The sequence below is a fragment of the Pseudomonas sp. AL03 genome, assembly GCF_029960815.1.
Classification (GTDB): Bacteria; Pseudomonadota; Gammaproteobacteria; order Pseudomonadales; family Pseudomonadaceae; genus Aquipseudomonas.
The window spans coordinates 250,698-363,960 of sequence record NZ_JASBRE010000002.1 but is presented as its reverse complement, the minus strand read 5'-3'; the positions used below and the strand labels follow the sequence as shown (position 1 = coordinate 363,960).

Annotated in this window: 109 protein-coding genes, 7 tRNA genes and 2 pseudogenes (2 of these 118 only partly in view); 42 read left to right on the top strand and 76 right to left on the bottom strand. The window is 59.4% G+C overall.

What is annotated here, in order from left to right; genetic code table 11:
• From fabG to QK293_RS03815, 5 genes are all read right to left on the bottom strand, one after another.
• Positions 1-663: the 5' portion of a 3-oxoacyl-ACP reductase FabG gene (gene fabG / locus QK293_RS03835; RefSeq protein WP_282375706.1), read on the bottom strand. Its footprint begins 81 nt before the window's first position; the window shows 663 of its 744 coding nt (coding positions 1-663); it begins with the start codon at positions 661-663; its stop codon lies off the left edge, out of view.
• A gap of 16 nt (positions 664-679) precedes the next feature.
• Positions 680-1,618, bottom strand: coding sequence for an ACP S-malonyltransferase (fabD, locus tag QK293_RS03830; protein WP_282375705.1), 939 nt, complete (start codon positions 1,616-1,618; stop codon positions 680-682).
• Positions 1,619-1,744: 126 nt separating this feature from the next.
• Entirely contained in the window at positions 1,745-2,755 is a 1,011-nt protein-coding gene (plsX, locus tag QK293_RS03825) for a phosphate acyltransferase PlsX (RefSeq protein WP_282375704.1), read from the bottom strand.
• Positions 2,756-2,759: 4 nt separating this feature from the next.
• Complete coding sequence (gene rpmF / locus QK293_RS03820) at positions 2,760-2,942, bottom strand: 50S ribosomal protein L32 (protein WP_008152339.1); 183 nt, start codon at positions 2,940-2,942, stop codon at positions 2,760-2,762.
• A gap of 13 nt (positions 2,943-2,955) precedes the next feature.
• Positions 2,956-3,483: a YceD family protein gene (locus tag QK293_RS03815; protein ID WP_004371317.1), complete on the bottom strand. Its 528-nt coding sequence runs from the start codon at positions 3,481-3,483 to the stop codon at positions 2,956-2,958.
• A gap of 105 nt (positions 3,484-3,588) precedes the next feature.
• Between QK293_RS03815 and QK293_RS03810 the strand changes: the two genes are divergently transcribed.
• Positions 3,589-4,167 (top strand): nucleoside triphosphate pyrophosphatase, encoded by a 579-nt coding sequence (locus QK293_RS03810; protein WP_282375703.1) that lies wholly within the window; start codon positions 3,589-3,591, stop codon positions 4,165-4,167.
• 205 nt (positions 4,168-4,372) lie between these two features.
• Here the strand turns inward: QK293_RS03810 and QK293_RS03805 are convergent, their stop codons facing one another.
• From QK293_RS03805 to rluC, 3 genes are read right to left on the bottom strand one after another with little or no spacing between them, the layout of a single operon-like run.
• A complete protein-coding gene (locus tag QK293_RS03805; protein ID WP_282375702.1) occupies positions 4,373-5,362 on the bottom strand; it encodes a S49 family peptidase in 990 nt (329 codons plus the stop codon).
• 24 nt (positions 5,363-5,386) lie between these two features.
• A complete protein-coding gene (locus QK293_RS03800) occupies positions 5,387-6,049 on the bottom strand; it encodes an HAD-IA family hydrolase (RefSeq protein WP_282375701.1) in 663 nt (220 codons plus the stop codon).
• A complete protein-coding gene (rluC, locus tag QK293_RS03795) occupies positions 6,036-6,998 on the bottom strand; it encodes a 23S rRNA pseudouridine(955/2504/2580) synthase RluC (RefSeq protein ID WP_282375700.1) in 963 nt (320 codons plus the stop codon). Before rluC ends, QK293_RS03800 begins: the two co-directional genes overlap by 14 nt.
• 700 nt (positions 6,999-7,698) lie before the next feature.
• Here rluC and rne point away from each other — a divergent pair.
• Positions 7,699-10,866, top strand: coding sequence for a ribonuclease E (rne, locus tag QK293_RS03790; RefSeq protein ID WP_282375699.1), 3,168 nt, complete (start codon positions 7,699-7,701; stop codon positions 10,864-10,866).
• Between the two features lie 105 nt (positions 10,867-10,971).
• On the opposite strand, the gene QK293_RS03785 is transcribed toward rne, so the two are convergent.
• From QK293_RS03785 to QK293_RS03730, 12 genes are all read right to left on the bottom strand, one after another.
• Positions 10,972-11,562: a nucleotidyltransferase family protein gene (locus QK293_RS03785; RefSeq protein WP_282375698.1), complete on the bottom strand. Its 591-nt coding sequence runs from the start codon at positions 11,560-11,562 to the stop codon at positions 10,972-10,974.
• Positions 11,559-12,542 (bottom strand): XdhC family protein, encoded by a 984-nt coding sequence (locus tag QK293_RS03780; RefSeq protein ID WP_282375697.1) that lies wholly within the window; start codon positions 12,540-12,542, stop codon positions 11,559-11,561. Before QK293_RS03780 ends, QK293_RS03785 begins: the two co-directional genes overlap by 4 nt.
• Positions 12,542-14,863, bottom strand: a complete 2,322-nt coding sequence (locus QK293_RS03775) for a xanthine dehydrogenase family protein molybdopterin-binding subunit (RefSeq protein ID WP_282375696.1) — start codon at positions 14,861-14,863, stop codon at positions 12,542-12,544. Before QK293_RS03775 ends, QK293_RS03780 begins: the two co-directional genes overlap by 1 nt.
• A complete protein-coding gene (locus tag QK293_RS03770; RefSeq protein ID WP_282375695.1) occupies positions 14,860-15,330 on the bottom strand; it encodes a (2Fe-2S)-binding protein in 471 nt (156 codons plus the stop codon). Before QK293_RS03770 ends, QK293_RS03775 begins: the two co-directional genes overlap by 4 nt.
• 245 nt (positions 15,331-15,575) lie before the next feature.
• A complete protein-coding gene (murB, locus tag QK293_RS03765) occupies positions 15,576-16,595 on the bottom strand; it encodes a UDP-N-acetylmuramate dehydrogenase (protein ID WP_282375694.1) in 1,020 nt (339 codons plus the stop codon).
• A complete protein-coding gene (locus QK293_RS03760) occupies positions 16,592-17,056 on the bottom strand; it encodes a low molecular weight protein-tyrosine-phosphatase (RefSeq protein WP_282375693.1) in 465 nt (154 codons plus the stop codon). The genes murB and QK293_RS03760 overlap by 4 nt, the downstream gene beginning before the upstream one ends.
• Entirely contained in the window at positions 17,056-17,820 is a 765-nt protein-coding gene (kdsB, locus tag QK293_RS03755) for a 3-deoxy-manno-octulosonate cytidylyltransferase (RefSeq protein ID WP_282375692.1), read from the bottom strand. The genes QK293_RS03760 and kdsB overlap by 1 nt, the downstream gene beginning before the upstream one ends.
• A complete protein-coding gene (locus QK293_RS03750) occupies positions 17,817-18,002 on the bottom strand; it encodes a Trm112 family protein (protein ID WP_007945752.1) in 186 nt (61 codons plus the stop codon). Before QK293_RS03750 ends, kdsB begins: the two co-directional genes overlap by 4 nt.
• Before the next feature lie 25 nt (positions 18,003-18,027).
• The gene (lpxK, locus tag QK293_RS03745; protein ID WP_282375691.1) at positions 18,028-19,038 is read right to left on the bottom strand and encodes a tetraacyldisaccharide 4'-kinase; all 1,011 of its coding nucleotides are present in this window, start codon (positions 19,036-19,038) and stop codon (positions 18,028-18,030) included.
• A complete protein-coding gene (locus tag QK293_RS03740; RefSeq protein ID WP_282375690.1) occupies positions 19,038-19,469 on the bottom strand; it encodes a biopolymer transporter ExbD in 432 nt (143 codons plus the stop codon). The genes lpxK and QK293_RS03740 overlap by 1 nt, the downstream gene beginning before the upstream one ends.
• Entirely contained in the window at positions 19,466-20,101 is a 636-nt protein-coding gene (locus QK293_RS03735; RefSeq protein WP_033056924.1) for a MotA/TolQ/ExbB proton channel family protein, read from the bottom strand. The genes QK293_RS03740 and QK293_RS03735 overlap by 4 nt, the downstream gene beginning before the upstream one ends.
• Positions 20,102-20,199: 98 nt before the next feature.
• Positions 20,200-22,422, bottom strand: coding sequence for a DNA internalization-related competence protein ComEC/Rec2 (locus QK293_RS03730; protein WP_282375688.1), 2,223 nt, complete (start codon positions 22,420-22,422; stop codon positions 20,200-20,202).
• 135 nt (positions 22,423-22,557) lie between these two features.
• Between QK293_RS03730 and QK293_RS03725 the strand changes: the two genes are divergently transcribed.
• A complete protein-coding gene (locus QK293_RS03725) occupies positions 22,558-23,076 on the top strand; it encodes a DUF2062 domain-containing protein (RefSeq protein ID WP_282375687.1) in 519 nt (172 codons plus the stop codon).
• A gap of 98 nt (positions 23,077-23,174) precedes the next feature.
• Here the strand turns inward: QK293_RS03725 and QK293_RS03720 are convergent, their stop codons facing one another.
• From QK293_RS03720 to QK293_RS03705, 4 genes are all read right to left on the bottom strand, one after another.
• On the bottom strand, positions 23,175-23,954 hold the full coding sequence (locus QK293_RS03720; protein ID WP_282375686.1) for an ABC transporter permease: 780 nt from the start codon (positions 23,952-23,954) through the stop codon (positions 23,175-23,177).
• Positions 23,951-24,883 carry an ABC transporter ATP-binding protein gene (locus QK293_RS03715; protein WP_282375685.1) on the bottom strand — a complete coding sequence of 311 codons (933 nt, stop codon included), beginning with the start codon at positions 24,881-24,883 and terminating at the stop codon, positions 23,951-23,953. Before QK293_RS03715 ends, QK293_RS03720 begins: the two co-directional genes overlap by 4 nt.
• Before the next feature lie 133 nt (positions 24,884-25,016).
• Positions 25,017-25,640 (bottom strand): glutathione S-transferase, encoded by a 624-nt coding sequence (locus QK293_RS03710; RefSeq protein ID WP_282375684.1) that lies wholly within the window; start codon positions 25,638-25,640, stop codon positions 25,017-25,019.
• 43 nt (positions 25,641-25,683) lie between these two features.
• Entirely contained in the window at positions 25,684-26,343 is a 660-nt protein-coding gene (locus QK293_RS03705) for a transglutaminase family protein (RefSeq protein ID WP_282375683.1), read from the bottom strand.
• 249 nt (positions 26,344-26,592) lie between these two features.
• On the opposite strand from QK293_RS03705, the gene QK293_RS03700 reads away from it, so the two are divergent.
• The gene (locus QK293_RS03700) at positions 26,593-29,040 is read left to right on the top strand and encodes an acyl-CoA dehydrogenase (protein ID WP_282375682.1); all 2,448 of its coding nucleotides are present in this window, start codon (positions 26,593-26,595) and stop codon (positions 29,038-29,040) included.
• A gap of 73 nt (positions 29,041-29,113) precedes the next feature.
• Positions 29,114-29,521 (top strand): PA2817 family protein, encoded by a 408-nt coding sequence (locus QK293_RS03695; protein ID WP_007905217.1) that lies wholly within the window; start codon positions 29,114-29,116, stop codon positions 29,519-29,521.
• A gap of 63 nt (positions 29,522-29,584) precedes the next feature.
• Here the strand turns inward: QK293_RS03695 and QK293_RS03690 are convergent, their stop codons facing one another.
• Complete coding sequence (locus tag QK293_RS03690; protein WP_282375680.1) at positions 29,585-30,583, bottom strand: LysR family transcriptional regulator; 999 nt, start codon at positions 30,581-30,583, stop codon at positions 29,585-29,587.
• Positions 30,584-30,673: 90 nt separating this feature from the next.
• Between QK293_RS03690 and QK293_RS03685 the strand changes: the two genes are divergently transcribed.
• The 4 genes from QK293_RS03685 (at position 30,674) to QK293_RS03670 (ending at position 34,738) form a co-directional block, all read left to right on the top strand.
• Complete coding sequence (locus QK293_RS03685; RefSeq protein ID WP_282375679.1) at positions 30,674-31,300, top strand: alanyl-tRNA editing protein; 627 nt, start codon at positions 30,674-30,676, stop codon at positions 31,298-31,300.
• 91 nt (positions 31,301-31,391) lie between these two features.
• Positions 31,392-32,162: a 2OG-Fe(II) oxygenase gene (locus QK293_RS03680; protein WP_282375678.1), complete on the top strand. Its 771-nt coding sequence runs from the start codon at positions 31,392-31,394 to the stop codon at positions 32,160-32,162.
• Between the two features lies 1 nt (position 32,163).
• Positions 32,164-32,802 (top strand): LysE family translocator, encoded by a 639-nt coding sequence (locus tag QK293_RS03675; protein WP_282375677.1) that lies wholly within the window; start codon positions 32,164-32,166, stop codon positions 32,800-32,802.
• A 196-nt stretch (positions 32,803-32,998) separates the two neighbouring features.
• On the top strand, positions 32,999-34,738 hold the full coding sequence (locus QK293_RS03670) for a dipeptidase (RefSeq protein ID WP_282375676.1): 1,740 nt from the start codon (positions 32,999-33,001) through the stop codon (positions 34,736-34,738).
• A 145-nt stretch (positions 34,739-34,883) separates the two neighbouring features.
• On the opposite strand, the gene QK293_RS03665 is transcribed toward QK293_RS03670, so the two are convergent.
• The 4 genes from QK293_RS03665 to QK293_RS03650 all read right to left on the bottom strand — a co-directional run bounded on the left by QK293_RS03665 (position 34,884) and on the right by QK293_RS03650 (position 35,296).
• A tRNA-Gly gene (locus QK293_RS03665) sits at positions 34,884-34,959 on the bottom strand.
• Between the two features lie 2 nt (positions 34,960-34,961).
• A tRNA-Glu gene (locus QK293_RS03660) sits at positions 34,962-35,037 on the bottom strand.
• A 105-nt stretch (positions 35,038-35,142) separates the two neighbouring features.
• Positions 35,143-35,218, bottom strand: a tRNA-Gly gene (locus tag QK293_RS03655).
• A gap of 2 nt (positions 35,219-35,220) precedes the next feature.
• A tRNA-Glu gene (locus QK293_RS03650) sits at positions 35,221-35,296 on the bottom strand.
• 393 nt (positions 35,297-35,689) lie between these two features.
• Between QK293_RS03650 and QK293_RS03645 the strand changes: the two genes are divergently transcribed.
• Positions 35,690-36,448 (top strand): hypothetical protein, encoded by a 759-nt coding sequence (locus tag QK293_RS03645; protein WP_282375675.1) that lies wholly within the window; start codon positions 35,690-35,692, stop codon positions 36,446-36,448.
• Positions 36,449-36,955: 507 nt separating this feature from the next.
• Here the strand turns inward: QK293_RS03645 and QK293_RS03640 are convergent.
• The 3 genes from QK293_RS03640 to QK293_RS03630 form a co-directional block, all read right to left on the bottom strand.
• Positions 36,956-38,920: a methyl-accepting chemotaxis protein gene (locus QK293_RS03640; RefSeq protein WP_282375674.1), complete on the bottom strand. Its 1,965-nt coding sequence runs from the start codon at positions 38,918-38,920 to the stop codon at positions 36,956-36,958.
• Positions 38,921-39,028: 108 nt separating this feature from the next.
• Positions 39,029-40,420: a PLP-dependent aminotransferase family protein gene (locus tag QK293_RS03635; RefSeq protein WP_282375673.1), complete on the bottom strand. Its 1,392-nt coding sequence runs from the start codon at positions 40,418-40,420 to the stop codon at positions 39,029-39,031.
• A 184-nt stretch (positions 40,421-40,604) separates the two neighbouring features.
• Positions 40,605-41,366, bottom strand: coding sequence for an SDR family oxidoreductase (locus tag QK293_RS03630; RefSeq protein WP_150631761.1), 762 nt, complete (start codon positions 41,364-41,366; stop codon positions 40,605-40,607).
• A 101-nt stretch (positions 41,367-41,467) separates the two neighbouring features.
• Here QK293_RS03630 and QK293_RS03625 point away from each other — a divergent pair, with 101 nt between their 5' ends.
• Positions 41,468-41,605 carry a hypothetical protein gene (locus QK293_RS03625; protein ID WP_282375672.1) on the top strand — a complete coding sequence of 46 codons (138 nt, stop codon included), beginning with the start codon at positions 41,468-41,470 and terminating at the stop codon, positions 41,603-41,605.
• Complete coding sequence (locus tag QK293_RS03620; protein ID WP_282375671.1) at positions 41,602-42,606, top strand: NADP-dependent oxidoreductase; 1,005 nt, start codon at positions 41,602-41,604, stop codon at positions 42,604-42,606. Before QK293_RS03625 ends, QK293_RS03620 begins: the two co-directional genes overlap by 4 nt.
• 98 nt (positions 42,607-42,704) lie before the next feature.
• Here QK293_RS03620 and pyrF read toward each other — a convergent pair whose 3' ends face one another.
• Positions 42,705-43,403, bottom strand: a complete 699-nt coding sequence (gene pyrF, locus QK293_RS03615) for an orotidine-5'-phosphate decarboxylase (RefSeq protein ID WP_185752715.1) — start codon at positions 43,401-43,403, stop codon at positions 42,705-42,707.
• Positions 43,404-43,611: 208 nt separating this feature from the next.
• On the opposite strand from pyrF, the pseudogene QK293_RS03610 reads away from it, so the two are divergent.
• A pseudogene (locus tag QK293_RS03610) lies at positions 43,612-43,692 on the top strand (DNA-binding response regulator); the annotation flags it as partial.
• Between the two features lie 202 nt (positions 43,693-43,894).
• Positions 43,895-44,031, top strand: a pseudogene (locus tag QK293_RS03605) (histidine kinase); the annotation flags it as partial.
• A gap of 40 nt (positions 44,032-44,071) precedes the next feature.
• On the opposite strand, the gene QK293_RS03600 reads toward QK293_RS03605, so the two are convergent.
• The 10 genes from QK293_RS03600 to QK293_RS03555 all read right to left on the bottom strand — a co-directional run bounded on the left by QK293_RS03600 (position 44,072) and on the right by QK293_RS03555 (position 52,704).
• Positions 44,072-45,127, bottom strand: a complete 1,056-nt coding sequence (locus tag QK293_RS03600; RefSeq protein ID WP_282375670.1) for an AI-2E family transporter — start codon at positions 45,125-45,127, stop codon at positions 44,072-44,074.
• Positions 45,128-45,196: 69 nt separating this feature from the next.
• Positions 45,197-46,003, bottom strand: a complete 807-nt coding sequence (locus QK293_RS03595) for a DUF4892 domain-containing protein (RefSeq protein ID WP_282375669.1) — start codon at positions 46,001-46,003, stop codon at positions 45,197-45,199.
• 8 nt (positions 46,004-46,011) lie between these two features.
• A complete protein-coding gene (locus QK293_RS03590; RefSeq protein ID WP_282375668.1) occupies positions 46,012-46,671 on the bottom strand; it encodes a glutathione S-transferase N-terminal domain-containing protein in 660 nt (219 codons plus the stop codon).
• Positions 46,672-46,721: 50 nt separating this feature from the next.
• Positions 46,722-47,576: an alpha/beta hydrolase gene (locus QK293_RS03585; protein WP_282375667.1), complete on the bottom strand. Its 855-nt coding sequence runs from the start codon at positions 47,574-47,576 to the stop codon at positions 46,722-46,724.
• Positions 47,573-48,379 carry an alpha/beta hydrolase gene (locus QK293_RS03580; RefSeq protein WP_282375666.1) on the bottom strand — a complete coding sequence of 269 codons (807 nt, stop codon included), beginning with the start codon at positions 48,377-48,379 and terminating at the stop codon, positions 47,573-47,575. Before QK293_RS03580 ends, QK293_RS03585 begins: the two co-directional genes overlap by 4 nt.
• 258 nt (positions 48,380-48,637) lie before the next feature.
• Positions 48,638-49,081, bottom strand: coding sequence for a hotdog fold thioesterase (locus QK293_RS03575; RefSeq protein WP_282375665.1), 444 nt, complete (start codon positions 49,079-49,081; stop codon positions 48,638-48,640).
• Between the two features lie 32 nt (positions 49,082-49,113).
• Positions 49,114-50,781 (bottom strand): AMP-binding protein, encoded by a 1,668-nt coding sequence (locus QK293_RS03570; RefSeq protein WP_282375664.1) that lies wholly within the window; start codon positions 50,779-50,781, stop codon positions 49,114-49,116.
• Positions 50,782-50,850: 69 nt separating this feature from the next.
• Positions 50,851-51,303: a phosphohistidine phosphatase SixA gene (sixA, locus tag QK293_RS03565; protein ID WP_282375663.1), complete on the bottom strand. Its 453-nt coding sequence runs from the start codon at positions 51,301-51,303 to the stop codon at positions 50,851-50,853.
• Entirely contained in the window at positions 51,300-51,647 is a 348-nt protein-coding gene (locus QK293_RS03560) for a DUF4389 domain-containing protein (RefSeq protein ID WP_282375662.1), read from the bottom strand. The genes sixA and QK293_RS03560 overlap by 4 nt, the downstream gene beginning before the upstream one ends.
• Positions 51,648-51,678: 31 nt before the next feature.
• Positions 51,679-52,704: an NAD(P)H-dependent glycerol-3-phosphate dehydrogenase gene (locus tag QK293_RS03555; protein ID WP_282375661.1), complete on the bottom strand. Its 1,026-nt coding sequence runs from the start codon at positions 52,702-52,704 to the stop codon at positions 51,679-51,681.
• Positions 52,705-52,900: 196 nt separating this feature from the next.
• Here QK293_RS03555 and QK293_RS03550 point away from each other — a divergent pair, with 196 nt between their 5' ends.
• From QK293_RS03550 to QK293_RS03525, 6 genes are all read left to right on the top strand, one after another.
• On the top strand, positions 52,901-55,024 hold the full coding sequence (locus tag QK293_RS03550) for a TonB-dependent receptor (protein ID WP_282375660.1): 2,124 nt from the start codon (positions 52,901-52,903) through the stop codon (positions 55,022-55,024).
• Between the two features lies 1 nt (position 55,025).
• The gene (locus tag QK293_RS03545) at positions 55,026-55,958 is read left to right on the top strand and encodes an ABC transporter substrate-binding protein (protein ID WP_282375659.1); all 933 of its coding nucleotides are present in this window, start codon (positions 55,026-55,028) and stop codon (positions 55,956-55,958) included.
• A complete protein-coding gene (locus QK293_RS03540; RefSeq protein ID WP_282375658.1) occupies positions 55,955-57,856 on the top strand; it encodes an ATP-binding protein in 1,902 nt (633 codons plus the stop codon). Before QK293_RS03545 ends, QK293_RS03540 begins: the two co-directional genes overlap by 4 nt.
• A 247-nt stretch (positions 57,857-58,103) precedes the next feature.
• The gene (fabA, locus tag QK293_RS03535) at positions 58,104-58,619 is read left to right on the top strand and encodes a 3-hydroxyacyl-[acyl-carrier-protein] dehydratase FabA (protein ID WP_042560484.1); all 516 of its coding nucleotides are present in this window, start codon (positions 58,104-58,106) and stop codon (positions 58,617-58,619) included.
• Positions 58,620-58,630: 11 nt separating this feature from the next.
• Positions 58,631-59,851, top strand: coding sequence for a beta-ketoacyl-ACP synthase I (gene fabB, locus QK293_RS03530; RefSeq protein WP_282375655.1), 1,221 nt, complete (start codon positions 58,631-58,633; stop codon positions 59,849-59,851).
• A gap of 368 nt (positions 59,852-60,219) precedes the next feature.
• Positions 60,220-60,408: a hypothetical protein gene (locus tag QK293_RS03525; RefSeq protein ID WP_282375654.1), complete on the top strand. Its 189-nt coding sequence runs from the start codon at positions 60,220-60,222 to the stop codon at positions 60,406-60,408.
• Positions 60,409-60,478: 70 nt separating this feature from the next.
• Here QK293_RS03525 and QK293_RS03520 read toward each other — a convergent pair whose 3' ends face one another.
• The 5 genes from QK293_RS03520 to cysM all read right to left on the bottom strand — a co-directional run bounded on the left by QK293_RS03520 (position 60,479) and on the right by cysM (position 66,511).
• Positions 60,479-61,021, bottom strand: coding sequence for a DUF2058 domain-containing protein (locus tag QK293_RS03520; RefSeq protein WP_282375653.1), 543 nt, complete (start codon positions 61,019-61,021; stop codon positions 60,479-60,481).
• Between the two features lie 28 nt (positions 61,022-61,049).
• The gene (gene mazG / locus QK293_RS03515; protein ID WP_282375766.1) at positions 61,050-61,883 is read right to left on the bottom strand and encodes a nucleoside triphosphate pyrophosphohydrolase; all 834 of its coding nucleotides are present in this window, start codon (positions 61,881-61,883) and stop codon (positions 61,050-61,052) included.
• Between the two features lie 5 nt (positions 61,884-61,888).
• Positions 61,889-64,132, bottom strand: a complete 2,244-nt coding sequence (gene relA, locus QK293_RS03510) for a GTP diphosphokinase (protein WP_282375651.1) — start codon at positions 64,130-64,132, stop codon at positions 61,889-61,891.
• 124 nt (positions 64,133-64,256) lie between these two features.
• Positions 64,257-65,609, bottom strand: coding sequence for a 23S rRNA (uracil(1939)-C(5))-methyltransferase RlmD (gene rlmD / locus QK293_RS03505; protein WP_282375650.1), 1,353 nt, complete (start codon positions 65,607-65,609; stop codon positions 64,257-64,259).
• Complete coding sequence (gene cysM, locus QK293_RS03500; protein WP_131060350.1) at positions 65,609-66,511, bottom strand: cysteine synthase CysM; 903 nt, start codon at positions 66,509-66,511, stop codon at positions 65,609-65,611. Before cysM ends, rlmD begins: the two co-directional genes overlap by 1 nt.
• A 170-nt stretch (positions 66,512-66,681) precedes the next feature.
• On the opposite strand from cysM, the gene QK293_RS03495 reads away from it, so the two are divergent.
• Positions 66,682-67,884, top strand: a complete 1,203-nt coding sequence (locus tag QK293_RS03495; protein ID WP_348775343.1) for a TolC family outer membrane protein — start codon at positions 66,682-66,684, stop codon at positions 67,882-67,884.
• A gap of 354 nt (positions 67,885-68,238) precedes the next feature.
• Here the strand turns inward: QK293_RS03495 and QK293_RS03490 are convergent, their stop codons facing one another.
• Entirely contained in the window at positions 68,239-69,669 is a 1,431-nt protein-coding gene (locus QK293_RS03490; protein ID WP_282375648.1) for a sensor histidine kinase, read from the bottom strand.
• Positions 69,656-70,378: a response regulator transcription factor gene (locus tag QK293_RS03485; RefSeq protein WP_282375646.1), complete on the bottom strand. Its 723-nt coding sequence runs from the start codon at positions 70,376-70,378 to the stop codon at positions 69,656-69,658. The genes QK293_RS03490 and QK293_RS03485 overlap by 14 nt, the downstream gene beginning before the upstream one ends.
• 23 nt (positions 70,379-70,401) lie before the next feature.
• Here QK293_RS03485 and QK293_RS03480 point away from each other — a divergent pair, with 23 nt between their 5' ends.
• The 5 genes from QK293_RS03480 (at position 70,402) to QK293_RS03460 (ending at position 75,482) form a co-directional block, all read left to right on the top strand.
• Positions 70,402-70,569: a hypothetical protein gene (locus QK293_RS03480; protein WP_282375645.1), complete on the top strand. Its 168-nt coding sequence runs from the start codon at positions 70,402-70,404 to the stop codon at positions 70,567-70,569.
• 23 nt (positions 70,570-70,592) lie between these two features.
• Positions 70,593-73,346: a response regulator gene (locus tag QK293_RS03475; protein WP_282375644.1), complete on the top strand. Its 2,754-nt coding sequence runs from the start codon at positions 70,593-70,595 to the stop codon at positions 73,344-73,346.
• Between the two features lie 227 nt (positions 73,347-73,573).
• Entirely contained in the window at positions 73,574-74,566 is a 993-nt protein-coding gene (locus tag QK293_RS03470; RefSeq protein ID WP_282375643.1) for a 2-hydroxyacid dehydrogenase, read from the top strand.
• A gap of 77 nt (positions 74,567-74,643) precedes the next feature.
• Positions 74,644-75,078 carry a hypothetical protein gene (locus QK293_RS03465; RefSeq protein ID WP_282375642.1) on the top strand — a complete coding sequence of 145 codons (435 nt, stop codon included), beginning with the start codon at positions 74,644-74,646 and terminating at the stop codon, positions 75,076-75,078.
• Positions 75,078-75,482: an META domain-containing protein gene (locus QK293_RS03460; protein WP_282375641.1), complete on the top strand. Its 405-nt coding sequence runs from the start codon at positions 75,078-75,080 to the stop codon at positions 75,480-75,482. Before QK293_RS03465 ends, QK293_RS03460 begins: the two co-directional genes overlap by 1 nt.
• A gap of 61 nt (positions 75,483-75,543) precedes the next feature.
• Here the strand turns inward: QK293_RS03460 and QK293_RS03455 are convergent, their stop codons facing one another.
• Entirely contained in the window at positions 75,544-76,011 is a 468-nt protein-coding gene (locus QK293_RS03455; RefSeq protein WP_282375640.1) for a TlpA disulfide reductase family protein, read from the bottom strand.
• Positions 76,012-76,125: 114 nt separating this feature from the next.
• Here QK293_RS03455 and arsC point away from each other — a divergent pair, with 114 nt between their 5' ends.
• From arsC to QK293_RS03440, 3 genes are read left to right on the top strand one after another with little or no spacing between them, the layout of a single operon-like run.
• Positions 76,126-76,479 (top strand): arsenate reductase (glutaredoxin), encoded by a 354-nt coding sequence (arsC, locus tag QK293_RS03450; protein ID WP_123369215.1) that lies wholly within the window; start codon positions 76,126-76,128, stop codon positions 76,477-76,479.
• Positions 76,476-77,072: an NAD(P)H:quinone oxidoreductase gene (wrbA, locus tag QK293_RS03445; RefSeq protein WP_282375639.1), complete on the top strand. Its 597-nt coding sequence runs from the start codon at positions 76,476-76,478 to the stop codon at positions 77,070-77,072. Before arsC ends, wrbA begins: the two co-directional genes overlap by 4 nt.
• A gap of 1 nt (position 77,073) precedes the next feature.
• On the top strand, positions 77,074-77,499 hold the full coding sequence (locus QK293_RS03440; protein ID WP_282375638.1) for a DUF2069 domain-containing protein: 426 nt from the start codon (positions 77,074-77,076) through the stop codon (positions 77,497-77,499).
• Between the two features lie 123 nt (positions 77,500-77,622).
• Here the strand turns inward: QK293_RS03440 and QK293_RS03435 are convergent, their stop codons facing one another.
• Entirely contained in the window at positions 77,623-78,297 is a 675-nt protein-coding gene (locus tag QK293_RS03435) for a DNA-3-methyladenine glycosylase I (protein ID WP_282375637.1), read from the bottom strand.
• A gap of 19 nt (positions 78,298-78,316) precedes the next feature.
• The gene (ttcA, locus tag QK293_RS03430) at positions 78,317-79,141 is read right to left on the bottom strand and encodes a tRNA 2-thiocytidine(32) synthetase TtcA (protein WP_282375636.1); all 825 of its coding nucleotides are present in this window, start codon (positions 79,139-79,141) and stop codon (positions 78,317-78,319) included.
• A 268-nt stretch (positions 79,142-79,409) separates the two neighbouring features.
• Here ttcA and QK293_RS03425 point away from each other — a divergent pair, with 268 nt between their 5' ends.
• Together QK293_RS03425 and QK293_RS03420 are read left to right on the top strand one after the other, a co-directional pair.
• On the top strand, positions 79,410-80,012 hold the full coding sequence (locus QK293_RS03425; RefSeq protein ID WP_282375635.1) for a Yip1 family protein: 603 nt from the start codon (positions 79,410-79,412) through the stop codon (positions 80,010-80,012).
• A 160-nt stretch (positions 80,013-80,172) separates the two neighbouring features.
• Positions 80,173-80,667: a SprT family zinc-dependent metalloprotease gene (locus QK293_RS03420; RefSeq protein WP_282375634.1), complete on the top strand. Its 495-nt coding sequence runs from the start codon at positions 80,173-80,175 to the stop codon at positions 80,665-80,667.
• 108 nt (positions 80,668-80,775) lie between these two features.
• On the opposite strand, the gene QK293_RS03415 is transcribed toward QK293_RS03420, so the two are convergent.
• A complete protein-coding gene (locus QK293_RS03415; RefSeq protein WP_282375633.1) occupies positions 80,776-81,957 on the bottom strand; it encodes a CaiB/BaiF CoA-transferase family protein in 1,182 nt (393 codons plus the stop codon).
• Positions 81,958-82,101: 144 nt separating this feature from the next.
• Complete coding sequence (locus QK293_RS03410) at positions 82,102-83,436, bottom strand: dicarboxylate/amino acid:cation symporter (protein ID WP_282375632.1); 1,335 nt, start codon at positions 83,434-83,436, stop codon at positions 82,102-82,104.
• A 337-nt stretch (positions 83,437-83,773) separates the two neighbouring features.
• Between QK293_RS03410 and QK293_RS03405 the strand changes: the two genes are divergently transcribed.
• On the top strand, positions 83,774-84,772 hold the full coding sequence (locus QK293_RS03405; protein ID WP_282375631.1) for an AraC family transcriptional regulator: 999 nt from the start codon (positions 83,774-83,776) through the stop codon (positions 84,770-84,772).
• Positions 84,773-84,895: 123 nt separating this feature from the next.
• Here the strand turns inward: QK293_RS03405 and QK293_RS03400 are convergent, their stop codons facing one another.
• From QK293_RS03400 to QK293_RS03390, 3 genes are all read right to left on the bottom strand, one after another.
• Positions 84,896-85,255 carry a DUF6124 family protein gene (locus QK293_RS03400; protein WP_282375630.1) on the bottom strand — a complete coding sequence of 120 codons (360 nt, stop codon included), beginning with the start codon at positions 85,253-85,255 and terminating at the stop codon, positions 84,896-84,898.
• A 462-nt stretch (positions 85,256-85,717) separates the two neighbouring features.
• The gene (locus QK293_RS03395) at positions 85,718-87,064 is read right to left on the bottom strand and encodes an ATP-binding protein (RefSeq protein ID WP_282375629.1); all 1,347 of its coding nucleotides are present in this window, start codon (positions 87,062-87,064) and stop codon (positions 85,718-85,720) included.
• The gene (locus QK293_RS03390; protein WP_282375628.1) at positions 87,061-87,738 is read right to left on the bottom strand and encodes a response regulator; all 678 of its coding nucleotides are present in this window, start codon (positions 87,736-87,738) and stop codon (positions 87,061-87,063) included. Before QK293_RS03390 ends, QK293_RS03395 begins: the two co-directional genes overlap by 4 nt.
• 383 nt (positions 87,739-88,121) lie before the next feature.
• On the opposite strand from QK293_RS03390, the gene QK293_RS03385 reads away from it, so the two are divergent.
• Complete coding sequence (locus tag QK293_RS03385) at positions 88,122-88,847, top strand: 4'-phosphopantetheinyl transferase superfamily protein (protein ID WP_282375627.1); 726 nt, start codon at positions 88,122-88,124, stop codon at positions 88,845-88,847.
• Positions 88,848-89,010: 163 nt separating this feature from the next.
• Here QK293_RS03385 and QK293_RS03380 read toward each other — a convergent pair whose 3' ends face one another.
• The gene (locus QK293_RS03380; protein ID WP_282375626.1) at positions 89,011-90,621 is read right to left on the bottom strand and encodes an ATP-binding protein; all 1,611 of its coding nucleotides are present in this window, start codon (positions 90,619-90,621) and stop codon (positions 89,011-89,013) included.
• Positions 90,618-91,331 (bottom strand): response regulator, encoded by a 714-nt coding sequence (locus QK293_RS03375; protein ID WP_074879161.1) that lies wholly within the window; start codon positions 91,329-91,331, stop codon positions 90,618-90,620. Before QK293_RS03375 ends, QK293_RS03380 begins: the two co-directional genes overlap by 4 nt.
• Positions 91,332-92,063: 732 nt before the next feature.
• Here QK293_RS03375 and QK293_RS03370 point away from each other — a divergent pair.
• Positions 92,064-94,958, top strand: a complete 2,895-nt coding sequence (locus QK293_RS03370) for a ribonucleoside-diphosphate reductase subunit alpha (protein WP_282375625.1) — start codon at positions 92,064-92,066, stop codon at positions 94,956-94,958.
• 159 nt (positions 94,959-95,117) lie between these two features.
• Here the strand turns inward: QK293_RS03370 and flgE are convergent, their stop codons facing one another.
• From flgE to QK293_RS03340, 6 genes are all read right to left on the bottom strand, one after another.
• Entirely contained in the window at positions 95,118-96,440 is a 1,323-nt protein-coding gene (gene flgE, locus QK293_RS03365; protein ID WP_282375624.1) for a flagellar hook protein FlgE, read from the bottom strand.
• Positions 96,441-96,471: 31 nt separating this feature from the next.
• The gene (gene flgD, locus QK293_RS03360) at positions 96,472-97,200 is read right to left on the bottom strand and encodes a flagellar hook assembly protein FlgD (RefSeq protein ID WP_282375623.1); all 729 of its coding nucleotides are present in this window, start codon (positions 97,198-97,200) and stop codon (positions 96,472-96,474) included.
• 15 nt (positions 97,201-97,215) lie between these two features.
• On the bottom strand, positions 97,216-97,659 hold the full coding sequence (gene flgC, locus QK293_RS03355; protein WP_282375622.1) for a flagellar basal body rod protein FlgC: 444 nt from the start codon (positions 97,657-97,659) through the stop codon (positions 97,216-97,218).
• A 3-nt stretch (positions 97,660-97,662) separates the two neighbouring features.
• Positions 97,663-98,070 (bottom strand): flagellar basal body rod protein FlgB, encoded by a 408-nt coding sequence (flgB, locus tag QK293_RS03350; RefSeq protein WP_282375620.1) that lies wholly within the window; start codon positions 98,068-98,070, stop codon positions 97,663-97,665.
• A 234-nt stretch (positions 98,071-98,304) separates the two neighbouring features.
• Positions 98,305-99,132, bottom strand: a complete 828-nt coding sequence (cheR, locus tag QK293_RS03345) for a protein-glutamate O-methyltransferase CheR (protein WP_008147958.1) — start codon at positions 99,130-99,132, stop codon at positions 98,305-98,307.
• A gap of 46 nt (positions 99,133-99,178) precedes the next feature.
• The gene (locus tag QK293_RS03340) at positions 99,179-100,111 is read right to left on the bottom strand and encodes a chemotaxis protein CheV (RefSeq protein WP_282375618.1); all 933 of its coding nucleotides are present in this window, start codon (positions 100,109-100,111) and stop codon (positions 99,179-99,181) included.
• 82 nt (positions 100,112-100,193) lie between these two features.
• Between QK293_RS03340 and flgA the strand changes: the two genes are divergently transcribed.
• The 4 genes from flgA to QK293_RS03320 all read left to right on the top strand — a co-directional run bounded on the left by flgA (position 100,194) and on the right by QK293_RS03320 (position 102,788).
• Positions 100,194-100,955: a flagellar basal body P-ring formation chaperone FlgA gene (gene flgA, locus QK293_RS03335; protein ID WP_282375617.1), complete on the top strand. Its 762-nt coding sequence runs from the start codon at positions 100,194-100,196 to the stop codon at positions 100,953-100,955.
• Between the two features lie 151 nt (positions 100,956-101,106).
• Positions 101,107-101,433 (top strand): flagellar biosynthesis anti-sigma factor FlgM, encoded by a 327-nt coding sequence (gene flgM, locus QK293_RS03330; protein ID WP_282375616.1) that lies wholly within the window; start codon positions 101,107-101,109, stop codon positions 101,431-101,433.
• A gap of 48 nt (positions 101,434-101,481) precedes the next feature.
• Positions 101,482-101,949: a flagellar protein FlgN gene (locus QK293_RS03325; protein ID WP_282375615.1), complete on the top strand. Its 468-nt coding sequence runs from the start codon at positions 101,482-101,484 to the stop codon at positions 101,947-101,949.
• Between the two features lie 92 nt (positions 101,950-102,041).
• Positions 102,042-102,788: a flagellar brake protein gene (locus tag QK293_RS03320; protein ID WP_282375614.1), complete on the top strand. Its 747-nt coding sequence runs from the start codon at positions 102,042-102,044 to the stop codon at positions 102,786-102,788.
• Positions 102,789-102,853: 65 nt separating this feature from the next.
• On the opposite strand, the gene QK293_RS03315 is transcribed toward QK293_RS03320, so the two are convergent.
• The 5 genes from QK293_RS03315 to QK293_RS03295 all read right to left on the bottom strand — a co-directional run bounded on the left by QK293_RS03315 (position 102,854) and on the right by QK293_RS03295 (position 108,667).
• The gene (locus tag QK293_RS03315; protein ID WP_282375613.1) at positions 102,854-104,248 is read right to left on the bottom strand and encodes an MFS transporter; all 1,395 of its coding nucleotides are present in this window, start codon (positions 104,246-104,248) and stop codon (positions 102,854-102,856) included.
• Positions 104,249-104,318: 70 nt separating this feature from the next.
• Complete coding sequence (locus tag QK293_RS03310; protein WP_282375764.1) at positions 104,319-105,560, bottom strand: glutamine synthetase family protein; 1,242 nt, start codon at positions 105,558-105,560, stop codon at positions 104,319-104,321.
• Positions 105,561-105,761: 201 nt separating this feature from the next.
• Complete coding sequence (locus QK293_RS03305) at positions 105,762-106,454, bottom strand: HAMP domain-containing sensor histidine kinase (protein ID WP_282375611.1); 693 nt, start codon at positions 106,452-106,454, stop codon at positions 105,762-105,764.
• Entirely contained in the window at positions 106,451-108,055 is a 1,605-nt protein-coding gene (locus QK293_RS03300; RefSeq protein ID WP_282375609.1) for a response regulator, read from the bottom strand. The genes QK293_RS03305 and QK293_RS03300 overlap by 4 nt, the downstream gene beginning before the upstream one ends.
• 535 nt (positions 108,056-108,590) lie before the next feature.
• Positions 108,591-108,667, bottom strand: a tRNA-Arg gene (locus QK293_RS03295).
• Positions 108,668-108,962: 295 nt separating this feature from the next.
• On the opposite strand from QK293_RS03295, the gene QK293_RS03290 reads away from it, so the two are divergent.
• Positions 108,963-109,196, top strand: coding sequence for a hypothetical protein (locus tag QK293_RS03290; protein ID WP_282375606.1), 234 nt, complete (start codon positions 108,963-108,965; stop codon positions 109,194-109,196).
• A gap of 22 nt (positions 109,197-109,218) precedes the next feature.
• Positions 109,219-109,398, top strand: coding sequence for a PA3371 family protein (locus QK293_RS03285; RefSeq protein WP_282375604.1), 180 nt, complete (start codon positions 109,219-109,221; stop codon positions 109,396-109,398).
• On the opposite strand, the gene phnN is transcribed toward QK293_RS03285, so the two are convergent.
• Positions 109,373-109,945 carry a phosphonate metabolism protein/1,5-bisphosphokinase (PRPP-forming) PhnN gene (phnN, locus tag QK293_RS03280; protein ID WP_282375602.1) on the bottom strand — a complete coding sequence of 191 codons (573 nt, stop codon included), beginning with the start codon at positions 109,943-109,945 and terminating at the stop codon, positions 109,373-109,375. The two genes, QK293_RS03285 and phnN, sit on opposite strands and share 26 nt — an antisense overlap.
• Positions 109,946-110,066: 121 nt before the next feature.
• Positions 110,067-110,222 carry a hypothetical protein gene (locus QK293_RS03275; protein WP_282375601.1) on the bottom strand — a complete coding sequence of 52 codons (156 nt, stop codon included), beginning with the start codon at positions 110,220-110,222 and terminating at the stop codon, positions 110,067-110,069.
• Between the two features lie 110 nt (positions 110,223-110,332).
• On the opposite strand from QK293_RS03275, the gene QK293_RS03270 reads away from it, so the two are divergent.
• Entirely contained in the window at positions 110,333-110,659 is a 327-nt protein-coding gene (locus tag QK293_RS03270) for an Arc family DNA-binding protein (protein ID WP_023966649.1), read from the top strand.
• Between the two features lie 100 nt (positions 110,660-110,759).
• On the opposite strand, the gene mgtE is transcribed toward QK293_RS03270, so the two are convergent.
• Positions 110,760-112,202, bottom strand: a complete 1,443-nt coding sequence (gene mgtE, locus QK293_RS03265) for a magnesium transporter (protein ID WP_282375600.1) — start codon at positions 112,200-112,202, stop codon at positions 110,760-110,762.
• A gap of 320 nt (positions 112,203-112,522) precedes the next feature.
• Between mgtE and QK293_RS03260 the strand changes: the two genes are divergently transcribed.
• Positions 112,523-113,041, top strand: coding sequence for a cell envelope protein SmpA (locus QK293_RS03260; RefSeq protein ID WP_282375598.1), 519 nt, complete (start codon positions 112,523-112,525; stop codon positions 113,039-113,041).
• Between the two features lie 19 nt (positions 113,042-113,060).
• Here the strand turns inward: QK293_RS03260 and QK293_RS03255 are convergent.
• Positions 113,061-113,137 (bottom strand) — tRNA-Arg (locus QK293_RS03255).
• A gap of 71 nt (positions 113,138-113,208) precedes the next feature.
• Positions 113,209-113,263: transfer RNA gene (locus tag QK293_RS03250), tRNA-Arg, on the bottom strand; it runs 122 nt beyond the window's last position.

The window sequence follows — 113,263 nt, the reverse complement described above, 5'->3', positions numbered from 1 at the left end:
CACAGACGCGATCTCTTGAGCTTGTCCCAGACGGCCCAGCGGAATCTGCGTCTGCAAGGCTTCACGCTGTGCCTCGGGCAGTTCGCGGGTCATATCGGTGTCGATGAACCCAGGAGCCACCGAGTTTACCGTAATCGAACGCGAACCGACTTCACGCGCCAGTGCACGGCTGAAACCTTCCAGACCGGCCTTGGCGGCTGCGTAGTTTACTTGGCCTGCGTTGCCCATGGCACCCACAACCGAGCCAATACTGATAATTCGTCCCCAACGGGCTTTGGTCATACCGCGCAAAACGCCCTTGGACAGGCGGAACAGACTGTTCAGGTTGGTATCGACGACGTCATGCCATTCGTCATCTTTCATGCGCATCATCAGATTATCGCGGGTGATGCCGGCATTGTTGACCAGGATCGCCGGCGCACCGAACTGCGAAGTGATGCTCGCCAGTACCGCAGCAACGGACTCGTCGCTGGTGACATTGAGTTCCAGGCCAGTGCCTTGAATACCGTTTTCTTTCAGGGTAGCGGCAATGCGCTCGGCACCCGAGGCGGAGGTCGCGGTGCCGATGACGATGGCGCCCTGACGACCCAGTTCCAGGGCGATAGCCTGGCCGATACCGCGGCTCGCGCCGGTGACCAATGCAACTTTACCTTGCAGACTCATGCAGGCTTCTCCTGATTCAGGCCAGCGCTGCGCGGGCGGCAGCGAAGGCGTCGGGGGTATTGAGGTTGGATGTCGACACGCCTTCGGCGCAACGCTTGTTCAGACCCGCCAGCACTTTGCCAGGGCCGCATTCGACCAATTGGGTAGCACCTGCGGCAGCCAGCGCCTGAACCGATTCGACCCAGCGTACAGGCTTGTAAAGCTGCTCAAGCAGATCGCGCTTGAGGGTTTCCAGATCCGCCGGCACGCTGGCGCTGACGTTCTGAACCACGGGAATCTGCGGCGCCTGCCAGTCGATCGCTGCGATCGATTCGGCGAAACGCTCGGCCGCTGGACGCATCAGCTCGCAATGGGACGGCACGCTGACCGGTAATGGCATGGCGCGCTTGGCACCACGGGCCTTGCAGCCTTCGATGGCGCGCTCGACCGCTGCCTTGCCACCGGCGATGACCACCTGGCCAGGGGAGTTGAAGTTGACCGCACTGACCACTTCGCCTTGCGCCGCTTCGGCACAGGCTGCCAGCACATCAGCATCGTCCAGACCGAGAATGGCGGCCATGCCACCTTGCCCGGCCGGAACGGCTTCCTGCATCAACAGACCACGGCGCTCAACCAGCTTCACCGCGTCGCCCAGGCTCAGACTGCCTGCGGCGACCAAAGCGCTGTATTCGCCCAGGCTGTGACCGGCAACATAAGCCGGACGCGCGCCGCCTTCAGCCAGCCATAGACGCCACAAGGCAATCGAGGCGGTCAGAATGGCCGGTTGGGTTTTATCGGTTTGATTGAGTTGCTCTTCCGGCCCTTGCTGGGTCAGTGCCCACAGGTCGTAACCCAGAGCATCGGAAGCTTCTTTGAAAGTGTCGAGGACAACCGGATGTTGCGCGCCCAACTCGGCCAGCATGCCGAGGGACTGCGAACCCTGTCCCGGAAAGACGAATGCGAGGGAAGCAGACATGTAACAAGCCCCTAATGATCTTGTCGTCGGAGAATTGACGTCCCGCTTGGAGGAACGCAAGAAACTGACAGTTGGATGGCAAATTGAACTGAGCGGTCACATTTAAGCATTGTCCGACGAAAACGCCTAAAGCAACAAATCCTCCAGACGACCATGAATGCGTTCCGGCAGGTTTTCCTGGATCTCGATCAAGGCGCGCTGAATCGCACTCTGGAAGCCCTGAACCCCCGCTGAACCATGACTTTTGACCACAATCCCCTGCAAACCAAGGAAGCTCGCGCCATTATGTCGCGCAGGCGCCAGATCGGCTTGCAAACGCTTCATCAGCGGCAATGCCAGAGCACCGACCACTCTCGACGCGAGATTTTTCTTGAACAAGGCTTCGATGCGTCCGGCAATCATAGTCGCCAGGCCTTCGCTGGACTTGAGCAGGATATTGCCGACAAAACCGTCACATACCACCACATCCGCCTCGCCACGGTACACACCGTCACCTTCGACAAAACCGATGTAGTTGATGCCGCGAGCGCTCTGCAACAAGGTTGCCGCCAGCTTGACCTGCTGATTGCCCTTGATGTCTTCAGTACCGATGTTCAGCAGCGCCACTCGCGGACGAACGATGCCCAGGGTTTCCGCCGCCACCGACCCCATCACGGCGAACTGCAACAGATGCTCGGCGCTGCAATCGACATTGGCGCCCAGATCGAGCAACTGACAGTAGCCCTTCTGCGTCGGAATCGCCGCAACCATCGCCGGCCGATCAATGCCCGGCAAGGTCTTGAGCACGAACCGCGACAACGCCATCAGCGCACCGGTATTGCCGGCGCTGACACAGGCCTGGACCTTGCCGTCTCGCAGTAACTCCAGCGCCACACGCATCGACGAATCGGGCTTGCCGCGCAAGGCCTGGGCAGGCTTTTCGTCCATGGTGATGACTTCGGACGCCGCCACAATCGACAGGCGCGAGCGATCTACAGCCGATTGGCCAGAGAGCAATTCTTCAAGAAGAGAGGGTTGACCGACGAGGGTCAGGTGCAGCGAGGGTGTAGCAGACAGACAAGCAAGGCTGGCCTGAACAATGCTGCGGGGACCGAAGTCCCCGCCCATTGCGTCAATCGCGATGACTTGAGCAGACAAGTGATTACTCGTCAGCGCCCTTGTCGATCACTTTACGGCCACGGTATACGCCTTCTGGCGATACGTGGTGACGCAGGTGAATTTCACCGGTGGTTTTTTCTACAGACAGAGTGCTTGCCGTCAGGGCGTCGTGCGAACGACGCATGTCACGGGCAGAGCGGGATTTTTTGTTCTGCTGAACAGCCATAATTGATTAACTCCTAAACGTTTGGGTCACGCTTTAACTGCGCCAATACACTGAACGGGTTGGACCGCGTTACCTCGTCCTCGCTCGGTTCGGGCTCATCGAGACCCGCCGGCTGCTGGCATTCTTCCGGATGATGAGCAGGCACAATGGGCAAGGCGAGCAGAAGCTCCTCCTCGATCAGTGACTGCAGATCCAATGGATCTTCGCCCAGTTCCAGCACGTCATAACCTTTCGGCAACGACTGGGTATTCGCACCCTCCTTCACCACAGCATAACTGCATTCGCTATGGATCGGCAGGGTGACCAGCTCAAGACAACGCTGGCAAACCATTTTGACTTCGGTGTCGATAAAGCTGTGGATTACCACAGACTTACGTTCATCTCGCTCAAAAACGAATTTAGCCTGCACCGTACCGACAGTGTCGGAAAGCGGGTCGCAGAGTCTCTCCAAATCGGCCAGCAGCAGTTCACCTTGAAGGGTGGTGCCACGATCAGCCAATTTGCGCGGGTCAACGTGAGGTGGAATCGGGTCATTCAACATAGGCGCAGCATTATAGGGATGCACCCAGCCATGTCAAAGGAAATTCAGCCCTGTCCGTCACTTGGAAGCCTCGCTAGAATTCGCGCCTGTCTTCTGGAGATGCGCATGCTGCCTTTATTACTCGCTTCAAGCTCGGTTTATCGCCGAGAATTGCTGGCCCGCTTGCAGCTACCGTTTACCTGCAGCTCGCCGAATATCGACGAAAGCCATCGCCTGGGCGAGTCCGCCATCGAGCTGGTAAAGCGCCTCGCCGAGGAAAAAGCACGCGCATTGGCCGGCAGCCACCCCGCTCATCTGATCATCGGCTCCGACCAGGTCGCGGTGCTCGGCGACCGGATTATCGGCAAACCGCACACCTTCGAAAAGGCCCGCGAGCAGCTGCTGGCTGCAAGTGGCACCCGCGTGACCTTCCTCACCGGCCTCGCACTGTTTAACAGCCAGACCGGCGCCTGCCAGGTCGACTGCGTGCCCTTCACCGTACACATGCGCACACTCGACCCATCGCGCATCGAACGCTACCTGCACGCTGAACAACCCTACGACTGCGCTGGCAGCTTCAAAGCCGAAGGTTTAGGGGTGAGCCTGTTTCAAAGCACCGAAGGCCCTGACGCCACCAGCCTGATAGGCCTGCCATTGATTCGCTTGGTCGACATGCTGCTGGCCGAAGGCGTGCAAATCCCCTGAACACCGCAATCGTGTAGCAGCTGGCGAAGCCTGCGTTCGAGTGCGCAGCGCTCGCCAAACCCTATGCCGCGACCGCTCAGGTAAACCTCGCACTCCTGATTTGCGAGCGCTGCGCACTCGAACGCAGGCTTCGCCAGCTGCTACAGAGACCGCGCAGACGTAAAAAACCGACCACGAAGGTCGGTTTTTCATGCTGCCGGAAGAATCAGCGCAACGAAGGCCCCTGGAAGCCCATCCACATCGCCAGATGCTCAGCCACGCTGGCACCGAGCTTTTTCGAGAAGCGATCGAACGGCGATTCCTGAACGGTGAAGTCCACCAGTTCTTTCTCGCCGATCACATCACGCGCCACCGAACTGGCACTCCCCAGACCATCGATCAGGCCCAGCGGCAACGCCTGCTCCCCGTTCCAGACCAACCCGGAGAACAGCTCCGGATGCTCTTTGTCCTTGAGACGGTCGCCACGGCCCTTTTTCACGCTATTGATGAACTGCTGGTGTGTCGTATCCAGCACGCCCTGCCAGAACCGAGTCTCCTCAGGCTTTTGCGGCTGGAACGGGTCGAGGAACGACTTGTGTTCGCCCGACGTGTAAGTCCGACGCTCGACGCCGAGCTTCTCCATGGTGCCGACAAAGCCGTAACCGGCCGCTGTCACACCAATGGAACCGACCAGACTCGCCTTGTCGGCGTAAATCTGATCGGCCGCGCTGGCGATGTAGTAAGCACCGGAAGCCCCAAGATCCGAGATCACCGCGTACACCTTGGTATCCGGGTGCAAGCCGCGCAGACGGACAATTTCGTCATACACATAACCCGACTGCACCGGACTGCCGCCCGGGCTGTTGATCCGCAGGATCACACCCTTGACCTTCTCGTCCTCGAAAGCCGCACGCAGACTGCCGACGATGTTGTCTGCGCTGGCAGACTCCTTGTCAGCGATCACGCCGATCACGTTGATCAACGCGGTGTAATGGGCACTGCGAGTGGCGGCTTTCTCCATGTCCATCAACGGCGTGAACAGGACCAGCGCACCCAACAGGTACACAAAGGTCAGCAACTTGAAGAAAATTCCCCAGCGACGGGACCGGCGCTGCTCCTGCACGCCGGCCAGCAGGGTCTTTTCCAGCAGCTTCCAGCTTTTCTCGTCACCGCTCTCTGCGCTCGCCTTGGCGGGCGCTTTCCATTCGTCGGTCATGACTTCTACCCCTGCAAAAACGTATTAAGCCCGCTGATTCAGCCAGGCATGCAATTCTGAAAAACGATCAATGGCCAGCCGCGGCTCGAACAGCTTCAACGCCTCGATCGATTGAGCGCCATAGCTGACTGCCACGGAGTCCATGCCGGCGTTGCGCGCCATCTGCAGGTCGAAGGACGAATCGCCCACCATCAGCGCCTGCTCCGGGCGAACTTTGCAGTGAGCGAGGATCTGCTCAAGCATCAGCGGATGGGGCTTGCTGGCGGTTTCGTCGGCCGCGCGGGTGATATCGAAATAATCCTCCCAGCCATGCGCCTTCAGCACCCGATCCAGCCCGCGACGAGCCTTGCCGGTTGCGACCGCCAAGTGATAACCCTCGGCACGAAACACCTCCATCGACTCGAAAACGCCTTCAAACAAAGGTGAAGGCACGGCTTCTGACGCAATGTAGTGATCGGCGTAGTGCTCGCGAAAGGCGATCAGCTCGGCATCGCCAATGTCCGGATACAAGGTACGAATCGCTTCCGGCAAGCCCAGACCGATGATGCCCTTGACGGCAAAATCATCACACAACTGAAATCCGGAGCGCTCGGACGCGACATGCATGGCCTCGACAATCCGACCAATGGAATCAGCCAATGTGCCGTCCCAGTCGAAAATCAGCAACTTGTAATCAGAGGGGTGCACTCAGGCGCTCCACGGTTTTGGCCCACATCTCATCCACGGGCGCCTGCAATTTCAGCTCACCGCCATCGGGCAGCGGCACGGTCAGCATATAGGCGTGCAGGAACAGGCGCTTACCGCCCAGGTCACGAATTTCTTTACTGAAACCGTCATCACCGTACTTGGTATCGCCAGCGATGCAATGCCCGGCGTGCAGGGTGTGGACGCGGATCTGGTGAGTCCGGCCGGTGATCGGTTTCGCTTCGATCAGGGTCGCAAAGTCGCCAAAGCGACGCAGGACCTTGAACACGGTCACAGACTCCTTGCCCTCCTCCTCGTCGACCTCGACCATGCGCTCGCCGGAGCGCAGATTGCTCTTGCCGAGCGACGCACGAACTTGCTTGATCGAAGCCGCCCAGTTACCGCGAACCAACGCCATATAGCGCTTATCAACGCCATCACCGCGCAATGCCGTGTGCAAGTGACGCAGCATGCTGCGCTTCTTGGCGATCATCAACAGGCCGGAGGTGTCACGGTCGAGACGGTGAACCAGCTCGAGCTCCTTGCAATCCGGACGCAACTGACGAAAGGCTTCGATCACCCCGTAAGTCAGGCCGCTGCCGCCATGAACCGCGATGCCGCAAGGCTTGTTGATCACGATCAGCGCCTTGTCCTCGAAGACAATCGAGGCTTCGAGGCGCTGCAGCAGGCCTTGGGCCAGTGGCACAGGCTCGTCTCGCTCAGGCACGCGAACCGGCGGCACGCGCACGATATCGCCCGCCTGCAGCTTGTATTCGGGCTTGATCCGACCTTTGTTCACCCGCACTTCGCCCTTGCGCAAAATGCGGTAAATCAAGGTCTTGGGCACGCCTTTGAGCCGAGCGAGAAGGAAGTTATCAATACGTTGGCCGGCATATTCCGGCGAGACCTCCAGCAGTTGTACGGCTGGGGTCGAAGGGGCAGTAGTCGTCATGGCGCGAATGATAACAATTTTTTATGGAATTGAAGCACTTAATCATTGCTGCTATAGTCGCGAACGCCGCCAAAAGTGGCCTGGACAGCGGACTAACGGTCAAAAACCGGCCCTGACCAACGCAATTCACGAGGACGAGAGGCCGTCCTACGGGGCTTTCGCTACGAAACGGTAGAGTTTGCAGTTGTAACGAGCGCAGGTGACATGAGGCCTGAAGCATGCCGCAAAGCAGAGTTTTCACTCGCCTTGCGAGCAAATATTCACGGCCAGTTCACAAAGTGCAGTCAGCGACGAACAACCCCGAGCGAACGCTTCGGAAACAACGCCTAAATTAGCCATGATGCGTGACCTCCCCTTTCGGAGCTCACGGTAAATGCCAACCCGCTGCGGATTCTGCGCGCGGCAGCACCCGAATTATCAGGGATACGTGTAGGGTGGAGATGCACAACCGCTGGACTGTGTAGCAATAGGCTTTATCAAGACGCTTCATCTCGTCCACAGCCGCTGGTTGATTCCTCCTCCTGACTGAGTGCTTAAGTAGCCACAGCAAGCAGGACGCGTACGTCGCGACGCTGGCCCAATTGGCCGGGGTTCGCTAGACACTGGAGTGTCCAACCACTCCTGACGCACCTGACACCGACCATGAGAAGTCGTGTGTGCCGAACGCCGTTTCCGGCAGCCCGGAAACCGACGGTACTACATGAAAAGAATGCTGATTAACGCAACTCAACCCGAAGAGTTGCGTGTTGCACTGGTAGATGGCCAGCGCCTCTACGACCTGGACATCGAATCCGGTGCACGCGAGCAGAAAAAGGCCAACATCTATAAAGGCCGGATTACTCGCATCGAACCAAGCCTTGAGGCTGCCTTTGTCGATTTCGGCTCTGAGCGCCACGGCTTCCTGCCCCTCAAAGAAATCTCCCGCGAATACTTCAAGAAAGCCCCCGAAGGCCGCGTCAACATCAAGGACGTCCTGACCGAAGGCCAGGAAGTCATCGTTCAGGTCGAAAAAGAAGAACGTGGCAACAAGGGCGCCGCCCTGACCACCTTCATCAGCCTGGCTGGTCGTTACCTGGTACTGATGCCGAACAACCCGCGTGCCGGCGGTATCTCCCGTCGCATCGAAGGTGAAGAGCGCAACGAACTGCGTGAAGCCCTGAATGGTCTGGTTGCGCCAGCCGACATGGGTCTGATCGTTCGCACTGCCGGCCTGGGCCGCAGCAGCGAAGAAATGCAGTGGGACCTCGATTACCTGCTGCAACTCTGGACCGCCATCAAAGAAGCTTCGCTGGATCGTTCCGCGCCGTTCCTGATCTACCAGGAAAGCAACGTGATCATCCGCGCCATCCGCGATTACCTGCGCCAGGACATCGGCGAAGTGCTGATCGACAGCGTTGAAGCCCAGGACGAAGCCCTGACCTTCATTCGCCAGGTGATGCCGCAGTACGCCAGCAAAATCAAACTGTACGAAGACAGCGTTCCGCTGTTTAACCGTTTCCAGATCGAAAGCCAGATCGAGACCGCTTTCCAGCGCGTCGTTGAACTGCCTTCCGGCGGCTCCATCGTTATCGATCCGACCGAAGCCCTGGTGTCCATCGACATCAACTCGGCGCGCGCCACCAAAGGCAGCGACATCGAAGAAACCGCCCTGCAGACCAACCTTGAAGCCGCCGAAGAAATCGCCCGTCAGTTGCGCCTGCGCGACATCGGCGGCCTGATCGTCATCGACTTCATCGACATGACCCCTGCCAAGAACCAGCGCGCCGTGGAAGAGAAAGTCCGCGAATGCCTGGAAGCCGACCGCGCTCGCGTGCAAGTCGGTCGTATCTCGCGCTTCGGCCTGCTGGAAATGTCCCGTCAGCGCCTGCGTCCATCGCTGGGCGAAAGCAGCGGCATCGTGTGCCCGCGTTGCAACGGCACCGGCATCATCCGTGACGTTGAATCGCTGTCGCTGGCGATCCTGCGCCTGATCGAAGAAGAAGCCCTGAAAGACCGCACCGCCGAAGTTCGCGCACAAGTGCCTATTCCGGTCGCAGCGTTCCTGCTCAACGAAAAACGCAACTCGATCACCAAGATCGAACTGCGCACCCGTGCCCGCATCGTCATTCTGCCGAACGATCACCTCGAAACGCCACACTTCGAAGTTCAGCGTCTGCGCGATGACAGCCCGGAAGCCAGCATCAATCAGTCCAGCTACGAAATCGCTGCTGCCGCTGCCGACGTCGAAGAAGTCCAGCCAGCCGCTGCGACCCGCACCCTGGTTCGCCAGGAAGCCGCGGTCAAGACTGCACCGGCCCGCGCCAACGCTCCGGTTCCAGCCGAAGTCGTCGCTGCCGCACCTGTTGCAGCACCGATCGCCGTGCCAGAGCCAAGCCTGTTCAAAGGCCTGGTGAAGTCGCTGGTCAGCCTGTTCGCTACCAAGGAAGAGCCAGTCGCTCCGGTTGTGGTTGAAAAACCGGCCGCCGAGCGTCCGGCCCGCAACGAAGAGCGTCGCAACGGTCGTCAGCAGAGCCGCAACCGTAACGGTCGCCGCGATGAAGAACGCAAGCCTCGTGAGGAACGTGCACCGCGTGAAGAACGCGCACCACGTGAACCACGCGAAGAAACTCCAGCTGTTGTAGCCCGCGAAGAACGCGCCCCACGCGCCCCTCGTGAAGAACGTGCACCGCGCGGTGAAGAACGTGCACCGCGCGCTCCTCGCGAAGATCGCAAGCCACGTGGCGATCGTGAAGAGCGTCCGGTTCGTGAACTGCGTGAACCTCTGGATGGCGCTCCGGTCGCCGCTGCTACCGCTGAAGAGCGTCCAGCTCGTCAGCCACGTGAAGAACGTGCTCCACGCCCACCGCGTGAAGAACGTCAGCCACGTGCAGAACAAGCCCCAGCCGCAGTCGCTGAAGAAGAGCTGATCACCAACGAAGAGCAACTGCAGGAAGACGGTCAGGAAGGCGTCGAAGGCGATCGTCCACGCCGCCGTTCCCGTGGTCAGCGTCGTCGCAGCAACCGTCGTGAGCGTCAGCGTGATGCCAACGGTAATGTGATCGAAGGTTCGGAAGAATCCGAGTCTGCCGAAGGTAGCGAAGCTGCCGACACCGACGAAGCGCCAAGCGCTGCCGATCTGGCCGCCGGCCTGGCAGTTACCGCAGCCGTTGCCAGCACCGTGATCAGCGCTCCAGCCGAAGCACAGGCTAACGAGCAAGCCGAACGCGCTACTGCTGCCACCCTGGAAACTGCGCCAGTGGAAGCGCCAGTGGTTGAAGCAACGACTCCGGTCGAAGCCACCGCCGCTCCGGAAATCGAAGTGGCCCCGGTTCGTGAAGCACAGCCTGTATTTGAAGCTACCGCTGAGCCAGTGGTTGCCGCAGAACCGGTTGTCGAAACATCAACCGAAACAGTGACCGAAGCTGTCCGTGAAGTTCGCGAAGAGCAAACCGCGTTCAACTGGGTTGCCGAGCCAGCCGCCGCCGAAGCACCAGAAGCCGAGGCCATGGTTTCCGAGCCAGTGGTTGCTGCTGCCGAGCCTGCCCCGGTGGTTGAAGCGCCGGTTGTTGCCGAAGTGGTTGCACCGGAAGTCGAAGCCGCCCCTGTCAGCGCGCTGACGCCAAGTGGCCGTGCGCCGAATGACCCGCGTGAAGTGCGTCGTCGCCAGCGTGAAGCCGAGCGTCTGCAGAAGGAAGCCGAACTGACTGCCGCTGCTGCACCCGTTGAAGCGGTTGTCGCTGCCGAGCCTGCACCGGTTGTTGCTGAAGTGGTCGAGGCTGCTCCTGCTGCTGAGTCGGTCATCGAAGAAGCGCCGCGCTCCGTACAGGAAGCGGTCGAGCAACACGAACAAGCCCTGGAAAAAGAACACGAGCCTAAACCTCTCGTCTGACTCCATCGGCCATTAAAAAGCCCCGTCTGGTGATCCAGGCGGGGCTTTTTTTATGTCTGCGGGTAAAACAGGTGGACCGCGTTATCGTTCTTCGCGGGCAATCACTCAGACAAACAATAACTTCTCTGGCACATCCACATCCCACAACACGCCGGCATCCTCCACTGCCACTTCAACTACCCTCGCCGACGCAAACAACGCCTTGGCCCCACGATCACCCGATAGCGCCATCAACCCCGGCCCAAACGTTCGTCCGAACCCCACCGGATGCCCATACTCGCCTTGATGCACAGGAACACTGACGGCGTCATCAGCAATCCCCACCACCACACGCTCAATACTCGACGCAAGGATAAACGGCATATCCCCCAGCACAATCAGCCAGCCACCGAGCCGCGGACATGCCGCCACCCCGGCCGCGATGCTGTCTCCCATCCCCGTCGACTCGATCAGCACAATCTCGCAGCCATAGGCCTGAGCCATACGACTCAATTGCGGTCGATCGTCGGTGGTGACCAGCACGCGCTTCTCAAGGGAGGCCGGCAAATTCACCAGCACTTGCTCTATTACTGAACGAACAGCCCCTTCGCGCCCCGTACAATCCGCCAGCAGCTTGTCCTTCTCGGCACCCGCCGCCTGTCGAAACCGACTGCCCTGCCCCGCCGCCAACACGATGACGCCGATAGGTTCGCTCATACGACCTCCTGCAACAGCTTCTTCTGCTTGAGCTCGACGCCGTTCTTGATCGCGACAATTTCGGCCAGTAGCGACAAGGCGATTTCCGCCGGTGTGTGGCTGCCAATGTGCAAACCGATCGGGCCATGCAGACGATTGATGGCCTGCTGTGACAGGCCTAGCTGAGCCAGGTTCTCCCGGCGCTTCAAGCTGTTGATCCGCGAGCCCAGCGCACCGACATAAAACGCCTTGGAGTCCAGGGCCGTGAGCAATGCCATGTCATCCAGTCGAGGATCGTGGGTCAGTGCGACGATGGCCGTACGCTCGTCGGTCTGGATGCTAAGCACCGCGTCATCGGGCATGCCCGAGACAAATCGACCGTGTTGCTCTTCCCAGCCGTAAACGAACTCGGTGCGTGGGTCGCAGATCAGCACTTCAAAATCCAGCAGCCGCGCCATCTCGGCGACATAACGGGACAGTTGCCCGGCGCCGATCAGCAACAAGCGCCAACGCGGGCCGTAGATGGCGCGCAAGGTCCGCCCGTCAAACGTCAGCACATCAGTCTTGTTGGCCGACTGCAAAACCACTTCACCGGTCTCGATATTCAGCGCTCGCGCAACGATTTCATGCGCCTCGCAACGCGCCAGCAACTCGGCGACCCAAGCCGGGTCACCGACTCGCTCCTCGGTCAGGCGCAAGGTGCCGCCGCACGGCAAACCAAATCGCGCCGCTTCCTCACGGGTGACGCCATAGGTGATCAACTGCACCGGCGGTCCATCCGCAGGAATCCGGCCGTCGTGCAACCGGGCGATCAGATCGTCCTCGACACAGCCACCGGACACCGAGCCAATCACCACGCCGTCTTCACGCAAGGCCAGCATCGCGCCAGGCGCCCGAGGCGCGGTGCCCCAGGTCTGGACCACGCTGTACAACACCACCCGCTGACCGGCGCGGCGCCATTCCAGCACGCTGCGCAGGACATTCAGATCGACGCTGTCCATCAGGCCTGCGCCTTCTGCCAACCTTGCAGCTGATAGCGAACCGGCAGGTCGCGGATGCGCTTGCCGGTGGCGGCAAAGATTGCGTTGCACAACGCTGGCGCAATCGGTGGCACGCCCGGCTCACCGACACCGCCTAATGGCACTACGCCCGGTGGTGTGACCAGATGAACCGCAACTTCCTTCGGCGCCAGGGACATGCGCGCCACTTCGTACATGTGGAAGTTGTCCTGCTGAACCTTGCCGTCCTTGAAACTGATTTCCCCCAGCACTGCGTTGCCCAGACCCATGACGCAGGCGCCTTCGAACTGCGCGCGAATCCGCTCGGGGTTGATCTGCGGACCGCAATCCACGGCGATATCGGCCTTGTGCACGATCAGCGTGCCGTCGTCTTTGACTTCAACCTCGAGCACCGCCGCCACATAGGTGACGAAGCTGTAATGCACCGCCAGGCCCAAGCCTCGGCCCTTGGGCATTTCACGCCCCCAACCTGCGGCTTTGGCAGCAGTTTCCAGCACTGTGCGCAGCCGTGCAGTGTCGATCGGATACCGCTCGGGCGATTCGCCGTAGTTCCACTCCTCACTCAAGGTACGCGGATCGATCTGCCGGTCCGGGCCGAGCAATTGGATCTGGTACTTGAGCGGATCCTGGCCGGCCTTGTGCGCCAGTTCATCGACAAAGCTCTGAATCGCAAAACCGTGAGGAATGTTCGACACCGAGCGATACCAGCCAACTCGCGTGTGAACCGCCGCTTCCGGGTTTTCCAGGCGCACGTTGGGGATCGCGTAAGCCATGTTGGTAAAGCCCATGCCCAGCTCGAAGGCCGCCTCGTGGTTCATGCCCGGCGCAAACAGCGCGGTGATGCTCGGCGCCACGGTGCGGTGCAACCAGCCGGACGGCAAGCCATCCTTGTTCAGGCTGGCCTTCAGGTATTCGGCGGATACGGTGTGGAAGTAAGAACAATGGATATCGTCTTCACGCGTCCATTGCACCCGCACCGCCTTGCCGGGGAATTCCTTGGCAAGGATCGCGGCTTCGATGATGAAGTCCGGCTTGGACTTGCGACCGAAGCCGCCGCCCAGCAAGGTGACGTTAAAGCTGACGTTATCGAACGGAATGCCGAGGCGTTCGCCAATGCGTTCGCGGGTGACTTGGGGTGCCTGGCTGGGGGCCCAGGCTTCGCACACACCGTCCTTGAAGCGGGCGATGGCGACCATCGGTTCCATTGGCGCTTGCGTCAGGTGCGGCAAGTAATAGGACGCTTCGAGCGTGCTGTCGGCGCTGCCCATGGCCCCGTCGATGTCGCCGGTATTGCGCACCACTTTGCCGGGTTTGAGGGATGAAGCTTCCAACTCCTTGCGGTAGGCGATCGAGTCGTAACTGGCGTGCGGGCCGTCGTCCCACTCGATTTTCAGCGCGTCGCGGCCTTTGATTGCCGCCCAGGTATTGCTGGCTACAACGGCCACACCGCCCAACGGTTGAAACTCCAACGGCAGCGGACGATCTTCGATCTGGATGATTTTGATCACGCCCGGGACTTTCATCGCCGCGCTGGAATCGACGGACTTGACCTTGCCGCCATACACCGCAGGACGGGCAATAGTGGCGTAGAGCATGCCATCGAAATGCACGTCGGCGCCGTAGACTGCACGACCGTTGACGATGTCGTCACCGTCGATTGCCTTGGTGCCTTCTTTGCCGATGTAGCGGAATTCCGATGGCTGTTTGAGCCGCACACTGTCACGAGCAGGAACCGCCAACGCACCGGCAGCGGCGGCCAGGGCACCGTAACCCAGTTCACGACCGGACGGTTTATGGATGACTTTATGCAGCTGTGCATGGCATTCGCTGACCGGCACGTTCCACTGTTCGGCAGCCGCTTGCTCGAGCATGGTCCGTGCGGCAGCACCGCAGCGACGCATCGGCTCGTACCAGTGGCGCATGCTGCGCGAACCATCAGTATCCTGGTTGCCGAAGCGCACTTCGTCGCCCGGTGCCTGTTGCACCTTCATCATCGCCCAGTCAGCGTCCAGCTCATCGGCCACCACCATCGTCAGGCTGGTGCGCACACCCTGGCCCATTTCCGAACGGTTGCAGACCACGGTCACCCTGCCGTCAGCGGCGATGCTGATGTACACCTTCGGATCATCGATCCAGCCATGGGGCATGCCGTCGGCGCCGAACTGCTTCTCTTTTTCTTCGGCAAACGCGTCTTGCCAGCCCCAACTCGCCGCCAGCACCAGCGCGCTGGTCGCACCGACGCCTTTAAGGAAGCCACGGCGACTGAGGTTGCTCAGCGCAAAATCATTCGGTAACGGGCTCATGCCTTGGCCTCCTTCAGGTGAGTGGATGCCTGACGGATGGCGGTCTTGATGCGATTGTAGGTGCCGCAGCGGCAAATATTGCCGACCATCGCCTCTTCGATCTGTGCGTCACTGGGGTTCGGGTTGGTCTTGAGTAGCGCCGTGGCGGACATGATCTGCCCACCCTGGCAGAAACCGCACTGGGCCACGGCGGTGTCGAGCCAGGCTTGCTGAACGATTTGCCCGACCGGGTCGGCGTGCAGGTTATCGATGGTGGTGACGTTTTGGCCAACGACCGAACCGATCGGCGTGATGCAACTGCGCGCCGGAGCACCTTCGATATGAAGGGTGCAGGCGCCGCACAGGCCCATGCCGCAGCCAAATTTGGTGCCGTTGTAACCGGCCACGTCGCGGATCGCCCAGAGCAGCGGCATGTCCTCGGTGACATCAAGTTGATGGTCTTGACCATTGAGCTTCAGGGTAATCATGGGCACGCCCGCATAGTTATTGGTTATGGGGTCGAGCAATCTGCCGCCAGGGGTAGGCGGTTGGCATCACGCAGATCGGCTCAGGCTAATGAGGCTCTCTTTATGCGGACGGTAGCGTCTGCATTGGGCCTTTGGTGGAGCAAACGTTTGCATCGTTAGGTGGCTAAGTTAACCCAGCATTAACAAAAAAGCCCTGCACACTAGAAGATGTGCAGGGCTTTGGATCCAGTCTTGAAAGCTTAGCCTCAATACCGATTAGGCTCCATTTCCAGGTCGACATGGAAATGTTCTGAAATGTCTTTCTGGATACGTTGCGCCAGGTTCAGCAATTGCAGTCCGGTCGCGTTGCCGTAGTTGACCAGCACCAACGCCTGCAGTTTATGCACGCCGGCATCGGCGTCACGGAAACCTTTCCAGCCGGCCCGTTCGATCAGCCAGCCCGCCGCCAGTTTCATTTGTCCGTTGGGTTGCGCGTAGGCCACCAGGTCCGGGTATTGCGCCTTGAGTTGTGCGACTAGCGCGGCGGGCACCAACGGATTTTTGAAAAAGCTGCCGGCATTGCCCAGCACCGCCGGGTCCGGGAGCTTTTCATTGCGGATACTGCAAATCGCCCGGCTGACATCGGTGGCGGTCGGGTGATCGATGCCTTGCTCGGCCAGGCGCTGACGAACCGGGCCGTACTCCAGATGCAGGTGCGTGGCGCGGTCCAGGATGAATCGTACCCGCAGGATCAACCAGCGCCCCGGTTGCTGTTTGAACAGGCTGTCGCGGTAGGCAAAGTTGCATTCTTCCAGGGTGAAGTCCCGCAGTTCGCCGCTCTTGCGATCCAAAGCGGTCAGGCCGGCGAAAACATCCTTGATCTCCACACCATAGGCGCCGATGTTCTGCATCGGTGCCGCGCCGACGGTGCCGGGGATCAGGCTGAGGTTTTCCAGACCGGACAAACCCTGCGCCAGCGTGTGCTGCACAAACGGATGCCACGGCTCGCCCGCCTCGGCTTCTATAACGACCTTGCTGCCGTCATCACTCAGGATGCGAATCCCGCGCGTGGCCATGCGCAGCACCAGCGACTGGATATCGGCCGTCAGCAGCAGGTTGCTGCCCCCGCCAATCACCAGCAGCGGCACGTCATGTTCCGCCGCATAGGCCAGGGCTTCACGCACGTCAGCATCGCTATGGGCTTCGGCAAATAACCGGGCTTGAACGTCGACACCGAAACTGTTGAACGGTTTGAGCGAAACCTGGGGTTGAACCTGCAAACTCATAACCGCCCCTTCAATTCGATCACCAGCAAATCACTGGCGCCCTCGATCAGGTCCAGCACCTGCTCAAAGCCTTGGTCGCCGTCGTAATACGGATCCGGCACTTCATCGATTTGCGACTGATAGCGACGCAGGAACAGATCCAGTTCGGCCTTACCCTTGGAAGGTTGCAGGGCCTTTAGGTTGCGCAGATTGCTGTTGTCCATCGCCAGAATCAGGTCGTAGGTGGCGAAATCCGCACGATTCACTTGCTGGGCGCGCTGAGCGGACAGGTCATACCCGCGCAGTTTCGCCGCAGCCTGGCTGCGCTTGTCCGGGGCCTTGCCGACATGCCAGTCACCGGTGCCGGCGGAGGCGACTTCGATTTGATCGGCCAGCCCCGCTTCGCGCAGTTTGTGTCGCAGCACACCTTCGGCCGTGGGTGAACGGCAGATGTTGCCCAGGCAGACGAACAAAACCCGCATCAGGCCTCCAGCAGGCGACGAACGCGCTCGAGGTCTTCAACGGTGTCGACGCCAGTGGGCGGTGCGATCAGCGCGTCGGCGACGTGAATCCGCACGCCGTGCCACAGGGCACGCAGCTGTTCCAGGGATTCGGTGTGTTCCAGCCAGCATGGACCCCAGCTGACGAAGTCATGCAGGAAACCGGCGCGGTAGGCATAAATGCCGATGTGGCGACGATACGGCACGCCTTCCGGCAATTGGTCGCGGCTTTTGGCGAACGCGTCCCGGGCCCACGGCAACGTGGCACGACTGAAGGTCAGCGCCAGGCCATTGAAGTCGCTGACGACCTTGACCACGTTGGGATTGAACAGGGTTTCCACGTCTTCGATCGGCTCGGCCAACGTGGCCATGCGCGCTTCGGTGTGAGCGGCCAGGTTGGCAGCGACCTGATCGATGACGCTCGGCGGGATCAACGGTTCGTCGCCCTGAACGTTGACCACAATGGCGTCCGGCGCCAGGCCCAGTTTCGTGGCAACTTCGGCCAGGCGATCGGTACCGGAATTGTGATCTTCGCGGGTCAGCACCACTTCGGCACCAAACCCTTTGCAGGCCTCAACGATGCGCGCATCGTCAGTGGCAACCACCACGCGCTGGGCGCTGCTTTTGCTCGCCTGTTCCCAGACGTGCTGGATCATCGGCTTGCCGGCGATCAGCAGCAGCGGCTTGCCCGGCAAGCGGGTGGAGGCGTAGCGCGATGGAATGACAACGGTGAAGGCTGTGGTCATTTATCCAGACGCTCGTCGGTGGTCAGGGTACGAGCTTCGGTTTCGAGCATCACCGGGATGCCGTCGCGAATCGGGTAAGCGAGACCTGCGCCCTTGCTGATCAGCTCGGTTTTGTCGGCACTGAGCTTGAGCGGGCCTTTGCAGACCGGGCAAGCGAGGATATCGAGCAATTTGGTGTCCATGAGCATTCCCTGGATAAAAACGGATTTAAGGCAAAAGACGAGCCGGTAACAGGCGCATCAGCTGCGTATCGAACCAGGCCACGAAGGCCGGCGATGGCGCAGCATCGACCGCCAGGTACCACCAATCGGCGGCGGCGAAGGCACGGCACTTCACCGCGTCCTTTTCGGTCATCACCAACGGCAATGACGGTGTGAAATTCAAGGCCTGCACGCTGTAGTCGGCGTGGTCGGCAAACGCATGCGGGACTGGCTGCCAGTGTAGCGTTTCGAGGGTCGTGAAGAAACGCTGCGGATTGCCGATCCCGGCCACGGCGTGCAGCGCCTGGCCAGCGGGAAAGTGGTCGAGGGAACGCCGTTCGCCGCTGTGCAGATTGACCAGTTCGGTGGGTTGAAGCTGGAAGGCAAAACCGCCGTCGCGATCGGCAGTTGCGCCGTTGTAGAGCACAGCGTCGACGCTTTGCAGGCGCTCGACCGGTTCGCGCAATGGCCCGGCGGGCAGGCAACGCTGGTTACCCAGGCCGCGGGCGGCGTCGATCAGTACCAGTTCCAGGTCGCGGGCCAACCGGTAATGCTGCATGCCGTCGTCGGAGAGGATCAGGTCCAGCGGTTCACTCGCCAGCAGCGCCTTGACTGCACGGCTGCGGTCCGGGTCAATCATCAACGGCACGCCGGTGCGCTGGACGATCAACAGCGGCTCGTCTCCTGCGATCTCGGCGCTTTGATCCGCCTCAACCCGCCACGGCAATTGCGCCGGCCTGGCGCCGTACCCGCGACTGACCACACCGACCCGCAGGCCGCTGCGCTGGCAGTGCTGGATCATCCACAGAATCAGCGGCGTCTTGCCGGTGCCGCCGACGGTGATGTTACCGACCACGATCAGCGGCACCGGAGGCTGATAGATCTCGCCCTCACCCGCCAGGAAGCGCTTGCGCTTGCTCATGACCACGCGCCGATACAGCCACTCCAGCGGCTGTAACAGCTTCAGGGCCGGATGACCTTCGTACCACGCGGTGAGCAAGCGATCGGACATGGCCATCAGGGCGCGGGCGGCGCCGCCTCGACAGTGGTCATGCGCAGGTGGCTGAAACCAAGCTTGCCGGCGGCGTCCATGGCGATGATGACGGACTGATGCTGAGTCTTGCCATCAGCGCTGATGGACAGCGGCAGGTTGGTGTCGCCATTGGACTCCTTCTGCAGCGCGTCCATCAGAGTGGCCAGATCGTTTTTCGGCAACAACTGGTTGTTCACCGAAAACACGCCTTCGGCACTGATGGCAACGTCCAGATGTTTGACCTGCTGGTCTTCAGCAGGTGAACCGCTGACCGCTTCCGGCAGCTCAACACGCAACTGGGTTTCACGGGTAAACGTGGTGGTGACAACGAAAAACAGCAGCAGGATAAACACCACGTCGATCAGCGACGCGAGGTTGATGTCTACATTCTCCCGTTGCTTGCGGCGGAATTTCACGCTTTGCCCCCATTCAGGTCAACATCACGGTCACCCTGTACCACCTCAACCAGTTTGATCGCTTCCTGCTCCATGCCCACCACCAGTTCATCGATCCGGCGTTGCAGGAAGCGGTGGAAGAATACCGCCGGGATGCCGACCATCAAGCCTGCGGCCGTAGTAATCAGGGCTTTGGAGATACCACCGGCCAACACGGCAGCGTTGGTGGTCATGCCCGAACCCATGAATGCACTGAAGATATCGATCATGCCCAACACCGTACCCAACAGACCCAGCAACGGGGCCATGGCGGCGATGGTGCCCAGCGCATTGATGTAGCGTTCGAGCTCGTGAACCACTCGCGCGGCGGCCTCTTCGATGCACTCTTTCATGATCTCGCGACCATGCCTGGAGTTGGCCAGGCCGGCAGCCAGGATCTCGCCCAACGGCGAGTTGGCGCGCAGTTCCTTGAGTTTGTCTTTATTAAGTTGTTTGTCCTTGATCCAGACCCAGACCTGCCCGAGCAAATGCTCCGGGGTCACACGGCTGGCTCGCAGGGTCCAGAGACGTTCGGCGACGATCGCCATGGCTGCGATGGAACTCAGAATGATCGGTATCATCATCCATCCGCCGGATTTGACCAATTCCCACACAGTGACAGTCCCCTCGAAAAAGTGCGCCACTCTAACATAGGGGGTGAGCGCACCGAAGACCGTGATGTCGCATCCGGTCGGGCTTTAATAACTCCGGGTTATTGCGCAGAGCGCCAGAAACGCTGTTCTTGACGCATCGTCCATGGCGGCTTGAAGCGTCCCAGTTGCAGACGGATGGCACCCTGTTCGGCGCTGTCATAGATCAAGATGCCGCGCTTTTGATAGCGCGCCATGACCGTAGGATGGGGATGACCGAATGAATTGCCCTGGCCGCGGGAGATCAACACCGCTTTGGGTTGCAGCCCTTTGAGCAGCGTCATTGAAGATGAACTGCGACTGCCGTGATGCGGCGCCTGCAGCCAGTCCGTAGGTACCGCCAGCGGACTGTCGAGCAGGGCTCCCTCGGCTGCTGCGTCTATATCACCGGTCAGCAACATACGCTCACCGTTGGCTTCTATCTGCAGGACGCAGGATTTTTGATTGCTGTCGCGGGCGAAAGACCATTGCCAGAGCTGGAACCTTACATCGTCCCAGACCCATTGCTTGCCGCTCTCGCAGCCCTCTGCCTGTAACTCGGCTGGCAGCGCCAGGGGATCGCCACTGATGACCCGCTTCACCGGCAAGCCAGTGGCAACGGCCCGGGCACCGCCAGCATGATCGGCGTCGGCGTGGCTGATCAGCATCAGATCGAGGTCGTTCACGCCCAGTTTGCGCAACGAAGGCAGCACCACCCGTTCGCCCAGGTCGAAATCGCCGAAACGCGGCCCGGTGTCATACAACAGCGTGTGATGACGGGTGCGCACCAGGATTGCCAAACCCTGGCCGACATCCAGTTGCCAGACTTCGGCGATGCCTTCAGGCAAGATTTGCCGGGGCGGAAAAACCAGCACCAGCAGCATCGGCCAGCCCAACGAGCGAAACGGCACACCTCGAGGCATTAATAATAGAAAGGCACCCAGTGTGCCGAGTGCCCATATCCACAACGGGATCGCCACCGGCACCCACGCGGGCAAGTACCCGGCCATCAGCGCCAGGCCCTTGAACAAAAGGTCGATCAAACCGCCTGCCAACCACAGCAGACCTTCGCCCACATAAGGAAGGGCTAAAAACAACGTACCCAGCAACGCCGGGGGCAGCACGACCAGACTGATCCACGGTACCGCCAGCAAATTGGCCACTGGCCCGCTGAGACTGATCGGCAACCCGAGCACCAGCAGCAAGGGGCACAGACCGATCGCGATCAGCCATTGGGCACGGGTCCACGTTTGCCACCAACGCCATGGGCCCAACCGACCACCAAAAGTGAAAATCAACACCGCCACCGCCGCGAATGACAACCAGAAACCCGGTTGCAGGCTCGCCAGCGGGTCGAGCAGCAAAACGCCATTGAGCGCCAACAACAATGGCCACCAGGCACCGAGGTGACGAAATCGCAGCCGCCACAACAGCACCAGGCCGATCATCACGCAGGCCCGCCGCACCGGCACCTCGAAACCGGCCAGCAGCCCATAACCGAGAGCAGCCACGAACGCCAGTCCACAGGCCCACGGCAGCCAAGGCAAGCGTTTTGGCCACAGGCCATAACGGGCCAACCCGGCGATCAGCAGATACACCAGCCCTGCCAGCAACCCGATGTGCTGTCCGGAAATCACCAACAGATGGACGGTGCCGGTGTCTTGCAGCACCTGCCAGTCTTCGCGACTCAATCCGGCGCCATCCCCCAGCACCAACGCCGTCAGCGCACCCGTTCGCCCTTGGGCATCCACGGACTGCAAACGCTGGCGAATGCCGTCGCGCCAGGCCCACCGGGTTTCCATCAGCCGCTCGCCATCCTTGACCGTCCCGGTAGCTCCGATGTGTTGTGCCAGCAACCAGGCGTCGTAATCGAAGGCATGGGGATTGAGCAACCCGGCAGGACGCTTCAACTTGATTGCCAATCGCCATCGTTCGCCGCTGTGCACCGGCGGTCCGTCATACCAGGCCAGGCGTATCAGTTGCGGCAACTTACCGTGTCGAGACCGGGCGTCCGCCAGTTCGAAACGCACGACGGCCTCATTGTTCTGGGGCAATCCCACCACCCGCCCTTCAACCCAACGAGTTTCACCATCGAGGCTCATCGGCAGCCGATCATCCAGCGCCCACTGCGCCTGCGCGCACGCCCAACTGAAGCCGAACAGCAAAAATGCCAGTGGATAGCTCCGAAACGGCAGCACCATCAAACCTATGACCGGCAGCAACATCCAAAACCAGACCGGCGGTAATACCGGTAAAAAACGCAGGATCAACAGACCCAACGCCAGCGCCATCATCCCTGTGCGCATACGCCCGTCCTTGAGAGTCCCCTCCTAGGCATAGACGGCTAACCGCAGGGGCATCGTTATTAATTGTCACAAAGTCTGAATGGGCGGTTCATAGAATCCAGACATACTTGCCGCCTTAACCGACCGAGAAGCCTTATGCCCCGGCGCTTATTCAAACGTTACATGCCAGACCCGACCAGCATCAGGGAACACAAATCCTTACGCTTTCTCGGCACGCTGCTGCATGACCCGAACCTCTGGCACCTCAACCGCCATTCCGTCGCACGGGCCATGGCTGTGGGTCTGTTCGCGGCATTCCTGCCGATTCCGTTGCAGATGCTGGTCGCCGCCATCCTCGCCATCGTGGTGCGCGGCAACATGCCGATTGCCGTCAGCCTGGTCTGGCTGACCAACCCGATCACCATGCCAGCGGTGTTCTTTTGCACCTACCAAACCGGCGCCTGGCTGATGAACGTACCCGCCCGCAGCCTGCCGGACGAATTGACCTGGGAATGGATCAGCGGCGAACTCTCTACTCTGTGGCAGCCGTTTTTGCTCGGTTCAGTGGTGATGGGGCTGGTGCTGGGTGCCTTCGCGTATTGCCTGACCATGATGTATTGGCGTTGGTGGGTTGGGCGACAGTGGCGGCGGCGCAAGAAAAGCCGGATGCAGTAAACGCAAAACGGCCTCCACAGGGGAGGCCGTTTTTATTGCGGTGCCTGGGCTCGCGCCATCGTTGGATCGCCGCCCGGAGCAGGCGACTCAATCGCCCTTTATGTCCGCATCCCGCGACCGCTGACCAACAGCCGTGCGCAGCCGATATACAACACGACGGTCGCCACCAGCATGAAGGTGATCGCCACGCTGATCCTGATGTCCGAAACGCCAAGAATGCCATAGCGGAACGCGTTGACCATGTGCAGCACCGGGTTGGCCAGGGACACGGTCTGCCAGAACGGCGGCAGCAAGGAAATCGAGTAGAACACCCCGCCCAGGTACGTCAGTGGTGTCAGTACGAACGTCGGGATGATCGAGATGTCATCGAAGTTGCGTGCAAACACCGCGTTGATGAAGCCCAGTAGCGAGAAAATCGTCGCCGTCAGCACCACGACCAGAATGGTCACGCCCAGGTGATGCACCTGCAAATCGGTGAAGAACAGTGACAGCAGCGTCACGATGACCCCGACCATCAAGCCGCGCAGCACGCCGCCCAGGGTGTAGCCGATCAGAATCGTATGCGGCGATACCGGCGACACCATCAACTCTTCGATGGAACGCTGGAACTTGCTGCCGAAGAAACTCGAGACCACGTTGCCGTAGGAGTTGGTGATCACCGACATCATGATCAGCCCCGGCACGATGTACTCCATGTAGGTGAAACCACCCATGTCACCGATCTGCCGGCCAATCAGATTGCCGAAGATCACGAAGTACAGAACCATGGTGATTGCCGGCGGCAGCAGCGTCTGCGGCCAGATCCGGGTAAAGCGTTTGACCTCTCGGTAAACGATGGTATTGAGGGCAACGAAGTTGGGTTGCAGCTCGGAACTCATACCGCCACCTTCGACAGATTTTTCTCCACCAGGGACACGAACAACTCCTCGAGGCGATTGGTTTTGTTACGCAGGCTCAACACTTCGATGTTCTGCTGCGCCAATTGGGTGAACAGCGCGGTGATGCCCATGGCCTTGTCGACCTGAACTTCAACGGTGTGGCTGTCGAGCAGCTTGGTCGGGTAACCGAGCAACTGCGGCGCGGTTTGCAGCGTGTTTTTGATGTCTAGCAGGAACGTTTCCACATGCAGTTGGCCGAGCAACTGTTTCATGCTGGTGTTCTCGACGATGGTGCCGTGGTCGATGATGCCGATGTTGCGGCACAACTGCTCAGCCTCTTCCAGGTAGTGTGTGGTGAGGATGATGGTGATGCCTTTCTTGTTCAGCTCGGTGAGGAACGTCCACATCGAGCGACGCAGTTCGATGTCCACACCCGCCGTCGGTTCGTCGAGGATCAGCAGGCGCGGTTCGTGAACCAGCGCACGGGCGATCATCAGGCGACGCTTCATGCCGCCGGACAGTGAACGCGACGGCGTATCGCGCTTGTCCCACAGGCCGAGCTGGGTCAGGTACTGCTCGGCGCGCTCCTTGGCGATTTTCGGCGGGATGCCGTAGTAACCGGCCTGGGTTACGACGATATCGAAGGTCTTTTCGAACTGGTTGAAGTTGAATTCCTGGGGCACCACGCCGATGGAGCGCTTGAGCTGCGCAGGATTCTTGTCCAGGTCGTGACCGAAGATATTCACCGTCCCGCTGGTCTTGTTCACCAGGGTCGAGAGAATGCCGATGGTTGTGGATTTGCCGGCGCCGTTAGGGCCGAGCAAGGCGAAAAAGTCACCTTCGGCGACGTCCAGATCGATACCACTCAAGGCCTGGAAACCGTTGCCGTAGGTTTTGGTTAGCTGCCGGATGGACAGAGCGGAACTCATATCGGATTTACGCACCAAGAAGGGAAGAAAGGGACAAATAAGGGCGGGCGGCGACGAATACAACCGCGGCGCGTGAGCGCAATGGTGCTTGTCGCTGCCACACAAGTACAGTCAAGTGTGTCGATAGTGAGTATTAAGTCAACGCGGTCATAACCGCTTTTTGATACGCCGGACGCTGTTTCAGGCGTGCATACCAGGCTTGCAGATGAGGCTGCGGCGCGCGCTCGATTGGCATCTCGAACCAGGCATAAATGAAACTGCCCAAAGGAATATCACCCATGCCGATCTCATCGCCGGACAGGTACGGTTGGGTCGCCAGCGCCTGGTCGGCCATCGACAGCAAGCCATCGCATTCCTTGATTGCAGCCTTGATGGCGGACCAGTCCTGCTGGTCTGCCGGCGTGCGCAACACGCCCCAGAACACCGTACGGAACGGGCCGGCAAAACTTGAAGTGGTCCAGTCCATCCATTTATCGGCGATGGCGCGGGCCTGCAGATCCTCTGGATACCAGGCTGTGCCGTTGGCGTGGCGAGCCATCAGGTAACGCACGATGGCGTTCGATTCCCACAGCACGAAACCATCGTCTTCAATCGCCGGCACGCGGCCATTGGGGTTCATCGCGCGGTACTCCAGCGTATCGACTACACCAAAGGCGCCGCCCGCATCGATGGCTTCATAAGCCAGGCCCAGTTCCTCGGCGGCCCACAAAGGTTTTCTGACATTCGATGAGTTTTTCCGACCCCAGATCTTCAGCATGACCGCCTCTTTATGGATGAACGCGCAGGCAGCATACGCCGGATCAGGCGCGACTCAAATCGCTCTGCATGTCACCCAGCAACGCTGGCAGTGTGTCGCCGAACAGATGCGGATAGCACTTCTCCAGGTGCTCGAAAAAGAACGCTTCAGGCACGTCGGTGAACTGACCGTGGTCGACCAGGTACTCCATCAACTGCTCGCCATCGCGATTGAAAGGATGGAATACGCTGTCGTTGATTCCGTCGAATTCCAGTGGTGCGATGTTGAACAGTTCGCAGAGTTTTTGGTTGAACGCCGGCGTGGCTTTGACCCAGCGACCGTTCAGATGTAGCTCCGTATAGCCGTGCATGGCGAACACGTCGCTCTTGAGCAGCTCGAGCAACCGCGGCGTCGACAAATGATTGCGCACATCCGCCAGACCGATCCGCGCGGGAATCCCGCAATGCCGGGCTGCGCCTGCCAGCAGTGTGGCTTTGGGTACGCAATAACTCTCCCCCGCTGCCAACGCATAACTGCCACGCAAGGTGTCTGGGTCGCGACTGAAGGTATAAGGGTTGTAACGCACGGCTTCGCGCACGGCGTAATAGAGATTGATCGCCTGCTCGAGCGGGTCACGACGGCTGCCGCGATGTTTTTCGGCGAACTCCACCACTGACGGGTGGTCACTATCGATGAAGCGGCCGGAACTCAGATACTCGTGCATGAGAACAATCTCCTGGGGAAGCCACGAGTCTAGCGACAGGTTCAGCACAGAGATAACGACGTTTCGGCCAAACATGGACGCTTTGCCGCCCGCCCAACGAACGATTTGCACGGCCCGGTGCCAACCGGTCCTACAAAACTCATCGAAGGTTTCCCACGAATTCAATCACATCGCTCTGACCACCCTGTTTTGCGGATGCCGTCTAAGCTCTGAAGGTTGGTTTTGCCCTGGTTTCACGGAGGATTAAATATGCTGCTGTTGTGGATACTGGTTCTGGTTGTCGGGATTGCGTATTTAGCCCACCGTCGTATCGCCCCACTGCCCGCCCTGTGCGTCGTTGCCGTTTACGTGGTGGCGATGGGCGCTTTCAGCCGCGCGCCAGGCGGGTTGCTGCTGGTTCTCTGGGTGTTGATCGCGGCTGTCGCAGCGCCCTTGTTGCTCCCCGACCTGCGCCGTAAATATTTCAGTGCGCCGCTGTTCAACTGGTTCCAGAAAACCCTGCCGCCAATGTCGGAAACCGAACGCGATGCGATCGATGCCGGCACCGTGTGGTGGGACGGCGAACTGTTCAGCGGTCGCCCGGACTGGAACACACTGCTGTCCTATCCAAAAGCGCAGCTGAGCGAAGAGGAACAGGCCTTTATCGACGGCCCGACCGAAGAACTCTGCGCCATGGTCAGTGACTGGCAGATCGGTCAAACCATGGACCTGCCTCCCGAGGCTTGGACCTTCATCAAGGAAAACGGCTTCTTCGCCCTGATCATTCCCAAGGAGTTCGGCGGCAAGGGTTTCTCCGCCTATGCCCACTCCCAGGTGGCGATGAAACTGGCGACCCGCAGCGGCGACCTCGCGTCCACCGTGATGGTCCCCAACTCCCTCGGCCCCGCGGAATTGCTGCTGCATTACGGCACCGACGAACAACGCAACCATTACCTGCCACGACTGGCGCGCGGTGACGACATCCCGTGCTTCGCACTGACCGGTCCACTGGCCGGCTCTGATGCCGGCGCCATGCCCGACACTGGGGTGATCTGCAGAGGTGAATGGGAAGGCAAGGAAACCTTGGGCCTGCGCCTGAACTGGGAAAAGCGTTACATCACGCTGGGCCCGGTCGCCACCCTCCTCGGCCTGGCCTTCAAGGCCTACGACCCGGATCACCTGCTGGGTGAGGAGGAAGACCTGGGTATCAGTCTGGCGTTGATCCCGACCGATACCGCCGGTGTTGAAATCGGCCGCCGCCACTTGCCGTTGGGCGCGTCATTCATGAACGGCCCGAACTCTGGCAAAGATGTATTCGTACCGCTGGAGTTCCTCATCGGCGGCCAGGAAATGCTCGGCAAAGGCTGGATGATGCTGATGAACTGCCTGTCTGTAGGGCGTTCGATTTCGCTGCCTGCGGTCGGCACCGGTGCTGCCAAGTTCACCAGCCTGGTGACCGGCCAGTACGCTCAGGTCCGTGAGCAATTCAATGTTCCTTTGTCGGCATTTGAAGGGATTCAGGAAGCGATGGCGCGCATCGGCGGCAACGCCTGGATGATGGACGCCGCGCGGATGCTCACCGCCAACGCGGTGGACCTCGGCGAGAAACCGTCGGTGCTGTCGGCGATTCTCAAGTATCACCTCACTGAACGCGGCCGCGAGTGCATCAGTCACGCCATGGATGTTCATGGCGGCAAGGCAATCATCATGGGGCCGAACAACTACCTCGGTCGCAGCTGGAATGGCGCACCGATTTTCATCACCGTGGAAGGCGCGAACATTCTCTCGCGCAACCTGATGATCTTCGGTCAGGGTGCGATTCGCAGCCATCCATTCGTGCTCAAGGAAATGGCCCTCGCCGGTCGTGAGGACAAGGATCAGGCCCTCACCGAATTTGATGGTCTGCTGCTCAAGCACATCGGTTTTGCCGTGAGCAACGCCGCCAGCACCTTGGTGCTGAACCTGGGTTTCGGCCATTTCGAACACATGCCGGGCAACAGGCTCAGCCAGGGTTACTTCCGCGCCCTCAATCGGCAGGCTGCCGCGTTCGCCATGCTCGCAGACCTGAGCATGATGCTGCTGGGCGGTGAACTGAAACGACGCGAACGTCTATCAGCTCGCTTGGGGGATGTGCTCAGCAACATGTACCTCGCCTCTGCCGCGCTCAAGCGTTACCACGACCTCGATTCACCGGAGCACATGGCGCCGCTGTTTACCTGGGCCATGGAAGAAAGCCTTGGTCAGTCGGAGCGTGCGCTGGATGAACTGCTGACCAACTTCCCGAACAAGGTGTTGGGTTGCCTGCTGCGGGTGATCGTGTTCCCCTTTGGTCGCCGCCACAAAGGGCCGTCGGATAAACTAGGCGCCGAAGTGGCGGCGGTGATCGGCCGCGCCAAAGGCGATCCAACTCTGGAAGAGTTGCTCGGCGGTTGCTACCGTCCGCAATCGAGCGAGGACCCGGTCGGCGCCCTGCAACACGCGTGCAACCTGCTGAGTTCCGCGCAACCGCTGCAGAAAAAGCTTCATGTCGCACTCAAAAGCGGTCAGGTCAAACCCGTCGCCGGGGAACACGCCATCGATGCAGCGCTTGAGGCTGGCGTGTTGCAGCCAGTGGAAGCGCAAACCCTGCGTGACGCCGAAGCGGCGCGGCGCAAGGTGATCGATGTCGATGATTTCGACAAAGAGGAGCTCGCGCTGGCGGAAGGTAAGGTCCGCTGATCCAGCAAGTCATGTAAAAAGGGCACAGGAGCTTTATACTCCTGCGCCCGTTTTGCTCTTGAGGACTTATCTCGTGTCCAATGTCGTTGCCGACCATCTCGTCTTGCTTGACCACTTGCGCAGCATCCTGGTCGCCGTGGGTGAGGCCGAACAGGTTCCCGAAGAAAGCCATGCCTTGTTCCTGGAGCGCTTCGACGAACTGCGTGCGCTGCTGCCGGTCGACCCGATCGAAAGCCAATACCTGGGCCAGGACATTCTGTGCCAGGTGATCACCCGCTATCCGCAAATTGCCCACCTGGTCCCGCGCGACCTGTTGTGGTACTTCGCCGGTGACTGCCTGCATTACATGCCCGACGATGAAATCGACTTATACCAGGCGCTGGAAGAACGTCGCTTCGAAGCCGAACAAAACGACGAACCGTTCGACTGGAACCAGGAAAAACAGCTGCTGGCGATGTCGAACCAGGACAGCAAGCACTGATCCACGGTCACAATGCAAAAGGCCCGCATGGTTGAACATGCGGGCCTTTTTTTGACCTTCGCTTCAGAGCAACCCATCACTCTCCGGCAACTCATACTCCGCCGCGACCTTGCCCGAATCACTCAACTTGCCTGGCTTGCTCAGGGTCGGTTCCTTTTCCAGGCACTCCACCAGATAGTCGATCAGCACCCGTAACTTCGGTGGCAGATAGCGGGTTGGCGAATGCAGCAACCAGGCACCGCCGTGGTAAGACGCCAGAAAGGTCCAGTCCGGCAGCACCTGCACGATCAGCCCCTGCTCCAGCGCATAACGCGCGGTGAAGTACGGCAGGCTGCCAATCCCGATGTGCTGCAACACCGCGCCTAACCGCACGCCGGTGTGATTGGCCGCATAACGTCCGCGTACACCAACGGTTACAGCCTTGGTGCCCTTCTTGAATTTCCAGCGCGCATCGCTCGGGGTTTCGCCCAGGTAGATGCAGCTGTGGTTGAGCAAGTCGTGAGGATGAGTCGGTGTGCCGTGTTCGGCCAGGTATTGCGGGGTTGCACAGAGTAAATGATCGATGGTCAGCAATTGCCGCCCTACCAGTCCAGCGGGTGGCCGATCAGTAATACGAATCGCCAGATCAACGTTGTCGTCGATCAAATCCACCTGGCGGTCTTCAAGTAACAACTCCACATCCACTTTGGGATAACGCCGCAAAAATTCCGGCATATGCGGATGAATCACGAACCGCCCCACCGCCTTCGGCACGCTGACTCGCACCAGTCCTTGCGCTTCATGGGTGAACTGACCGCTGATTTCCATCACCGACTTGGCTGCACTGACCATCTCCTGGCAACGCTTGAACACCTCTTCGCCACCGTCGCTCAAGCGCAACTTGCGCGTGGTTCGTTGCAGCAAACGAGTGGCGAGCGCCTTCTCCAGACGCGAAATGCTGCGACTGACCGCCGAGGGTGAAGCACCCAACTGGCGAGCGGCCTCGGAGAAGCTGCCGGTCTCGACAACCTTGACGAAAGTCGCCATTTCACCGAGCAGCGGCAGTGGAAGATTTATGCTCACAACGCAACAGTCCTTTGATGTTTGAACGGATTATCACGCAATTCCACGCTTCATATAATAAAAATAGAATTGTTAATAAGGGCATGGAATATGACGCTTCGCCTCTTTTTCCATAGTGATGACCTCAAGGCCAATGTGGAAGTCCTGGATTGCACGCCCTACGAGAACGAATTTGCTGTGGTGCTTCGCGCCACGTTGTTTCACCCCCAAGGCGGAGGACAGCCCTTTGACACCGGCTGGATCGGCGAAAGCCGGGTGCTGCGCGTGGTTCAGGATCCGGACCGGATCATCCATTTCGTCGACCACCCGGTAAAACTCGGCATGACCCAGATTCGGGTCGACGAACAACGCCGCCAGTTAAACACCCACATGCATTCTGCCGGCCATCTGATCGGCCACTTCGTCCAGGCCATGGGCTGGATGCCGATCAAGGCTCATCACTGGCCGGGCGAAGGACGTGTGCAGTTCAAACCGGCGGATTCAGCACAGGACGTTGATGCCCAGACCCTTCAGTACGGCATTGAGCAATGGATCGCCCACGACCTGCCGCGTCTGACGTCACTGCGCGAAGGCGCCCGGGAAATCGGTTTCGGTGAACTGCCCGCCTACGGTTGCGGCGGCACCCATGTCCGTAGTCTGAAGGATTTGGGCACGGTCACGATCGCGTCCCTTTCGCAGAAGAAAGGCACGCTGTCAGTCCACTACAGCGTGGATTGAGCATTTGGGCGATGCCGCTTTCGTCATCGCCTAAGCCGGGGGAGCCCGCGTTCGCGGGTTCTGTTGACTATCTGATAGATGGACCTAAGACATGATGCTTGACGTCGAGCGTCTCGATGAGACGTGCATAAAAAAACTGGTCAACGAAGAAGTCCTCGCCATCCGCGTCAAAGGCTTGTTGCCCAAGCCGCTGGCGATTCAGATTGGCGACAAGATCCTCGCCCCCGGCTTCGAAGGCTATGTCAATGCGCCGAGCATCGGCCGTATCGGCATGGCGTTTTATGAAGCGGAAAACCAGCCGCTGCTGATCGAAGATTATTTCGAACGCGCTACCCGCAACATTGCGGAACTGCGCAACCGGTGTGCGCCTTATTCGTCCCCTGTCGACACCCTGCGCTGCATGCTCGATGAGTCGTGGCCGGCGGGTGCGCACCTGGAAAACCTCTACGGTCGCAAGATGTATGTCGGGTTGTCTCGGGTGGTGAAACCCGGGATCTGTTTTCTGGCCCACCACGATATTTTCGCCAAGGACGCGCCGGACAGTTACCAGGCCAGAAGCCTGGAAGCGCAGTTCGCCTGCAATGTTTACCTGAACATGCCCACCGAGGGGGGGGCACTGCAGATGTGGGACCACGGACTTTCTCCGGATCAGTTCGACGAAATGCGTGGCGACAGTTACGGCATCGATCCGGCTCTGCTCGGCACTCCGGCCCTGGAGATTCTTCCCGAACCCGGTGATTTCATCATGTTCAATTCGCGCTGCATGCACTCAGTGACACCGGGTGTGGCCGATCCGCGCTTGAGCCTTTCGTTCTTTGTCGGCTATCGCGGCAATGCTTCACCCCTTACTTTCTGGAGTTGAGATGCTTTCGAATTACCTGGGCGAGTTTCTGGCGCTGGCAACTATCCACTTTCTGGCCGTGGTCGCACCCGGACCAGACTTCGCAGTGACCATCCGTCAGAGCGTGCGCTTCGGTCGATTGGTCGGGATTTGCACGGCACTGGGCATCGGCGCAGGCATTTCGGTGCATGTGCTTTACACCCTGCTCGGGGTCGGCGCGTTGATGCACACGACGCCCTGGCTATTGACGGTAGCCAAGGTGGTGGGCGGTGCCTACATTCTGTACCTCGGCGTCAGCCTGGTGCGCAGCAAACCCAAAACCGTACTGGAGGGCGACAAGGGCGCAGACGAGCCGGTTATCGAGCAAACGTTGCTGAAGGCCTTTACCACGGGTTTCCTGACCAACGCTACTAACCCCAAGGCCACGCTGTTTTTCCTTGCGATTTTCACCACGCTCATCAGCGCCACGACACCTCTGAAGATCCAGACGCTGTATGGAGTGTGGATGTGTTTTGTGAACGCGCTGTGGTTCGTGATCGTCGCGCTGTTCTTTTCCAGCGCCCGGGTACGATTGCTGTTCATGCGCATGGGGCACTGGTTCGAGCGGACGATGGGGGTGATTCTGATTTTGTTCGCTGGACGCTTGATTCTGTCGATGTAACACCTGCGCCAATGGAAAAGGCCCGCTCAATCAAACTGGCGGGCCTTTTTCGTTTCTGCGGCGCTTTTGCATTTCTGTGCGACAGATCCCACTTCAGGGACTCCCTACCGCTCCCTCGTGGTGTTAGCTTGGAAATGTTTCTGTCTCATCGATCAAAAACTTCTCACAAACTGCCTGCAAAGGAATGCCCCCAGCAATGAATTTCTCACTCAAGCACCTGGCTGCGTCAACCCTGATACTGGCCAGCTTTTCGTCGTTCACCCTGACAGCGCACGCCAACATCACACCGCAGCAGAGCACGATCATCCTTAAAACCTTCAGTGATGCATCCGTCACCGATTTCAGACAGTTCCTGGGAGGCTTGGCCAAGAGCGACCTCGCCAAAACCGACGATCTCGGCCCGGCCATCAGTACCTTCCTCGACAACAAGCCGCTTTCCGCTGAACAGCAGAACGAAATCCATCGCCTACTGGGCCTCTACACGCGCGTGAAGTACGGCAAGCAGGCCCTCGAATCGCTGCGCGAACTGGTAGAGATCCCAACCTTTCGCAAGGAAGGTGTCGCTCAGCACGACAATCCGGAATTCCTCAAGATCGCCGACAAGATCAAAGACCTGGCGAAGTCGTTCAACCTGAACTTCCGCAACATCGACAATCGCGTCTATGAAATCTCCCTTGAGGGCAGCAGCGATGAAGTCGTGGGCATCCATGCTCACGCTGATGTGGTGCCGGTGACGCCGGAGAACTGGGTGCTGAAGGATGGCACCAAACTCGATCCATTCAAGATAACCCTGATCGGCGACCGCATGTATGGCCGGGGCACCGAAGATGACAAGAACGGCATCGTCGTGGCGCTGTACGCGATGAAGGTGATCAAGGAAGAGAAGCTGCCGCTGGCGCGCAATTTCAAGCTGCTGGTGGATACCACCGAAGAAACCACTGGCGACGCCATTCCTTATTACTTCGAACACAACCCGACCCCCAACTACAACATGGCACTGGATGGCGGCTACCCGGTGGTGATTGCCGAGAAGGGCTACGGCACGGTGATGGCGGACTTCCCCAAACGCAAAGCCGAGGGCAAGGGCGCGGAAATCATTTCGATGACCGGCGGCCTGGCCACCAACCAGATTCCGTCGGCTTCCGTCGTCACCTTGCTGACTGACAAACCCGTCGAACTGGCCGCCAGCCTGCAAAAGGCCGGCGCTGATTATGCCAAACGCAATGGCGGCGACTTCGAAGTAAGCGCCAAGGTCGACGGCAAAGACGTCAAACTGACCGTCACCGGCGTTTCCGCCCACTCGTCCGAACCTGAATCAGGCGTCAACCCGGTGGCTCGGATGCTGGACTTCATCCACGGTCTGGACGGCAAGGTCGCGCTCAAGCACAACCACATCACGGACGCGGCCCGCTACGCCACCGACAACTGGGGCCTGGACTACAAGGGTGGCAAGTTGGCCGTCGGTTTTTCCGATGCGTTCATGGGCCCGCTGACCACGTCCCTGACCTACGTCGGGATGGATGAAAAAGCCTTCAAACTCGCGGTCAACCTGCGGGTGCCGAAAGGCAAATCGCCGGAAGCGCTCAAGGCGGAAATAGCCGAGAAGATTGCTGCCTGGAGCAAGAAAACCCATGTTGCCGCGACCTTTGACTACTCGATCGCCGAGCCGATGTACCGCAACCCTGAGGGTGAATGGGTCAAGGCGCTGCTGGCTGTGGCCAGCGAAAACCTCGGTATGAAACAAGAGTTCGGCACCTCCGCCGGCGCTACCTCGGTGCATGAACTGCCCAATGGCGTGCAATTCGGCTTGGCGCGTCCCGAGGTCAAGTACACCGGCCACACCGACAGCGAGTTCAAGACCGTCGACCAGTTCCTGCTGGATCTGCAGATCGTGACCGAGATGATGGGGCGCATCGGGCAGTTGCCGAAACTCTGATTCTCCTTCGGACCCGCTGTTCAGGCGGGTCCGACGCGTTGATCGTCTTGATTCCAATACAAACAAAAAAAGGACCTTAAGGTCCTTTTTTATGGATGACGCACAAACAAAAACGCCGCTCAATGAGCGGCGTTTTCGTTAAATATGGAGCGGGAAACGAGACTCGAACTCGCGACCCCGACCTTGGCAAGGTCGTGCTCTACCAACTGAGCTATTCCCGCATTGGCGTCCCCTAGGGGACTCGAACCCCTGTTACCGCCGTGAAAGGGCGGTGTCCTAGGCCACTAGACGAAGGGGACACGCTAACTGAAACACATGGTGTGTATTTCAGTGCCCAAATCCGCATCCGAAGATGCTGGTTCTGGTTTCACTCAGCCCTGCCCAAAAGCAACGCTGTTTAAAATTGGAGCGGGAAACGAGACTCGAACTCGCGACCCCGACCTTGGCAAGGTCGTGCTCTACCAACTGAGCTATTCCCGCATTGGCGTCCCCTAGGGGACTCGAACCCCTGTTACCGCCGTGAAAGGGCGGTGTCCTAGGCCACTAGACGAAGGGGACACACGTACAACGTTCACTCCCTACCGCGTTTCGCTGTGTGCTTTACGCTGTAAGTGGCGCGCATTCTATGGATGGATTGAGGGGTCGTCAACCCCCAGATATAAATTTATTTAAATCAATGACTTCGCCCTGCTTTAAGACCCTAATCCGGCTTTTCCGCCGCCCGGCGTTTGACGCCTATATTCTGACATCCGCCAAGGCGTTATAGTCCACCCACGCCAACGATGATGGCAATGTGCACCTCGCACGCTATTACTTATATAAGCAGGAACGCGGCCGATACAGGCAGTGCAGTAGCCGATTCAACTCGCCAAGCGGCGCTATGCGTCCCAATGCCAAGCCACTACACTCGCACGCGAACCCCATAAAGAGGTCTTACCGGTGACACCACTCATGATCACCCTGCTAGTCGTAGCCGGGATCGCACTATTGATCACCATTGGCTACATGAACCATGTGGTGGAAAACAATAAGCTGGAAAAGGCCCGCACCAAGGTTGAGCTCAACGATCGTCTGCGTCGTTGCGGCGAAATCACTGAAACCTTTCCCGGCCAGTTGATGACACCGGCACTCAAGCTGCTGTTGACCCGCCTGGAACTGAACGTCTGCCAACGCCTGCTCCATCTGGAAAAAACCAGTTCCAACCTTAAGGCACGGATTGGCGAATTGAACGCCTTGGTCGCTCAGGGCGAATCGATCCCGGTCAACAACCCGCCGGCACCGATCCAGACCGAAGCCAAAGCCAAGGACGTACGCTTCCTGCTCGAAGCCCTGCACGGCCAAATCACCCGCGCCGCACATGACGGCTTCTTGCCGACCAACGAAGCCAAACGCTGGATCCGCGAAGTTCGCCACATCCTTGTCCTGCTGCACATCGAATTCTTCAACAACCTCGGCCAGCACGCCCTGCAACAGAACCAGCCCGGCCAGGCCCGCCTGGCGTTCGAACGCGGCGTGCAATACCTGCGCAAACAACAGGAACCCCAGGTCTACGCCGAACAGCTGGAATACCTGGAAAAACTCCTGGCTCGCGCCAACGCACAAGTCATGGACAACATCGCCCCGGTAGAAGGCGAAGTGAACCAACTGACCGAAGGCCTCAAAGACGTCGAGGCCGATGCGGACTGGAAGAAAAAAGTGATCTACGACTGATCAGTGAAAGCAGAAAACAAAGCCACCTAAACAGGTGGCTTTGTTTTGCGTTGAGTTTGGCGTGTACATCGAGTGAAGATAGGTCGGCTGTCAGGCCGCCTTCGCGGGCAAGCCTCGCTCCTACAACAGCAAAAGCAGAGACGTGTTCACCCGCCACTCACCACTCACCACTCAACAGGCCGAGCGTTAGCTCGCCTGCAGCTCTTGATCTTGATCCACCCGCCCCTTCGGGAGGCTGAGTGGAGGTATTCATCTGGGGGGAAGGCGCGCAGCGCCGTTCGACGCAGTCGAACACATCGAGAGGAGGTTGAAGCGAAGCCAACCGGAGGCGATGCCCCCAGATGAATGCCGGAGCGAAGGAACGCCGAGCCTAAGCGAGGGGCCGGACGCTCGGGGCGAGCCTTTTTTTGCTTACTTTTTTTTGGCGTTTGAAAAAAAAGTGAGTTGCCGTAAGGGCGAAACCGCCAGCGGCCGTTACCGCAGCAACGGATATGTACTCATCAAAAATCAGAGCCGAAAGTGCCCCACCATCCCCTTCAACTCAACTCCCAACTGCGCCAATTCAATACTGGAAGCCGCATTCCCCTGCATCGCCAACGAAGACTGATCCGCACTGGCCCGAATACTCGTGACACTGCGATTAATCTCCTCAGCCACTGAACTCTGCTCCTCGGCAGCCGCTGCAATCTGCTGGTTCATCTGCTGAATCAATGACACTGCCGCCGCAATACTCCCCAGCGCACTCTCAGTCTGCAACGCATCACTCACCGCAAGCTTCACCAACTCCCCACTGTTCTGAATCTGCTGAACAGAAGACTGAGCCGCCGAGCGCAAGGCACTCACCAGTCGTTCGATCTCCTCGGTCGATTGCTGAGTGCGCTTGGCCAGTGCCCGCACTTCATCGGCCACCACCGCAAAGCCCCTGCCCTGCTCGCCGGCTCGAGCCGCTTCAATGGCGGCGTTGAGGGCCAACAGATTGGTCTGCTCGGCCACACTCTTGATGACGCTCAGCACCGTACCGATGTTCTGGATTTGCGCACTCAAACTTTCGATGCTCGAACTGGCCGAGGTGGCTGAATCCGCCAACTGCTCGATCCGCGCCATGCTCTGGCGCACCACCTGCTGACCACTTTCAACCTTACCGTCAGCCGTTTGCGCCGCCTGGGCAGCCTCCTCCGCGTTACGTGCAACGTCATGCACGGTGGCGGTCATCTGATTCATCGCGGTAGCGACCTGTTCGGTTTCTTCCTTCTGACTGCTGACTTCAAGATTGGTCTGCTCAGTCACCGCCGACAGCGACTGCGCTGAACTGGCCAACTGTTCGATGCCCGCCTGCAAACCGCTGACAATACTGCTCAGCCCAGCGCCCATCTGCTGCATGGCCTGCATCAACTGCCCGATCTCGTCACGGCGGGTCACTTCGACCGTCGCACTCAAATCGCCAGAGGCAATCTGTTGAGCAACACGGATCACACTGCGCAGCGGTGCCACGATCAAACGGGTAATCACCCAGGCCGCAATCAGCCCGACCAGCAACGCTAGCGCCGAGGAACCGATGATCAGCAGCGAGTTCTTTTTCAGCTCCGTCTGCATCGACTGATCTTCGGCGACATAGGCCTGATCCACCCGTTCCACCACCTGCGCAGCGCGCTGATGCAGTTGTTGATAGACAGTCTTTTCCTGCGCCAACAGGCCGGTGTACTCGGCGAGTTTTTCGCTGAATCCACCAATGTGCCCGACCACTTCATTGAGGACAGTTTGGTAACCCTCATCCTTGACCGTGGTTTTCAGTTGCCCGGCCTGGCTCAGGGCCTGATCGGCCTGCTCAATCTTGCCCTGCCCTGCGCTGTCGTCGCCCTTGCGGCTCAGGTCCAGGCGCACACGTGCTTCGTTCATGGCTTGCAACATCAACCGCGACACCTGGCTGACCTGATTGGCTTGTTCGATGAACTGCCCTCCGTCCTTGCCTTCGGATTCTTTCAAGGTATAAGCGCCGTCATCGGCCAACCCGGCCTGCAGCACGTCGAGGTTATTGGCCACGCTGGACACCGACCAACTGGCCATCTCCAGCGCCAGGTCTTTGGCCTGACTGAGCGAGACGAACTCGTCAAAGGCCTTGCGGTAAGCCCCCAAGGACTGCTCGACGTCATTCATCACCGGCACGTTGGCCGCAGACGCCGCTTTCAGTTGGGTTGCCAGAGCGATCAGGCCGTCAACGCCCTCGCGCAAGGCATCGGCGGTTTTGGGGTTACCGTGCAAGGCGTATTCCTGCTCGAGCAGTCTCACTTTGAGCAAACCGCTGTTGAGCGACGACATCTGCTTGAGCCCGTCGAAGCGCTGGCTGATGGTTTGCAGGGACCATACGCCGATGGCCGCCACCAAGGCTGTCAACAGCAGCACCAGTACAAACCCGACACCCAGTTTTTTAGCCATACCGAGGTTGGCAAAACGTCCTTGCACGGCCGAAATCATTGCACTTAGTCCCCTGACATAGTCTGTTGACGCAGATTCGCAACGGGCCTGTATCAACACAAGTCTCTGGCGTCTGAATAATGGCAAAAAGCTACGCTCACGTCGTTTTCAGAACGCTTGAGGTCGATCCAGAGAGGTGGCTCGAAAAAATGCCCGGGCTCGCGGATCACAGGCATAGGCCACATTAATGCGCTGCCAGTCATTGGCCTCTCCGGTGGGACTGAATGCCGTCGCAGAAGACAACAGAACACCGAAGCGCTGTGCCTGAGTCCGCACCTGAGCGTAGTCGGACATACGCGATCGCGCCCAGATGAACAGGCCTCCGACCGGTTTGCCGAAGACCTCCCACTCGGCGTCTTCAAGCACTTGCAACGCCGCCTCCCTGTCATTGCTCAAACGCTGGCGCTGACGCTGTACCAATGTGCGGTAGGCACCGTTGGCCAACAGGCTTGCCAGCACCGACTCACAAAACCGTGAAGCGCCCATGCTGCTGATCATCTTGACCTCGGCCAGCTGTGAAATAACCCCGGCACAGGCCACGACAAAACCGACCCGCAAGGAGCTGCTGAGGGTTTTGGAATAACTGCCGACGTAGATCACGTTGCCATCAATATCGAGCGCGGCGAGTCGCGTACCGGGGCCGCTGTGCAAATCCGCATAGACGTCGTCCTCGATAACCAGAAGGCCATAGGTTTTGGCCAGTTGCAGAACTCGCTGCGCCACCGCCGGCGCCAGGCTGCTGCCCGTCGGATTGTGATAGAAGCTATTGATGAAGATCCCGCGAGGTCGGTCCTTCACCAGCAACGCCTCAAGCGCTTCAATGTCCGGCCCGCGTGGGGTTCGCGGCACCTCGATCATGCTGACACCGTGCAGCCTGAGCAGATCGAACAGCAAGGAATAACCGGGATTCTCCACCACCACGCAATCACCCGGCTTGAACAAGGTCCGCACAATCAGGTCCAGCCCTTGACTGGCACCCGCCGTTGTCAGGATCTGGCTTTCCTCCACCACGATATCCAGCTGTTTCAGGCGTTTGTGGATCTGCTGGCGCAAGGCTGGCAGGCCCAGCGGCGTGCTGTAGTTGAACAAGCCAGCCATGTCGGTGCGGCTCACCTGACAGATCGCGTAGCTCAGATCATCCGTTTCGCGCCAGCTCTCGGGCAGTCCGCCACACCCCAATTTGAGTTCGCCCGAGGTGCCGCCCTGCTTCACTTCTGCCCCCTCGAGCCAGGGGCAATCCTGTGGTCCCTGAGCGACCAGCGCTGGAGTGGCGACAATGAAACCGGCGCCATGACGCGACGCCAGCACCCCTTGAGCCACCAGACGCTCACAGGCTTCAACGACGTTGGACTGACTGAGCAAATTGATCCGGGCGATTTGCCGCACGGAAGGCAAACGCGTCCCCGGCGGCACCTCGCCACGGCGAAGCCAGCAGGCTAGCGCGTCGACGATTTGCTGTACGACCGGCACCAATGCCCGTCGATCGATTCTCAACTCCATGAGCAAGCAAACTCCTGTCCGTTTTGCGGGAAACAGTTAATCACAGGAGCGGTCGATGAGCTGTGCGACAACGCCGCCAAAACCCTCGGTTCTAACCATTTGAAACACATTGGCCGGCCCCTTTAAGGAACCGAAAAAAAACCCGCACAGATGCGGGTTTTTTCCTACGTTGCAGTGCCTGGTTTCAGAACGCTGTCACGCCACCGTCCACCGCCAGTGAATGCCCCGTGGTGAACGCTGCGCCGTCGCTGCACAGGTACAGCACCGCACTGGCAATTTCCTCGACCTTGCCGATGCGCCCGACCGGGTGCATGGCATTGGCGAATTCGCCTTTCTTCGGGTCGGCTTCATAGGCACGGCGGAACATGTCGGTGTCGATCACGGCCGGACACACTGCGTTCACCCGAATCTTTTTCTTGGCGTATTCGATGGCCGCCGATTTGGTCAGGCCGATCACCGCGTGTTTCGACGCCGCGTAAATGCTCATCTTCGGCGCAGCCCCAAGGCCGGCTACCGAAGCGGTGTTGACGATCGCACCGCCGCCTTGGGCCAGCAGCAATGGCAACTGGTACTTCATGCACAACCAGACGCCTTTGACGTTGACGCCCATGATCGCGTCGAACTCATCGACCGTGCCTTCGGCCAGCTTGCCTTTCTCAATCTCGATGCCGGCGTTGTTGAAGGCATAGTCGAGACGGCCGTAGGTATTGACCACTTCGTCCATCAGATTTTTTACATCGCTTTCCAGCGTGACATTGCAACGCACGAAGGTCGCTTCGCCGCCCGCCGTACGAATCAGTGCCACAGTGCCTTCACCCCCGGCCGTGTCCATGTCGGCCACTACCACTTTCAAGCCTTCAGCGGCGAAAGCCTGGGCGGTCGCGCGGCCAATGCCATTGGCCGCGCCTGTCACAACGGCGACCTGGCCAGAAAACGTCATGCTCATTGTTATGTCCTCGAAGAGAAGATGCGGGGGATCGCGTGTTCGCAATCTAGCCACAGGGGCCTGCGGCACGGCAGCACTATCAGAAGGCCGGTTGGGCGCCCATGAGTGACAGTGATAAAACCGGCGGTTTGACTATCACTGCACTGGATCGATATGCATTCGCCGCATCAGCCAAACTTGCGGCATCGATCATGAAGGTCTATCAACAAGTCTTCATTCATCTTGAGTGCCTGTCATGACTACCCAGACCAATCGCCAGTTCCTGCTTGCCAAGCGTCCGGTGGGCGCGGCGACCCGTGAGACCTTCACCTATCAAGAAGTACCGGTCGGCGAACCGGCCGCGGGTCAGATACTGGTCAAAAACGAATACCTGTCCCTGGACCCGGCCATGCGTGGCTGGATGAACGAGGGCAAGTCCTACATTCCACCCGTCGGTATCGGCGAAGTGATGCGCGCATTGGGTGTAGGCAAAGTCGTTGCCTCGAATAATCCGGGCTTTGCGGCCGGGGACTACGTCAACGGTGCCCTGGGTGTGCAGGATTACTTCCTCGGTGAGCCACGCGGTTTCTACAAGGTCGATCCGAAACTCGCGCCTCTGCCGCGTTATCTGTCGGCGCTGGGCATGACCGGGATGACCGCTTATTTCGCCCTGCTCGATGTCGGCGCGCCAAAGGCGGGTGACACCGTGGTGTTGTCAGGTGCTGCGGGTGCGGTGGGCAGCATTGCCGGGCAGATCGCCAAGATCAAAGGTTGCCGCGTAGTCGGTATTGCCGGGGGCGCGGACAAGTGCCAGTTCCTGATCGACGAACTGGGTTTTGACGGTGCCATCGATTACAAAAATGAAGACGTCCACGCCGGCCTCAAGCGCGAATGTCCGAAAGGCGTCGATGTGTATTTCGATAACGTCGGCGGCGATATCCTCGACGCGGTATTGAGCCGTCTGAACATGAAGGCGCGGGTGGTGATTTGCGGCGCCATCAGCCAGTACAACAACAAGGAAGCGGTCAAAGGCCCGGCCAACTACTTGTCGTTGCTGGTCAACCGCGCGCGGATGGAAGGCTTTGTGGTAATGGACTACGCCGCACAGTTCGCCGCCGCCGGGCAAGAAATGGCCGGCTGGATGGCCAAGGGGCAGCTCAAGAGCAAGGAAGATATTGTTGAAGGACTGGAGACGTTCCCGGAGACGCTGATGAAGTTGTTCAGCGGCGAGAATTTTGGGAAGTTAGTGTTGAAGGTTTAAAAGCTTCGCGGGCAAGCCTCGCTCCTACAAGTCATGGGTCGGTCGACCCATGACTTGTAGGAGCGAGGCTTGCCCGCGAATGATTTTGGAGGCGCTGCTTAAGCCAGTTCGGCGACTACGGCCGCCAACGCCTTGGCCGGATCCGCGGCCTGGCTGATCGGACGGCCGATCACCAGATAATCGGAACCGGCATCCAGCGCCTGACGCGGCGTCAGAATGCGGCGCTGATCGTCCTGGGCGCTGCCCGCTGGACGAATCCCCGGAGTGACCAGTTGCAGCGACGGGTGTGCCGATTTCAGGGCCCGGGCTTCCAGAGCCGAGCAAACCAGACCATCCATCCCGGCTTTTTCCGCCAACGCGGCCAGACGCAACACTTGCTCCTGCGGCTCGATATCCAGACCGATCCCCGCCAGATCCTCACGTTCCATGCTGGTCAGCACGGTCACGCCGATCAGCAATGGTTTCGGACCGGTACGCTGGTCGAGCACTTCGCGGCACGCGGCCATCATGCGCAAACCACCGGAGCAGTGCACATTGACCATCCACACGCCCATTTCCGCAGCCGCCTTGACGGCCATGGCGGTGGTGTTCGGGATGTCATGGAACTTGAGGTCCAGGAATACTTCGAAACCTTTGTCACGTAAGGTGCCAACGATTTCCGAAGCGCAGCTGGTGAACAATTCTTTACCGACTTTGACCCGGCACAGCTTCGGGTCCAACTGATCGGCCAGCTTCAGTGCGGCGTCACGGGTGGGGAAATCCAGGGCGACGATGATAGGAGTCTGGCAGGCGGACATGAGTGGGCTCTCAGGCAGGTCGAAATCGGCGCGCATTGTAGCGGAACCAGCGCCTCTACGGGACCCGATGATCGGTAATTCGTCGAGGCGGCTCAATCAAGACTAGCCCTTGCGTCAATTGTGTCGAGTCAGATACACACATGACACGCCTGCAACACCCTTCAACGTTACCTTCGGCAGCCGCAACACGTCCTTACAGCACTTCCACATCCCTATCCTGATGCTCACTGCCCGTTGCGAACCGACCGACCGGATCATCGGCCTGGAACTGGGCGCCGACGACTACATGGGTGGACAGTTGAGCCTGGAAGAAACGCCCGGTGGTGGCCTGACAGCAGTGATTCGCCTGGCCCGAGCCTGATCACAACTCTGTGTACCGTTCGGTACAAACCCCATATACCCACGACAACTTGCTCCTTGAGGCTGCATAAGCCGGTGCACCCACCGGTTACCCATTCCAAGGAGTGAGCCCAATGATCGGTAGCGTCAGCAGGGAGAGAAATACGGACAGCTCCACCGATCAGTCGAACGTGACCGAAGCCCTGAACAAAATGATCGCTAACCTGAGCAAGCAGTACTCGCTCGACAATGTGGCGACCGTGGCAAGTACCTGAACGTGGCCACTTAAGTCAAAAGCCCACTGACCTTCACCGGTTCAGTGGGAACGATCAAGGGCGCCGATCTTCAACCCGAGACTGGCTCTTGCTCCAGTCGGTCAGCAGGCTGTAGGCCACCGCCAACAATGTCGGGCCGATGAACAAGCCAATAAACCCAAAGGCAATCAGCCCGCCAAACACCCCGAGCAGCACTATCACCAACGGCAAATTTCCGCCCCGGCTGATCAGGTACGGTTTGAGCACGTTGTCGACGCCACTGATGATGAACGTCCCCCAACTTCCGAGAAACACCGCCATCCCGTACTCACCCTTCCACGCCAACCACGCCGTGGCCGGAATCCACACCAGTGGCGGCCCCATCGGAATCAGGCTCAGCAAAAATGTAACAATCCCTAGCACCAGTGCCCCTGGGACCCCGGCAATCAAGAACCCGATCAACGCCAGAACCGCCTGGGCCGCCGCCGTCCCGATTACACCGTTCACCACCCGCTGCACCGTGCCCGCCACCAATTCGATGTAATACCCGGCACGGTCACCAATCAGCCGTTCCAGCAGCCCATGAACAAACGCTGCCAGACGCGGCCCGTCACGGTAGAAAAAGAACACGAAGACGATACTCAATGTCAGCTCGAGAATCCCGCCGCCAATTTGCGCACTGCGCGCCAGCAACCAGTTGCCGACCTGGCCCAGATAAGGTTTGACCGCCAGCATCATCGCCGCGCCCTGCTGATCGATGCTGTTCCAGATCCCCACCAGCCGCTCGCCCACCAGGGGAACACTGCCCAGCCAGGTCGGCGCTTCCGGCAGCCCATCGACCTGCACATCCTTGATGAACGCCGTGGCATCGCGCACATGGTCCGCGAGGTTGAACCCCAGCCACACCAACGGCACCGCCACCAGCAACATCCAGCCCAGCGTCAGCAATGCCGCTGCCAACGACTCGCGACCATTGAGCCAACGCGTCAGCAAACGCATCAGCGGCCAACTGGCAAACGCCAGCACCGCGCCCCAGAACAGCGCCGACCAGAACGGTGCCATCACCCAGAAGCTCGCGCCAAACAGCACCAGGAGCAGGATCTGCACCAACAGCCGATCGTTATTGATCATCTAAATCTCGAAAAAAGTCAGTCCGCAAAAGAGTAGGCGAACGCGGCTTGCACGTTCGCCTGATAAAGCTTATCGCAACAGTTCGATGTGCAAGCCTGCGCCCTCGACGCTGCCGGCTTCCATCCTGGCGGTACGCACACCCTGCCCGATCAATGCCTGACGCCAGGCTTCGGCCTTCGCCCCGGAAACACTGACCCGCAACGTGGTGTCCAGATTCAATCCACGGGAGATCAGGCGCAGCCAGGCATCGTCAGGATCGCCGGTCAGCTTGGGGAAATCGAGCTCACCGGTGCTTTTGAGCTCCCGAAGCAAGGTGGCAGACGTCGGCAACAAATCGCCCAGCGGCGCAGCGGCGTCGAACTGTTCGACGTGCAAATAGGCTTTGCGATTGCCGCGCGTGATGCTGTAAAGCGCCACCAGCGTGTTGTCCTGCGGAGCCGCCAGGCGCAACAGCAAATACGCTTGCTGATCATCAGCGCCATAGAGCTTGGCATTGCCGAAGACATCGTTAGCCCACAGGCTGCTTTCGCCGCAATCACGGGCCTGGCACCAGAACAGCAGTTGGGCGCCCTGCTTCTGCAAGGTTTCACGAGCGGCGGTGAAGGCGTCGGTTGACGAATGCTCCGGCGGTAATTCGTAGGTTACCGAGGTGGCCGTTCCACGGGCGCTGACCTGACCATCGAAGCGCAACTGGCCGCTGATTTTGCGGATCGAACCCAGTGGATAGATCCGCTCAAGTTCGGCGACCGGACGATAGTCGACGATCTGCGCATCGGCCATACGCGGCACGATCGGCAGGTCCTGGCTGCCCGGGACATCGGCGGCAAACAACAGGGGACTGAAACAACACAGCGTGAGCAGACTGAGTGAACGCATGGATAGACTCATCGGATCAGCATGGCCTGGGCACCTTTGACGACACTGGCGTCATCGATGCGCTCGGGAACCAGCAAACCACGCTGCACCGCCGGACGCGCCTCCAGGGCTGCCATCCAGCGTTGCAAGGCTGGCAAGCCGTCCACCGCGACACCGGACCACTCGTGACCACGAACCCACGGAAAAGTAGCGATGTCGGCAATGCTGTACTCGTCCGCAAGGAACTCCACGGCTTGCAGGCGCGTGTCGAGCACTTCATAGAGGCGACGGGTTTCATGTTGATAGCGGTCGATGGCGCCCTGGAGTTTCTCCGGGAAATAACGGAAAAACACGTTGGCCTGGCCTTGCATCGGGCCGATCCCACCCATCTGGAACATCAACCATTGCAACACTACCGAGCGCCCCTTGGGGTCTTTGGGCAGCAGTTTGCCGCTCAGCTCAGCGAGGTAAATCAGAATGGCGCCGGATTCGAACACGGCAAAATCGCCGTTGGCGCGGTCGACAATCGCCGGAATCCGGCCATTGGGATTGATCTTGAGGAAGTCCTTGGACTTCTGTTCCTTTTTGTCGAAACTCAAGGCGTGCACCGTGTAGGGCAAGCCGAGTTCCTCGAGCACGATAGAGACCTTGTGGCCATTCGGGGTCGCAGCGGTGTAGAGATCTATCATGGTTGTCTCCCATTTCAACCCGCCCAGCCTCGACAGTTGCCCGGCGCAAGTCAAGGAACGGCGAAGAACCGATTGAAACAGTCTGCGACAAGGTCGGCGCCGGGTTCGTCATTCAGGTGCAAATGATGGCCGCCAGGCAGCTGTTCACGGCTAAAGGGTAGACGCTCCAGCAACTCGGGATGTTTGGCTAGCATGCCGTCGGCAGCCACCACCAGTTTTGCAGGACAACTGACCCGCAGGACGAAGGCCATCGCCTGTTCGGTGGTCAGACGCAGCGGCGACGGTAACGTAAGGCGGTTATCGGTGCGCCAGGTGTAACCACCCGGCACCGGCATCAATCCACGTTGGGCCAGTAGTTCCGCGGCTTCGCGACTGACCGCTACCAAGCCTTTCATGCGCGCCTCGATGGCCCGGTCGAGCGTTTTGTAGACCGGTTTGCGCTTCTCCCGCAAATCCAGCTGCGCTTGCAGGGCCATGCCCATCCGCTCGGCAGCGTTTTCGCCTTTGTCTGTAGGAGGAATGATGCCGTCGATCAACGCCAGATGGGTCACTCGCTCCGGCAACGAACCGGCCAGCACCAGCGAAACAATCGCGCCCATGGAATGCCCCAGCAGTGCGAAGCGTTTCCAGCCCAGTTGTTCGGCGACTTGCAGCACGTCATGGGCGTAGTCCCACAGCGCGTAACCGGCACCGGTCGGACGATGCCCGGAATGACCGTGACCGGCCATGTCCAGCGCAATGATGCGCAAGCCTTTGAGCTTCGGCGCCAGTCGGGCAAAGCTGTTGGCGTTGTCCAGCCAGCCATGCAAAGCGATCACCGGCATGCCGTCTTCGGGACCGAACAGGTGCGCTGCCAGCTCTATGTGCGGCAGGCTAAGGCGGACTTCCTCAACGACGTTGCTCATGCGCAATCCCGTAGGCGGCGACCTTCCCAGCGGCTGAACAGATTTTTCAGCAGCGTGGCCGTGTCCTGGGGACGCTCGAGGGGAAACATGTGGCCGCCGGGCAGGGTCAGCGACTCGCCCAGCGGCATGCGCCCCACAGCGCTTGCGTGATGACGCATCACCACGCGGCTTTTGTGCCCTCGAACGACGGCGAGGGGCACTTTCAGCTGCCGTGCGCGACCCGGACTGGTGTGCGGCACGCCACGGTAGATGCTGATTTCCGTCGCCGGGTCGAAGCGCAAACGCAGCGTGTCGCCCACCTTGTGCAAGCCGTGTTGCAGGTAGGCGTCGAAGCATTCCGGATCGAAGCCACGGAACAGGGTTTTGCCAGCGAAATACCGTCGAGCCGCTTCCAGATCGGCGAACTCTTCGCGCCGCCCCAACGTACGACCGGCCGGAGTCAGGCGATCGATGAAACCAAAGCGTTTGGCCGCACGGATCACCCATTGATCGGCACGGGTCAGCACCGGCGAATCAAGCATCACCACGCCGCGATAGAGCTCGGGGCACCGCAACGCCGCGTGCAAGTGCAGCACGCCACCGAAGGAATGGCCGACGCCCCAGACCGGTTCCGGTTGCTGCTTGAGGTGATGAATCAGCTCGTCCACCAGGTTGTACCAGTTGTCGTCCGCCGGAAAACGCGGGTCGTGGGCGTGCTGCTCCAGATGCGTCACCTGATACTCGGGCGCCAGCGCCGCGAACAACTTGCCATAGGTGCCCGAGGGGAAACCGTTGGCGTGGGCGAAAAAAATCTGCTGCGACATACCGGTCGATCCATGAGCTAGAACAGGGGTTGATTGTCTGTAAGCCAGTCGCGAACCGCAATGACCGTAAGTGCCAGGAATGATGACAGTCCGGTCAGGGTGATGTCGATCCTTGTAGCAGCTGGCGAAGCCTGCGTTCGGCTGCGAAGCAGTCGTAAATCCTGCCACCTCGATTTGCCTGAGACACCGCGGTGAATGGTTTTACGACTGCTGCGCAGCCGAACGCAGGCTGCGCCAGCTGCTACAAGGAATTGCGTTTCAGCGGGTTGGCGGATTCTCACCCAACGGCACCACAGCCATGGTCAACCGCGACACACAACTGGCTTTGCCTTCATCGCTGCTCAGCCGAATGTCCCAAACATGCGTCGTGCGGCCAATGTGAATCGGCTTGGCCACCGCCGTGACCCGCCCACTGCGCAAGCCGCGCAAATGGTTAGCGTTGATTTCCAGGCCTACGCAGTAAAACTTGCTGGCATCGATGCACAGGTAGCTGGCCATCGAGCCGACGGTTTCGGCCAGCACCACCGAGGCGCCTCCGTGTAGCAATCCGTAAGGCTGGTGAGTGCGGTGGTCGATGGCCATGCTCGCGGTCAGGGACTCTTCGTCGAAGGCTTCGAAGCGAATATCCAGCACTTCGCCAATGGTGTTTTTCTGGATTGCGTTCAGCTGCTCGACGTTGGGAGTGGTACGCCACAGACTCATCGTTGCTTTCCTTGGTTAGTGTTATTCGTGGCTCAATCCTGCCACAGCACCACTTCACTGCGCTCGCTCCATTCTTCGAAACGGGCACCGTACGCGGCTTCGATCACGTTGCGCTTGATCTTCAGGGTCGGCGTCAGGAAGCCGTTTTCCACCGCCCAACTGTCCTTGACCACCACCAATCGACGCAAGCGTTCGTGTTTATCGAGGACGCCGTTGACCTCCTCCAGAAGTTTTTCCAGGCTTGAATGCAGACCTGCGCGCGCCGTTCCGCTGGCGTCCTGCTGACCGACCGCCGAAAGCACGCACAACCCCAGCGGCGCACTCAGGCCATCGCCGACCACGCACACCTGCTCGATCCGCGAATGCTCCGCCAGACGATTTTCGATCGGTGCCGGGGCGACGTATTTGCCTTTGCTAGTCTTGAAAATCTCTTTCAGGCGCCCGGTCAGGCGCAGGTTGCCTTCGGCGTCCTCCTCACCCTTGTCGCCGGTGCGCAGGAAGCCGTCCTCGGTGATGGTTTCGGCGGTTTTCTCAGGCTCCTTGAAATACCCGAGCATGGTTGCGCCGCTGCGCACCATGACCTCCCCCGACTCGGCGATCCGCACCTCGACCTCCGGGCATGGCTTGCCGATCCAGCCGGGTTTGTTCTGGCCCGGCAGGCACACGTGCGAATAGCCGCAGCTTTCGGTCATGCCGTAGACCTCCAGCACATCCAGGCCCAGTTTGCGGTACCACAACAGCAAGGTTTGCGGCACTGGCGCGGCGCCGGACAAGGCGATGCGCAAGGCATCCAGCCCGAGCCCGACGAGGACTTTGTGCCCGACCCGCTTGCCGATGATCGGCAGACCGAGCAGGAAGTCGAGACGCTTTGCCGGGATCTTGCTGTACACGCCCATCTGGAATTTGGTCCAGATCCTCGGCACGCCGAACAGCGCAGTCGGTCGTGCACGGCGCAAATCGGTCAGGAAGGTGTCCAGGCTCTCGGCAAAAAATACCGTTTGCCCGGTGTAGATCGACGCCAGCTCGACGAACATCCGCTCAGCGACATGGCACAGCGGCAAGTAGGACAGCAGCCGATCCGACTCATTCAGGCCGAACAACTGCGTGCCGCGCGTGGTGGCAAACCCCAGATTGGCGAAGCTGTGCATCACGCCCTTGGGCATGCCGGTGGTGCCGGAGGTGTAAATGATGGTCGCCAACTGGTCGGCGGACGGCTTGGGATCGTCCTGGATCGGTGAGCTCTTTTGCAGGTCGGCCCAACTGAAATCGAACGTGCCGGGCGGATGCAACGGCAGGCTGATCGTCGGCAGATCAGCGCTGACCCCGCGAGACATGCCAGGCCAGTCATCGAGTTTACCGATAAACACCAGCGCCGCTTCCGAATGCTCAAGAACCTGGGCCACGGTCTCGGCGGTGAGGTTCGGGTAGAGCGGCACCGACACATGGCCGGCCATCCAGATCGCCAGGTCGGCGATGATCCAGTGCGCGCAGTTTTTCGAGATCAGGGCGATGTGGCTGCCTTGTGGCAGTTCGCGCGCGCGCAACCAGTGTGCGGCGCAACGGGCCTGATGCCCGACGTCTTCCCAAGTCAGCGTTTCGACCTGGCCGCCGCCCGTGGGCTGGACCAAAAAGCGCTGGCGGGGATGGCACGCTTCACGCTCGTAAAAAACGTCCAGCGGCAAACGAAAAGCAGCAGGCATGCGACTCGCTCCTTTATTTTTGGTCTGGAGCAAGCGTAGTCAACCAAGCAGTTGCTCGGTTGACTATTTTTATGGGTGTTTGATGCCCTTGAGCTTCATCGCGCCGGCCAACGGTCCTTCGCCTTCAAGCTCGGCAAGGCCGGCGGTGGGGACCGCTTCCGGGCCCTGCACATGACCGTGCTGAAGGTAACCCAGCAGATTGCCCACCAGCGGGTTATGACTGACCAGCAGCGCGTGATCGACAGACACCAACTGCTCTGCCACCGCTTGCGGCCGATTGTCCGGGGTCAGCCACTCGACGGTGCGAATCTCCGGTTGGAAGCCCAGGGCTTCACGTACCAGCATCGCGGTCTCCTGCGCCCGCAGGAAAGGACTGGCATAGATCGCGGTAAGCGGCTGGCCGATCAACTCGGCGGCAGTGCGCAGCACTTCTTCACGACCATGGACCGTCAGTGTCCGCTCGGAATCAGGACGTTTGCCGTGTGGTTCAGCTTCACCATGACGCAATACCCAGAGTTTCATAGCTTGGGCTCCTCATCTCGTGCCGGGTGCGGGGCTGGCGCCACGACATGCGGCGCTTCACCTTCCGGTGTACGCGGCGTCGGCCAGTCGGCGAACGGCCAGGGTTTCTGGTCGCTGTGGAAACTGCCGAAACGACCGATCTGCGCCAGAAACTGGCTCAGGCTGTCGCCGAAATTCATCAGGCTGGCGCTTGGGGCACCATAGATCAAACGATAGATCAACTGCACCAGCACCACGGCGCCGAGGATGAATTGCGCCACTTGCCAGACCAGCACGTAGACAATCATCCACACCACACGCAGCAGGATGGATTCGTACTTGGCTTCTTCTTTCGGATCGTTCATGTCTCGCTCCCTGCCCCTGTCAATTGAGTGTTCAGTTGAAACCACTGGTGGAAATAAAGTCGACGTCGGTTTTAGGCTCGGCACGCATCAATAGACCGATCACCTGCTCCAGCGTGCGCCCTTCGAACAGGATGGCGTGGAGCCCGGCGACCAGCGGCATATACACGCCCACTTCCTGAGCCTTGGCCTTGAGCACCTTGAGGGTGTTCACCCCTTCGGCAACTTCGCCCAGCCGCGTCACGGCATCTTCCAGACTCAAGCCCTGGCCGAGGGCGAACCCGACCTGGTAGTTACGGCTTTTCGGCGACGAGCACGTGACGATCAGATCGCCGACGCCCGCCAAACCGAGGAAGGTCATCGGGTTGGCGCCCTGATTCACTGCAAAGCGGGTCATTTCCGCCAACGCCCGGGTGATCAGCATGCTTTTGGTGTTTTCGCCCATGCCCAGCGCCACCGCCATCCCGGCAATGATCGCGTAGACGTTTTTCAACGCGCCGCCCAACTCCACGCCAAAACGGTCGGCGCTGGCGTACACGCGAAAGGTCCGGCCATGCAACGCCTCCTGGACCCGCTGGCAGAGTTCTTCGTCTTCGCTGGCGACCACCGTGGCGGTCAGCGCGTGTTCGGCGATTTCTCGGGCCAGGTTCGGGCCGGACAGCACGCCGATGCGCGCTTGCGGGGCGATCTCTTCGAGAATTTCGCTCATCAGTTTGAAGGTGTGGGCTTCGATTCCTTTGGTCAGGCTCACCAGCAACTTGCCGCTCAAACGTGCGGCATGCGGAGCCAGCACTGAGCGCAGCGCACTGGACGGCAGCGCGACGAAGCACAGGTCGCAAGCTTCCAGAGTGGCCAGCAGGTCTGTGACAGGCTCGACGGCCGGAAGAATCTTGATGCCTTTGAGGTAACGCGGGTTCTCGCGATTGACCCGAATGGCTTCGGCCTGTTCAGGGTCACGCATCCACTGCCGCACCTGATGCCCGTTCTCGGCCAGCAGATTAGCCACGGCGGTACCAAAACTTCCGCCTCCCAGGACCGCAATTGGGCGCTGTTCAGTCATATGCAATCCGTTAATCCATACCAGTGGCGATGACGGCATTATACGGAGCGGCCCAGTGGCGGCCAGTCCCCGTATCAATTACCGGCACTTGTAGGAAGAAGACCAAGAAAACCGACGAAAATGCCCACAACGTGACTGGAAAAGTCATTGCGCTCGGTTAACATGCGGGCCAATTGTTCGCGATCAAGGATGTGTTGTGTCATTTGGTTCCCCATCACCTCGCTCGCCGCTGGTACTGGCGCTGATCTTCAGCTCGCCATTGCTCGCCGACGACTTGTTTCTGGACAGCGAGCCGCTGCCGCAAGTGCTGACCGCGACGCGGCTCAAGCAATCGCCGGCCGCAGTGCCGGGAAGCATGACGGTGATCGACAGCGAACTGATCAACGCCAGTGGTGCCCGTGACATCAGCGAGTTGCTGCGACTGGTGCCGGGGATGATGGTCGGCAACATCAGCGGTAACCAGGCGGCGGTGAATTATCACGGCACCAACGCGACCGAAGCGCGACGCCTGCAAGTGTTGATCGATGGCCGCTCGGTGTACCGCGCAGGTCTGGCCACGGTGGACTGGAGTGACATTGCGGTGGCCATGGAAGACATCGAACGCATCGAAGTTTTCCGCGGCCCGAACACCGTCAGCTATGGCGCCAATGCGCTGATGGCGGTGGTCAACATCATCACACGCAATCCGGCCGCCAGCCACGGCACGCGGCTGAAAATCACCCGCGGGCAGCGCGGCATCGACGACTTTTACGCCAGCCAGGGTGTGGGCTGGGACGGCGGCGACCTGCGCCTGTCACTGTCCGGTCAACAAGACGACGGCTTCGACTCGGACCGTAACGGCGCCGATTACCGCGACAGCCGCCGCTTGAATCGCTTCAACCTCGCGGTCAGCCAGACGCTCACTGAAAACCAGAGCATCGATTGGCAATTGAATGCCAAGGACGGGACCAACCAGCGGCCGTATACCTACCGCCCGGTCTTCTCGGGGATTACCGCTGCCGGGAACAATTCCGACGTCATCGCCAAGGACTACGCGGGCTCGCTGCGCTGGAACCTCGACATCAATCCCGATCACAGCCTTTATATCCAAGGCTCGGCGCAACACTGGGATCGTCAGCAAACCTGGCGTGCCTGCGATGCCGAGGTTTCGTTCAGCCCGCAGTTGACCGAGCTCTGGCAGCTCAACCCCAATTACACCGAACGCCTGGCGCGCAACATGGAGCGCTACACCGGCCTCGGCGCGCCCGCCGGTGACCCGGCCCAGCGAGCACTGGCCAATCAAGTGTTGGACCAGTGGAGAAACGGCGCCCGACAAACCCTCTGCGGTGACATCGACCAAAGCGCCCGGGAGTCGCGCTACGACCTCGAAGTGCAGGACACCCTCAGCCTGTCCGATCATCTGCGGCTGGTCAGCGGTATGAATTATCGTTACGACCGGGCAGATTCCGAGACTTACTTCAATGGCACCCTCGACGACACCACTTGGCGGGCGTTCGGCCAACTCGAGTGGCGCGCCACCGAGCATTGGTTGCTGCAGGGCGGAGCGATGTTCGAAGACACGCAATTGATCGGCAGTTCGCTCACCCCTCGGGTGGCGATCAACTACCTGATCAACCCGCGCCATGGCTTGCGGGCAGTGTACTCGGAAGCCATCCGCTCGCCGGACATGTTCGAAAACAACGTCAACTGGAGTTACCGGGTGACCCACCTGCGACCCAGTGCCTATGGCCAGTCCAGTGCCCGCTACTTCGTCAAGACCCGCGGCCCCGGCGACCTCGAACAGGAGCACATGCGCTCCCGGGAGCTGGGCTACAACGGCTACTTTGCCGAGTGGGGACTGGCGGTCGATGTGAAGCTGTTCTACGACGAAATCACCGCAATGATCAGCGAACCGCTGCGCAACAATCAGTACATCGCCAGCAACTCGAACAGCTCGCGCTTCTCCGGGACCGAAACCCAGCTCGACTGGCGAGTCAGCCGCGCCGATCGCCTGCGCCTGACGTATGCCTACGTCGACGCCGAGGCGAGCAACCCACAGGATGCGCACCAGACTGCCCGAAATAGCGGTTCCCTCGGTTGGCTGCGCAACTGGGGCCATGGTTGGAACAGCGCGCTCTTCTACTATGGTGACGATACCCTGAACGGCTATCGCTTCGAACGGGTCGACACACGCATCGCCAAACACATCGGCCTGGGCAAGGCCAGCCTGGAATTGGCCGGCGTGCTCCAGCAACGCCTCGACAGCCAGCCCACGACCTTCGTCGACAATAACTACGACGAGCGCCGGGTGCTTTACTTCAGCGCGGAGCTGGCGTTCTAAGATGCTGCATTGCCAGACACCGAAGACGCCAATCCTTGGCCGCCTGCTGGCCGGGTTGTGCCTGGTGATTGCCGGCCTGCTGAGTCCATTGGAGGCCACCGCCGCGGACATTTTGCTGACCGGCGCCGAGGACAGCCCGGGCATGCAATCCTTCACTCAGGCCCTGAGTGAATTGCGGCCTGCCGATAACGTGCGCTTCCAGCCACTGGCCAGTCTGCCGGCGCCGGGCAAACTGCCCGCCAGCACCCGCTTGATTCTGCTCGACCTGCCGAGCCTCGACTGGCGCCTGCAAGACGCCCAAGGCCCGGCGACGCTGGTGCTGCGCGTCAGCCGCCTGCAAGCCCATCAGCATCTGGGCGCCACCCTGCCCCCGCGCCTCAGCCTGCTCTGGAGCGACCCGCCCCTGAAGCGACAATTGCGCCTGACCCGACTGCTCCTGCCTCAGGCCAGACGGGTCGGCGTGCTCTTCGACAGCCACAGCGAATTCCTCTTGAAAGAACTGCATCAGGCCGCCCACTCCCTGGGCCTTGAGGTGGTCACCGAGCGCTGGGATAACACCAACGACAGCCGACCGCTGCAGACCTTGCTGAAAAACAGCGACGTGTTGCTGGGCCTTGATGATCCCGACTTGTACAACCCGAAAACCGCGAAGAACCTGTTGCTCAGCAGCTATGCACGGCAACTGGCGCTGATCGGTCCTAACGCCGGGTTTGTCAGGGCGGGAAGCCTGGCCAGCACTTACAGCGATCAGAGCGATTGGCTGGCGATACTCGACGAACTGCTCGACCGGCCACCCGCCACGTGGCCACGTACTCACTACCCGCAACACTTCAAAGTTTTAAGCAACCCACAAGTGGCTCGTTCATTAGGGATTGAACAGATGAATGAAGCCTCTGTCGCAACACAGTTGGCCGAAGGAGAAAACCGCCCATGACCTTCCGTCGCCGTTGGGACATCAACACCCGCACACAAATCATCAGTCTCGGCCCTGCCCTGTTGCTGACGTTGCTGTTGATCAGCTTCTTCACCTTCGTGCGGATCCAGGACCTGCGCCAGGAGCTCAACCACACCGGGCAGCTGATCGCCAACCAACTGGCACCGGCCACCGAATACGGAGTGATCTCGGGCAACAACGAGGTGCTCGACAGTTTGCTCAAAGCCACCCTGGCCACGCCCAATGTGCGCTTTCTGGAGGTCCAGGACAGCGCCAACCGGATTCTGGTGTACGTCGAGCAACCGTCGGAAAACCACGACCGCTCGCACCAGGTTGAAGTGTTCCAGGCCCCGGTGCGGCTGCAACGAATCGCGCTGCACAATGATTTCTTCCAGGGCAGCAAAGTCGCCAACACGGCCCCCGCCGAGGACTACCTGGGACGGGTGATCGTCGGCCTGTCCAATGACGCCTTCAGCCAGCGTCAACAGGAAATCCTGTTCAAGGCCGGGATCCTGGCGCTGTTCGCCCTGCTGTTTACTTTTCTGATCGCCCGGCGACTGGCCGCCAGCCTCTCGCAACCGATCCGCGACATCAGCAACGCGGTCAAGGCGATTCAGGACGGCGACTACAAAACCCCGTTGCCGATCGTCGACGACACCGAACTGGGCGCGCTGTCGCAACACATCAACAACCTCGCCGACGGCCTCGAACAAGCCAGCCGCGAACAGCATCAAGCGATGGCGCAGTTGATCCAGACGCGCGAGGAAGCGGAAAAGGCCAACACCGCCAAATCCGATTTCCTCGCGATGATGAGCCACGAACTGCGCACGCCGATGAATGGCGTGCTGGGCATGCTGCAACTGCTGGAAACCACCGCGATGACCGAGGAACAGGTCGAATACGCGGCGCTCGCCTCGGAGTCCACCGAACACCTGCTCAAAGTCATCAACGACATTCTCGATTTCTCGCGCATCGAACGCTCGGAACTGGAGTTGGAGCACATTCCGTTCAACCTCGCGGACCTGATCGGCAGTTGCGCCCAGTCGTTCACGCACAGCGCCGTGCAACGCGGGTTAAACCTGACGCTACTGATCCCCGAGGACATGCGCACGTTGCAGGTTCAGGGCGATCCGACGCGCATCCGGCAGATCCTGGTCAACCTGATTGGCAATGCGCTGAAATTCACCGAACAGGGCCGTGTCAGCATCGAACCGCAATGGCAGTCGCTGGATCATGAACTGCTGTGGTTCACCTGCACCGTGCGCGACAGCGGGATTGGTATTTCGGCCGAAAGCCTGGAATTGATGTTCAACGCCTTCCAGCAGGCCGACAGTTCTATTTCGAGGCGTTACGGCGGCACCGGGCTGGGCCTGCCGATTGCTCGCACGCTGGCTGAACGCATGGGCGGCACATTACGCGCCCAGAGCGAGGAAGGTCGCGGCTCGGTGTTCACCCTGGAAATCCCGCTGGCACTCTATAAACAGACGCTGCCGGTGCTGGCACCGCGCACACCGACTGGCAACGGTGATGGCGAGGGGCGCAACGTGTTGCTGGTGGAAGACAATCCGGTCAACCAGACGGTCATCGAAGCAATGTTGCGCAGTCTGGGCTTTACTGTCAGCGTCGCCACCGATGGGGCGCAGGCGGTGCGCAGTGCCGAGAGTCTGATTTTCGAAGCCATTCTGATGGACTGCCGACTACCCATCATCGATGGCTATGAAGCCACCCGACAGATTCGCCAATTGCCCGGCTGCGCTGACTTGCCGATCATCGCACTGACCGCCAACGCCTTGCAGGGCGACCGCGAAGCCTGTTTATCGGCGGGAATGAACGATTACCTGGCCAAGCCCTTCAAACGCACGGATCTGCAGCAAATTCTGCAGCGCTGGGTGCAGTAGTGCAGGCCTTTCGGCTATCTGCGACTGGCGTGAAAGGCGAAAGTGCGGCAGTCTTAGGCACCCGAACAAGCCCGAAAAGGGGCTTGAATAATAATTTCAGTGCACAAGTGTACATTCATGTCCTTGGTGCTGTGACTTTCACCACAACGCAATAGTCTATGAGTAGGCTGCTGACTCGAGGCATGAACGCTTCGATCAGCCGGGAAGATTTGCCCCACCTGCCGCATGGGATTATTGAGGAGCTCGCATGACCAAACAAAACGCCTTTACTCGGGAAGACCTGCTGCGCTGCAGTCGCGGTGAGCTGTTCGGCCCAGGTAACGCGCAACTGCCCGCCCCCAACATGCTGATGGTGGATCGCATCACCCATATCAGCGAAGAGGGTGGCAAGTACGGCAAAGGTGAATTGGTCGCCGAGCTGGATATCACCCCGGACCTGTGGTTCTTCGCCTGCCACTTCGAAGGTGATCCGGTGATGCCAGGCTGCCTGGGCCTCGACGCCATGTGGCAACTGGTCGGCTTCTTCCTCGGCTGGCAAGGTTTGCCGGGGCGTGGCCGTGCGCTGGGTTCGGGCGAAGTAAAATTCTTCGGCCAAGTCCTGCCGACCGCCAAGAAAGTGACCTATAACATTCAGATCAAGCGCGTGCTGAAGGGCAAGCTGAACCTGGCCATCGCCGATGGTTCGGTCAGTGTCGACGGCCGCGAAATCTACACCGCCGAAGGCCTCCGGGTCGGCGTGTTTACCTCCACTGAAAACTTCTAAGGGTTATCCGCATGCGCCGCGTCGTTATCACTGGTCTGGGCATCGTTTCGTGCTTGGGCAATGACAAAGAGACCGTCTCCGCTAACCTGCGTGCAAGCCGCCCTGGCATCCGGTTCAATCCGGAATATGCCGAAATGGGTCTGCGTAGCCAGGTTTCCGGCTCCATCGACCTTCCCCTCGAAGAGCTGATCGATCGCAAGATCTATCGCTTCGTCGGCCACGCGGCGGCTTACGCCTACCTGGCCATGAAAGATGCGATCACCGATTCCGGCCTGACCGACGAGCAGGTTTCCAACGTGCGTACGGGCCTGATCGCCGGTTCCGGTGGCGCGTCGACCTTGAACCAGATGGAAGCGCTGGACATCCTGCGCGAGAAAGGCGTCAAGCGCGTCGGCCCGTACCGCGTCACGCGGACCATGGGCAGCACCGTTTCGGCCTGTCTGGCCACGCCGTTCAAGATCAAGGGTGTGAACTACTCGATCTCCTCCGCCTGCGCCACCAGTGCTCACTGCATCGGTAACGCGGTCGAGCAGATCCAGATGGGCAAGCAGGACATCGTGTTCGCCGGCGGCGGTGAAGAAGAACATTGGAGCCAATCGTTCCTGTTCGACGCCATGGGCGCACTGTCCAGTCAGTACAACGAAACCCCGGAAAAAGCTTCCCGTGCCTACGACGCCAAGCGCGACGGTTTCGTCATCGCCGGCGGTGGTGGCATGGTCGTGGTCGAAGAGCTGGAACACGCTCTGGCCCGCGGCGCGAAGATCTACGCGGAAATCGTCGGCTACGGCGCGACCTCGGACGGCTACGACATGGTTGCCCCAAGCGGCGAAGGCGCCATCCGCTGCATGCAGATGGCCATGTCCACCGTTGACACTCCGATCGACTACCTGAACACCCACGGCACTTCGACTCCGGTCGGCGACATCGCGGAGATGAAAGGTGTGCGTGAAGTGTTCGGCGACAAGGCTCCGGCCATCAGCTCCACCAAGAGCCTGTCGGGTCACTCTCTGGGCGCCGCCGGCGTTCACGAAGCGATCTACTGCATGCTGATGATGGAAGGCAACTTCATGGCGGGTTCCGCCAACATCGACGAACTGGACCCGGAAGTGGCTGACATGCCGATCCTGACCAAGACTCGCGAAGACGCCACCATCAACACCGTGATGAGCAACAGCTTCGGCTTCGGCGGCACCAACGCCACGCTGGTACTGAAGCGCTGGCAGGGTAAGTAATACCCCGCCGCTTCACTGCACATAAAAACGCCCCGACTGGTTCGGGGCGTTTTTTTTATGCCTTTGCTTTTGCTTTTGTAGGAGCCAGGCTTGCCGGCGAAGGCGCACCCAAGGACGCCTTCGCCGGCAAGCCTGGCTCCTACAGGTACCGGTTTCAATCCGCCGTTTTCATCGTCGCGAACATGAAGCTTTTGTCATAAAACTCAACGCCCTGCGACCGAATGTCGCGTATTTGGCGGGCTGCAGGACTTTCTCTATTTTTGCAAAATTCCGTTACCAAACTCAGTCGTTTACTTAGCCAGCTAACCAAACATATAACAGAGTCCTGCACACGCCTTGCTGCAGATAACAGAGATTGGAGCTAGCAGATGACTGTAAAAGTAACTGAACGCGACGATTCACATAAATCCCATGAAGGTATAGCCGCCGGTATCCGGATCTGGGACGTGCACCAACAAGACATGCTGGTGGGGATGTTCCACTCCGAAACCGACGCCCACAGCTACAAGGCCGAACTGGAAAAACTGGAGCAGCAACGAGAGCTCCAATCCGCATAAGCAATGACAGCATTGAAAACGACAAACCCCGCCATAAGCGGGGTTTGTCGTTGTTGCAGCCTTTAACGGCTCACCACATCAGATCGTCAGGGATCTGATAGGCCGCGTACGGATCGTCCTCGGTAGCGACTTCTTCGGTCTTGACGTTCAGCTGCACGATCCGCTGTGGATCGCGCTCCTGTATCTTCAGGGCCGCTTCACGCGGTATCACTTCGTAGCCGCCGGCATGGTGCACGATCGCCAGCGAACCGCTGCTGAGCTTGTTGCGCATCAGCGTGTTAACGGAGATCCGCTTGACCTTCTTGTCGTCAACGAAGTTGTAGTAATCCTCGGTCGTCAGCTTCGGCAGACGCGAGACTTCGATTAATTGCTTGACCTGGGCGGCGCGGGCCTTGGCTTCTGCCTTCTCCTGCTGCTGACGGTTCAGCTCCTGGTCGCGCTTGACCTTCTCGGCCATGGCTTCCTGGGCGGCACGCTGCTGGGAGTCATCAAGTTCGATCTGACCTTTGTGGGCCAGACGCTGCTGCTTCTGCTTCTCTTTGCCGACCTGTTTGGCCTGCTTCTGGTTGACCAGCCCTGCTTTGAGCAACTGGTCGCGAAGGGAAATGCTCATGGTGCTTATTACTCACTTAGGCAACTGCTCAACCGCAGCTGGGCAAATTCTTTTCCTGACGTTTGGCTTCGCCCCACAAGGCGTCCAACTCTTCGAGGGTGCAATCTTCTATGGGACGGTGGGTATCGCGCAATGCCTGTTCGATAAAACGGAAGCGTCTTTCGAACTTGCTGTTGGCGCCACGCAGTGCAGTTTCCGGATCGACCTTGAGATGACGCGCCAGATTGACTACGGAAAACAACAGATCACCGACTTCATCGGCAATCGCTGCCGAGTCATTGTCGGCCATGGCTTCGAGTACTTCATCAAGCTCTTCGCGGACTTTATCCAGCACCGGCAAGGCGTCCGGCCAGTCGAAACCGACCTGCCCTGCACGCTTCTGCAACTTCGCGGAACGGGACAACGCCGGCAATGCGGCGGGTACGTCATCGAGCAAGGACAGTTGTTCAGGCGCGGATGATTTCTCGGCACGTTCTTCAGCCTTGATCTCTTCCCAGCGTTGCTTGACCTGCTCTTCACTCAACCGCGGAACATCCAGCGGCGCGTACAGATCACCGGTAGGAAACACGTGAGGATGACGACGGATCAACTTGCGGGTGATGCTGTCGATGACGCCGGCGAATTCGAAGCGCCCTTCTTCCCGGGCCAACTGGCTGTAATAAACCACCTGAAACAGTAAATCGCCCAACTCACCCTGCAAGTGATCGAAGTCACCGCGCTCGATGGCGTCGGCGACTTCGTAGGCTTCCTCAAGGGTGTGCGGGACGATGGTTTCGTAGGTTTGCTTGATGTCCCACGGGCAGCCGAACTGCGGGTCGCGCAGACGGCTCATCAGGTGCAGCAAGTCTTCAAGGCTGTACATCGGTTTCACGGCGTCCGGTTACGGCGGGTTTCGATAATGTTCGGCAACTGGGAAATCCGCCCCAGCAACCGCCCCAGTGCATCCAGGCCCGGAATCTCGATGGTCAGGGACATCAACGCGGTGTTGTCCTCTTTGTTCGAGCGGGTGTTCACCGCCAGCACGTTGATCCGCTCGTTGAGCAGCACTTGCGAGACGTCACGCAGCAAACCGGACCGGTCGTAGGCACGGATGATGATGTCCACCGGATAGGTGAGCACCGGCACTGGGCCCCAGCTGACCTGGATGATCCGCTCGGGCTCGCGCCCGCCCAGTTGCAGCACCGAGGCGCAGTCCTGACGGTGAATGCTCACACCACGGCCCTGGGTGATGTAACCGACGATCGCATCCCCCGGCAGCGGCTGGCAGCAGCCGGCCATCTGGGTCATCAGGTTGCCGACGCCCTGGATCTGGATATCGCCGCGCTTGCCCGGTTTGTAGCCGGTGGCCTTGCGCGGGATCAGTTCCAGTTGCTCGTTGCCGCGTTCCGGTTCGACCAGTTGCTGCGCCAGATTGACCAGTTGTGCCAGGCGCAAATCGCCGGCACCGAGGGCGGCGAACATGTCCTCGGCGGTTTTCATGTTGGCCTTTTCGGCCAGCTTGTCGAAATCCACCGCTGGCAGACCGAGGCGATTGAGTTCGCGCTCGAGCAAGGTTTTGCCGGCCGCGACGTTCTGATCGCGCGCCTGCAATTTGAACCAGTGAACGATCTTCGCCCGTGCCCGCGAGGTGGTGATGTAACCCAGATTCGAGTTCAGCCAGTCGCGGCTCGGGGTGCCGTGCTTGCTGGTGATGATTTCGACCTGCTCACCCGTTTGCAGGCTGTAGTTGAGCGGCACGATGCGCCCGTTGATCTTCGCGCCGCGGCAGTTGTGACCGATTTCGGTGTGCACGCGGTAGGCAAAGTCCAGCGGCGTCGAGCCCTTCGGCAAGTCGATGGCGTGACCGTCCGGGGTGAAGATGTAGACCCGGTCCGGCTCGATATCGACCCGCAACTGTTCCGCCAGGCCGCCGATGTCGCCGAGCTCTTCGTGCCACTCGAGGACCTGACGCAGCCAGGAGATTTTCTCTTCGTAGTGATTGGAACCGGATTTGACGTCGGTGCCCTTGTAGCGCCAGTGCGCACAAACGCCCAGCTCGGCTTCTTCGTGCATGGCGTGGGTGCGGATCTGCACTTCCAGCACCTTGCCCTCGGGGCCGATCACCGCAGTGTGCAGCGAGCGGTAGCCGTTCTCTTTCGGGTTGGCGATGTAGTCGTCGAATTCTTTCGGGATGTGCCGCCACAGGGTGTGGACGATACCGAGCGCGGTGTAGCAATCGCGCATCTCCGGCACCAGCACGCGAACGGCACGCACGTCGTAGATCTGGCTGAATTCCAGACCCTTGCGCTGCATTTTGCGCCAGATCGAATAGATGTGTTTGGCCCGGCCGCTGATGTCGGCATCGACGCCGGTGGCGGTCAGCTCATTCTTCAGCTGGCTCATCACGTCGGCGATGAAGCGCTCGCGATCCAGGCGCCGTTCATGAAGCAACTTGGCAATCTGCTTGTACTGGTCGGGCTCAAGGTAACGGAAGGACAAGTCCTCCAGCTCCCACTTGATGTGACCGATACCGAGACGGTGAGCCAAAGGCGCGTAGATATCGAAAACTTCGCGGGCGACGCGGTTGCGTTTTTCGTCATCGGCGGTTTTCACCGCACGGATCGCGCAGGTGCGTTCGGCCAGTTTGATCAGCGCAACGCGAACGTCGTCGACCATGGCGACCAGCATCTTGCGCAGGTTTTCGACCTGGCCCTGAGTGCCCAGCACCAGGGATTGACGGGGGCTGAGGCTGGCACTGATCGCCGCCATGCGCAACACGCCGTCGATGAGTTTGGCGACCACCGGACCGAACCGCTGGCTGATCGCCGGCAACTCAATCTGGCCTTCGCGCACGCCGCGATACAGGATCGCGGCAACCAACGAATCCTGATCGAGTTTGAGGTCGGCGAGAATTTCGGCGATCTCAAGGCCTGTGCGGAAACTCGAGGTCCCTTCGGACCATAGATTTTTCGCCGCATTGGCCTGTTGTTCAGACGCACGAGCGAACTCGCACGCTTCCTTCAAGGCTTCGCGATCCAGTGCCGGATCGACACTGACCGCGTGATCGAGCCAAGCCTCGAGATTGATACTGCCGTCGGTGTTGATCGGCTGGTGTGCTCTCACCTGTACCATCTTGCTTACCTTCCCTACGACGCAGATTCAATGCGTCAAATCGCTGACCTTTCGTTACCCGTGAACGCTCGCGGGGCTAATGCGAGCGCGGCACGGGCGGGCCAGTCGGACCAGACGAGCCGTCCTAGCTCGCTTCAAATAACGCCATGGCCTCGACATGTGCCGTCTGAGGAAACATATCGAGAATCCCGGCACGTTTTAACCGGTAGCCCTGCTTGATCAATTCGACCGTATCGCGCGCCAGCGTTGCCGGGTTGCACGACACGTACACCAACCGCTTGGCGCCCAGGGAGGACAGCTTGCGCACAACCTCGAAAGCACCGTCACGTGGTGGGTCCAAGAGTACCGCACAAAAGCCTTCGCGCGCCCATTCGGCATCGGTCAAAGGCTGGGATAAATCGGCCTGAAAAAACTTTACGTTATTCAGATTATTGCTAGCAGCGTTTGCAGCGGCACGCTCGACCATCGCCTGCACACCTTCCACCGCCACCACTTCACGAACGGCCTTGGCCAGCGGCAGTGCAAAGTTACCCAAACCACAAAAAAGATCCAGAACCCGCTCATCCGACACAGGCTTGAGCCAGTCCAGCGCCTGGGCGACCATCGCTTCGTTGACCCCGGCGTTGACTTGAATGAAATCCCCCGGCCGCCAGGCCAGGTTCAAGTCCCACTGTTCAAGTCGATAACCCAGCGCCTGGCCAGCCTCGACCGGTTGCGGTTCGCCGTCACCGTGCAGCCACAGTTGGGCTTCATGGAAGGCGCAGAAATCCTTGAGGATCGTCATGTCGGCGTCGGACAGCGGCGCCATGTGCCGCAGCAAAACGGCCAGCTTTGATCCGGCAAATAATTCCACATGCCCCAGCGTTTGAGGTTTGCTCAAGCGCCGCAACATTTCCGGCAAGCGGGTCATGATCGGCTGCAAGGGCTGGACCAGCACCGTGCATTCGTTGATCGCAACGATGTCCTGACTGCCTGCCGCGCGGAAACCGACTTCGAGTTTTTTCGCTTTCATGTCCCAGCGCACCGCCACTCGGGCGCGACGACGGTAACCGAATTCCGGACCGCTCAACGGCGCGGCCCATTCTTCGGGTACGACACCGGCAACCTTCGACAACTGCTCGGCGAGCATGCGCTGTTTCAGGGCGAGTTGTTCGTTGTGCGGCAGATGTTGCACGCTGCAACCACCACAGCGACCGGCATGCGGGCACGGTGCCGGGCGGCGCAGTTCGCTGGCCAGGAAGACGCGCTCGGTGCGCGCCTCGACCACTTTGCCGTGGGCGCCCAACACACGTGCTTCGACTTCTTCACCGGCCAATGCGCCGATGACGAACCAGGTGCGACCTTCAAAAAAAGCGATACCGCGACCGTCATTGGCCAGACGCTCGATGCTCAAACGCTGCTTTTTACCCGTCGGGATTTGCGGGGCCTTGCTGCCGCCCGTGGGTTGGAAGCGCAGGCCTCTCTCTTGCTTGGCCATCAGTTGGGCGCGTCGAAAATGCCGGTCGACAAATAACGGTCGCCTCGGTCGCAGATGATCGCGACGATCACCGCGTTTTCAACTTCCTGGGACAGGCGCAGCATGGCTGCCACGGCACCGCCCGAGGACACGCCGCAGAAGATGCCTTCTTCGCGGGCCAGGCGACGGGTCACGTCTTCGGCTTCGCTTTGCGCCATGTCGACGATCCGGTCCACGCGCTCGGCCTGGTAGATCTTCGGCAGGTATTCCTGCGGCCAGCGACGGATGCCTGGAATCGCCGAGCCTTCCATCGGTTGCAGACCGATGATCTGCACGCTCTCGTTCTGCTCTTTCAAGTAGCGCGAGACGCCCATAATGGTGCCGGTGGTGCCCATCGAACTGACGAAATGCGTGATAGTACCTTCGGTCTGACGCCAGATTTCCGGGCCGGTGGTGGTGTAGTGCGCTTCGGGGTTGTCGCCGTTGGCGAACTGATCCAGCACCTTGCCGCGGCCTTCCGCTTCCATTCGCTGGGCGAGGTCGCGGGCGCCTTCCATGCCCTCTTCCTGAGTGACCAGAATCAGCTCGGCGCCATAAGCCGTCATGGCGGCTTTACGTTCGGCGCTGGAGTTGTCCGGCATGATCAGGATCATCTTGTAACCCTTGATCGCGGCGGCCATCGCCAGCGCAATCCCGGTGTTACCCGAGGTCGCTTCGATCAGCGTATCGCCGGCGTGGATCTGCCCGCGCAACTCGGCGCGAGTGATCATCGACAACGCCGGCCGGTCCTTGACCGAACCCGCCGGGTTATTCCCTTCGAGCTTGAGCAAAAGGGTATTGCTGGTGGCGCCAGGCAGGCGCTGCAAACGGACCAGCGGGGTGTTGCCGACGCAATCGGCGATGGTTGGGTACTGCAAGGTCATGGCGTATTCGCAATCCAGACTGCGGGGGCGCCTATCATACCGGCAAACGTCGGCAGGCCATATCACGCAAAGTGCGGTGCTTATGGTTTATGGGAATAAGGTCGGATTTCTATCGGGGGCAGGCGTGCTGAAGGACTTGTCGGAGCTATCGCGACCGGCGCAGTCGGAGGATTTATCTTGGGACCAGCAGGTTTAGGAGCGGGTCAAATAGCAGCATCAACCGCTGTTGGCGCCCATATTGGTTACTACAGCGGAATGCTAGGCGGCCAGGTTCAAAATGCTTTCACAGCAGGGACAAATTACCACTAATCCTTCAACACAAAAGACAAAATCGTAGTTACGGCATACAGCTAATACAGCCAGTCTTTCGTTGGCAGAATTGGATGCAGTTTCAGCAGGGAGAGCTTCATCGTGTGCACGCGCAAATTGAGTTCGAACGCGCGGAGCAGGACTTGCTGCTGCGTGTTGTTCAAGCCTACTTTGAGATCCTAAATGCAACTGACGTACTTGAGGCGGTTCGAGATCTGCGCACCGTGGATACAGAGCAATTGGCGAGCGCCAAAAAAATGTTTGAAATTGGCAACGTCAGCATTATCGATGTACATGAGGCTCAAGCCAGTTTTGATCGAAGTACGGCGCAGTTTATCAAAGCTAGCAGTGATCTTGATCTAGCTCAATTCGCTTTAGTTCGAATCACTGGGCAGAATCCCAGCGCACTGAAAGGCTTCCACGACAGCGTGGCTCTTTCACCTCCGCAACCATTTGAGCTTGCCACATGGGTAGCGGCGGCTCGGCGGGATAATCTTGGCGTGCAAACTCAAGAGCTACTCCTAGATATCGCCGGTAGCGAAGTACATATCCGAAAAGCAGAACATTTTCCGACTGTTGATCTGGTAATCGGTCAAAACATGCAGCAAAACCCGAATGCCAATATCAATCGTACCGACTCATCTAGTATCGGGCTGCGTTTGAACATACCACTTTATAGCGGGGGCAAAATTGGCTCTGCTACTCGGCAAGCGATGGCAATGCAGGAAAAAACCGAGTTTGAATTGGAGGATGCACGCCGCGCTGCTGTGTTCGCAGCCAGACAGGCTTGGTCGGGTGTGGTGGATGGAATGGCGCAGGTTAATGCACTTGAGGCTGCGAAGTCGTCCGCACATTCGGCACTGGCCTCCAATACCATCGGCTACAAAGTAGGAATGCGAGTAGGTATCGATGTGTTGGAGGCTCAAGGGAAATTGAGTGACATCATTCAACAGTTATCTCGCGCACGTTATGACACCCTGCTGGCTCAGCTACAGCTTAAGGCCACAGTCGGGGCCTTAAGTGAAGCCGATATTATTGAAGTCAACGCGTTATTGAGTGGTTAAATCTCGCGCTTCGAACACAATTCCTGCACATACACAGGAAGAACTCACGCTCTTCCGAGCGTTGACTCTGGCTGAAAAATGATCAAGTTGTGCGACTAGGATAATTGTCGCACCAGTGGGGCGACTTTCTCTGACGGTTTTTGGTCCAGGGCAATAGTGTCAGCAGCGCTGACACTATTGCCGATTGGGTGACGCTGAGTCCGATATGTGCGCCTTTGAACGGAGTTTGCTCTGGGTAAAAATGATCAGGTTGTGCGACCAGGGAATTGTCTCACCAGTGGTGAGACTTTTTCGTGATGGTGACCGGAGGGCCTCATCGCAAGCAAGCTCGCTCCCACATGGGGATCGGGGTGATCACACCATTTGTGGCCGACACACCTCCACTGTGGGAGCGAGCTTGCTCGCGATAGCGTCATCACTCACACCATCAATATCAGCCACCAACCGCATATTCAACCGCAACCCGGTCTCAGTGTTCTCAGCCCACAAACTCCCGCCCTGCCGCTGCACCGCATTCCTCGCAATGCTCAACCCCAAGCCAAATCCACCATCCCCCGGCCGCGAACCGTCGAGCCGAATGAACGGACAGAAGATCCGTTCAAGATCTGTCTCTGCCACCCCACCGCCCTCATCCTCCAACCACAAATGCCAGAAATCGCCATCACGCTGCCCACCCAGACGCACAACGCCGCCCTGCGGTGAATGACGAATGGCATTGCGCAGGGTGTTTTCCAGCGCCTGGGCCAACGTATTGAGATTGCCGCGCACCCAGCAGGACGCATCCACCGCACACTGCAACTGGCTCGCCGGCCAGTCACTTTCATAGCAGGCATTTTCCGTAAGCATCTCCCACAACGCCTGGATCTGGATGGCTTCGTCGGGCAATGGTGCGCGCTCGGTGTCGAGCCAGGCCAGTTGCAGGGTGTCCTCCACCAGCCGTTGCATGCCATCGACCTCTCGACCAATGCGTTCACGCAACTGCGTCAACCCCTGCTCGCTTTCGCTGGCCACCCGCAGACGGCTCAGTGGCGTGCGCAATTCGTGGGACAGGTCGCGCAGCAGTTGTTGTTGCAGGGCCACTGTGCTTTGCAGGCGCTCGGACATGTGATCGAAGGCCTGCCCCAGTTCACCCAACTCATCCGAGCGGTTGGTGGTTTGGCTCGACAGGCGCACGCTCAACTGGTCGGCACGCCAGGCATTGGCCTGTTCTCGCAGACTGTTCAACGGCACGACCAGCAACCGATACAGACCGACGCACAACAGTAAGGTGAACAGTCCGGGAATCACGCCGTTGGTGATCACCCGCCAGAACACCCGGTAGCGGCCGGGCATAAAACGCTGGGGCAGTTCGATGACCAGACTGCCGGCGGACGGATCGTTGGGAAAAGGCACGCGCAGCCACGGTCGGCCTTTGCTGTGGCGACTTGTCGGCCAGTCCAGGCCGCGCAAAAAGGTCAGGCGCTGGATTTCTTTTTCCGTCAGCGGGTAACTGCTCAATGACTGCAAATCGCCGCCAATCACACCGACCCAAGCCGACTCGCGATGGCCGATACTCTGCAACCAGGCATCGACGTCTGCACTCTGGCGCTTATTCCATGCCTGCTCGGCCTCGGCGGCGTAGCGGGTCAGCGTGTCCCGGGCCTCGTTGGACAGGAACAGGTTTTTCTGTTCCATGTAGCGGCCCCAGGACCAACTGAGCCAGATCATCAGCAGACAGAACGCCACCAACAAACAGGCCAGCTTCCAGAACAGCGAATGCCTGCCTGGCAAGTCAGACCATTTCATCGACAGCACTCAATACGTAACCCTTGCCCCAGACCGTGCGCACTTCCCGCTCGGTATAACCGATGGCTTTGAGCTTGCGACGGATCTGGCTGATGTGCATGTCGAGGCTGCGGTCATGGGGCGCATAACCACGCTGCAAGACATGTTGATAAAGGAAGGCTTTGCTCAGGACTTCATCGCCGTTGCAGTTCAGCGTTTCCAGCAACCGGTACTCGCTGCGGGTCAGGCCGGCAACGTGTTCGCCATAAAAGACATCACAGCGTTCATCGTCGAAACTCAGGCTGCCCGTCGACGGGGCAAACGGTGCCGGCGCTGGCCGGCGGTCGAGCGCAACCCGCCGCAGGATCGCTTCGATGCGCACCCGCAACTCAACCATGCTGAAGGGTTTGGGCAGGTAATCATCGGCGCCTAGTCGAAAGCCGCTGATGCGATCTGCCTCGGCACCGAGCGCCGACATCAGCACCACCGGGGTGGAATGGCTCTGGCGCAACTGTGTCAGCACGTTTAGCCCGTCCAGGCCCGGCAGCAGAATATCCATCAACACCAGATCGAAGGCTTGCTGGCGGGCGATGGTCAGACCTTCCTGACCGTTCTGGCACCAGGTCACCTGAAAACCGCAACGTCCCAAGTGCTCATGAACATAAGCACCGAGCACGAGGTCGTCTTCGATGGAAAGAATTCGGGGGTGGGCAACAGAGATGGGAGTCATGAGTATCTGCAAATAATTCTCAGTTGGCGATTATTCAAGATTGCCTCGCGGTGGGCAACCCAAGCTTTGCCCATGACGTAAAAGTGGCGATCGAGCCGACGAATGCCGACATCAATTTTACGAAGATTGCCCGCCTGCAAATCGCTACACTGCGCAAGTGGCGCGTGCCGGACGTACGTGCAGGTCATTAAATAGCTGGATGCAGGAGAGATGCGTGCTCAAGAAACTGGGAATTAAAGGCCGCGTGCTATTGCTGACCCTGTTGCCGACCAGCCTGATGGCATTGATTCTGGGCGGCTATTTCACCTGGATGCAGCAATCCGACCTGCAAACCCAGCTCATGCAGCGTGGCGAGATGATCGCCGAACAACTGGCGCCTCTGGTGGCCCCAGCCATGGGCGACAAGAACACCGACCTGCTGGAACGCATTGCCACCCAATCCCTCGAACAAACAGACGTGCGCGCCGTTTCGTTCCTCGCGCCCGACCGCTCCCTGTTGGCCCATGCCGGCCCGACCATGCTCAATCAGGCGCCGGTCGGCAACAGTTCGCAGATGCTGCGCCGCAGCGGTAATGACGCGACGCGTTACTTGCTGCCGGTGTTTGGCAAGCACCGCAATCTGGCCGGTGACGTGATTCCCGATGAAGCCGACCGCCTGCTGGGTTGGGTCGAACTCGAACTGTCCCACACCGGCATGCTGCTGCGCGGTTACCGCAGCCTGTTCGCCAGCCTGCTGTTGATCGGCGCAGGCCTGGCCGGTGCGGCACTGCTGGCGTTGCGTATGGGCCGGACCATCAATCGGCCGCTGAGCCAGATCAAGCAAGCGGTGGCGCAACTCAAGGACGGTCATCTGGAAACCCGTCTGCCGCCCCTCGGCAGCCAGGAGCTGGATGAACTGGCGTCCGGCATCAACCGCATGGCCGGCACCCTGCAGAATGCGCAGGAAGAATTGCAGCACAGCATCGACCAAGCCACCGAAGACGTGCGCCAGAACCTGGAAACCATCGAGATCCAGAACATCGAACTGGACCTGGCGCGCAAGGAAGCCCTTGAAGCGAGCCGGATCAAATCCGAGTTCCTGGCCAACATGAGCCATGAAATCCGTACGCCGCTCAACGGCATTCTCGGCTTCACGCACCTGCTGCAAAAAAGCGAGCTGACCCCGCGCCAGCTCGACTATCTGGGCACCATCGAAAAATCCGCCGACAGCCTGTTGGGGATCATCAACGAGATTCTCGACTTCTCGAAAATCGAGGCCGGCAAACTGGTGCTCGACCATATTCCGTTTAACTTGCGCGACCTGCTCCAGGACACGCTGACCATCCTCGCCCCGGCCGCCCACGCCAAGCAGCTGGAGCTGGTGAGCCTGGTTTATCGCGATACGCCGTTGTCGCTGGTGGGTGATCCGCTGCGGCTCAAGCAAATCCTGACCAACCTTGTCAGCAACGCGATCAAGTTCACCCGCGAAGGCACCATCGTCGCCCGGGCCATGCTCGAAGAAGAGCATGAAGACAGCGTGCAACTGCGCATCAGCATTCAGGACACCGGCATCGGGCTGTCGAACCAGGACGTGCGCGCCTTGTTTCAGGCCTTCAGTCAGGCCGACAATTCGCTGTCCCGGCAACCGGGCGGCACCGGTCTGGGGCTGGTGATTTCCAAACGCCTGATCGAACAAATGGGCGGCGAGATCGGTGTCGACAGTACGCCTGGCGAAGGTTCGGAATTCTGGATCAGCCTGAGCCTGCCCAAAACCCGCGACGACGCCGAAGACCTGCCCGGTCCGCCGTTGCTCGGGCGCCGGGTGGCGGTACTGGAAAATCACGAACTGGCCCGTCAGGCATTGCAACATCAACTGGAAGACTGCGGCCTCGAAGTCACCCCGTTCAATACCCTGGAAAGCCTGGCCAATGGCGTGACCAGCGCGCATCAGACCGATCAGGCGATCGACCTGGCGGTGCTCGGCATCACCAGCAATGACATGCCTCCGGAGCGCCTCAACCAGCACATCTGGGACCTCGAACACTTGGGCTGCAAGGTGCTGGTGTTATGCCCGACCACCGAACAGACGCTGTTCCACCTCTCGGTGCCCAACCCGCACAGCCAGCTCCAGGCCAAACCGGCCTGCACCCGCAAGCTGCGGCGGGCCTTGTCCGACCTGATCAACCCGCGTCAGCACCGCAGCGAACCCGACGAACCGTTGTCCAGCCGTGCGCCAAAGGTGCTTTGCGTCGACGACAACCCGGCCAACCTGCTGCTGGTGCAAACCCTGCTCGAAGACATGGGCGCCAAAGTACTCGCGGTGGAAAGCGGTTACGCGGCAGTCAAAGCGGTGCAGACCGAAACCTTCGATCTGGTGCTGATGGACGTTCAGATGCCCGGCATGGACGGGCGTCAAAGCACCGAAGCGATTCGCCAGTGGGAAAATGAACGGCATTGCACGCCGCTGCCGATCGTTGCCCTCACCGCCCACGCCATGGCCAACGAAAAACGCGCGTTGCTGCAAAGCGGTATGGACGACTACCTGACCAAACCGATCAGCGAACGGCAACTGGCCCAAGTGGTGCTGAAGTGGACCGGCCTGGCGCTGCGCAATCATGGGCCGGAACGCTCCAGCGACAGCCACGGGGGCGGTCATGAGTTGCAGGTGCTCGATCACGAGGAAGGTTTGCGCCTGGCGGCCGGCAAGGCTGATCTGGCGGCGGACATGCTGGCGATGCTGCTGGCGTCGCTGGAAGCCGACCGCGAGGCGATTCGCTTCGCCCGGGAAAACAACGACCAGAACGCCCTGATCGAGCGAGTCCATCGCCTGCATGGCGCGACACGCTATTGCGGCGTCCCGCAACTGCGCGCCGCCTGCCAGCGCAGCGAAACCCTGCTCAAGCAACAGGACCCGAAAGCCCCCAGCGCGCTGGAAGACCTCGACCGGGCCATCAATCGCCTGGCCGCCCATGCCCGAATAAACGCTTGATGCAGCGCAATGACGCCGAACACCATCAGCGCTAAGCTCACCGGCCCCTGTAGCAGCTGCCGAAGGCTGCGTCCGGCGGCGAAGCCGTCGTAAATCCGGTAACCGCGGTTTACCTGAAAGATCTCAGTGTCTGATTTTACGACGACTGCGGTCGAGCGTGACCCCGGACCGAACGCAGGCTTCGCCAGCTGCTACATAAAGCGTGACCGAGTCAGTTGGAGGACCGCATGCGCACGATTCTTTTCAGCAGCCAGACCTACGACCGCGACAGTTTTCTCAGTGCCGAGCTACCGGCCGGCATCGAGCTGCACTTTCAATCGGCGCGACTGAGCCTCGATACGGTGGCGCTGGCGGAGTATCACGAGGTGGTCTGCGCCTTCATTAACGACGACCTCAGCGCACCGGTGCTCGAACGCCTGGCCGCCGGCGGCACTCGCCTGATCGCCTTGCGCTCGGCCGGTTACAACCATGTCGACCTGGCGGTGGCGAAGCTTCTGAGATTGTCGATTGTGCGCGTCCCGGCCTACTCGCCCCACGCGGTGGCGGAACATGCAGTGGCGCTGATCCTGGCGCTCAACCGACGTCTGCACCGCGCCTACAACCGCACGCGCGAAGGAGATTTCACCCTGCACGGGTTGACCGGCTTCGACTTGGTGGGCAAGACCGTCGGCGTAGTCGGCACCGGACAAATCGGCGCGACCTTCGCGAAGATCATGAACGGCTTTGGCTGCCAATTGCTGGCCTACGACCCCTTCCCCAACCCGCAAGTCGAAGCCCTCGGTGCCCGTTACCTGAGCCTGCCGCAACTGCTGGCCGAGTCGCAGATCATCAGCCTGCACTGCCCGCTCAACGAACAGAGCAAACACTTGATCAATCGCGAGTCACTGGCGCACATGCAGCCCGGCGCGATGCTGATCAACACCGGACGCGGTGGTCTGGTGGACACGCCGGCGCTGATCGACGCGTTGAAGGACGGTCAACTGGGTTATCTGGGGCTGGATGTGTATGAAGAGGAGGCGCAGTTGTTCTTCGAGGACCGTTCCGACCTGCCGCTGCAGGATGATGTGCTGGCGCGGCTGCTGACCTTTCCGAACGTGATCGTCACCGCTCACCAGGCCTTCCTGACCCGCGAAGCGCTGGGCACGATTGCCGCGACCACCCTGCAGAACATCGCGGCCTGGGCGGCGGGCGCGCCAGTGAACCTGGTGAAGGCTGACTGAACCAGATCGAAGGTCATATGCCCGCGCCATACTGCGCTGATGTCCGTGCTAGCATGCCGCGCATACTTGGAGGACCCATGGTCGAACACGATTTCCGCTACAGCCTGATGAACCCGCAACACACCCTCACCGAATGCCGCGCCCTTGTGCCGGGGCGTTATCAAGTCACCGGTAACGGCGGCTCGATTCGTAATAACGACGTGTTGGTAGTGACCCTCAAGGGTGCCAAGGACTTGTCCATGCGCCTGACCGTCGAAACGGTTCGCCACCTGATCAACCCGCCCGGCCAATGGGTCGCGGTGGCCAGTGGTCCGGTGTTCGGAGAACTGGCGATTCACACCTGGAAAGTCAACTGCGACAGCTGCGCCAAAGAGCTGAGCTTCGAGTTCGCGGTCGACGCCAAGCTGGGCAACAAGGCTGAAAAGCCTGCTGCCACTGCACGGATCGCCGAGTTGGGTTGGACCACCGCCGCCGAGAAGCACCTGTGCCCGAAATGCCAGGAGCCCGCGTGATGAAACGCCTTGCTCTGACCGCGATGGTTGGCGCCAGCCTGCTGGGCTGCGCCGCCGAGCCGGTTCAATTGCAACAGAACCGCAGCTACATTCTGGAATGGATCGGCGAACGTCCGTTGATGGACTACAGCCATTTGACTGTCACCCTCGATGAAGACGGTCGGGCCTATGGCAACGGCGGCTGCAATCACTGGTTCGCGCCGTACACCCTGGAAGGCGACAAGCTGAGCTTCGGTAAAGTCGGCAGCACCCGCAAACTGTGTGCGCCGGCGTTGATGGAGCAGGAAAAGCGTTTCCTCCAGGCGTTGGAAAACGTTCAGCGTTGGGACGTCTCGCCGATCGCGCAGATGCGTTTCTGGCCGGCGCAAGGGAAGCCGTTGCGTTGGTGGCTTGAAGAAGGTTGATTCTCCCGCACCGATCGTTCCGACGCTCCGCGTGGGAACGATCAGCGTACGATCGTCACGGTCAGTTCGTCGCCTGCAACGCCTCCAACTTCGCCATCACCCCCGCCGCCGTCTGCTCACCCATCAGCTGTTCCCTTACCTTGCCTTTGTTATCGATGATGTAAGTCACCGGCAACGCCTCACTGCGCGGCAATTCAAAAAGCTCCGCCGGATCCGCAGCCAGCACGGTGAACTTGATCCCCAGCTTCTCGCTGGCGCTTTTCAGCTCTTCACCCTGCACGTTGTCGAAGTTGACCCCGAACACCCCAATCTTCTTGTCCTTGAGTTGATCGGCCAAGGTGTTCAATTCGGGGATCTCGGTTCGGCACGGCCCGCACCATTCAGCCCAGTAATTGAGCACCAGCCATTGTTTGTCCAAACGTTCGGCGGCGACTTTCTGGCCGTTCTGGTCGACGCCATAGTCGTTACCGCAGCCCCCCAGCATCAACGTGCCCATGATCGCCAATGCCGCTGCCAGTCGCCTAGTCATGTCGTGATCCTTGTTGAAAATTGAATGCGTCTGCGACCCATCGCCTACCAAGGTTCTGGATTACGCGCTGCACAGTTAGAATAGCCGTCACTTTACGCAAGATGCGAACCGCACATGACCGATCTGACGCTTTATCACAACCCGCGCTGCTCGAAATCCCGCGGTGCGCTCGAACTGCTCGAAGCTCGTGGCCTGACCCCGACGGTGGTCCGCTACCTGGACACCCCGCTGGACGCCGCGCAAATCCAGAGCCTGCTGACCAAGCTGGGCATCAGCGCCCGGCAACTGCTGCGTACCGGTGAGGACGAATACAAAACCCTCAACCTGGCCGACAGCAGCCTCAGCGAGGCGCAATTGATTGCCGCCATCGCCGCCAACCCGAAACTCATGGAGCGCCCGATTCTCGAAGTCGGCGACAAAGCCATCATCGGCCGGCCGCCGGAGAATGTGCTGGAGTTGCTGCCGTGAGTGCGCCGTACATTCTGGTTCTGTATTACAGCCGCAGCGGCTCGACCAATGAAATGGCCCGACAGATTGCCCGGGGCGTCGAGCAATCCGGGATGGAAGCGCGCCTGCGCACGGTGCCGCCGATTTCCACCGAGTGCGAAGCCGTCTCGCCGGACATCCCCGACGAAGGCGCGCTGTACGCCAGCCTCGACGACTTGAAGAACTGCGCGGGCCTGGCCCTCGGCAGCCCGACCCGCTTCGGCAACATGGCGGCGCCGCTCAAGTACTTTCTCGACGGCACCAGCAACCTGTGGCTGACCGGCGCTTTGGTGGGCAAACCGGCCGGGGTTTTCACCTCCACCGCGAGCCTGCACGGTGGCCAGGAAACCACGCTGCTGTCGATGATGCTGCCATTGCTGCACCACGGCATGCTGATCACCGGCCTGCCGTACAGCGAATCGGCCTTGCTGGAAACCCGTGGCGGCGGCACGCCTTACGGCGCCAGCCATCACGCCGGGGCCGATGGCAGACTCGGTTTGAATGAGCATGAAGTCGCGCTGTGCCGGGCCCTGGGCCTGCGCTTGGCCAAGACCGCACAGAAACTGGAGCGCTAACGTGGCCAAGAAGCCGAAGATTCTGCCCTCCATCGAATGGCTCGAACCCAGGGTTCGAGCGATGCGCGTCATCAGCCTGCTGTGCTTTTTCGGTCTGGTGGGGCTGCTTTGCGCCTACTACCTGGTGGTCGCCGACCTGCACGGCGCAAGGCCGTGGGTGATTCTGCTGATCGAACTGGTGCCGCTGCTGTTGCTGGCGCCGGGGATGATTGTCGGCAGCGCGCGCGGGCATTCATGGATGTGTTTTGTGGTGAACCTGTATTTCATCAAGGGCGCACTGGCGGCGTATGACCCGAACCGGCAGTTGTTTGGTTTGCTGGAGATGGGTGCGAGCCTGGCGGTATTCTGCTCGGCGCTGCTGTATGTGCGGTGGCGGTTTCAGTTGAACCGCAAGTTGGCGGGTGAAGGCGAAACCTCCGCCACCTGACGGCCCCCACAGTGATCGTTCCCACGCTCTGCGTGGGAATGCATCAAGTGACGCTCCGCGTCACAGGGACGCGGAGCGTCCCGGGCGGCATTCCCACGCAGAGCGTGGGAACGATCATCTTCGTCAATGATTCACGGTGTACGCCAGCATCATCGAAATCTGGCTCATCGGCCGCCCACCACTCTCTTCATGCCACTGATTGAACACGCCCTGCACCGTGGCCAGATCCCGCAGGCTGGTCGGCACCTTGTCGACGATCTTCTGCGCATTCAACGCCGCGACCACGTCGTAGCTCGGCACAAACGTATCCTTGCCCACCATCCGCAAGAATCGCGGTGCCGACAACCCGCCCAATTGATGACCGCGCTTTTTCAGGTAGGTCCACAACCCAACGATATCCGTGACCGGCCAATCGGCGATCAACGCGCCGAAACTGCCCCTCTCATGTGCCTCGTCCAGGATGAACTGCGCATTGCGCGGCACGCTCTTGAGCTTGCCCAGATGGCGAATGATCCGCGCGTCCTGCATCAAGCGCTCAAGATGTTCGGCACTCATCAGCACGACTTTTTCCGGGTCGAACTTGAAGAACACTTCTTCGAACGCTGGCCATTTGGCGTCCACCAAACTGTGCTTGAGCCCGGCGCGGAACACGCGCAGCGCCATGGTCGAGAGGTAGCGGTCGTCGCTGATCTTGCGTAGTTGCGTCGGGGTTTTCGGAACGGGCAGATGGGCTTCCAGTTCAGCCGCTGAACCGAAGCGGTTCAGACAGTATTCGTGCAGCCACTTGTAATCGCGCATGCCCTCTCCCAAGGTTTGATTAGAGATTCACAACATTGACGAAGCGCGATGCCGCGGTTTCGTCGATACGCAGGCTGGTGAAGTCGAACAGATTGCGGTCCGCGAGTTGTGACGGGATCACGTTCTGCAAGCTGCGGAAAATGCTTTCGGTGCGGCCCGGGGTTTTGCGCTCCCACTCCTGAAGCATGTCCTTGACCACCTGCCGTTGCAGGTTTTCCTGAGAACCACAGAGGTTGCACGGGATGATCGGGAATTGCTTGAAGTCCGAGTAGGCCTGGATGTCTTTTTCGTTGCAGTAAGCCAGCGGGCGGATCACCACGTTGCGGCCATCGTCGGCCCGCAGCTTCGGCGGCATGGCTTTGAGCGAACCATTGAAGAACATGTTCAGGAAAAAAGTCTCGACGATGTCGTCGCGGTGATGACCGAGGGCCATTTTGGTCGCGCCGATTTCGTCGGCGAAGGTGTAGAGCGTGCCGCGACGCAGGCGCGAGCACAGCGAACAGGTGGTCTTGCCTTCCGGGATCAGCTCCTTGACCACCGAATAGGTGTCTTTCTCGACGATGTGGTATTCGATGCCCAGCGCTTTGAGGTAGGCCGGCAAAACGAGCTCAGGGAAACCCGGCTGCTTCTGGTCCATGTTCACGGCCACGATCTCGAACTTGATCGGAGCGACCTTCTGAAAGTACATCAGCACGTCGAGCAGGGTGTAGCTGTCCTTGCCACCGGACAGGCAGACCATGACCTTGTCGCCGTCTTCAATCATGTTGAAATCGGCAACCGCCTCACCGGCCTGGCGGCGAAGGCGCTTTTGCAGTTTGTTCTGGTTGACCGTAAGAGTGCCCATGACGCGAAATCCGTGAGGTGTGACGAAAGGTCGGCATTTTACGCAAAAACGCTTCGGGGGCGAAGAGCCTCCAAGCGACAGACCCTGCGGCGATTAACAGGCGTGTTTACAGCGCAATTTGCTCTAACACCCTACAACCCGCGCCGTGAAGACCTTTCTATACTGCGACATAAGGTCACACACATATCCAGACCTTTCCTTACTCGGCCACTTTGGCCCGTAGGCGCTCCACTGGGGGGCGACGGTAAAAACAAGAGGAGTGACTGGCATGATCCATCACGTAGTGGGGCTCTTCACCCACCCTGACCAAGAATGGAAAGAGATCCGTGGCGACCAGGAGGAAAGCATCAGCCACATGTATCTCACCCACACCCTGATACTGGCGGCGATCCCCGCAGTGTCGGCGTTTATCGGCACCACTCAGGTCGGCTGGGTCATCGGCAGTCGAGCGCCGGTGATGCTGACGGTGGAGAGTGCGCTATGGATGACGGTCATGTCATACCTGGCGATGCTCGGCGGTGTTGCGGTCATGGGCGCGTTCATCCACTGGATGGCTCGCACCTATGACGCCAACCCGAGCCTGGCACGCTGCGTTGCCTTTGCGACCTACACCGCAACACCGCTGTTCGTCGGCGGTCTGGCGGCGCTGTACCCACATATGTGGCTGGGGATGATCGTCGGCACCGCGGCCATCTGTTACACGGTGTACCTGCTGTATGTGGGGCTACCCACTTTCATGAACATTCCATCAGACGAGGGATTTCTGTTTTCAAGTTCGGTGCTCGCGGTAGGCCTGGTGGTGCTGGTGGCCATCATGGCGTTCACAGTGATTGTCTGGGGACTCGGCGTGGGGCCGGTCTATACAAATTAGTTACACATCACCCAAAAAACTAGATCTGCCAACACAGGCCGCCGCAAGGCGGCCTTCTACTCTCTAAGAAAGAGCAGGAAGCGACGACCATTCGGCGCCTGAGCGATTCGCAAGCCCCGAGGGTTGCGGCATACTCGACGTCTCTGGAGATCCATCAAGCATGCCCGAGCAACTCAATACCCGCATCGAAGACTGTTACCAACTCGCTGAATCCTTTTTCAAACGACCTTTCAAACGCCCCGTGGTGAGCCTCAAGCTGCGCGGTCAAAAAGCCGGTGTCGCGCATTTGCACGAGAACCTGCTGCGCTTCAATCCGCAGCTGTACCGGGAAAACACCGAGGACTTCCTCAAGCAAACCGTGGCCCACGAGGTCGCGCACCTGATCGCCCATCAACTGTTCGGCGACTGCATTGCGCCCCACGGTGAAGAGTGGCAACTGATCATGCGCGGCGTATACGAACTGCCGCCCAATCGCTGCCACACCTACGACGTCAAACGCCGCAGCGTGACCCGCTACATCTACAAATGCCCGTGCGCGGGCAGTGATTTCCCGTTTTCGGCTCAGCGCCATGGCTTGGTAAGGCAGGGGCGGCGGTATTTGTGTCGGCGCTGTCGGAGTACGTTGGTGTTCAGCGGGGAGATGCGGGTCGAGTAGTTAGATTTTCACTGTTTTTGAGGACGCCTTCGCGGGCAAGCCTCGCTCCTACGGTCTTGCATTGCCCCGTAGGAGCGAGGCTTGCCCGCGAAGAGGCCAGTACAGCCGCTAGAGAATCACCTTGGCACGCCGCAACGCTTCGATGCGCTCAGCGCTATACCCCAACTCCCCCAACACCTGATCGGTATGCTGCCCCAGCGTCGCGCCGACAAACCGTGGCTCAGGCAACCCCTCTGAAAACTTCAAAGGACACGCCATCTGCGCCTGACTCGTCCCATCCCCGCGCGGCACTTCAGTCACCCGTTCCCGCGCCTTAAACTGCGGATGCCGCACCGCCTCGCCCAGGCTCAACACCGGCTCCACACACGCATCGACGCCGGCAAACAGCTCGCACAACTCGGCAAAGTCATGTTTCTCGAATTCAACCTTCAACGCATTCTTCAGCGCCTGTTGCTCGGCGGGTTTGGGTGACAGGCCCTGGGCTGCCAGCTCCGGCCGACCCAACGCCGTGCAGAGTTGCTGCATGAACGCCGGCTCCAGACTGCCCACCGACAACCAACGCCCATCGCGCGAACGGTAATAGTCGTAGAAGCTGCCGCCATTGAGCATCTGATCCTCCCTCCCCGGCTCCTCACCACAGGCCAGATAACCGGCACCGGCCATGGCGTTCAGGCTGAACGCGCAGTCGGTCATGCTCACATCCAGATGTTGCCCCAACCCTGACTGCTGCCGAGCGATGACCGCCGCCAGCAACCCGATCACCCCGTGCAACGAGCCACCGGCGATATCCGCCACTTGCATACCCAACGGCAGCGGTCCGCTGTCGGCGCGGCCGGTGTAGCTTGCCAGCCCCGCCAGCGCCAGGTAGTTGATGTCGTGGCCGGCGCGGTCCTTGTAGGGACCGGTCTGGCCGTAACCGGTGATCGACACGTAGATCAGTTTCGGATTGATCGCTTTCAAGGCGTCATAACCCAGGCCCAAACGCTCCATCACACCGGGGCGGAACTGCTCCAGCACGATGTCGTAGTTTTGCAGCAACTGCTTGATCACCTCCAGCGCCTCAGGTTGCTTGAGGTCCAGCGCCAGGCTGCGCTTGTTCCGATTGAGGTAGGCGTGACTGGCGGAAACACCCTGATCATGCGGCGGCAGTACCCGCAGCAGGTCCATGCGAGTCGGTGATTCGATGCGCAGCACCTCGGCGCCCATGTCCGCCAGCAACAGTGAGGCGAACGGCCCCGGCAACAGTGTCGAGAAATCCAGAACCTTGAGGGATGCCAGTGGACCGAGCATGGGTGATCTCCGTAAACGATGCCCTCAGACTAGGCAGCCGTTGGCATTGCAGCAATCACCTTATGCGTCAGGCGCAGTGACCGTTGTGCTCAAATCGCAGGCATGAAAAAACCCGCCGAAGCGGGTTTCTTCAGTGCAGCCGTCTTATTTGACGTTGATTGGGGTTGGCCCTTCAGCCACACCCAGGTCGTCTTCTTCACGCTCGTCGGAGATACCGCGACCGCCGGAAGCCAGCTCGACTTGCAGCTTGTCTTCGTCCAGCTCGTTCACCCACTTGGCCACGACCAGGGTCGCAACCGCATTACCAACGAGGTTGGTCAGCGCACGGGCTTCGGACATGAAGCGGTCGATACCGAGGATCAGCGCCAGACCGGCCACCGGCAGAGTACCTACGGCCGACAGGGTGGCCGCCAACACGATGAAGCCACTGCCGGTCACGCCCGCAGCACCTTTGGAGGACAGCAACAGCACCAGCAGCAGAGTGATCTGGTGGGTGAGGTCCATTGGGGTATCAGTTGCCTGAGCGATGAACACAGCGGCCATGGTCAGGTAGATCGACGTACCGTCGAGGTTGAACGAGTAACCCGTCGGGATCACCAGACCCACAACCGACTTCTGCGCGCCCAGGCGTTCCATCTTGATCAGCATGCGTGGCAGAGCGGATTCCGAAGAGGAAGTACCCAGCACGATCAGCAGTTCTTCACGGATGTAGCGAATCAGTTTGATGACGCTGAAACCGTGCGCGCGGCAGATGGCGCCCAGTACCAGGACCACAAACAGGATGCAGGTGATGTAGAAGCAGATCATCAGCTGACCCAGCTGCACCAGCGAGCCGACACCGTAGGCACCGATGGTGAAGGCCATCGCACCGAACGCGCCGACTGGAGCGAGCTTCATGATCATGTTGATGATGTTGAACATCACGTGAGCAAAGCGATCGATGAAGTCCAGCACCGGTTTGCCGTAGGCACCCAGGCGATGCAGGGCGAAACCGAAGATCACCGAGAACATCAGCACTTGCAGGATATCGCCGTTGGCGAAGGCGCCGACGATGGTGTTCGGGATCACGTTGAGGACAAAGGCGATGATGCTCTGGTCTTTACCGGCCGAGATGAAGCCCGCGATTTTGCTGGTGTCCAGGGTCGTCACGTCGATGTGCATGCCGGCGCCCGGTTGCACGACGTTGACCACGACCAGACCGATCAGCAAGGCAATGGTGGAAACAATTTCGAAGTACAGCAGCGCATAGCCGCCTGTCTTGCCGACCGATTTCATGTTCTGCATGCCGGCGATACCACTGACGACGGTACAGAAGATGATCGGTGCGATGACCATTTTGATCAGTTTGATAAACCCGTCACCCAGCGGCTTGAGGGCCACACCGGTCTGCGGGTAGAAGTGACCGAGCAGGATGCCGATAGCGATGGCAACGATCACCTGGAAGTACAGGGATTTATACAGGGGCTGACGAGTCGTCATTGCAAAGTTCCTCAAGAGCGTCCCGCGACAACATCCGTCTGTTGTCAACGACACCTCATTTGCGAACCCTCCTGCACTGGAGGGATTTGTTTTGTCGAGCTGCGCGACGGCAGACCTCTGCGGCTTGTATCGCAAGCCCCGTGCCACCTTCGAGAAAATGCCGGCAAGCCTTCTGACACCAGGGTTACAGGTTTTCCTTGTCACCAGCCGGTGACAGCAATGTGGCGGATTTCCGCCCATTGCCCAGACCTCGTCCTACAATTTGGCGGATATCCGCCTTGTTCATCGTCGGCCACCACGGCTACCATCCGCCGTTCAATGGACGGATCTGCCTTTTATGCGCGAACGCACCATCGCCAGTCATTTCGCCCGTGCCGCCCTCGGTGGTGCGCGACGGTTGGGTTATGACTATTCACTCCTGTTGCAACAACTGGGCATCAGCCCCGAGTTGCTTGACGAACCGCGTGCACGAATTGCACCTGAGCAGTTCACCCGGTTGATCCAGGGTTTGTGGCTGGCGCTGGACGATGAGTACCTGGGTTTCGGGCCGGTGCCGAGTAAAACCGGCAGCTTCGCGATGATGTGCCATGCGGTGATTCACTGCCGCAGTCTGGAGAAAGCACTCCAACGCGGCTTATTGTTTTACAGCCTGTTCCCCGAGGGGCCGCGTCTGACCCTGACCCGCGAAGACGAAATGATCCGCCTCAGCCTGGATGATTCGAAATTCCAGGACCCGGACCATTTCCTCACCGAGAGCCAGTTGATGGTGTGGCATCGCCTCGGCAGCTGGTTGATCGGCCAGCGCATTCGGCTGGAGCAGGCGACGTTCAGCTACCCGAGACCGGAACATGGCGCCGAATACGATTTGCTGTTCCCGTGCCCGCTGGAGTTTTCCACGGCACAGAGCAGCCTGCTGTTTCACAGTCGCTACTTGAACATGGCGCTGTTGCAGGACGAACGGACACTCAAACATTTCCTCGAACGCTCTCCCGCCGACCTGTTGTCGCGCCCGGACGATGGCGACAGCTTGAGCAGTCAACTACGCCGGTTGCTAAGCCGCGACAGTTCACGCTGGCCGGACCTGGAAGCGGTGGCCGCGCACCTGCACATCAGCCCGCAGACCTTGCGTCGGCATTTGCGGGAAGAAGGGTCGAGTTTTCAGGAATTGAAGGATCAGCTGCGAAGGGACATTGCGATTTATCACCTGGGGCGGGCAGATCTGTCGTTGCAACAGATTGCCGAGCAACTGGGGTTTTCCGAGCCTTCGGCGTTTCATCGGGCGTTCAAGAAGTGGACGGGGGTGACGCCGGGCGCCTACCGCGCGCAAGAAAACTAGAGCCGATGATCGTTCCCACGCTCCGCGTGGGAATGCCTCAAGGAACGCTCCGCGTTCCAGCTCTCGAGAGGGACGCAGAGCGTCCCGGGCTGCATTCCCACGCGGGAGCGTGGGAACGATCGGTTACTGCTGGTCGATGTTATCCAGCGCCCGATTTACCGCCAGCTCCCCCAGCATGATGATTTGCGCAATACCCAACAGCGAATTGCGACTCGGCCCCTCCATATGGTCCGCCAGGTCCATGGTCATGACATTGGCCGAGGCCAGCGACTCGCAAGCGTGGGCCAGCAGGGTTTCGGTATCGAGCTCCGGGTTGACGATGAACATGGTGCCGGGTGTGCGCGGGGGGGCTTTGATGTGGGCAGCCGGGTTGAGGTAGTAATCGAGGGCGCGGTCGGCGGCTTCGTTGAGTATTTTGGAATCGGGGGTTTCGTAGGGGGAAACGTCGTCGGTTTCCGGAGGGTTGGGCGTGGCTTTGAACATGGTGATGCTCCTTGATTAGCGGAGCTGCCACCGTTCGCGGTCAAACGAAAAGGTGGCAGCTGTGCGCGGGTTGACCGACCGGAAATCAAGGTATCCGGCACACCCGAAGGTGTCCCGCGCACAGCCACCGCAAAAAAGCCTGAAGCTTTTCTTGGACACTGGTACGCCTTGATTGAATCGGACGGTCAAATCCGGACGCTGAATTGGCAGCGACCCGCAAACGATAGAGCCCAGACCCAAGGCGCACAAGCCGGCGGATTCTGGCGTAGTCGTAGGCAGCGGCGCAAGGATGTGTAGCTTGAGTGAGTGTCTGGAGATGTGTTTTAAACACCGCTTAATGATCGTTCCCACGCTCCGCGTGGGAATGCCTCAACGGACGCTCCGCGTTCGGCTGTAGATGGGACGCGGAGCGTCCCGGGCTGCATTCCCACGCGGAGCGTGGGAACGATCGGTTACTCGCGGTCAAGCCACCGGAAAATGAATCCGAAACGCCGCCCCACCCATCGGCGAATCCCCCAGCGTCAGCTTCGCGCTGTAGCTTTCGATGATGTCCTTGACCACCGCCAACCCAATCCCCTGCCCCGGATGCTGCCGGTCCAGCCGTTCGCCCCTTTGCAGAATCCGCGCACGCTGACCCGGTGGCACGCCCGGCCCATCGTCTTCAACGCACAACTCAACCCCGCCAAGGCTTTCACGCACGCTGATGCGCACTTCGCCGAGGCAGAGGCGATAGGCGTTTTCCAGCAGGTTGCCCATCATTTCCAGCAAGGCGCCCTGCTCGATCGGCACGTAACACTGTTCCGGCAAATCGAAAGCGACCCGCACGCGCTTGTCGCGGTAGACCTTGTCCAGGGTGTCGCAGAGGCTTTGCAGCACGGGGCGCAGGCGCACTTGGTGGCGCACCAGACCGCTTTTGCGCAGGCTGGCGCGTTGCAACTGATAGCTGATCTGCTGGCTCATGCGTTCGATCTGCGATTGCAGCACCCAGGCCTGATCGCGATCTGCCGGGCGCTGGGCCATGTCTTCGCTGACGCCTTGCAACACGGCCAGCGGGGTTTTCAGGCTGTGGGCCAGGTCGTCGAGGGAATCGCGATAACGGCTGCGTTGTTCGCGCTCGCTGTGCAGCAAGCGGTTGAGGGAGCCGGTCAGGCGCAGCAGTTCGCGCGGGTGTTGTTCGCTGAGGCTTTCGCGGGTGCCGCTTTCGATTTCGTCCAGTTCCTGGCTGAGCCGGCGCAATGCCTGCAAGCCCCAGGTCAGACCAATCCACAGCAACGCGAGCAACACCAGCAAGGCCGCGCCGAAGCCCAGATACAAGTTTTCCCGCAGGCCTTCGAGGGTGTCGTCGTATTCCCGCACCGGTTGCAGCGCGACGATGCTGAACGCCGCGCTCTTGCCGCCCAGCAGTTTGACCTCGACGTCATAGGCGAAGAACTCCTGGCCGTTGGCTTCGCTGATCCTCGCAAACTCGTTACCGCGTCCGTCGTAACGCGGTTTGTAATTGATGTTTTCTTGCTGGGTGCCCTTCGAACGCCAGACCAGGTGCCCTTCGCGGTCATAGACGTAGCCGAGCAAACGGCTGTCAGTGAGGTTGAAACGCTCATCGGGCAACTGCGCCGGCATCTGCAAGCGGTTGTTTTCCACCCGGGCGGCGGAGATCAGCGTGGTGACGTCCGACGCCAGGCGCTGCTCGATCGAATCCTGCAACGCCAGGCTGAACGCGCCCTGCATGGCTGGCAGCAACGCCAGCATGAACAGCACCGCCAGGAGGGTGGCGGCGAGCATCAAGCGGACACGAAGGGAACGAATCAATTGCAGCGCTCATTGAACAGGTAGCCGAGGCCACGCACGGTATCGATCGGTTTGAAGCCGGCCGGGCCTTCAAGTTTGCGGCGCAGACGACCGACCAGCACTTCGATCACGTTCGGATCGCGCTCGTCATCGTCAGGGTAGAGCTGTTCCATCAAGCGGTCCTTGGCCACGACTTGCTGGTGATGACGCATCAGGTACTCGAGGATTCGGTACTCATACGCGGTCAGCGCCAGCGGTTGTTCATCGAGGGACGCCTGTTTGCGGTTGAGGTCCAGCAGCAATGGCCCGGCGACGATGGTCGACTGGGTGAAACCGCTGGAGCGGCGCAGCAAGGCATTCAGGCGCGCGTCGAGTTCTTCGAACTGGAACGGCTTGACCACGTAATCGTCGGCGCCGGCGGCAAGACCTTCGACCTTGTCCTGCCAGTTGCCGCGCGCGGTGAGGATCAGGATCGGGAAGGTCTTGCCGCGCGAGCGCAGTTGACGAATCAGGTCGAGCCCGCCCATGCCCGGCAATCCGAGGTCGATCACTGCCAGGTCATGGTTGAACTGCTCGGTCTGGTACAGCGCCTCCTCGGCATTGGCCACGGACTCGACCACGTGGCCGCTATCCGTCAGGCGGGTTTGCAGGTGATGGCGCAATAGCGCTTCATCTTCGATAACCAGCAGTTTCATAACGCTCTCCCGGGCAAATCAACATCTCCAGAGGCACAACTTACTCAAAGGCATCACCCAAAGGCACGCACTTCACGGTGGCTAACACGGCGACTGGCTGTGGCAGGACCGATCGTAGCGGCCCATGAGGTCTTCCTGACGGAGTTTAATGCCATTGTGTGTACTCGCGGTCAGGACGGTAAACGCCAGAAGCAGGTTCTTAAAGCCCGTCATTAGGGAATTTCCTCATGCGCTGCATGCTTTTTAGGTACGGGCAAGGTTACTCAACCGGCCCTGAACTCACCCTGAACGCACTCTGAACCTGAGCTGAATCAAATCGACCAGGCTGTTGTACGATCAGTGTGGGGCTACCCAGCACAAAGGCAACCCGGCAAAATGCCCACATGAATCGCGCCCCCGCCCTACCCGTCTGCTGCACCCCACTCGATGCCCATTGGCCGCTGCCATTTGCGCTGCCCGGTACGGTGCTGTTGAGCACTCGCTTCGATACCTCGCAACTGGCCAGCGATGATTTCCAGCGCAGCGCCATCGAGCCGCCGGCTACCATCCAGCGTTCGGTCGCCAAGCGTCAGGCAGAGTTCCTCGCCGGAAGGGTTTGCGCCCGGGCTGCGTTGCAACAATTGGAAGGGTTGAGTTTTGTCCCGGCCATTGGTGAAGACCGGGCGCCGGTTTGGCCGACGCACATCACGGGCTCGATCACCCACAGCACCGGCCGGGCCGCGGCGATTGTCGCCAAGAAAGCCCACTGGCGCGGCTTGGGGATGGACCTGGAGAATCTGCTCAACCCTGAACGGGCCGAACGCCTGTCCGGGGAAATCCTCACCGCGCCTGAGTTGCAACGCATGACCGCCGGCCGTCGCGATCAGCTGGCGATGCTGGTGACCCTGACGTTTTCGGTGAAGGAAAGCCTGTTCAAGGCGCTTTATCCGATCGTTCAGCAGCGCTTCTATTTCGAGCACGCCGAAGTGCTGGAGTGGACCGAGACCGGTGAAGTGCGACTGCGGTTGCTGACGGATCTGTCCAGCGAGTGGCGCAGTGGCACTGAGCTGGATGCGCAGTTCGGGGTCATGGATGGGCAGTTGTTGAGTGTGGTCAGCATCAAGGCCTGAGAACGCGATCCCTGTAGCAGCTGGCGAAGCCTGCGTTCGGCTGCGCAGCAGTCGTAAATGCATGCGCACGCGGTTTATCTGAAGCACCGAGTTGTATGGTTTAACGACTGCTGCGCAGCCGAACGCAGGCTTCGCCAGCTGCTACAGGTCTCCTGCACCAATCTCACCGCTTCTCCTGATTCCTCGGCCAGCTCAGGCTGAAACACGCCCCGCCCAGGCTTTTGCTCTTGCTGATCAACGCCCGGCCATCATGCCAGTGGATGATTCGCCGCACGATGGACAACCCTAACCCATGCCCGCCCGAGGCGCGGGTGCGGCTGTCATCGAGACGCAGGAACGGCGTGAAAATCTTCTCCCAGGCCATTTCCGGCACGCCCGGCCCGTCATCCTCGACATCGACCCGACAGCGCTGCTGCCCCACCTGATAGCTGACGGTCACCCGTGATTGAGCGTGGCGCATGGCATTGCTCACCAGGTTCTGCAACGCCCGGTGCAGGTAGCGCGGCTCGGCCTCGACCCACGCGTCGTCGTTGTCAGCGGCGGACAGGCACAAGCCGCGCTGCACCGTGACGTCGGCGCGTAACGGCGCCAGTTCTTCGATCACCTGATTGACCAACGCATCCAGATCGATCCGCTGAAAATTCAGCGCCGGTGAGCCCTGCTCCAGCCGCGCGTAAGTGAGCATCTCGTCCACCAGCTTATCGAGGTCCTCGATGTCGTGGTCCATGCCTTCACGGTATTTTTCCAACGCCTGCGGCGTGGTGGCCGAGCCGATCATTTCCAGACCAAAACGCAGTCGTGCCACGGGTGTGCGCAGCTCATGAGACACGGCGCGCACCAATTCACGCTGGATCGCCAGCAACTGCTGCAAGTGCTCGGCCATGCCGTTGAACGCCGAGGCCAGCCGTCCCACCGAGTCCGCACCGCGTGCCGGAACGCGGGTTTCCAGACTGCCCTTGGCGATGCGCGTGGCGGCCGCTTCCAGGCCACGCAAACGGCGCTCAAGTTGCCGCACCAACAGATAGACGATCAAACCGATCAGGCTCAAACCAAGGGCGGCGATCAGCACCAGCCACTCCGGCGGATAAGGATTCATCTGATACAACGGACCGATTTCCAGCACCCACGGCGTACCGACCATGCCAGCAAACACCCGGATCGAGTCGCCGCCCTTGCCCAGCGCCATCACCGTGTCGCCCTCGGACACCCGGCGACGCTGGTCCTCGTCCATGTCCGCCTGCTCGACCTTCACCAGCCGCAAGTCGAAACCAAACCCTTTGTCACGCTTCAACTGCGCCAGGCGTTCGGGCTGCTCCGCCACCGGGTAACGCACCAGTTCATCGGCCAACAGGTAAATAGTCGCCCGGGCCAGTTGCTCGCTGATCTGCTGGACCTCCCCCGTCAGCACCAGCTGTTGCTTGTCGCTGACCAACCGGTAAACCTTCGCCGCATGCGGGCCGGTCTGTTCCACCAGCGCCTGACCGCGCAGCACGCGGGTGCGCTGGGTGAGGTCGAGGTCGGTCTGGGCAAAGGTCTTTAGCGCCAGAGGAATCCCCAGCAACCGCTCCCACACCAGCAAGGCACGGTGGCGCTCGGTTTCGTTCATCGGGTTCAGGTTGTCGGCCATCAACGAGAACGTGCCGTGGGCCAGGCGTTCACGGTATTGCTCGCTGCGCACCTGGTTGAGCAAGTGCAACGCCAGCACGCCGAGTACCGCCACCAGAATCAGCGCCGCGCACATGCCGCCGTAAATGCGCAGGAAGATCGAGTTCACAGCGTGCAGGCTTCCGGAACGAACAGATAACCTTTACTGCGGATGGTCTTGATCAGCCGCGGATGCTCCGGGTCATCGCCGATCTTGGGGCGGATGCGCGAGATACGCACGTCGATGGAACGGTCCTGGCCGTCATAGCCAATACCGCGAAGCGCGGTGAAAATCTCTTCTCGGGACAGGATGCGCCCGGCGTTGGCCACCAGCAGCCAGAGCAGATCGAACTCGGCGCTGGTCAGTTCGATGCCGTTGTCATTCAGCCAGGCTTCGCGCAGTGCGTTGTCCACCACCAACGGGCCAAACTGCAGACGCCGTTGTTTTTCCGGCGCCACTTCAGGGGCTTCACTGCGTCGCAACAAGGCCTGGATACGCGCCAGCAGCAGTCGTGGGCGAACCGGTTTGCACACGTAGTCGTCGGCGCCCAGGTCGAGGCCAAGAATCTGGTCGGTGTCGTCGGTGCGGGCGGTGAGCATCAGGATCGGGCCGTCATACTTGTCGCGGACCTTGCGGCAGATGCTCAGGCCATCTTCGCCCGGCAACATCAGGTCGAGGATCACCAGGTCCGGTTTTTCCTTGATGATCCGTGCCGCGGCCAAGGCGCCATTGCCCTCGATCGATACGCGCAGGCCATTGGCTTCCAGGTAATCGCGGGTCAGTTCGGCCAGACGCTGGTCGTCCTCGACAATCAATACCTGCCAGGCTTCTTGCTCCACGGTGACCTCTGCTTGCCAACAACACTAATAAGGAAGGATCCGCCCGTCTTTTTGTAATGATTGGGGAGGATAAGAATGCGTACGCACTGGCCGATTGTATAAACGTCGCTCGCCGAGAACACAAGCCGGTAAATGCGTTCGGACAACCCGGCTTTTTGTGATAGGGTTCGCGCCCTTAAAAATCCAAATGACCGTTTTCAATCATTGAAAATCAGTGAAAAACGGCGCGCTCCAGCTACGTCGCGGCCTACACGCCCGTTCTACCTTTCACACACAATTTACGCACAGGTTTATCCACAGGTAGTACGTTGCAATCCCCCCCCCAAACGCATTATCTTGTAGCCCGGCGCGAAAAAAACCCTACATGTAGGGTTTTGCGTAAAAAACCAAACACAAACCAGACACCCATTTCAAGCGCTTTTATTGCCTCTTTCCGGTTGAACCAAACGAATTTTTGAAAGACCAAACCGCGCGTGCGGATGGCTGCTGTTTTTCAGCCCAAGGGGAGAAACAGTACGGGTGTTGCAGTCCCCAACTGTCACCCAGCAAGGAACTCGGTCTCAGGCACATGGCTTGATACCAAAGACTTCGGCATGGAAGCGGCGCTCAATAGCCCCCTTCCTGACTGTCCCGAAGTTGGTATGCCCGGCACTCGCCGGTTGTAGTGCTTCAGGACGGAACGGTGGGCACCGTGATGGTGCCCAAACAAACATAGAGAATGTGGAGACACCCATGCAAACCGACACAACTCGCGAGAACCCGCAGGGCACCTTGCCGCAGGCCGCTGATTCGACTTCGGATCTGTCCGCCACCGCGCCTGGCCAGCTGCGCGTGATCAAGCGTAACGGCACTGTCGTTCCTTACACCGATGACAAGATTACCGTCGCCATCACCAAAGCGTTTCTTGCAGTTGAGGGCGGCACCGCTGCCGCTTCGTCGCGAATCCACGACACCGTTGCCCGTCTGACCGAACAAGTCACCGCGACCTTCAAGCGTCGCATGCCATCGGGCGGCACGATCCACATCGAAGAAATCCAGGACCAGGTTGAACTGGCCCTGATGCGTGCCGGCGAGCAGAAAGTGGCGCGCGACTACGTGATCTACCGTGATGGTCGTTCGAAAGAACGCGCCGCCCACGCGCCGGCCGAGGAAGCGGTCAACGCTCACCCGTCGATCCGCATCACCCGCGCCGACGGCACCTTTGCTCCGCTGGACATGAGCCGCCTGAACACCATCGTCACCGAAGCGTGCGAAGGCCTTGCAGAAGTCGACGGCGACTTGATCCAGCGCGAAACCCTGAAAAACCTGTACGACGGCGTGGCCCTGACCGACGTCAACACTGCGTTGGTGATGACCGCCCGTACCCTGGTCGAGCGTGAGCCGAACTACTCGTTCGTGACCGCTCGCCTGCTGATGGACACCCTGCGTGCCGAAGGCTTGAGCTTCCTGGAAGTCGCTGAAAGCGCCACTCACCACGAAATGGTCGACCTGTACGCCAAGGCCCTGCCTTCGTACATCGCCAAGGGTATCCAATTCGAATTGCTGAACCCGGTCCTCGCTACCTTCGACCTGGAAAAACTCGGCAAAGCGATCAACCACGAGCGCGATCAGCAGTTCACGTACCTGGGCCTGCAAACCCTGTACGACCGTTACTTTATCCACAAGGACGGTATCCGCTTCGAACTGCCGCAGATCTTCTTCATGCGCGTGGCCATGGGCCTGGCGATCGAAGAGAAGAACAAGGAAGACCGTGCGATCGAGTTCTACAACCTGTTGTCGTCCTTCGACTACATGTCGTCGACCCCGACCCTGTTCAACGCCGGCACCCTGCGTCCACAGCTGTCGAGCTGCTACCTGACCACCGTGCCGGATGACCTGTCGGGCATTTACCACGCGATCCACGACAACGCCATGTTGTCGAAATTTGCGGGCGGCCTGGGCAACGACTGGACGCCGGTTCGTGCGCTCGGTTCGTACATCAAGGGCACCAACGGCAAATCCCAGGGCGTTGTTCCGTTCCTGAAAGTGGTGAACGACACCGCGGTAGCCGTTAACCAGGGTGGCAAGCGCAAAGGCGCTGTCTGTGCCTACCTGGAAACCTGGCACATGGACATTGAAGAGTTCATCGAGCTGCGCAAGAACACCGGTGATGATCGTCGTCGTACCCACGACATGAACACCGCTAACTGGATCCCTGACCTGTTCATGAAGCGCGTCTTCGATGACGGCCCGTGGACCCTGTTCTCGCCGTCCGAAGTACCGGACCTGCACGACCTGACCGGCAAGGCCTTCGAAGAGCGTTACGAGTACTACGAAGCCCTGTCCCAGTACCCAGGCAAGATCAAGCTGTTCAAGACCATCCAGGCCAAAGACCTGTGGCGCAAAATGCTGTCCATGCTCTTCGAAACCGGCCACCCATGGCTGACCTTCAAAGACCCGTGCAACCTGCGCAGCCCGCAGCAGCACGTCGGCGTGGTTCACAGCTCGAACCTGTGCACCGAGATCACCTTGAACACCAACAAGGACGAGATCGCCGTTTGCAACCTGGGCTCGATCAACCTACCGAACCACATCACTAACGGCAAGCTCGACACCGCCAAGCTGGAACGCACCGTGAACACCGCCGTTCGCATGCTCGATAACGTTATCGACATCAACTACTACTCGGTGCCACAAGCGAAGAACTCCAACTTCAAGCACCGTCCGGTCGGTCTGGGCATCATGGGCTTCCAGGACGCGCTGTACCTGCAGCACATTCCTTACGGTTCCGATGCTGCCGTCGAGTTCGCCGACAAGTCGATGGAAGCGGTCAGCTACTACGCGATCCAGGCTTCCTGCGACCTGGCTGACGAGCGCGGCGCCTACGAGACGTTCCAGGGTTCGCTGTGGTCCAAAGGCATCCTGCCGCTGGATTCGCAACAGATCCTGATCGAGCAACGTGGCCAGAAGTACATCGACGTTGACCTGAACGAATCCCTGGACTGGGCACCGGTTCGCGCCCGTGTACAAAAAGGCATTCGTAACTCCAACATCATGGCCATCGCACCGACCGCGACCATCGCCAACATCACTGGCGTCTCGCAGTCGATCGAACCGACCTACCAGAACCTCTACGTGAAATCGAACCTGTCGGGCGAATTCACCGTGATCAACCCGTACCTGGTTCGCGACCTGAAGGCTCGCGGCCTGTGGGACTCGGTCATGATCAACGACCTGAAGTACTACGACGGTTCGGTGCAACAGATCGAACGCATCCCGCAAGAACTCAAAGAGCTCTACGCGACCGCCTTCGAAGTGGACACCAAGTGGATCGTTGACGCGGCCAGTCGTCGTCAGAAGTGGATCGACCAGGCTCAGTCGCTGAACCTGTACATCGCCGGCGCCTCGGGCAAGAAGCTGGACGTGACCTACCGCATGGCTTGGTACCGTGGCCTGAAAACCACTTACTACCTCCGTGCCCTGGCCGCGACCAGCACCGAGAAGTCGACCATCAACACCGGCAAGCTGAACGCTGTTTCCAGCGGCGGCAACCACGGTGAAGATTCGGTCCTGGCAGCACCTGCCGGTCCTGCTCCAGTGCCGAAGGCTTGCGCCATCGACGAGCCGGATTGCGAAGCTTGCCAATAAGCTGAGCCGGTAGGCGCTGCAAGGCGCTTACTCGAAACCCCCGACGGGCCTCTGGTTTGCCGGGGGTTTTCTTTTGCCTCACCTTTAAGATTTTGTCTTGCCCACAAAAAAGCCCCTCTTGCGAGGGGCTCTTTGTGCAGCGCTTTCAACCAACCAGCATCAGGTCATCTGAATGATGGTTTGCATGATGGTGCTTTGGGTGGAGATGGTCTTGGCGTTCGCTTGGTAGTTACTCTGGGCCTTAATCAGGTCGACCAGTTCATTGGTCAGATTGACGTTGGACTCTTCCAGAGAGTTGGAATTGATCTCGCCCAAGGTACCAGTGTTCGGCGCATCGTAGCCCGGGATACCCGACGCGTAGGTTTCTTTCCAGCCGGTGCCGCCAATTGGCTGCAGACCTTGCTCGTTGGTGAAACTGGCGAGCGAGATCTGGCCGATGGCCTTGGTCTGGCTGTTGCTGAAGTTGGCGAGCATCACACCGCTGCCGTCGATGGTCAAGTTGGTGATCTGGCCCGTGGCGTAACCGTTCTGTGTAGGAATCGAACGCGCGGTGTCGGCGTTGAACTGCTTGGTATTGCTCATGGAGATAGTTACACCAGCCGGGTCGGCGGCGGCGCCATTGGCTGCCCACACACCATTGGTCACCTTGCCGGGAATCCAGCCTGTGACCTTCAGGTCAGGGCTGACGATCGGTGCCGGCACGGCTGGAGTGGTCACCGAAACCAGCTTGCCCGAGGTGTCGAACACCATGGTCGAAGCGACCGGTGGCGAAGCGGCAAGAGTCGGGTCGCTGCCATTCGGGTTGCGACCATCGATCAAGGTGTAGGTTTGCCAAGTGTTCGCGCCAGTCTTGACCATGAATTGATCCATGACGTGCGAATTACCCTGAGTGTCGTAAATCGGGGTGCTGAACTGCTTGGTGAAAGTTTCCTGCTTCGACGGGTCAAACTTGTTGGCGGGAAGAGCCTGGTCGATGATCGGCGCCGTGGAGTTCAGGTTGATTGTCGACGAAACAGTGGTGGTGGTCTTCGGTGCCAGGTTCGACGTATCAATGCGCAGGTCAGTCAAAACGCCATTGATAATCTTGCCATTGGCATCCACCCCGTAACCCTGCAGACGCGCAGAGCCATCGGTGTTGGTCACGTAACCGTCCTTGTCGACCTTGAACGTACCGGCACGGGTGTAGGACAGCGAGCCGTTATCGTTCAGCACGAAGAAGCCGGAACCGTTGATACCCATGTCCAGCACGTTGCCGGTATTGCTGACGTCGCCCTGGGTGAACTGCTGGGAAACGTTGGCCAGGCGCACGCCGTTACCGATGGTTTTGCTGCCGGAACCCAGCTTGGTGGCCGAATAAACGTCTTCGAATTCTGCACGGGACGATTTGAAACCGGTGGTCGCGACGTTGGCGATGTTGTTGCCGGTTACGTCCAGTTGTTTGTTGGCTGCATAGAGACCGCTAAGGCCGATATTGAAAGACATATTCCACTCCTTTGTGCCGTGTTAGCCGGCTCTACATACCAATGGTTTTAACTTTGGACAGGGCGATGCTGCCCAGCCCGGCCAGATTGAGCATCAACTCACCGCCGGTCTGGCTGATGGTCACGCTGTTGACCGTTGCTGGCAGGTTGGTGATCAGCGATACCGCCTTGCTATCGATGGTCGTCGATGCCGCGAAGGTGTAAGTGCCCGACGCCAGGGCTTTACCCGCAGAGTCCTTGCCGTCCCAGATGAAGCTGGAATTGCCGGTTGCCTGAGCCCCTAGATCGATGGTGCGAACAAGCTTGCCCTCCGCGTCCGTGATCTTCACCGTAACTCCCGCCACCGACGCCGGGAGCACGACCTCACCGCTAAACGACTTCGAGGTATCGACCACGGCTTTGCTTCCCGGTGCGATGACCGAGCGCCCCACCAGCGACGAGGCTTGCAACGCCTGCGACGAGCTGTTGCTGGCGGCAATTTTGCTCACGCTGGTGTTGAGCGTAGTGATCCCTTCCAGACTACTGAACTGCGCCAACTGAGCCACGAACTCACCGTTGTCCTGCGGTTCGAGCGGGTTCTGGTTTTTCAGCTGGGTCACCAGCAGTTGCAGGAACGCGTCCTTGCCCAGAGACTGCTTGCCGGTGGCGCTGTTCGTCGCGGACGCCAGGCCATCGGCACTGGTGTTGGTCTTGGTCTTGATCGAAGAGTTGGCCAAGATGTCTTTGAGGCTAGGGCCACTGGTGGTATCGGTAATACTCATCTGAGTCGCCCCTTATCACTGACCGAGGGTCAGGACCTTCTGCATCATGGTTTTGGCGGTGTTCATCATTTCGGCGTTGGTCTGGAACGAGCGGCTCGCGGAAATCATGTCAGCCATTTCTTCCACCACGTTGACGTTCGGGTAGTAGACGTAGCCCTTGCCGTCGGCCGCCGGATGGTTCGGCTCGTAGCGCGCCTCAAGGTTGCTCTGGTCTTCGACTACGCCAAGCACTTGCACACCTTGACCGGCCGCGTCCTGGCTCTGGAACAGCGAATCGCTGCCGCCGCTCTGGCCGCCCTGGAACATGGTGGCAAATACCGGGTGCCGTGCACGGTAGGTCTGGTCGATGCTCGAGGAGACGGTCTCGGCGTTGGCGATGTTACTGGCGACGGTGTTCAAGCGAGTGGTCTGGGCACTCATGCCGCTACCGGCAATGTTGAAAACACTGGATAGAGACATGGCTTACTCTCCGCGCAGGGCTGATACCAGCCCTTTGAATTTGCTGTTGAGCAGGGTGAAGCTGGCCTGGAAGCCGACGGCGTTTTCCGCGTAGTTCGACTGCTCAAGCTGGGCGTCCACGGTGTTCTGGTCGATCGACGGTTGCATCGGCGTGCGATACAGCAGCGACTCGTCGCCATTGCCCAGTCCTTCGGCTTCGATATGACGGTTGTTGGTCATGTTCAAGGCGAAAGTGCCGCTCTTGGTCTTCTCATTCTGCTCGGCGAGCACTTTCGAGAAGTCCAGATCCCGAGCCTTGTAGTTCGGGGTGTCGGCATTGGCGATGTTGTTGGCCAGGACTTCGGCACGCTGAGCGCGGTAGCCCAGGGCTTGTTCGTGGATACCGAGCGCTTTATCGAAGCTGATGCTCATGTCGGGAAACCTTCGGGTGACCTGATTTTTCGTAACAGAGACATAGCAAGCGGCGTGCCAATTCAAAAAAGGCCGTAAACCGGGGCTATGCGGGCAGTGGCAACGTGGCAATGCCAGAAAAGCGGCAACCGATTTCCGCCGCCTGCCGCTTTTCTGCCGCTCGCCTCCCAAAAATCGCAGGCAAAAAAAACGGGAGCCCCTGAGGACTCCCGTTTTTTTTATACCGTCAACGAATCACTTCGCCTGGTAAATGATCCCCGGGCTGCATTGGACCATTTGGTAATGGTCCGGCAAACCGTTCAGCGCCTCGGAAGCACCGAGGAACAGATAACCGCCTGGCTTCAACGTGCTGTGAATGCGCAACAGGATGTCCTTCTTCACCTCGGCGGAGAAGTAGATCAGCACGTTGCGACAGAACACGATATCGAACTTGCCGAGGCTCGCGTAGCTGTCCAGCAGGTTGAACGAGCGAAACTCCACCCGGCTCTTGATCGGCGCCTTGATGGCCCAGCGCCCCGGCCCTTTCGGGTCGAAGTAACGCTGAAGGCGCTCGGGCGACAGACCACGGCCGATGGCCAGGCTGTCGTACTCGCCGGTCTTGCAGTTGGTCAGCATGGTGCCGGACAGGTCGGTGGCAACGATTTGCACGCCCATCTTCAACTGGCCCATGTTCACGCGCTCGAACTCATCGATCGACATCGACAGCGAATACGGTTCCTGACCCGACGAACACGCCGCCGACCAGATCCGCAGACGCTGGCCAGGGGCGGCCTTGATCGCGGCGGGCAGCACCTTGTTCTTCAAGACTTCAAACGGATAGGTGTCACGAAACCACAGGGTTTCGTTGGTGGTCATGGCATCCACCACCATCTCGCGCAAACCGCTGCGTGGCTGGGTCTGGATGCGCTGGACCAGCTCACCCAGGGACTTGATGCCTTGCTGTTCCATCAGTTTGTTGAGACGGCTCGAGACCAGGTATTGCTTGTTTTCACCGAGCAAAATGCCACAGGCTTTTTCCAGGAAGACCCGGAACTGTTCAAAATCCAAATTACCCGTAGACAAAGATGCCGCCTCTTAAATCGTGTTAACCGCCAGGGGCAGAAGGCCCCTAGCTGATGTCTGCTGCTTTGATCCGGTTGACTACCCGGGATGCCAGGTCATCAGGACGGAATTTGGCAAGGAAGTCATCGGCACCGACCTTCTTGACCATCGCCTGATTGAATACACCCGACAACGAAGTATGCAGGATGATGTGAAGCTTTTGCATGCGAGGGTCGCTGCGGATCTCGGCCGTGAGGGTGTACCCGTCCATCTCCGGCATCTCGATGTCGGAAATCATCATCAGGAACTCCTCTTCCGGCTTCTTGCCCTCGTCGACCAGCTTGCGCAGGTAATCCAGCGCTTGCCGACCGTCGTTCAACGCCACCACTTCGACACCGACCGTCTGCAGGCAACGGGTCACCTGCTTGCGCGCCACCGACGAGTCATCGACCGTCAAAACCCGCAAGGACAACGCCTTGTGCTGAGTCTCGACATCCACCACGCCAACCGAAATCGCTTCCGGTGTCGGCGCCACCTCTGCCAGCACTTTCTCGACGTCGATGATTTCGACTAACTGATTGTCGACCCGAGTCACAGCCGTCAGGTAATGGTCGCGTCCCGTGCCCTTGGGTGGCGGATGAATCTCCTCCCAATTCATGTTGACGATGCGTTCTACCGATCGCACCAGGAAACCCTGGGTCTTGGTGTTGTACTCCGTGATAATCACGAAGGGATTGCTTTGATCTTTCAGCGCACCGGAACCGGTCGCCATCGCCAGATCAAGAATCGGAATGGTCGCCCCCCGAATACTTGCCACACCGCACACGACAGGACTGGATTTTGGCATCAGCGTCAGTTTGGGGCATTGCAGCACCTCCCGAACCTTGAACACGTTGATCCCATACAGCTGCTGGCCGTCAAGACGGAACAACAACAGCTCAAGGCGATTTTGCCCTACCAGTTGCGTGCGCTGGTTTACCGCATCCATTACACCAGCCATGCACAGACTCCTACACCAACGCTTAAGTGTGTTGCGACGCGCATTCATCACTAAACGGCACGGCGCTTGCTTTTTAACTCTTATGAACACAGAACCGACATTTTTCCGACGCCTGACATCAAATGCCCGCACATTAATGTGCGCGATGTCGGCCGTTTGCCTGTTCAACGCTGGCAGCCCTGCCCTTGCTGACGCGGTTACCTTGCCTGACATGCTTATCGGCGTCACTCAGGGCTTTCTTGAATTCACCGTAGAAGACTATCTGGCGACCAGTCAAACGCAAGGCCGTTACGAGATCGAGGTCAACCAGCTCGATCCACGCCTGCGCATGCCCATGTGCGACAAGGAATTGACAGCGACCCTGGAGAGCCCGGCCAAGCCATTAGGCCGCGTCACGGTCAAAGTTCGCTGCGAGGGCGCGTCGCCCTGGACCGTCTTCGTACCCGCTCAAGTGCACCTGTTTCGCGACATTGTGACCACCACCCGCCCGCTGCGACGCGCCGGTATCGTCGAGCCCGACGATGTGACCTTGCGCGAGCGCGACATCAGCCTTATCAACCAGGGTTACCTGACTTCTGTCGACCAGGCGATCGGGCAGAAACTTACCCGACCAATGGTCGCCGATCAGGTCATGACCCTGGTGCACATGGAACAGGCAGAAGTCATCAGTAAGGGCGACCAGGTGGTGATTACCGCCCGCAGCGGTACGCTCAGCGTGCGCATGCCGGGCGAAGCGCTGTCCAACGGCGGCTTGCGCGAACAGATTCGGGTGAAAAACCTCAACTCCCAGCGGGTCATCAAGGCGCAAGTCACCGCGCCCGGCCAAGTGGAAGTGGCCATGTAGAACACTGGCGCGCCGCTCGACTGTTCCTTAAACTGTGCCCCATGCAGGGCAAGCGCTGACGCGCGCAAGCTCATTGATAACGGGGCCTAAAGTTTTTCCGGGTATGGCCGAAAACATGGCAAGCGTCCAAATACCCAGAGGTTTTTTTATCATGGTCATCGATTTCAGCCGTTTAAACAGTTCCCCGTCACTTACCGGCAGTACACGGACCAGCGCCGCGAAGGAAACCGCCGAAGCTGGCAAATCCGCACCGCTGAATACCCCGGCCGAGCAGGTCAGTACCGCTAAAAGCGGGGAATCGGTACATCTCAGCAATGAGGCTCAACAGTTGCAGAAGGTCACTGACAAGCTGCGCGATCAGCCTGCCGTCGACAACGCCCGCGTGGCCGAGTTGAAAGCAGCGATTGCCGATGGCAGCTACAAAGTCGACAGCAACCGTGTAGCCAGCAAACTGCTCAACTTCGAAGCCCAGCGCTAGGCCAAGGCCCGCGCCAGGCTTTTGGACGCTTAAAACCCAAGGCCAGCCATGCACGACTCTAATTTACTGCAACTGATCACTGACGATTTCGCTCCAGCACAGCATTTGCTGGCGTTACTGCAAGCCGAGTCCCTCGCCTTGCACGGTCGTGACATGCCACTGCTGGAAGAAATTCTGGCGCAGAAACAGGCATTGATCATTTTGCTCGATCAGCATGGCCGCAAGCGCAGTGAAATCCTCGCCAGCCTCAAACTGCCGACCAACCGCAACGGCCTGGAGCAACTCGCCAGCCATTCGAGCATTGGCGATCAGTTACTGGAGCGGAGCGATGTGCTGACCGATCTTCTGGCGCAGTGCCAGGCGGCCAACATCAAGAATGGCCAGTCGATTCTGGTGCAACAGGCCGCGACGGCCAATCAGCTGAAAATCCTCAACGGCGGCGAGCCGCCAGCGCTCTATGATGCACGCGGATCAACCTCCATGCTTGCGAAGCCGCGCGCGCTCAGTCAGGCTTGAGCCTGCCGAAAAGCACGCACTATCAAGACGCGAAACATGCTGGCAAACTAATGGCCAGCCGTAGTCATATTTTGTCTGGAGATCGATGAACCGTGTTCAATGCCTTAAGCGCGGAAGATGCTCCGCAGCCACCCAAGGTGCTCACCACGCCTCTGGAGATCTCCGGCAACCTGCGTCAACTGCAAGACAGCCATGATCCGCTGATCATCACGTTCCATGAGCGCAGCCAGCGCTTCCAGAGTTATCTGGTGGACATCGACCGTGACAGCAACATGATTGCCCTGGACGAAATGATTCCCCGCGACGGTGAACGTTTCCTGCTGGCAGGCGAACCGTTCAAGGTAGAAGGCTTTCACGACGGCGTACGTATTGCCTGGGAAAGCAACGGTCCGTTGACCATCGACGAATCCGATGGTGCTCGCTGCTACCGTGGGCCCCTGCCCTCCGAGGTGGTTTACCATCAGCGCCGTAATGCATTCCGCGCGGCATTGAAGCTGGCACAACTGGTCAACGTCGATCTGGGCGGAGAAAAACTCAAGTCGCCGATCAGTGGCAAGCTCCTGGACATCTCGGCCACCGGCTGCAAGTTGCGCTTCGAAGGCGACATCACGGGCAGCCTGCAACTGGGTCAGGTCTATGACCGCTTCACCGCCGCCCTGCCCTTTGGCAACATGACGGCTCCGGTCGAATTGCGTTATCTGCACTTCGAAGAAAGGATCTCCACCACCTTCGCCGGCGTACGCTTTCACAACATGAGCGGGCTGGTGCAGCGCCAGGTCGAGCGGTTCGTCTATCAGCTTCAGCGCGAAGCACGGCGCTTCGACAAAGACGACATGTAATACGACGTTTCAATAGAAAACGGGCAGTCCCTTGCGGCGACTGCCCGTTTTTTTATGCGTTGGATCTAAGGCCTGGCCTCGGTAAAACTTTGCTCGCGACCCGCGTTAGGGTCTTCGGGCGGTGGATCGGTTTCGGGCTCTGGCTCTGGTTCTGGTTCAGGTTCAGGTTCAGGTTCAGGTTCAGGTTCAGGATTGATCGGGTTCTGCATCTGGTCCTGCACCACCTGTTCATCGACACGCGGGTCAAGGCAAGCCACCAACGGTGAACTCGACATGCTGTCCGGCATGGCGACGTGATGCAGCGGTGCATCGTCCACCTGATGCAGGTTGGTCACCGCTTTCGGGCGAATCCGCCACACCAGCACCAACGCGAAGAAACTGAAGAAGGCATAGAGCATGTGACTGCCGAACATTTTCATCAGTACCCCGGCCACCAGCGGCCCGATACTGGCACCGACACCGTAGGTCACCAACAGCATCGCCGTCAGGGACACCCGCCGATCACCCTCGACGTGGTCGTTGGAAAACGCCACCGCCAATGGATACAGGCAGAACTGCACCAACGAACAGAAGAACCCGGCAATAAACAGCACCTCCAGCGGCACTTGCTTGATGATCGCCAGTGGCAATGCAGCCAGCGCCAGGCTAAATGCAAAACAGCGGATCAACAGTGCCCGGTCATAACGATCGGACAGCCAACCCAGCGGCCACTGCACCACCAGACCGGCGAAAATGCAGCTACCCATGAACAGACCGACCTGCTCCGTGGACAAGCCTTGCTGCGAGGCGTACAGCGGCGCCAGGCCGTAAAACGAACCGACGATCAGCCCTGCCCCAAGCACCGTGCTCAACGATTGCGGCACGCGCTTGATAAAAAACCGCGGCTCCATCGGCGCGGGGTGCAACGCCGCCGGGTGAATCCGCTGGGTCAGGGCCACCGGCACCAGACACAGGGCAAAGCAAAGAGCGACCAACATCAACAGTTCCAAGCCCAGCGCCGGGTGCATGACCAGGATCAATTGACCCAACACCAGCCCCAGGTACGAGGCGATCATGTAGCCGCTGAAAACGATGCCACGTTGCTTGGCTTCGGCCTGCTCATTGAGCCAGCTTTCGATGACCATGTACTGGCACATCATCCCGAGGCCGACGATGACCCGGAGGAAGATCCAGGCAGGCAACCAGTCGACCAGGCCATGGCCCAGCACCGCCGCGCCGACAATCCCGGCGCAGACTGAATAAGCTCGGATATGCCCGACCCGGGCAATCAGCCGATGGCCGATCTTGCCGCCCAGCACCAGGCCGAAATAGTTGGCTGCCATCAACGCCCCGACCCACAGGCTGTCGACATGGTCGGCGGCCAGGCGCAAGGCCAGGTAAGTACTCAACAGGCCAGAGCCGATCAACATCATCAGCGAGGCAAAATAAAGCGCTCGAAAGGGTTTCCAGATTTGGCGCATCGGCGTTCCGAGCGGCTCCTTGCAGTGAGAATCGGGCTACCCGAAAAGATAGCCCGAAGACGATGGAACGTCAGGCCTGAGCAGCCAGGATACGGCGCTCCCAGGGAGTAATTTCATCAAAGAAGCTGGTCAACTCCATGGTCTTCGAAGCGACGTAGCCTTCGATGAACTCCTTGCCAAACAGTTCCTTCGCCAATTGACTACGTTTCAGACGCTCAATAGCGGCATGCAAGGTACACGGCAACGAAAGATTGTCCGGCACTTCGAATTCACCCTGGATCGCCTCGCTCGGCTCCAGTTTGTGTTCAATGCCATACAACCCTGCGGCAAGACTGGCGGCGATCGCCAGATAGGGATTTGCATCGGCCCCCGGCAAGCGGTTCTCGACCCGACGAGCGGCTGGGGAGCTGGCCGGAATACGCAAACCGGCCGCACGGTTGTCGTGGGACCAACAGGCATTATTCGGCGATGCGAAGGGATGGCACAAGCGCTGATAAGAGTTCACGTTCGGCGCGAACAACGCGGTGAAATCCGCCATGCCGGCCTGCTGACCCGCGATGAAATGGCGGAACGCTGCGGTTGGCTCACCGGCCTGGTCGCTGAACACGTTACGCCCGCTGCCGATCTCGACGATGCTCTGGTGAATATGCATCGAACTGCCCGGCGTGTGTGCCAGGGGTTTGGCCATGCAGACCACGGTCAGGCCATGCTTGAGCGCAACTTCTTTAAGTAAATGTTTGAACAGGAAGGTCTGGTCGGCCAACAGCAGCGGGTCGCCGTGCAGCAGGTTGATCTCAAACTGGCTGACGCCCATCTCGTGCATGAAGGTATCGCGCGGCAAGCCCAGGGCCGCCATGCATACGTAGACTTCACTGAAGAATGGCCGCAAGCCGTTATTGGAACTGACACTGAACGCCGAAAGACCGTCCTCGCGACGACCGTCCAGGCCCAGCGGCGGCTGGAACGGTTGAGTGGGGTCGGTGTTGGGCGCAAACACAAAGAATTCCAGCTCGGTCGCCACTACCGGCGCCAGGCCGAGGGCCGCATAACGCGCGATCACGGCTTTGAGTTGGCCGCGGGTCGACAGAGACGAGCTTTCGCCGCTCAGCTCGTCCGCATCGCAAATGGCGAAAGCTCGTGGCTGTTTGCTCCAGGGCAAGCGATGGATCTGTGCGAGATCGGGCACCAGCGCCAGGTCGCCATCATCGCTTCCATAAAAGCGCGCTGGCGGATATCCGCCCATGATGCATTGCAGCAGCACCCCCCGTGCCATCTGCAAACGCCGCCCCTCGAGAAAGCCTTCGGCGGTCATTACCTTGCCGCGCGGTACGCCATTCAAGTCCGGCGTGACACATTCAATCTCATCAATGCCCGTCAATCGCTCCGCGAGTGAACAATGGCCATCGGTTGTCATGACGCAATCCTTTTTGTTATGCAAGCCGCGAACGGCGACCCGTACAAAATAGGCTCCGCCTGTTTGGAATATCAAGCAGCGGCCAACAAAAAGAACCGGTCAGGGCAGATAGAGGTTGAACACTCCACCACCCAGCGGACCACCATTGCTGATTTCGGTGCGTCCGCCCACGCCATTACGCTGATGAAGTGCGGCAATCCGCCCGGCAAAGTACAGGCCCAGGCCAGTGCTTCCGCTGCTGTGGTTGATGCCCTGCACGTAATCGGCCTGACGCTCGATCATCTCGGGAGGATAACCCTCGCCATCGTCGTTGACGGTCAGCACCAATTGCCCGGCTTCATCGCTGACGCTGACCAACACCGCGTGGCGGGCGTAACGAATGGCATTGTTAATGCTGTTGGCCAGCACCGAAGCAATCAGCTCCCGGTCGAAGAAGCCCAGCGGGCTCAACGGGTCCACTTCATAGGTCGCCATAATGCCGCGACTGGCGAACACTTCTTGGTGCGCTGCCAATTGCGCTTCGATGAAGTCATCCAGCTCATGGTAGGCCGGTTGCAATGGCATCTGGTTGACGCCGAGTTTGTACAGACCCAGCAACTGCACCAGCATGCCGTTGAGGTGGGCGAACTCGAAGTCGATGACGCCCTGCTCCGGAGTGTGCTGCTGCGGATCCGGCAAGCGCGCCAGCCATTGACTGTGGGCCTGCATCAGCATGGCCAGGGAGTTCTTCATGTCGTGCACGGTGGAGGCAATCACCGTGGAAAAATCGAGTGCCTGTTCGCGGTCGCTCATTCGCCAAACGCCTTGCTTCGCAGCTTCTGATAACGGGAATAACGCGCATCGGTATCGGGCATCAGGCCGACCATTTTCAGGCAGGCCCGACATTCCTCCAGCTCCGCCGAAGGAGCACTGGTGTCGGTGCCGTGCAGCAGCGACTGCGCCATGTTCAGCGCGATACTGATGTTCTTCGGCTGCATCGCCAAGGCTTTGCGGAACACCTGCCGCGCTTCCACCAGGTTGCCGGTCTTGTATACCCGCACGCCCTGACGGTTGAGGTCGGCAGCGGCGTTGCCGGAATTGAGAATACTCGGATCGTCGGTCAACTTGGCGATGCCCTTCATCACCGCCGGGTCGTCGCCGTAGATTTCCGCACAGTTTTTCAGCATCGAGGCACCGGCGCTGGCCTGCCCGAGCATTTGCAGTTGCTTGGCCACCAGCAGCGCCGCTTCGGCACTCATGAACTGCTCCATGCCATCGAGGCGCATCATTGCCTGCTCGGTAAGCTTCTCGGCGGTTTCGGCATCGTTAAGCAGCAGGCTGGTGGCTTTCATCAGCCGCGCACGAATCTGCAGACCAGGATCGGTAGGGTTTTCCTTGGCCACCGCACTCAGCGTCGTGTTGATTTCCAGCCGGGTCCGGGTATCCAGGCCTTTTTCGCTGCCTTTGCTGATCAAAGCGTGGGCCAGGCCCAGGTTGCTCTCCGCATCCTTGAAACGTGACTGCGCGCCCTGCGCCACGGCCTGACGATAGGCTTTGGCGGCGGTTTCAAAATCTTCGTTGGCCATCGCCAACTTGCCCAGCAGCGCTTGCCGGCGCACCGCCAGCGGCGACAATCGGATCGCCTCTTCCAGCACGTTTTGGGCAGCCCTGGTGTCTCCTTCAGCGATCAGCACATCGGCCATGCCGTCGTAGAGCGCCGGCATCATCGGGAACACTTTCAGGGCTTTTTCGTAGACGCCCTTGGACTGACTGGCCTGGCCGCGCTTGAACAGCAATTTGCCCAGACCGGCAAACGCCCACGGCAAAGGCCGATCAGCAATGATGCTGTTGTAGAGACGCTCCAGCGCTTCGTTCTGATTCAGGTCGCGCAGGGCATCGGCGCGATAGCGCAGGCACAACGGCGAGTAGCGGATGTCTTGCTTGCACAGGGCGATGCAGGCATTGAGCACTTCAACCGGTTTGCCCCGGTCGAGGGCTTGCAGGATCGGCTTGAGCAACGTCTTGCGTTGCTCTAGCCGCTCCAGACGTTGAGCCAGGCCGGAACGGTTGAACGGTTTGGTCAGGTACGCATCGGGTTCGTGTTCCAACGCACTGAGCACCATTGCCTGACTGGTCTCTGCGGTGACCATGACGAACACGGCTTCATGACTGATCAGCTTCTCGATCATCAGGTCTTCAAGCACCTGCTGACCGTTCTTCTTGCCATCGCCCAAGTGAAAGTCCTGCAGGATGAAATCGTAGGCCTTCTGCGAACACATACGCAGCGCCTGTTCTCCGGTGTCGGCAGTGTCGACATCCTTGACGCCCAGCTCGCGCAGCATGGACCTGACGGAACTGCGGAAATCCGAGAAATCATCGACGATCAAAAAACGCTTTTGGTGATACGACAGCATCGAAGCTTTCCAGGCAATTTAAGAAGAAGACCATGACTGTTCGGGTTATCGGCCAGTAGTGGCGTTCCCTTAAGAAGTCATGCCGCTCAGTACGCGCTAAATATTTGAAGGTTTACTGTTGGGCGACATGCTGATCGGCGTGACCAATTGCTTCCGTGATCGAGAAGCCCTCAAGGCCCTGGAGTGAGATGTCGTGCCTGAGCCGCTCCTTGTGATCAGCCCACAAATCGAGGGATCGCCCTTCGTTGAGCGCATCAGTGTCAGCATGCCCCCTTGTCGGTCAGATACTCCTCCCAGCATCGTCAGATCTGAACCCAGAACTTTGCGCCTCTTCGTCGCATCAATTTCACTCCATAAGGCGTGTCTGGAGCAAGGCACAGCAATGACAGACTTTCCCTGTAGATCGTCGGGTGATAGCGCGTAAAAAAGCCCCGCCGGAAAATCGCCCGGCGGGGCTCTTATTTGCCGCTTGGTGCTACCTGCTGACGCGGAGTAAATGCCCTGTCAGACAGGTGACCAAAGAGGCTTGGATTAATGGTGTCCCAGGGCAGGTTCGAACTGCCAACCTTCCCCTTAGGAGGGGGATGCTCTATCCAATTGAGCTACTGAGACACAGGTCGACCACGAAGAAAACGCGGTGCAATGGACGGCGTGCATGTTAACGGGCAGGCCTGCTTTTGTCATGTCGTCCTTTGGGCTTTTTCAGTGTAGGCACACGCCTTGGCGGAGCGTGGCTTTGTTTACCGTGCAAATTGCATCACCTCAAAAAAGCCATCATTGCAAAATGCAATGCAGTCACCTCGAACAAATAACTTAATTCGTTGTTTTTAAAGGATTTAATTGCCGTCAGACTCTTGGCATGCGGGCTGCTTGAGTCGTTCTCCACAGAACAACGGAGGCCTGCCTAATGAACAGCGCCCTTTTACTCTCGAACGCGATTACCCTGGCGACTCTGTTGGGCTTTCATTTTGTCCCCGAGAGCGGTGTTGAGTCAGTTGCCCAACGCATGCCGCATTACCTTCAACTGCAAAAAGCGCCTCAATTGGCGGTAATGAGCGATGAGCGCAGCTTTGTCAGCCAAGAGGTGAGCCAGGAGGGCATCCTGCTGCCAGCTCAGTCTTCCGAACGTTTGGTATTTTGAATCACCCCATCAGGAGCACCGCATGTCCAAATCCGCCGCTGGATTTTTCATCCTCGCCTTACTGAGCGGCATTCTTCATTTGTCAGTAGTACAGGACACTGTCATTACGTTGCCCCTGATCGCCAGCGGCGTATTCGGTGCGCTGTTTGTGCTGGCACTGATTGCCGGGCGCAAGATCAAGTTCGATCCGGTACTGCGTTAACCCTCAACAGATTCAGCAGATTGGCAACTGTGGTGGACAGTTCGCCTGAATTGTCGAGTCGATGGATCTGAGTGCCACCAATTGAACCCTCTGCCGTGAATAACCCATTGCGATGGAGCCTTGCCTCAATCTCCTCAAGACTCTCGCGACCACGGCGCAACAGTCGTTCTCGCAGGACTTGATCCTTGACCGTCAACAGAACCGGCAACAGCGTTGGATACCGGTGCAGCGCCTCAGCCAGATGGCCGCGGGAGCCGTTGACGAGGACATGTCGGCCGTCATTGAGCCATTGATCTATTTCGATCGGAATACCGTAATCCAGGCCATTCGCGTTCCAGAACAGCGCGAAATCACCCTCGACTCTGTGTCGTTCGAACGCTTCCCGGGAAACTCCGATCGCATCCTCACCCACTGATTCGGCCGACCGCGTGATGAACCGACGCACCACTCCACAATTGCGCACCTGCAAAGGCTCTCGAGCGGCTTCGATGAGGCTGTCCTTGCCGGACCCAGAAGGCCCCATCAAGTAAATCAGCCTGCCATCCATCCTGAAATAGCCTCCCACTGCATGTCTGCCCCTAGTAAATCGGCCATATGCCACTATCCTGTACAAAGTAAGGAACACTGATCGAATCCGCACAGCATGCACCTTCAGGCGTCTTCGGACATCACCTGTCGACCAGGAGGATGCGGTCAGTCAAACGGACTAGAGCAAACTTTTCAAACCAGCCCGCATTTCTGATAATGGGTGCTGGCATAAAGCCTTTATCCAGTTCAATATTTGTCACAGAATTGACGCCAATGAACTGGCTGCGTTGAGGCATGATGCGAGCCTCTATCAATTCAGGTTGAACATTTGGCCAGAGTGCTTGTCCTAACAGACATCCTGCGGCCAATCCCGAGAACCGCTCCCCTGAACTAACCGGTTAAATATATGCGCCCATTGAAACAGGCAATTTATTCCAGCCGTACGGCTGACAAGTTCGTCGTACGTCTGCCAGACGGAATGCGTGAACGCATTGCCGAGGTGGCTCGCAATCATCATCGCAGCATGAACTCCGAAATCATCGCGCGCCTTGAGCAGAGCCTTATTCAGGAAGGCGCGTTGGGCGAAGAATTGAGTATGCGTCTGGACAGCCCGGAGCTGTCATTGCACGAACGTGAACTGCTGCAACGCTTCCGCCAACTCTCCCACCGTCAGCAGAACGCTCTTGTCTCGCTGATTGCGCATGATACCGAAATGGCCGCAGACGCTTCCTGATTCATTCCGAATGCTCAAGCCAGCTTAATCGCTGGCTTTTTTTTGCCTGAAATTCGGGCATAAAAAACCCGCCAATTGGCGGGTTTTTAACGTCAGCAAGTCAGAGCAGGAAGATTGTCGCCAGCCCGAGAAAGATGAAAAATCCGCCGCTGTCCGTCATGGCGGTGATCATCACACTGGCACCCATCGCAGGATCGCGCCCCAGCCGCGCCAGGGTCATGGGAATCAACACTCCCGCCAATGCCGCCAGCAACAAGTTGAGCGTCATGGCGGCCATCATCACCACACCCAGAGACCAACTGCCATACAGCAGGTAGGCGACCACGCCGATCACACCGCCCCAGACCAGGCCATTGATCAGACCTACCGCCAATTCCTTGCGCATCAGGCGCGAAGTATTGCCGGTGCTGACCTGATCCAGCGCCATGGCCCGAACGATCATGGTGATCGTCTGGTTACCCGAGTTGCCACCGATACCGGCCACGATCGGCATCAATGCCGCCAGCGCCACCAGCTTCTCGATGGAGCCTTCGAAAAGACCGATCACCCGGGATGCGATAAACGCGGTAATCAGGTTCACGGCCAACCAGGCCCAACGGTTACGCAGGGATTTCCAGACTGACGCAAAAATATCTTCTTCTTCGCGCAGACCCGCCATGTTGAGAACTTCGTTTTCGCTCTCTTCACGAATCAGGTCGACCATTTCATCGATGGTCAGACGACCGATCAGCTTGCCGTTCTTGTCGACTACGGGCGCCGAGACCAAGTCGTAACGCTCGAACGCCTGAGCCGCGTCATAGGCGTCTTCGTCCGGGTGAAAACTCACCGGGTCGCTGGCCATGACTTCAGCAACCTGTTTTTCCGGGTCATTTACCAGCAATCGCTTGATTGGCAACACGCCCTTGAGGACACCGTCGTAATCGACCACGAACAATTTGTCCGTGTGGCTCGGCAGCTCCTTGAGGCGGCGCAGGTAACGCAAAACCACTTCGAGACTGACGTCCTCACGGATCGTCACCATCTCGAAGTCCATCAGCGCACCGACCTGATCCTCGTCGTAGGACAACGCAGAGCGTACGCGCTCACGCTGTTGACCATCGAGGGTTTCCATCAGCTCGTGGACGACGTCTCGCGGTAGCTCGGAGGCCAGGTCAGCAAGTTCGTCGGCGTCCATGTCCTTGGCCGCAGCCAGGAGCTCGTGATCGTCCATGTCGGCGATCAGCGTTTCACGAACCGAATCGGATACTTCGAGCAGAATGTCGCCGTCGCGATCGGCCTTGACCAATTGCCAGAGCGTCAGACGATCGTTCAGCGGCAAGGCTTCAAGGATGTAGGCGACGTCGGCGGAGTGCAAATCATCGAGCTTGCGTTGCAACTCGACGAGGTTTTGCCGGTGAACCAGGTTCTCGACCCGGTCGTGATGCGGACCTTCCTGGCGATGAGTCAGGTCTTCGACCACTCGCTGACGCTGCAGCAGCTCAACAACTTGAGCGAGGCGGTCCTGCAAGCTTTCCTGCGTTTTCTTTACTTCAACTTCAGACATAGGCGAACTCCACTCCCAGCAGCGGGGCACGCCGGAAGGATCAATCAGTCAATTCATGATTGGAAAAAAGGGATACTGAGTAACTACTGGGTAAGTCCATGGAGGTATTCCACAAGCCCCGGCGGGGCTGACGGGCGCAATGATACACCGCCCGACGGTTTTAATCGTTAAAAAATCGTGGCTGAAACAAGCGCTTGCAAGACAAACTTGAGCGCTGTCCTGATCCGTCAAATTGCGACGACTCATCCTGAAAAGAAAACACACCACAGCCGAAAAATGTAGCGACTACCCTTGAGATGGACCGTCATGGAGGACGTTTAATGCCATCGAATGCACATTATTTTTTTTTGATCGCCCTGCTCTGCCCGTCGCCCTGGGCGCTGGCCACGACCGTTCACCGCTGCGAAGCGGCCAACGGGCGCACTACCTTCACTACGTTGAGCTGTGCGGCCGGAGACAGCCTTTCGCTTCAGGATGTGCGCACCTTCACGCCAGGCAGCACAACCGCTCTCATGCCGGAAGCCGAGATTCGTGAAACATCAGGCATGAAAATCAAAAGGAGAGATCCGACTGTCGTCGGCCGGACCGAGGACAAATGTGGAAACCTGATCAGCGCCAGGGAACGCCGCGAAGCCATCATCAATCAGCGGGTTGTCGCTGGCATGAGTCAGCAGGACGTCGAGAGCGCCCTTGGCAAGCCAGACAAGATCAGTATTCGCAATTCAGCGACGAGCTACCGTTACGACACCAGGCGAGGTCGCAGCGCACACGTCGAGTTCGATGAGAAAGGATGCACCAAAGGAAAAGCCAAATCCCAGACGGCAAAAAGCCCGCGTTAAACGCGGGCTTTTTGGTGTTTGGTGCACTCGACAGGATTCGAACCTGTGACCGCTCGGTTCGTAGCCGAGTACTCTATCCAGCTGAGCTACGAGTGCATTTGTGTTTTTATCCCAGATCACAACTGGCTGAAGCAAAGTCATTCGCATTACTGCAAACAACTCTTAAATGGTGCACTCGACAGGATTCGAACCTGTGACCGCTCGGTTCGTAGCCGAGTACTC

Excerpts from the sequence above, each read along its gene's own strand:
- flgB (WP_282375620.1), bottom strand. The coding sequence starts at position 98,070 with ATGAGCATCAGCTTCGATAAAGCGCTCGGTATCCACGAACAAGCCCTG.
- rluC (WP_282375700.1), bottom strand. The coding sequence starts at position 6,998 with ATGACGACTACTGCCCCTTCGACCCCAGCCGTACAACTGCTGGAGGTC.
- QK293_RS03540 (WP_282375658.1), top strand. The coding sequence starts at position 55,955 with ATGACCTTCCGTCGCCGTTGGGACATCAACACCCGCACACAAATCATC.
- flgA (WP_282375617.1), top strand. The coding sequence starts at position 100,194 with ATGAACACAGAACCGACATTTTTCCGACGCCTGACATCAAATGCCCGC.
- lpxK (WP_282375691.1), bottom strand. The coding sequence starts at position 19,038 with ATGGCCATGTCCGATCGCTTGCTCACCGCGTGGTACGAAGGTCATCCG.
- QK293_RS03780 (WP_282375697.1), bottom strand. The coding sequence starts at position 12,542 with ATGGACAGCGTCGATCTGAATGTCCTGCGCAGCGTGCTGGAATGGCGC.
- QK293_RS03460 (WP_282375641.1), top strand. The coding sequence starts at position 75,078 with ATGAAACGCCTTGCTCTGACCGCGATGGTTGGCGCCAGCCTGCTGGGC.
- QK293_RS03625 (WP_282375672.1), top strand. The coding sequence starts at position 41,468 with ATGAGTGACAGTGATAAAACCGGCGGTTTGACTATCACTGCACTGGAT.
- mazG (WP_282375766.1), bottom strand. The coding sequence starts at position 61,883 with ATGTACAGCCTTGAAGACTTGCTGCACCTGATGAGCCGTCTGCGCGAC.
- QK293_RS03785 (WP_282375698.1), bottom strand. The coding sequence starts at position 11,562 with ATGAGCGAACCTATCGGCGTCATCGTGTTGGCGGCGGGGCAGGGCAGT.
- relA (WP_282375651.1), bottom strand. The coding sequence starts at position 64,132 with ATGGTACAGGTGAGAGCACACCAGCCGATCAACACCGACGGCAGTATC.
- QK293_RS03635 (WP_282375673.1), bottom strand. The coding sequence starts at position 40,420 with ATGGAGTTGAGAATCGATCGACGGGCATTGGTGCCGGTCGTACAGCAA.
- QK293_RS03545 (WP_282375659.1), top strand. The coding sequence starts at position 55,026 with ATGCTGCATTGCCAGACACCGAAGACGCCAATCCTTGGCCGCCTGCTG.
- QK293_RS03455 (WP_282375640.1), bottom strand. The coding sequence starts at position 76,011 with ATGACTAGGCGACTGGCAGCGGCATTGGCGATCATGGGCACGTTGATG.
- flgD (WP_282375623.1), bottom strand. The coding sequence starts at position 97,200 with ATGAGTATTACCGATACCACCAGTGGCCCTAGCCTCAAAGACATCTTG.
- QK293_RS03685 (WP_282375679.1), top strand. The coding sequence starts at position 30,674 with ATGACGCTTCGCCTCTTTTTCCATAGTGATGACCTCAAGGCCAATGTG.
- QK293_RS03490 (WP_282375648.1), bottom strand. The coding sequence starts at position 69,669 with ATGAAATGGTCTGACTTGCCAGGCAGGCATTCGCTGTTCTGGAAGCTG.
- QK293_RS03290 (WP_282375606.1), top strand. The coding sequence starts at position 108,963 with ATGAACAGCGCCCTTTTACTCTCGAACGCGATTACCCTGGCGACTCTG.
- QK293_RS03675 (WP_282375677.1), top strand. The coding sequence starts at position 32,164 with ATGCTTTCGAATTACCTGGGCGAGTTTCTGGCGCTGGCAACTATCCAC.
- QK293_RS03770 (WP_282375695.1), bottom strand. The coding sequence starts at position 15,330 with ATGATTACCCTGAAGCTCAATGGTCAAGACCATCAACTTGATGTCACC.
- QK293_RS03285 (WP_282375604.1), top strand. The coding sequence starts at position 109,219 with ATGTCCAAATCCGCCGCTGGATTTTTCATCCTCGCCTTACTGAGCGGC.
- arsC (WP_123369215.1), top strand. The coding sequence starts at position 76,126 with ATGACCGATCTGACGCTTTATCACAACCCGCGCTGCTCGAAATCCCGC.
- QK293_RS03805 (WP_282375702.1), bottom strand. The coding sequence starts at position 5,362 with ATGACCGACGAATGGAAAGCGCCCGCCAAGGCGAGCGCAGAGAGCGGT.
- QK293_RS03815 (WP_004371317.1), bottom strand. The coding sequence starts at position 3,483 with ATGTTGAATGACCCGATTCCACCTCACGTTGACCCGCGCAAATTGGCT.
- QK293_RS03470 (WP_282375643.1), top strand. The coding sequence starts at position 73,574 with ATGCGCACGATTCTTTTCAGCAGCCAGACCTACGACCGCGACAGTTTT.
- QK293_RS03810 (WP_282375703.1), top strand. The coding sequence starts at position 3,589 with ATGCTGCCTTTATTACTCGCTTCAAGCTCGGTTTATCGCCGAGAATTG.
- QK293_RS03715 (WP_282375685.1), bottom strand. The coding sequence starts at position 24,883 with ATGAGTTCCGCTCTGTCCATCCGGCAGCTAACCAAAACCTACGGCAAC.
- QK293_RS03645 (WP_282375675.1), top strand. The coding sequence starts at position 35,690 with ATGATCACCCTGCTAGTCGTAGCCGGGATCGCACTATTGATCACCATT.
- QK293_RS03305 (WP_282375611.1), bottom strand. The coding sequence starts at position 106,454 with ATGAGCGACCGCGAACAGGCACTCGATTTTTCCACGGTGATTGCCTCC.
- QK293_RS03620 (WP_282375671.1), top strand. The coding sequence starts at position 41,602 with ATGACTACCCAGACCAATCGCCAGTTCCTGCTTGCCAAGCGTCCGGTG.
- fabD (WP_282375705.1), bottom strand. The coding sequence starts at position 1,618 with ATGTCTGCTTCCCTCGCATTCGTCTTTCCGGGACAGGGTTCGCAGTCC.
- QK293_RS03260 (WP_282375598.1), top strand. The coding sequence starts at position 112,523 with ATGCCATCGAATGCACATTATTTTTTTTTGATCGCCCTGCTCTGCCCG.
- QK293_RS03730 (WP_282375688.1), bottom strand. The coding sequence starts at position 22,422 with ATGCGCACAGGGATGATGGCGCTGGCGTTGGGTCTGTTGATCCTGCGT.
- pyrF (WP_185752715.1), bottom strand. The coding sequence starts at position 43,403 with ATGTCCGCCTGCCAGACTCCTATCATCGTCGCCCTGGATTTCCCCACC.
- cysM (WP_131060350.1), bottom strand. The coding sequence starts at position 66,511 with ATGACCTTGCAGTACCCAACCATCGCCGATTGCGTCGGCAACACCCCG.
- fabA (WP_042560484.1), top strand. The coding sequence starts at position 58,104 with ATGACCAAACAAAACGCCTTTACTCGGGAAGACCTGCTGCGCTGCAGT.
- phnN (WP_282375602.1), bottom strand. The coding sequence starts at position 109,945 with ATGGATGGCAGGCTGATTTACTTGATGGGGCCTTCTGGGTCCGGCAAG.
- QK293_RS03485 (WP_282375646.1), bottom strand. The coding sequence starts at position 70,378 with ATGACTCCCATCTCTGTTGCCCACCCCCGAATTCTTTCCATCGAAGAC.
- QK293_RS03400 (WP_282375630.1), bottom strand. The coding sequence starts at position 85,255 with ATGTTCAAAGCCACGCCCAACCCTCCGGAAACCGACGACGTTTCCCCC.
- QK293_RS03670 (WP_282375676.1), top strand. The coding sequence starts at position 32,999 with ATGAATTTCTCACTCAAGCACCTGGCTGCGTCAACCCTGATACTGGCC.
- QK293_RS03600 (WP_282375670.1), bottom strand. The coding sequence starts at position 45,127 with ATGATCAATAACGATCGGCTGTTGGTGCAGATCCTGCTCCTGGTGCTG.
- fabB (WP_282375655.1), top strand. The coding sequence starts at position 58,631 with ATGCGCCGCGTCGTTATCACTGGTCTGGGCATCGTTTCGTGCTTGGGC.
- QK293_RS03340 (WP_282375618.1), bottom strand. The coding sequence starts at position 100,111 with ATGGCTGGTGTAATGGATGCGGTAAACCAGCGCACGCAACTGGTAGGG.
- QK293_RS03315 (WP_282375613.1), bottom strand. The coding sequence starts at position 104,248 with ATGCGCCAAATCTGGAAACCCTTTCGAGCGCTTTATTTTGCCTCGCTG.
- QK293_RS03585 (WP_282375667.1), bottom strand. The coding sequence starts at position 47,576 with ATGAGCAACGTCGTTGAGGAAGTCCGCCTTAGCCTGCCGCACATAGAG.
- QK293_RS03325 (WP_282375615.1), top strand. The coding sequence starts at position 101,482 with ATGCACGACTCTAATTTACTGCAACTGATCACTGACGATTTCGCTCCA.
- flgM (WP_282375616.1), top strand. The coding sequence starts at position 101,107 with ATGGTCATCGATTTCAGCCGTTTAAACAGTTCCCCGTCACTTACCGGC.
- flgC (WP_282375622.1), bottom strand. The coding sequence starts at position 97,659 with ATGTCTCTATCCAGTGTTTTCAACATTGCCGGTAGCGGCATGAGTGCC.
- QK293_RS03580 (WP_282375666.1), bottom strand. The coding sequence starts at position 48,379 with ATGTCGCAGCAGATTTTTTTCGCCCACGCCAACGGTTTCCCCTCGGGC.
- QK293_RS03680 (WP_282375678.1), top strand. The coding sequence starts at position 31,392 with ATGATGCTTGACGTCGAGCGTCTCGATGAGACGTGCATAAAAAAACTG.
- QK293_RS03420 (WP_282375634.1), top strand. The coding sequence starts at position 80,173 with ATGCCCGAGCAACTCAATACCCGCATCGAAGACTGTTACCAACTCGCT.
- QK293_RS03370 (WP_282375625.1), top strand. The coding sequence starts at position 92,064 with ATGCAAACCGACACAACTCGCGAGAACCCGCAGGGCACCTTGCCGCAG.
- QK293_RS03595 (WP_282375669.1), bottom strand. The coding sequence starts at position 46,003 with ATGCGTTCACTCAGTCTGCTCACGCTGTGTTGTTTCAGTCCCCTGTTG.
- rpmF (WP_008152339.1), bottom strand. The coding sequence starts at position 2,942 with ATGGCTGTTCAGCAGAACAAAAAATCCCGCTCTGCCCGTGACATGCGT.
- QK293_RS03390 (WP_282375628.1), bottom strand. The coding sequence starts at position 87,738 with ATGAAACTGCTGGTTATCGAAGATGAAGCGCTATTGCGCCATCACCTG.
- QK293_RS03435 (WP_282375637.1), bottom strand. The coding sequence starts at position 78,297 with ATGCGCGATTACAAGTGGCTGCACGAATACTGTCTGAACCGCTTCGGT.
- QK293_RS03760 (WP_282375693.1), bottom strand. The coding sequence starts at position 17,056 with ATGCGGGTTTTGTTCGTCTGCCTGGGCAACATCTGCCGTTCACCCACG.
- murB (WP_282375694.1), bottom strand. The coding sequence starts at position 16,595 with ATGAGTTTGCAGGTTCAACCCCAGGTTTCGCTCAAACCGTTCAACAGT.
- QK293_RS03705 (WP_282375683.1), bottom strand. The coding sequence starts at position 26,343 with ATGCACGAGTATCTGAGTTCCGGCCGCTTCATCGATAGTGACCACCCG.
- QK293_RS03300 (WP_282375609.1), bottom strand. The coding sequence starts at position 108,055 with ATGCTGTCGTATCACCAAAAGCGTTTTTTGATCGTCGATGATTTCTCG.
- QK293_RS03590 (WP_282375668.1), bottom strand. The coding sequence starts at position 46,671 with ATGATAGATCTCTACACCGCTGCGACCCCGAATGGCCACAAGGTCTCT.
- QK293_RS03425 (WP_282375635.1), top strand. The coding sequence starts at position 79,410 with ATGATCCATCACGTAGTGGGGCTCTTCACCCACCCTGACCAAGAATGG.
- QK293_RS03525 (WP_282375654.1), top strand. The coding sequence starts at position 60,220 with ATGACTGTAAAAGTAACTGAACGCGACGATTCACATAAATCCCATGAA.
- rlmD (WP_282375650.1), bottom strand. The coding sequence starts at position 65,609 with ATGGCCAAGCAAGAGAGAGGCCTGCGCTTCCAACCCACGGGCGGCAGC.
- QK293_RS03560 (WP_282375662.1), bottom strand. The coding sequence starts at position 51,647 with ATGAACGATCCGAAAGAAGAAGCCAAGTACGAATCCATCCTGCTGCGT.
- QK293_RS03310 (WP_282375764.1), bottom strand. The coding sequence starts at position 105,560 with ATGACCGCCGAAGGCTTTCTCGAGGGGCGGCGTTTGCAGATGGCACGG.
- QK293_RS03555 (WP_282375661.1), bottom strand. The coding sequence starts at position 52,704 with ATGACTGAACAGCGCCCAATTGCGGTCCTGGGAGGCGGAAGTTTTGGT.
- QK293_RS03410 (WP_282375632.1), bottom strand. The coding sequence starts at position 83,436 with ATGACGACTCGTCAGCCCCTGTATAAATCCCTGTACTTCCAGGTGATC.
- QK293_RS03415 (WP_282375633.1), bottom strand. The coding sequence starts at position 81,957 with ATGCTCGGTCCACTGGCATCCCTCAAGGTTCTGGATTTCTCGACACTG.
- QK293_RS03520 (WP_282375653.1), bottom strand. The coding sequence starts at position 61,021 with ATGAGCATTTCCCTTCGCGACCAGTTGCTCAAAGCAGGGCTGGTCAAC.
- sixA (WP_282375663.1), bottom strand. The coding sequence starts at position 51,303 with ATGAAACTCTGGGTATTGCGTCATGGTGAAGCTGAACCACACGGCAAA.
- flgE (WP_282375624.1), bottom strand. The coding sequence starts at position 96,440 with ATGTCTTTCAATATCGGCCTTAGCGGTCTCTATGCAGCCAACAAACAA.
- QK293_RS03465 (WP_282375642.1), top strand. The coding sequence starts at position 74,644 with ATGGTCGAACACGATTTCCGCTACAGCCTGATGAACCCGCAACACACC.
- QK293_RS03630 (WP_150631761.1), bottom strand. The coding sequence starts at position 41,366 with ATGAGCATGACGTTTTCTGGCCAGGTCGCCGTTGTGACAGGCGCGGCC.
- mgtE (WP_282375600.1), bottom strand. The coding sequence starts at position 112,202 with ATGTCTGAAGTTGAAGTAAAGAAAACGCAGGAAAGCTTGCAGGACCGC.
- QK293_RS03750 (WP_007945752.1), bottom strand. The coding sequence starts at position 18,002 with ATGGACACCAAATTGCTCGATATCCTCGCTTGCCCGGTCTGCAAAGGC.
- QK293_RS03725 (WP_282375687.1), top strand. The coding sequence starts at position 22,558 with ATGCCCCGGCGCTTATTCAAACGTTACATGCCAGACCCGACCAGCATC.
- ttcA (WP_282375636.1), bottom strand. The coding sequence starts at position 79,141 with ATGGGCACTCTTACGGTCAACCAGAACAAACTGCAAAAGCGCCTTCGC.
- QK293_RS03275 (WP_282375601.1), bottom strand. The coding sequence starts at position 110,222 with ATGCCTCAACGCAGCCAGTTCATTGGCGTCAATTCTGTGACAAATATT.
- QK293_RS03640 (WP_282375674.1), bottom strand. The coding sequence starts at position 38,920 with ATGATTTCGGCCGTGCAAGGACGTTTTGCCAACCTCGGTATGGCTAAA.
- QK293_RS03385 (WP_282375627.1), top strand. The coding sequence starts at position 88,122 with ATGAATCGCGCCCCCGCCCTACCCGTCTGCTGCACCCCACTCGATGCC.
- QK293_RS03405 (WP_282375631.1), top strand. The coding sequence starts at position 83,774 with ATGCGCGAACGCACCATCGCCAGTCATTTCGCCCGTGCCGCCCTCGGT.
- QK293_RS03270 (WP_023966649.1), top strand. The coding sequence starts at position 110,333 with ATGCGCCCATTGAAACAGGCAATTTATTCCAGCCGTACGGCTGACAAG.
- kdsB (WP_282375692.1), bottom strand. The coding sequence starts at position 17,820 with ATGACCACAGCCTTCACCGTTGTCATTCCATCGCGCTACGCCTCCACC.
- QK293_RS03720 (WP_282375686.1), bottom strand. The coding sequence starts at position 23,954 with ATGAGTTCCGAGCTGCAACCCAACTTCGTTGCCCTCAATACCATCGTT.
- QK293_RS03570 (WP_282375664.1), bottom strand. The coding sequence starts at position 50,781 with ATGCCTGCTGCTTTTCGTTTGCCGCTGGACGTTTTTTACGAGCGTGAA.
- QK293_RS03710 (WP_282375684.1), bottom strand. The coding sequence starts at position 25,640 with ATGCTGAAGATCTGGGGTCGGAAAAACTCATCGAATGTCAGAAAACCT.
- rne (WP_282375699.1), top strand. The coding sequence starts at position 7,699 with ATGAAAAGAATGCTGATTAACGCAACTCAACCCGAAGAGTTGCGTGTT.
- QK293_RS03700 (WP_282375682.1), top strand. The coding sequence starts at position 26,593 with ATGCTGCTGTTGTGGATACTGGTTCTGGTTGTCGGGATTGCGTATTTA.
- QK293_RS03575 (WP_282375665.1), bottom strand. The coding sequence starts at position 49,081 with ATGAGTCTGTGGCGTACCACTCCCAACGTCGAGCAGCTGAACGCAATC.
- QK293_RS03775 (WP_282375696.1), bottom strand. The coding sequence starts at position 14,863 with ATGAGCCCGTTACCGAATGATTTTGCGCTGAGCAACCTCAGTCGCCGT.